The 110,754-nt window shown below is 60.6% G+C and carries 108 protein-coding genes and 4 tRNA genes (2 of these 112 only partly in view); 57 read left to right on the forward strand and 55 right to left on the reverse strand.

Annotated features, from left to right (window positions below):
* From Q8O96_RS08960 to Q8O96_RS09000, 9 genes are all read left to right on the forward strand, one after another.
* Positions 1-108: the end of a cobyric acid synthase gene (locus tag Q8O96_RS08960; RefSeq protein WP_305948689.1), read on the forward strand. The gene continues 1,344 nt to the left of window position 1, outside the view; 108 of the gene's 1,452 nt are visible here — the last part of the coding sequence; its start codon lies off the left edge, out of view; its stop codon occupies positions 106-108.
* A 35-nt stretch (positions 109-143) separates the two neighbouring features.
* Entirely contained in the window at positions 144-665 is a 522-nt protein-coding gene (gene cobU / locus Q8O96_RS08965) for a bifunctional adenosylcobinamide kinase/adenosylcobinamide-phosphate guanylyltransferase (protein ID WP_102880546.1), read from the forward strand.
* On the forward strand, positions 662-1,717 hold the full coding sequence (gene cobT, locus Q8O96_RS08970) for a nicotinate-nucleotide--dimethylbenzimidazole phosphoribosyltransferase (protein WP_250329470.1): 1,056 nt from the start codon (positions 662-664) through the stop codon (positions 1,715-1,717). Before cobU ends, cobT begins: the two co-directional genes overlap by 4 nt.
* Positions 1,714-2,289, forward strand: a complete 576-nt coding sequence (gene cobC, locus Q8O96_RS08975; protein ID WP_250329469.1) for an alpha-ribazole phosphatase family protein — start codon at positions 1,714-1,716, stop codon at positions 2,287-2,289. The genes cobT and cobC overlap by 4 nt, the downstream gene beginning before the upstream one ends.
* A gap of 1 nt (position 2,290) precedes the next feature.
* Positions 2,291-3,022 (forward strand): adenosylcobinamide-GDP ribazoletransferase, encoded by a 732-nt coding sequence (locus Q8O96_RS08980; RefSeq protein WP_102860759.1) that lies wholly within the window; start codon positions 2,291-2,293, stop codon positions 3,020-3,022.
* A gap of 70 nt (positions 3,023-3,092) precedes the next feature.
* The gene (locus Q8O96_RS08985; RefSeq protein ID WP_102860760.1) at positions 3,093-3,497 is read left to right on the forward strand and encodes a MarR family winged helix-turn-helix transcriptional regulator; all 405 of its coding nucleotides are present in this window, start codon (positions 3,093-3,095) and stop codon (positions 3,495-3,497) included.
* Positions 3,498-3,549: 52 nt separating this feature from the next.
* On the forward strand, positions 3,550-4,752 hold the full coding sequence (locus Q8O96_RS08990; RefSeq protein WP_102880541.1) for an MFS transporter: 1,203 nt from the start codon (positions 3,550-3,552) through the stop codon (positions 4,750-4,752).
* Positions 4,749-4,871, forward strand: coding sequence for a hypothetical protein (locus tag Q8O96_RS08995; RefSeq protein WP_258008952.1), 123 nt, complete (start codon positions 4,749-4,751; stop codon positions 4,869-4,871). The genes Q8O96_RS08990 and Q8O96_RS08995 overlap by 4 nt, the downstream gene beginning before the upstream one ends.
* A gap of 55 nt (positions 4,872-4,926) precedes the next feature.
* Positions 4,927-5,478, forward strand: a complete 552-nt coding sequence (locus Q8O96_RS09000) for a glutathione peroxidase (RefSeq protein WP_305948690.1) — start codon at positions 4,927-4,929, stop codon at positions 5,476-5,478.
* Between the two features lie 88 nt (positions 5,479-5,566).
* On the opposite strand, the gene Q8O96_RS09005 is transcribed toward Q8O96_RS09000, so the two are convergent.
* From Q8O96_RS09005 to Q8O96_RS09015, 3 genes are all read right to left on the reverse strand, one after another.
* A complete protein-coding gene (locus Q8O96_RS09005) occupies positions 5,567-6,853 on the reverse strand; it encodes an OmpP1/FadL family transporter (RefSeq protein WP_102860763.1) in 1,287 nt (428 codons plus the stop codon).
* A gap of 144 nt (positions 6,854-6,997) precedes the next feature.
* On the reverse strand, positions 6,998-7,480 hold the full coding sequence (locus Q8O96_RS09010) for a hypothetical protein (protein WP_102860764.1): 483 nt from the start codon (positions 7,478-7,480) through the stop codon (positions 6,998-7,000).
* 274 nt (positions 7,481-7,754) lie between these two features.
* Positions 7,755-7,979 carry a hypothetical protein gene (locus tag Q8O96_RS09015; protein WP_102860765.1) on the reverse strand — a complete coding sequence of 75 codons (225 nt, stop codon included), beginning with the start codon at positions 7,977-7,979 and terminating at the stop codon, positions 7,755-7,757.
* Between the two features lie 880 nt (positions 7,980-8,859).
* Here Q8O96_RS09015 and Q8O96_RS09020 point away from each other — a divergent pair.
* Together Q8O96_RS09020 and rmuC are read left to right on the forward strand one after the other, a co-directional pair.
* Positions 8,860-9,183, forward strand: coding sequence for a sel1 repeat family protein (locus Q8O96_RS09020; RefSeq protein ID WP_102880537.1), 324 nt, complete (start codon positions 8,860-8,862; stop codon positions 9,181-9,183).
* Between the two features lie 176 nt (positions 9,184-9,359).
* Entirely contained in the window at positions 9,360-10,727 is a 1,368-nt protein-coding gene (rmuC, locus tag Q8O96_RS09025) for a DNA recombination protein RmuC (RefSeq protein ID WP_170001972.1), read from the forward strand.
* A 12-nt stretch (positions 10,728-10,739) separates the two neighbouring features.
* Here rmuC and Q8O96_RS09030 read toward each other — a convergent pair whose 3' ends face one another.
* Together Q8O96_RS09030 and Q8O96_RS09035 are read right to left on the reverse strand one after the other, a co-directional pair.
* A complete protein-coding gene (locus tag Q8O96_RS09030) occupies positions 10,740-14,213 on the reverse strand; it encodes a PAS domain-containing hybrid sensor histidine kinase/response regulator (RefSeq protein WP_305948691.1) in 3,474 nt (1,157 codons plus the stop codon).
* A 132-nt stretch (positions 14,214-14,345) separates the two neighbouring features.
* Entirely contained in the window at positions 14,346-14,495 is a 150-nt protein-coding gene (locus Q8O96_RS09035) for a hypothetical protein (RefSeq protein ID WP_250329467.1), read from the reverse strand.
* A gap of 272 nt (positions 14,496-14,767) precedes the next feature.
* On the opposite strand from Q8O96_RS09035, the gene Q8O96_RS09040 reads away from it, so the two are divergent.
* From Q8O96_RS09040 to Q8O96_RS09050, 3 genes are all read left to right on the forward strand, one after another.
* Entirely contained in the window at positions 14,768-15,079 is a 312-nt protein-coding gene (locus Q8O96_RS09040) for a cupin (protein ID WP_102860769.1), read from the forward strand.
* A 106-nt stretch (positions 15,080-15,185) separates the two neighbouring features.
* Positions 15,186-16,337 (forward strand): TDT family transporter, encoded by a 1,152-nt coding sequence (locus tag Q8O96_RS09045; protein ID WP_305948692.1) that lies wholly within the window; start codon positions 15,186-15,188, stop codon positions 16,335-16,337.
* Positions 16,338-16,420: 83 nt separating this feature from the next.
* A complete protein-coding gene (locus tag Q8O96_RS09050; protein ID WP_102860771.1) occupies positions 16,421-18,295 on the forward strand; it encodes an MFS transporter in 1,875 nt (624 codons plus the stop codon).
* 63 nt (positions 18,296-18,358) lie between these two features.
* Here Q8O96_RS09050 and sugE read toward each other — a convergent pair whose 3' ends face one another.
* The 3 genes from sugE to rdgC form a co-directional block, all read right to left on the reverse strand.
* Positions 18,359-18,676: a quaternary ammonium compound efflux SMR transporter SugE gene (gene sugE, locus Q8O96_RS09055; RefSeq protein WP_016967450.1), complete on the reverse strand. Its 318-nt coding sequence runs from the start codon at positions 18,674-18,676 to the stop codon at positions 18,359-18,361.
* Between the two features lie 106 nt (positions 18,677-18,782).
* Positions 18,783-19,760, reverse strand: coding sequence for a bile acid:sodium symporter family protein (locus Q8O96_RS09060; protein ID WP_102860772.1), 978 nt, complete (start codon positions 19,758-19,760; stop codon positions 18,783-18,785).
* A gap of 75 nt (positions 19,761-19,835) precedes the next feature.
* Positions 19,836-20,756, reverse strand: a complete 921-nt coding sequence (rdgC, locus tag Q8O96_RS09065) for a recombination-associated protein RdgC (RefSeq protein WP_016967448.1) — start codon at positions 20,754-20,756, stop codon at positions 19,836-19,838.
* A gap of 160 nt (positions 20,757-20,916) precedes the next feature.
* On the opposite strand from rdgC, the gene Q8O96_RS09070 reads away from it, so the two are divergent.
* The 4 genes from Q8O96_RS09070 (at position 20,917) to Q8O96_RS09085 (ending at position 21,447) form a co-directional block, all read left to right on the forward strand.
* Positions 20,917-20,992: transfer RNA gene (locus Q8O96_RS09070), tRNA-Val, on the forward strand.
* A 19-nt stretch (positions 20,993-21,011) separates the two neighbouring features.
* A tRNA-Asp gene (locus tag Q8O96_RS09075) sits at positions 21,012-21,088 on the forward strand.
* A gap of 187 nt (positions 21,089-21,275) precedes the next feature.
* Positions 21,276-21,351 (forward strand) — tRNA-Val (locus Q8O96_RS09080).
* A gap of 19 nt (positions 21,352-21,370) precedes the next feature.
* Positions 21,371-21,447: transfer RNA gene (locus Q8O96_RS09085), tRNA-Asp, on the forward strand.
* Positions 21,448-21,587: 140 nt separating this feature from the next.
* On the opposite strand, the gene Q8O96_RS09090 is transcribed toward Q8O96_RS09085, so the two are convergent.
* Positions 21,588-22,757, reverse strand: a complete 1,170-nt coding sequence (locus tag Q8O96_RS09090) for a catalase family protein (RefSeq protein WP_102860773.1) — start codon at positions 22,755-22,757, stop codon at positions 21,588-21,590.
* The gene (locus Q8O96_RS09095; RefSeq protein ID WP_102860774.1) at positions 22,754-24,562 is read right to left on the reverse strand and encodes a di-heme-cytochrome C peroxidase; all 1,809 of its coding nucleotides are present in this window, start codon (positions 24,560-24,562) and stop codon (positions 22,754-22,756) included. The genes Q8O96_RS09090 and Q8O96_RS09095 overlap by 4 nt, the downstream gene beginning before the upstream one ends.
* A gap of 267 nt (positions 24,563-24,829) precedes the next feature.
* On the opposite strand from Q8O96_RS09095, the gene Q8O96_RS09100 reads away from it, so the two are divergent.
* The 5 genes from Q8O96_RS09100 (at position 24,830) to Q8O96_RS09120 (ending at position 27,537) form a co-directional block, all read left to right on the forward strand.
* Complete coding sequence (locus Q8O96_RS09100) at positions 24,830-25,543, forward strand: FKBP-type peptidyl-prolyl cis-trans isomerase (protein WP_102860775.1); 714 nt, start codon at positions 24,830-24,832, stop codon at positions 25,541-25,543.
* A 291-nt stretch (positions 25,544-25,834) separates the two neighbouring features.
* Positions 25,835-26,290, forward strand: coding sequence for a YkvA family protein (locus tag Q8O96_RS09105; RefSeq protein ID WP_102880528.1), 456 nt, complete (start codon positions 25,835-25,837; stop codon positions 26,288-26,290).
* A 114-nt stretch (positions 26,291-26,404) separates the two neighbouring features.
* Complete coding sequence (locus Q8O96_RS09110; protein ID WP_102860777.1) at positions 26,405-26,746, forward strand: helix-turn-helix transcriptional regulator; 342 nt, start codon at positions 26,405-26,407, stop codon at positions 26,744-26,746.
* Positions 26,743-27,114 carry a hypothetical protein gene (locus Q8O96_RS09115; RefSeq protein WP_003179080.1) on the forward strand — a complete coding sequence of 124 codons (372 nt, stop codon included), beginning with the start codon at positions 26,743-26,745 and terminating at the stop codon, positions 27,112-27,114. The genes Q8O96_RS09110 and Q8O96_RS09115 overlap by 4 nt, the downstream gene beginning before the upstream one ends.
* Positions 27,115-27,537 (forward strand): sel1 repeat family protein, encoded by a 423-nt coding sequence (locus Q8O96_RS09120; protein ID WP_102860778.1) that lies wholly within the window; start codon positions 27,115-27,117, stop codon positions 27,535-27,537. It begins immediately after the preceding gene.
* On the opposite strand, the gene Q8O96_RS09125 is transcribed toward Q8O96_RS09120, so the two are convergent.
* Both Q8O96_RS09125 and Q8O96_RS09130 read right to left on the reverse strand, forming a co-directional pair.
* Positions 27,482-29,314, reverse strand: coding sequence for a bifunctional diguanylate cyclase/phosphodiesterase (locus tag Q8O96_RS09125; protein WP_207166370.1), 1,833 nt, complete (start codon positions 29,312-29,314; stop codon positions 27,482-27,484). The two genes, Q8O96_RS09120 and Q8O96_RS09125, sit on opposite strands and share 56 nt — an antisense overlap.
* 135 nt (positions 29,315-29,449) lie before the next feature.
* Positions 29,450-31,534 (reverse strand): carboxy terminal-processing peptidase, encoded by a 2,085-nt coding sequence (locus Q8O96_RS09130; protein ID WP_170001897.1) that lies wholly within the window; start codon positions 31,532-31,534, stop codon positions 29,450-29,452.
* Between the two features lie 138 nt (positions 31,535-31,672).
* Here Q8O96_RS09130 and Q8O96_RS09135 point away from each other — a divergent pair, with 138 nt between their 5' ends.
* Complete coding sequence (locus Q8O96_RS09135) at positions 31,673-32,635, forward strand: zinc-binding dehydrogenase (RefSeq protein ID WP_102880524.1); 963 nt, start codon at positions 31,673-31,675, stop codon at positions 32,633-32,635.
* A 122-nt stretch (positions 32,636-32,757) separates the two neighbouring features.
* Here the strand turns inward: Q8O96_RS09135 and Q8O96_RS09140 are convergent, their stop codons facing one another.
* The 6 genes from Q8O96_RS09140 to Q8O96_RS09165 all read right to left on the reverse strand — a co-directional run bounded on the left by Q8O96_RS09140 (position 32,758) and on the right by Q8O96_RS09165 (position 38,077).
* Entirely contained in the window at positions 32,758-33,411 is a 654-nt protein-coding gene (locus tag Q8O96_RS09140; RefSeq protein ID WP_305948693.1) for an HAD family phosphatase, read from the reverse strand.
* Positions 33,412-33,451: 40 nt separating this feature from the next.
* Positions 33,452-34,441, reverse strand: coding sequence for an ABC transporter ATP-binding protein (locus Q8O96_RS09145; protein ID WP_102860783.1), 990 nt, complete (start codon positions 34,439-34,441; stop codon positions 33,452-33,454).
* On the reverse strand, positions 34,438-35,238 hold the full coding sequence (locus Q8O96_RS09150; protein WP_305948694.1) for an ABC transporter permease: 801 nt from the start codon (positions 35,236-35,238) through the stop codon (positions 34,438-34,440). Before Q8O96_RS09150 ends, Q8O96_RS09145 begins: the two co-directional genes overlap by 4 nt.
* Positions 35,225-36,070, reverse strand: coding sequence for an ABC transporter permease subunit (locus tag Q8O96_RS09155; protein WP_110594666.1), 846 nt, complete (start codon positions 36,068-36,070; stop codon positions 35,225-35,227). The genes Q8O96_RS09150 and Q8O96_RS09155 overlap by 14 nt, the downstream gene beginning before the upstream one ends.
* Positions 36,067-36,873 (reverse strand): alkaline phosphatase family protein, encoded by an 807-nt coding sequence (locus tag Q8O96_RS09160; RefSeq protein WP_115580672.1) that lies wholly within the window; start codon positions 36,871-36,873, stop codon positions 36,067-36,069. Before Q8O96_RS09160 ends, Q8O96_RS09155 begins: the two co-directional genes overlap by 4 nt.
* A gap of 136 nt (positions 36,874-37,009) precedes the next feature.
* Entirely contained in the window at positions 37,010-38,077 is a 1,068-nt protein-coding gene (locus tag Q8O96_RS09165; protein ID WP_102860787.1) for an ABC transporter substrate-binding protein, read from the reverse strand.
* Between the two features lie 363 nt (positions 38,078-38,440).
* Between Q8O96_RS09165 and Q8O96_RS09170 the strand changes: the two genes are divergently transcribed.
* Positions 38,441-39,154 (forward strand): UTRA domain-containing protein, encoded by a 714-nt coding sequence (locus tag Q8O96_RS09170; RefSeq protein ID WP_102860788.1) that lies wholly within the window; start codon positions 38,441-38,443, stop codon positions 39,152-39,154.
* 39 nt (positions 39,155-39,193) lie between these two features.
* Here Q8O96_RS09170 and Q8O96_RS09175 read toward each other — a convergent pair whose 3' ends face one another.
* The 7 genes from Q8O96_RS09175 to minC all read right to left on the reverse strand — a co-directional run bounded on the left by Q8O96_RS09175 (position 39,194) and on the right by minC (position 45,882).
* Complete coding sequence (locus tag Q8O96_RS09175; RefSeq protein ID WP_102860789.1) at positions 39,194-41,350, reverse strand: mechanosensitive ion channel family protein; 2,157 nt, start codon at positions 41,348-41,350, stop codon at positions 39,194-39,196.
* 79 nt (positions 41,351-41,429) lie between these two features.
* Positions 41,430-41,636 (reverse strand): hypothetical protein, encoded by a 207-nt coding sequence (locus Q8O96_RS09180; protein ID WP_102860790.1) that lies wholly within the window; start codon positions 41,634-41,636, stop codon positions 41,430-41,432.
* Between the two features lie 83 nt (positions 41,637-41,719).
* Positions 41,720-43,009: a M18 family aminopeptidase gene (locus tag Q8O96_RS09185; protein ID WP_077934615.1), complete on the reverse strand. Its 1,290-nt coding sequence runs from the start codon at positions 43,007-43,009 to the stop codon at positions 41,720-41,722.
* 140 nt (positions 43,010-43,149) lie between these two features.
* Positions 43,150-43,785: an RluA family pseudouridine synthase gene (locus Q8O96_RS09190; RefSeq protein ID WP_102860792.1), complete on the reverse strand. Its 636-nt coding sequence runs from the start codon at positions 43,783-43,785 to the stop codon at positions 43,150-43,152.
* A gap of 92 nt (positions 43,786-43,877) precedes the next feature.
* Positions 43,878-44,132 (reverse strand): cell division topological specificity factor MinE, encoded by a 255-nt coding sequence (gene minE / locus Q8O96_RS09195; protein ID WP_007898843.1) that lies wholly within the window; start codon positions 44,130-44,132, stop codon positions 43,878-43,880.
* Positions 44,132-44,944 carry a septum site-determining protein MinD gene (gene minD, locus Q8O96_RS09200; RefSeq protein ID WP_011062650.1) on the reverse strand — a complete coding sequence of 271 codons (813 nt, stop codon included), beginning with the start codon at positions 44,942-44,944 and terminating at the stop codon, positions 44,132-44,134. The genes minE and minD overlap by 1 nt, the downstream gene beginning before the upstream one ends.
* 200 nt (positions 44,945-45,144) lie before the next feature.
* On the reverse strand, positions 45,145-45,882 hold the full coding sequence (gene minC, locus Q8O96_RS09205) for a septum site-determining protein MinC (protein WP_102860793.1): 738 nt from the start codon (positions 45,880-45,882) through the stop codon (positions 45,145-45,147).
* Positions 45,883-46,004: 122 nt separating this feature from the next.
* Here minC and Q8O96_RS09210 point away from each other — a divergent pair, with 122 nt between their 5' ends.
* Together Q8O96_RS09210 and Q8O96_RS09215 are read left to right on the forward strand one after the other, a co-directional pair.
* Positions 46,005-46,937, forward strand: coding sequence for a lipid A biosynthesis lauroyl acyltransferase (locus Q8O96_RS09210; protein ID WP_102860794.1), 933 nt, complete (start codon positions 46,005-46,007; stop codon positions 46,935-46,937).
* 50 nt (positions 46,938-46,987) lie between these two features.
* The gene (locus Q8O96_RS09215; RefSeq protein ID WP_102860795.1) at positions 46,988-48,145 is read left to right on the forward strand and encodes a patatin-like phospholipase family protein; all 1,158 of its coding nucleotides are present in this window, start codon (positions 46,988-46,990) and stop codon (positions 48,143-48,145) included.
* Between the two features lie 44 nt (positions 48,146-48,189).
* On the opposite strand, the gene denD is transcribed toward Q8O96_RS09215, so the two are convergent.
* Together denD and Q8O96_RS09225 are read right to left on the reverse strand one after the other, a co-directional pair.
* The gene (gene denD, locus Q8O96_RS09220) at positions 48,190-49,164 is read right to left on the reverse strand and encodes a D-erythronate dehydrogenase (RefSeq protein ID WP_102860796.1); all 975 of its coding nucleotides are present in this window, start codon (positions 49,162-49,164) and stop codon (positions 48,190-48,192) included.
* A gap of 16 nt (positions 49,165-49,180) precedes the next feature.
* Positions 49,181-50,491: an MFS transporter gene (locus Q8O96_RS09225; protein WP_305948695.1), complete on the reverse strand. Its 1,311-nt coding sequence runs from the start codon at positions 50,489-50,491 to the stop codon at positions 49,181-49,183.
* Positions 50,492-50,658: 167 nt separating this feature from the next.
* On the opposite strand from Q8O96_RS09225, the gene Q8O96_RS09230 reads away from it, so the two are divergent.
* A complete protein-coding gene (locus Q8O96_RS09230; protein ID WP_222933647.1) occupies positions 50,659-51,438 on the forward strand; it encodes a FadR/GntR family transcriptional regulator in 780 nt (259 codons plus the stop codon).
* A gap of 78 nt (positions 51,439-51,516) precedes the next feature.
* On the opposite strand, the gene Q8O96_RS09235 is transcribed toward Q8O96_RS09230, so the two are convergent.
* From Q8O96_RS09235 to puuE, 7 genes are all read right to left on the reverse strand, one after another.
* A complete protein-coding gene (locus Q8O96_RS09235) occupies positions 51,517-52,302 on the reverse strand; it encodes an outer membrane protein OmpK (RefSeq protein WP_102880513.1) in 786 nt (261 codons plus the stop codon).
* A 635-nt stretch (positions 52,303-52,937) separates the two neighbouring features.
* Complete coding sequence (locus tag Q8O96_RS09240) at positions 52,938-54,296, reverse strand: nucleobase:cation symporter-2 family protein (RefSeq protein WP_102860799.1); 1,359 nt, start codon at positions 54,294-54,296, stop codon at positions 52,938-52,940.
* A gap of 172 nt (positions 54,297-54,468) precedes the next feature.
* Entirely contained in the window at positions 54,469-55,782 is a 1,314-nt protein-coding gene (locus Q8O96_RS09245) for a urate hydroxylase PuuD (protein WP_110594654.1), read from the reverse strand.
* Between the two features lie 51 nt (positions 55,783-55,833).
* Entirely contained in the window at positions 55,834-56,337 is a 504-nt protein-coding gene (locus Q8O96_RS09250) for an ureidoglycolate lyase (protein WP_102860801.1), read from the reverse strand.
* Positions 56,338-56,433: 96 nt separating this feature from the next.
* Positions 56,434-57,429 (reverse strand): allantoicase, encoded by a 996-nt coding sequence (gene alc, locus Q8O96_RS09255; protein WP_102860802.1) that lies wholly within the window; start codon positions 57,427-57,429, stop codon positions 56,434-56,436.
* Between the two features lie 100 nt (positions 57,430-57,529).
* Entirely contained in the window at positions 57,530-58,045 is a 516-nt protein-coding gene (gene uraD, locus Q8O96_RS09260; RefSeq protein WP_102860803.1) for a 2-oxo-4-hydroxy-4-carboxy-5-ureidoimidazoline decarboxylase, read from the reverse strand.
* Positions 58,042-58,968 carry an allantoinase PuuE gene (puuE, locus tag Q8O96_RS09265; RefSeq protein WP_110594650.1) on the reverse strand — a complete coding sequence of 309 codons (927 nt, stop codon included), beginning with the start codon at positions 58,966-58,968 and terminating at the stop codon, positions 58,042-58,044. The genes uraD and puuE overlap by 4 nt, the downstream gene beginning before the upstream one ends.
* 425 nt (positions 58,969-59,393) lie before the next feature.
* Here puuE and uraH point away from each other — a divergent pair, with 425 nt between their 5' ends.
* A complete protein-coding gene (gene uraH, locus Q8O96_RS09270; protein ID WP_102860805.1) occupies positions 59,394-59,747 on the forward strand; it encodes a hydroxyisourate hydrolase in 354 nt (117 codons plus the stop codon).
* Positions 59,748-59,893: 146 nt separating this feature from the next.
* Here the strand turns inward: uraH and Q8O96_RS09275 are convergent, their stop codons facing one another.
* The 3 genes from Q8O96_RS09275 to Q8O96_RS09285 form a co-directional block, all read right to left on the reverse strand.
* A complete protein-coding gene (locus Q8O96_RS09275) occupies positions 59,894-60,520 on the reverse strand; it encodes a LysE family translocator (protein WP_305948696.1) in 627 nt (208 codons plus the stop codon).
* A gap of 63 nt (positions 60,521-60,583) precedes the next feature.
* On the reverse strand, positions 60,584-61,933 hold the full coding sequence (locus Q8O96_RS09280; protein ID WP_102860807.1) for an NCS2 family permease: 1,350 nt from the start codon (positions 61,931-61,933) through the stop codon (positions 60,584-60,586).
* A 292-nt stretch (positions 61,934-62,225) separates the two neighbouring features.
* Entirely contained in the window at positions 62,226-62,669 is a 444-nt protein-coding gene (locus Q8O96_RS09285; protein WP_102860808.1) for a MarR family transcriptional regulator, read from the reverse strand.
* Between the two features lie 82 nt (positions 62,670-62,751).
* On the opposite strand from Q8O96_RS09285, the gene Q8O96_RS09290 reads away from it, so the two are divergent.
* Positions 62,752-63,918, forward strand: coding sequence for a PLP-dependent aminotransferase family protein (locus tag Q8O96_RS09290; protein ID WP_102860809.1), 1,167 nt, complete (start codon positions 62,752-62,754; stop codon positions 63,916-63,918).
* Between the two features lie 10 nt (positions 63,919-63,928).
* Positions 63,929-64,531: a glutathione S-transferase family protein gene (locus Q8O96_RS09295; RefSeq protein WP_305948697.1), complete on the forward strand. Its 603-nt coding sequence runs from the start codon at positions 63,929-63,931 to the stop codon at positions 64,529-64,531.
* Between the two features lie 55 nt (positions 64,532-64,586).
* Here the strand turns inward: Q8O96_RS09295 and Q8O96_RS09300 are convergent, their stop codons facing one another.
* From Q8O96_RS09300 to Q8O96_RS09320, 5 genes are all read right to left on the reverse strand, one after another.
* Positions 64,587-64,958, reverse strand: a complete 372-nt coding sequence (locus Q8O96_RS09300; RefSeq protein ID WP_102860811.1) for a glutathione S-transferase N-terminal domain-containing protein — start codon at positions 64,956-64,958, stop codon at positions 64,587-64,589.
* Positions 64,959-65,059: 101 nt separating this feature from the next.
* On the reverse strand, positions 65,060-65,605 hold the full coding sequence (gene folE, locus Q8O96_RS09305; RefSeq protein WP_011062625.1) for a GTP cyclohydrolase I FolE: 546 nt from the start codon (positions 65,603-65,605) through the stop codon (positions 65,060-65,062).
* A 77-nt stretch (positions 65,606-65,682) separates the two neighbouring features.
* On the reverse strand, positions 65,683-66,240 hold the full coding sequence (locus Q8O96_RS09310; protein WP_060840489.1) for a Smr/MutS family protein: 558 nt from the start codon (positions 66,238-66,240) through the stop codon (positions 65,683-65,685).
* A 74-nt stretch (positions 66,241-66,314) separates the two neighbouring features.
* Entirely contained in the window at positions 66,315-66,635 is a 321-nt protein-coding gene (locus Q8O96_RS09315; protein ID WP_102860812.1) for a hypothetical protein, read from the reverse strand.
* Between the two features lie 129 nt (positions 66,636-66,764).
* Positions 66,765-67,355 (reverse strand): cysteine hydrolase family protein, encoded by a 591-nt coding sequence (locus Q8O96_RS09320; protein ID WP_016962781.1) that lies wholly within the window; start codon positions 67,353-67,355, stop codon positions 66,765-66,767.
* Positions 67,356-67,596: 241 nt separating this feature from the next.
* On the opposite strand from Q8O96_RS09320, the gene prmB reads away from it, so the two are divergent.
* Complete coding sequence (gene prmB, locus Q8O96_RS09325; protein WP_102860813.1) at positions 67,597-68,505, forward strand: 50S ribosomal protein L3 N(5)-glutamine methyltransferase; 909 nt, start codon at positions 67,597-67,599, stop codon at positions 68,503-68,505.
* A gap of 52 nt (positions 68,506-68,557) precedes the next feature.
* Here the strand turns inward: prmB and Q8O96_RS09330 are convergent, their stop codons facing one another.
* A complete protein-coding gene (locus Q8O96_RS09330; RefSeq protein WP_305948698.1) occupies positions 68,558-69,349 on the reverse strand; it encodes a hypothetical protein in 792 nt (263 codons plus the stop codon).
* A 98-nt stretch (positions 69,350-69,447) separates the two neighbouring features.
* Entirely contained in the window at positions 69,448-70,401 is a 954-nt protein-coding gene (locus Q8O96_RS09335) for an alpha/beta hydrolase (protein ID WP_102860815.1), read from the reverse strand.
* Between the two features lie 142 nt (positions 70,402-70,543).
* Here Q8O96_RS09335 and aroC point away from each other — a divergent pair, with 142 nt between their 5' ends.
* Genes aroC through Q8O96_RS09350 form a run of 3 tightly spaced genes read left to right on the forward strand, consistent with a single transcriptional unit; the run spans position 70,544 to position 73,363 of the window.
* Positions 70,544-71,635, forward strand: coding sequence for a chorismate synthase (aroC, locus tag Q8O96_RS09340; protein WP_102860816.1), 1,092 nt, complete (start codon positions 70,544-70,546; stop codon positions 71,633-71,635).
* A 28-nt stretch (positions 71,636-71,663) separates the two neighbouring features.
* Positions 71,664-72,821, forward strand: coding sequence for an MFS transporter (locus tag Q8O96_RS09345; RefSeq protein ID WP_180988518.1), 1,158 nt, complete (start codon positions 71,664-71,666; stop codon positions 72,819-72,821).
* Positions 72,818-73,363: an acireductone dioxygenase gene (locus Q8O96_RS09350; RefSeq protein WP_305948699.1), complete on the forward strand. Its 546-nt coding sequence runs from the start codon at positions 72,818-72,820 to the stop codon at positions 73,361-73,363. The genes Q8O96_RS09345 and Q8O96_RS09350 overlap by 4 nt, the downstream gene beginning before the upstream one ends.
* A gap of 71 nt (positions 73,364-73,434) precedes the next feature.
* Here the strand turns inward: Q8O96_RS09350 and Q8O96_RS09355 are convergent, their stop codons facing one another.
* Positions 73,435-73,713, reverse strand: a complete 279-nt coding sequence (locus tag Q8O96_RS09355; protein WP_019093389.1) for a DUF3509 domain-containing protein — start codon at positions 73,711-73,713, stop codon at positions 73,435-73,437.
* A 475-nt stretch (positions 73,714-74,188) separates the two neighbouring features.
* Between Q8O96_RS09355 and Q8O96_RS09360 the strand changes: the two genes are divergently transcribed.
* From Q8O96_RS09360 to Q8O96_RS09405, 10 genes are all read left to right on the forward strand, one after another.
* Complete coding sequence (locus Q8O96_RS09360) at positions 74,189-74,320, forward strand: hypothetical protein (RefSeq protein ID WP_305948700.1); 132 nt, start codon at positions 74,189-74,191, stop codon at positions 74,318-74,320.
* 71 nt (positions 74,321-74,391) lie between these two features.
* Entirely contained in the window at positions 74,392-76,230 is a 1,839-nt protein-coding gene (locus Q8O96_RS09365) for a long-chain-acyl-CoA synthetase (protein WP_102860818.1), read from the forward strand.
* A 97-nt stretch (positions 76,231-76,327) separates the two neighbouring features.
* Positions 76,328-76,846, forward strand: coding sequence for an ankyrin repeat domain-containing protein (locus tag Q8O96_RS09370; RefSeq protein ID WP_102860819.1), 519 nt, complete (start codon positions 76,328-76,330; stop codon positions 76,844-76,846).
* 114 nt (positions 76,847-76,960) lie between these two features.
* Positions 76,961-77,491 carry a hypothetical protein gene (locus Q8O96_RS09375; protein WP_102860820.1) on the forward strand — a complete coding sequence of 177 codons (531 nt, stop codon included), beginning with the start codon at positions 76,961-76,963 and terminating at the stop codon, positions 77,489-77,491.
* An 84-nt stretch (positions 77,492-77,575) separates the two neighbouring features.
* Positions 77,576-77,767 carry a PLDc N-terminal domain-containing protein gene (locus Q8O96_RS09380; protein ID WP_102860821.1) on the forward strand — a complete coding sequence of 64 codons (192 nt, stop codon included), beginning with the start codon at positions 77,576-77,578 and terminating at the stop codon, positions 77,765-77,767.
* Between the two features lie 339 nt (positions 77,768-78,106).
* Positions 78,107-80,194, forward strand: a complete 2,088-nt coding sequence (locus Q8O96_RS09385) for an LTA synthase family protein (RefSeq protein WP_115580667.1) — start codon at positions 78,107-78,109, stop codon at positions 80,192-80,194.
* Between the two features lie 355 nt (positions 80,195-80,549).
* A complete protein-coding gene (locus Q8O96_RS09390) occupies positions 80,550-81,071 on the forward strand; it encodes a fimbrial protein (RefSeq protein WP_082729923.1) in 522 nt (173 codons plus the stop codon).
* A 55-nt stretch (positions 81,072-81,126) separates the two neighbouring features.
* Positions 81,127-81,867, forward strand: coding sequence for a fimbria/pilus periplasmic chaperone (locus Q8O96_RS09395; protein ID WP_305948701.1), 741 nt, complete (start codon positions 81,127-81,129; stop codon positions 81,865-81,867).
* 231 nt (positions 81,868-82,098) lie between these two features.
* The gene (locus Q8O96_RS09400; protein WP_305948702.1) at positions 82,099-84,591 is read left to right on the forward strand and encodes a fimbria/pilus outer membrane usher protein; all 2,493 of its coding nucleotides are present in this window, start codon (positions 82,099-82,101) and stop codon (positions 84,589-84,591) included.
* 7 nt (positions 84,592-84,598) lie between these two features.
* The gene (locus tag Q8O96_RS09405) at positions 84,599-85,561 is read left to right on the forward strand and encodes a fimbrial protein (protein ID WP_305948703.1); all 963 of its coding nucleotides are present in this window, start codon (positions 84,599-84,601) and stop codon (positions 85,559-85,561) included.
* A 99-nt stretch (positions 85,562-85,660) separates the two neighbouring features.
* On the opposite strand, the gene Q8O96_RS09410 is transcribed toward Q8O96_RS09405, so the two are convergent.
* Positions 85,661-85,813, reverse strand: a complete 153-nt coding sequence (locus Q8O96_RS09410) for a DUF3309 family protein (protein WP_007945780.1) — start codon at positions 85,811-85,813, stop codon at positions 85,661-85,663.
* A 296-nt stretch (positions 85,814-86,109) separates the two neighbouring features.
* Here Q8O96_RS09410 and Q8O96_RS09415 point away from each other — a divergent pair, with 296 nt between their 5' ends.
* Together Q8O96_RS09415 and Q8O96_RS09420 are read left to right on the forward strand one after the other, a co-directional pair.
* Positions 86,110-86,925, forward strand: coding sequence for an SDR family oxidoreductase (locus tag Q8O96_RS09415; protein WP_115580663.1), 816 nt, complete (start codon positions 86,110-86,112; stop codon positions 86,923-86,925).
* A 64-nt stretch (positions 86,926-86,989) separates the two neighbouring features.
* Positions 86,990-87,322 carry a YnfA family protein gene (locus Q8O96_RS09420; protein ID WP_060840471.1) on the forward strand — a complete coding sequence of 111 codons (333 nt, stop codon included), beginning with the start codon at positions 86,990-86,992 and terminating at the stop codon, positions 87,320-87,322.
* A gap of 35 nt (positions 87,323-87,357) precedes the next feature.
* On the opposite strand, the gene Q8O96_RS09425 is transcribed toward Q8O96_RS09420, so the two are convergent.
* The 5 genes from Q8O96_RS09425 to mnmC form a co-directional block, all read right to left on the reverse strand.
* Positions 87,358-87,585: a YheU family protein gene (locus Q8O96_RS09425; protein ID WP_025127101.1), complete on the reverse strand. Its 228-nt coding sequence runs from the start codon at positions 87,583-87,585 to the stop codon at positions 87,358-87,360.
* 86 nt (positions 87,586-87,671) lie between these two features.
* Entirely contained in the window at positions 87,672-88,856 is a 1,185-nt protein-coding gene (locus tag Q8O96_RS09430; protein WP_102880490.1) for an osmoprotectant NAGGN system M42 family peptidase, read from the reverse strand.
* A gap of 127 nt (positions 88,857-88,983) precedes the next feature.
* A complete protein-coding gene (gene ngg, locus Q8O96_RS09435) occupies positions 88,984-90,729 on the reverse strand; it encodes an N-acetylglutaminylglutamine synthetase (RefSeq protein WP_305948704.1) in 1,746 nt (581 codons plus the stop codon).
* A 3-nt stretch (positions 90,730-90,732) separates the two neighbouring features.
* The gene (locus Q8O96_RS09440; RefSeq protein WP_305948705.1) at positions 90,733-92,505 is read right to left on the reverse strand and encodes an N-acetylglutaminylglutamine amidotransferase; all 1,773 of its coding nucleotides are present in this window, start codon (positions 92,503-92,505) and stop codon (positions 90,733-90,735) included.
* 203 nt (positions 92,506-92,708) lie between these two features.
* The gene (gene mnmC / locus Q8O96_RS09445; RefSeq protein WP_305948706.1) at positions 92,709-94,685 is read right to left on the reverse strand and encodes a bifunctional tRNA (5-methylaminomethyl-2-thiouridine)(34)-methyltransferase MnmD/FAD-dependent 5-carboxymethylaminomethyl-2-thiouridine(34) oxidoreductase MnmC; all 1,977 of its coding nucleotides are present in this window, start codon (positions 94,683-94,685) and stop codon (positions 92,709-92,711) included.
* Between the two features lie 148 nt (positions 94,686-94,833).
* On the opposite strand from mnmC, the gene pap reads away from it, so the two are divergent.
* The 3 genes from pap to Q8O96_RS09460 all read left to right on the forward strand — a co-directional run bounded on the left by pap (position 94,834) and on the right by Q8O96_RS09460 (position 98,767).
* On the forward strand, positions 94,834-96,357 hold the full coding sequence (pap, locus tag Q8O96_RS09450) for a polyphosphate:AMP phosphotransferase (RefSeq protein ID WP_115580659.1): 1,524 nt from the start codon (positions 94,834-94,836) through the stop codon (positions 96,355-96,357).
* A 103-nt stretch (positions 96,358-96,460) separates the two neighbouring features.
* A complete protein-coding gene (locus Q8O96_RS09455; protein ID WP_102860833.1) occupies positions 96,461-97,645 on the forward strand; it encodes a thiolase family protein in 1,185 nt (394 codons plus the stop codon).
* A 162-nt stretch (positions 97,646-97,807) separates the two neighbouring features.
* Entirely contained in the window at positions 97,808-98,767 is a 960-nt protein-coding gene (locus Q8O96_RS09460) for a DMT family transporter (RefSeq protein WP_102860834.1), read from the forward strand.
* A gap of 72 nt (positions 98,768-98,839) precedes the next feature.
* On the opposite strand, the gene Q8O96_RS09465 is transcribed toward Q8O96_RS09460, so the two are convergent.
* Positions 98,840-100,234 (reverse strand): class II fumarate hydratase, encoded by a 1,395-nt coding sequence (locus Q8O96_RS09465; RefSeq protein WP_102860835.1) that lies wholly within the window; start codon positions 100,232-100,234, stop codon positions 98,840-98,842.
* Positions 100,235-100,427: 193 nt separating this feature from the next.
* Here Q8O96_RS09465 and Q8O96_RS09470 point away from each other — a divergent pair, with 193 nt between their 5' ends.
* From Q8O96_RS09470 to Q8O96_RS09500, 7 genes are all read left to right on the forward strand, one after another.
* Positions 100,428-100,943, forward strand: a complete 516-nt coding sequence (locus Q8O96_RS09470; protein ID WP_102860836.1) for a DUF2059 domain-containing protein — start codon at positions 100,428-100,430, stop codon at positions 100,941-100,943.
* 12 nt (positions 100,944-100,955) lie between these two features.
* A complete protein-coding gene (locus tag Q8O96_RS09475) occupies positions 100,956-101,255 on the forward strand; it encodes a BolA family transcriptional regulator (protein WP_102860837.1) in 300 nt (99 codons plus the stop codon).
* Between the two features lie 104 nt (positions 101,256-101,359).
* Entirely contained in the window at positions 101,360-102,301 is a 942-nt protein-coding gene (locus Q8O96_RS09480) for a rhodanese-related sulfurtransferase (RefSeq protein ID WP_102880484.1), read from the forward strand.
* A 36-nt stretch (positions 102,302-102,337) separates the two neighbouring features.
* A complete protein-coding gene (locus Q8O96_RS09485) occupies positions 102,338-102,940 on the forward strand; it encodes a DsbA family protein (protein ID WP_170003873.1) in 603 nt (200 codons plus the stop codon).
* Complete coding sequence (locus Q8O96_RS09490; RefSeq protein WP_305948707.1) at positions 102,933-104,753, forward strand: ABC transporter ATP-binding protein; 1,821 nt, start codon at positions 102,933-102,935, stop codon at positions 104,751-104,753. Before Q8O96_RS09485 ends, Q8O96_RS09490 begins: the two co-directional genes overlap by 8 nt.
* 207 nt (positions 104,754-104,960) lie before the next feature.
* The gene (locus tag Q8O96_RS09495; protein WP_102860841.1) at positions 104,961-107,420 is read left to right on the forward strand and encodes an EAL domain-containing protein; all 2,460 of its coding nucleotides are present in this window, start codon (positions 104,961-104,963) and stop codon (positions 107,418-107,420) included.
* Positions 107,421-107,497: 77 nt separating this feature from the next.
* Complete coding sequence (locus tag Q8O96_RS09500; RefSeq protein WP_222933806.1) at positions 107,498-108,250, forward strand: TenA family transcriptional regulator; 753 nt, start codon at positions 107,498-107,500, stop codon at positions 108,248-108,250.
* Positions 108,251-108,350: 100 nt separating this feature from the next.
* Here the strand turns inward: Q8O96_RS09500 and Q8O96_RS09505 are convergent, their stop codons facing one another.
* The 3 genes from Q8O96_RS09505 to mupP all read right to left on the reverse strand — a co-directional run.
* Positions 108,351-109,277 carry a GGDEF domain-containing protein gene (locus Q8O96_RS09505; RefSeq protein WP_102860843.1) on the reverse strand — a complete coding sequence of 309 codons (927 nt, stop codon included), beginning with the start codon at positions 109,275-109,277 and terminating at the stop codon, positions 108,351-108,353.
* Positions 109,278-109,645: 368 nt separating this feature from the next.
* The gene (locus Q8O96_RS09510; protein WP_102880480.1) at positions 109,646-110,386 is read right to left on the reverse strand and encodes a YciK family oxidoreductase; all 741 of its coding nucleotides are present in this window, start codon (positions 110,384-110,386) and stop codon (positions 109,646-109,648) included.
* Between the two features lie 57 nt (positions 110,387-110,443).
* Positions 110,444-110,754, reverse strand: the 3' portion of a protein-coding gene (gene mupP / locus Q8O96_RS09515) for an N-acetylmuramic acid 6-phosphate phosphatase MupP (protein WP_102860845.1). Its footprint extends 361 nt past the window's final position; 311 of the gene's 672 nt are visible here — the last part of the coding sequence; the start codon falls outside the window, past its right edge; it ends in the stop codon at positions 110,444-110,446.

Here is a 110,754-nt window from a genome sequence, read left to right on the forward strand (position 1 = left end):
CAGGAGGTGGATTACCACGCCTTGCGCGAACGCGATATCGAGCGTCTGGCGGATCTGGTGGAGCGTCATCTGGATACCGCCGCGCTGCTCAAGCTCTGTGGCCTGTAAGCCGCGGTGGACTTACTTTTCAAAGGTGCTCAAGCATGCTGCAACTGATTCTCGGCGGTGCCCGCTCCGGCAAGAGTCGCCTGGCGGAAAAACTGGCCACCGACAGCGCCCTTGAGGTGACCTACATCGCCACCAGCCAGCCTCTGGATGGCGAGATGAATCAACGTATTGCCCATCATCGTCAGCGCCGCCCGTCCCATTGGGGGTTGATCGAAGAACCGCTGGAGCTGGCCCGGGTGCTGCAGCAGGCCGCTGGCACCGGGCGTTGTCTGCTGGTGGATTGCCTGACCCTGTGGTTGACCAATCTGTTGATGCTCGAGGACGAGCAGCGCCTGGTGCTCGAGCGCGAGGCCTTGTTGCAGTGTGTGGCGACGCTGCCGGGGGAGATCATCTTTGTCAGCAACGAAACTGGAATGGGTGTCGTGCCCCTGGGCGAATTGACTCGCCGCTACGTGGATGAAGCCGGTTGGCTGCATCAAGCCCTGGCCGAACGTTGTCAGCGTGTGGTGCTGACGGTGGCCGGCCTGCCCCTGACTTTGAAAGGAACTGCGTTATGAGTAACTCCTGGTGGCTGAACCCGTGCAAGGCGGTCGATGCCCGGATGGTCGAGCAAGCCCTGGCGCGTCAACAGCAATTGACCAAGCCGGCCGGGTCCCTTGGCCAACTGGAGCCCTTGGCGGTACGTCTGGCCGGTTTGCAAGGTCAGCTCAAGCCAGGCCTTGAGCGGTTATGGATTTCGATTTTCGCCGGGGATCACGGGGTGGTTGCCGAGGGCGTATCCGCCTACCCACAGGAAGTGACTGGGCAGATGCTGCTGAACTTTGTCAGCGGCGGCGCGGCTATCAGCGTGCTGGCACGGCAACTGGGTGCGCAACTGGAGGTGGTGGACCTGGGCACAGTGGCCCCAGGATTGAGCCTGCCGGGGGTGCGCCACCTTAACCTGGGTGCCGGTACGCAGAACTTTGTCCAGGGGCCGGCCATGACCCCGGCTCAGGGGGAGCTGGCCCTGCAAGCAGGCCGCGACAGTGCGTTGCGCGCCCGAGCCGAGGGTGCCCAACTGTTTATCGGCGGTGAGATGGGCATTGGCAACACCACTGCCGCCAGTGCCATTGCCTGTGCCTTGCTGGACATTCCGGTGGCGCAGTTGGCCGGACCGGGCACCGGCTTGAATGCCGAAGGGGTCAACCACAAGGCCGAGGTCATCGAGCGGGCCTTGGCCCTGCATGCGCGGTCCCGCGACGATGCCTTGCAGACGCTGTTCAATCTCGGTGGTTTTGAAGTGGCTGCGTTGGTGGGGGCCTATCTGGCCTGCGCTCAGGAAGGAGTCGCAGTACTGGTTGATGGGTTTATCTGCAGTGTCGCGGCCCTGGTGGCGGTGCGCCTGAATCCGGCGTGCCGTCCATGGCTGCTGTTTGCGCATCAAGGGGCCGAGCCGGGGCACCGGCATGTGCTGGGCGCTCTGCAAGCCGACCCGTTGCTGGACCTGGGTTTGCGTCTGGGGGAGGGCAGCGGTGCCGCGCTGGCGGTGCCATTGCTGCGCCTGGCCTGTGATCTGCACGGGCAGATGGCGACCTTCGCCGAGGCGTCCGTGGCGGACCGCCCGGCATGACCCTGTATCTGGACCTGTTGCGCCACGGTGAAACCGAACTGGGCGGTGGTTTGCGCGGCAGTCTGGACGACGCCCTGACAGAGCGGGGCTGGCAACAGATGCGTGACGGGGTTCAGGGGCGCGGGAGTTGGGATCTGATCGTCAGTTCACCCTTGCAGCGGTGCTCGCGTTTTGCCGAGCAACTGGCTGCGCAGTTGCAGTTGCCCCTGCTGCTGCAGCCTGATGTGCAGGAGTTGCATTTTGGGGCCTGGGAGGGGCAGAGCGCAGCGGCGCTGATGGAAACCAATGCCGATGACCTGGGCCGATTCTGGGCCGATCCCTATAGCTTTACTCCGCCCCAGGGAGAGCCCGTGGCGGACTTTTCCCAGCGGGTGCTGGGGGCGATCGAGGGCTTGTACCGGGACTGTGCCGGGCAGCGGGTGCTGTTGATCAGTCATGGTGGGGTGATGCGCCTGTTGCTGGCCCGGGCGCGGGGGCTGCCCCGGGAGCAGTTGCTGAATGTGGAAGTCAGCCACGGTGCGTTGTTCAGCTTGAAAGTCGCCTCTACGGGGCAATTGAGCGAGGAGGACTGAGATGCTGCCATTCTGGATTGCCCTGCAGTTTCTCAGCAGCCTGCCCATTCGCCTGCCGGGCATGCCTCAGCCTGAAGAGCTGGGGCGCTCATTGCTGTTCTATCCGCTGGTGGGGCTGTTGTTCGGTGTGCTGTTGTGGTTGCTGGACGCCGTGCTCGCTGGCACCCCCTTGCTGCTACACGCGGCGTTGCTGCTGAGCGCCTGGGTATTGCTCAGCGGGGGATTGCACCTGGATGGATTGGCAGACAGTGCCGATGCCTGGCTGGGGGGCTTCGGTGATCGAGAGCGCACCTTGAGCATCATGAAAGACCCCCGGAGCGGGCCCATCGCTGTGGTGACGTTGGTGCTGGTGCTGTTGCTCAAGTTCGTTGCACTGGTGGCGCTGATCGAACAGCAGCAGGGCGTTGCCTTGTTGCTGGCACCTCTGATTGGGCGCGCCTCATTGCTGGGGTTGTTCCTTTGCACGCCATATGTGCGTGCGGGAGGCCTGGGTCAGGCGCTGGCCGATCATCTGCCTCCACTGGCAGGGCGACAGGTACTGGGCTTGAGTGTCCTGGTCTGTTTGCTGCTGGGGGGCTACAGCGGACTTTGGGTGGTGCTGCTGGCGGTGTTGCTGTTCTTCTGGTTGCGCCAGTTGATGATCCGGCGCCTGGGTGGCACTACCGGCGATACGGCGGGGGCTCTGCTGGAGTTGCTGGAGACGGCGGTATTGCTGGTGATGGTGCTTCTTTGAGCAAGCTCTGCAGTAGCTGCTTTTTCTGAAATTTCTTGCCTTGGATTAATAGCGGGTATATACACGCATCATGCTTCCCTCTCAATGTTTGTGCACCAATCTGCGTCGTGCCGCTCGTGGCGTCAGCAGGTATTACGACGGCGCCCTCGACGGCTTCGGGATTAACGTTGCCCAGTACTCTTTGCTGAACAATCTGCTGCGTCTCGATCAGCCGAGCATTTCCAGCCTGGCGGAGGCCATGGGCCTGGACCGCAGTACGCTGGGGCGTAATGTGCGAGTCCTGGAGGCTGCGGGCCTGGTCCGGTTGATGGAAGGTGACGACCAGCGCAATCGTCTGGTGCAACTGACCGAGGCGGGGCATGAGCGCTTGGTGGCAGCTTTGCCGGCCTGGGAAGCAGCCCAGCAGCGGCTGATCGATCGGCTTGGGGTGGAGAAGCGTGAAACCTTGTTGGCCTTGCTGAACGAACTCGCCTGAAGGCGTTTCGTTCGACTACAAGCGGGTATATACCCGCAACTGGAGAATAAAAATGTCATCGATGTGGCGCACCTGCGGCTGGGTACTTCTCGGCAGCGCATTGATCCTGGCGCTGTCGCTGGGGGTTAGGCATGGTTTCGGCCTGTTTCTGCCACCCATGAGCGCGCAGTTCGGCTGGGGCCGTGAAGTCTTCGCCTTTGCCATTGCCTTGCAGAACCTGATCTGGGGCCTGGCACAGCCGTTTACCGGGGCCCTGGCCGACCGTTTTGGTGCGGCCAAGGTGGTGCTGGTCGGTGGCGTACTGTACGCGGTCGGGCTGGTGTTCATGGGGCTTTCGGATTCGGCGCTGAGCCTGTCCCTGAGTGCCGGGTTGCTGATTGGCATCGGTTTGTCCGGAACTTCCTTCTCGGTGATTCTCGGGGTGGTCGGTCGTGCCTTGCCGCCGGAAAAGCGCAGCATGGGCATGGGGATCGCCAGTGCCGCAGGTTCCTTCGGCCAATTCGCCATGCTCCCGGGAACCTTGGGGCTGATCGGCTGGCTGGGCTGGTCGACGGCATTGCTGGTGCTGGGCCTGCTGGTGGCGCTGATCGTGCCGCTGGTCAGCATGCTCAAGGACAAGCCGCTGCCGGTGCTGGGGCATGAACAGAGCCTGGGCGAGGCCCTGCGTGAAGCCTGTTCTCACTCGGGGTTCTGGTTGCTGGCGTTCGGCTTCTTTGTCTGTGGTTTCCAGGTGGTGTTCATCGGCGTGCATCTGCCGGCCTATCTGGTGGATCAGCATCTACCGGCGACAGTCGGAACCACGGTGCTGGCGCTGATCGGCTTATTCAACATCTTTGGCACTTACACAGCGGGCTGGTTGGGCGGGCGGATGTCCAAGCCACGGCTGTTGACCGGTCTGTACCTGTTGCGTGCGGTGGTGATCGGCCTGTTCCTGTGGCTGCCGGTGACCCAGGCCAGTGCCTACCTGTTCGGCATGGCCATGGGCTTTCTCTGGCTGTCCACCGTGCCCTTGACCAACGGCACGGTCGCGACCTTGTTCGGGGTCAGGAACCTGTCCATGCTTGGCGGCATCGTGTTTCTGTTCCATCAGTTGGGCTCGTTCCTTGGCGGTTGGCTGGGGGGCGTGGTGTATGACCGTACCGGGAGTTATGACTTGATCTGGCAGGTGGCGATTCTTCTCAGTCTGTTGGCCGCGGCTCTCAATTGGCCGGTGCGTGAGCGGCCGGTGGCGCGCTTGCAGGCGAGTGCAGCGTGAAGTCATGGCTGGGTTGGAGTGTCGGCCTGGGCGTCGGCATTGTGCTGTTGTGGCTGGCCTGGTGGGGATGGCATCGCGGCGGGCTGGCGCTGATGCAGTTGGGCATGGGTGCTTGCTAGGTGGCCAGAGGGGCGAGTAACGTCGATATCCGACGACTATTGAAGGACGCTGAACATGGCTAAGCGCTGGTTTGTGGTTCCGGCATTACTCACATTGTTTGCAGGTTCGGTCTGGGCCGCGGATTGTCCGGCGTTACTGCAGGGGTCTGTATCCAAGTTGCACGCCAAGGAATCCATCGATCTGTGCAAGCGCTTTGCCGGCAAGCCGCTGGTGGTGGTCAATACCGCGAGCTTCTGTGGGTTTGCTCCGCAATTCAAAGGCCTTGAGGCGCTGTATCAGCGTTACAAGGAACAGGGGTTGGAAGTGGTGGGTGTTCCGTCCAATGACTTCAAGCAGGAGTCCAAGGATGGCGCTGAGACTGCCAAGGTCTGTTACGTCAACTACGGCGTGACGTTCACCATGACCGAGCCGCAAAAGGTTCGAGGGGCCGATGCGGTGCATCTGTTCAAGGTCCTGGCGCAGCAGAGCAATGCGCCGAAGTGGAATTTCTACAAGTACGTGGTGGATCGCCAGGGCAATGTGATTGCCAGCTTTTCCAGCCTGACCAAGCCGGATAACCCGGAGTTCATTGAGGCGGTAGAGAAGGCGTTGGCGTCCAAATCCTGAGTTTTGCGGATCAGCACATGAAAAAGCCCCGCCTCTTGAGAGGCGGGGCTTTTTCTTTCGGCTCTAGAGGCACAGGCCTCTTAACGATTTAGAAGCGGTAGGTTGCACCTACGCCGAAACCGTTCGCGCTGTTGTCGTACTGGGCGTTGTAAGTCTGGCCAAGGGCATTGCTGCGGTTGACGTTGACTTTCTCTTCCTTGAGGTAGGAGTAGGCAACGTCGATGGTCAGGTCTTCGGTTGGGCTCCAGCCGGCACCCAGGCTGAAGATGGTCCGGTCGCCGGTAGGGATGCGTGGTGAACGGTCAGTGTTGTTGGTTGGCGCCTGGTCAAAGGTCAGGCCGGTACGCAAGACCCACTGTTTGTTCAACTGGTAGGACGTACCGATGGCGTAAGCCCAGGTGTCATGCCAGTTCTGCTCTTCCTTGATGCTGCCCAGTTTCAGCGTCGGGGCCAGTGCGCCACCTGTTGCAGCAGTGACACCCTCGTTGTTGACGGTGATGTCTTTCAGGCGGCTCCAGCGGGTCCAGGTGGTACCGGCATAGAGTTTCCAGGCATCGTTCAGTTCCTGAGTGACCGAGAGGTCGTAGGACTCTGGAGTGTCGATTTTCAGGGAGGCGTCGTAGCGGTTGCTTTTCAGGAAGCCTGGGTTGGTGCCGGCACCGGCGGTGACATCAGTGTGACCTTCCAGTTTGTATTTCACTTTCGAGTGGTAGGTCAGGCCCACGCGGGTGGTGTCGGTAGCCTGGACCAGCACGCCGATGTTGTAGCCATAACCAACGTCGTCACCCTTGATTTTGACTTTGCCGTCATTGGGCGAAAAAGGGGTAGTCAAGGCTGATTCCAATACACCGGAAATACGGTTGATGGTCGGGCCAAAACCGATCGAAACCTTATCGTTGAAGGCGTAGCTTACGGTTGGCTGGAACGTTACGACCTTGACTTCGCTTTTGCTGCCGAAGTTACGTCCCTGGAAGCTGCTTTCATAGTCGGTGACCAAACCAAATGGAGCATAGACCCCCAGGCCGAACGCCCATTGGTCATCGATTGGTTTGACGTAGAAGCCCATAGGCACAGCAGTTAAGGGCACCATATCGCCCTTGTTGGTGCCCTGGCGGCTGCCACTGGTGTTCCTGAGGTCAGTGGACGCATCGATAGCCGCCATACCGCCAGTGACTTGCTGGCGTTTCAGGCGCGACATACCGGCAGGGTTACCAAATACAGTACTTGCATCATCGGCAGCGGAAGAGCGGCCAGCAAAGCCAGTACCCATGCCGCTGATGCTTTGTTCGTTAAGAGCAAAACCGCTGGCGAAGAGTTGGGTAGAGGCAAGTGCAACCGCGAGACTGATGGTGGATTTGAGCATGAATTTTTTCATTATTAGAACTCCTGGTGATCACCGAGGCGAAAACTACCAACATTTCGGCTACGGCGCTATAGGCTGTAACAGTTGATTTAGAGCGGTTTTGTAGGACAATCCGACCAAAATCGGGGTTTTTCTCCGATTTTGTAAAGGTCGGTGTCAGCAGGCGAGCTGGCTCAACGGTGAAACGCAGGTTTGCCAGGCGCAGGCGAAATCTCTCAAACGTCCTTGTGGTTGAAAGGTCTTCCTCCAGATACGGGCCATGCCGAGCAGATCGTCGGCTGCGGGGAGCGGGGTGTGTTGTTGTTCCACCAGCAACCAGGCGATGGCGGTGGCATAACGCAGATTGACGGTCAGTTCCAGGTGCGGTCCGGCGAGGAACGCATGTTGGCTGGCCAGTCCTCTCACCAGGCTGGCCCGTTCCGGGTCCAGCGCCAGGTAGTGATCCCAGAGGTCCTGGTGGCGCACTTCAGTGATGCGGTACAGGCCGTGGCCGCGGCGATCGTGCAGTGCCGAGCCCAGCGCCGACTGACTGGCGGCAATGCCCAGCAACAAGGCTTCAGCGGTTTTGCTATGACTGCCCAGGTACATCAGCGTCGGGCGAATGACATAGCGGCACAACTCGCTGGCGGCGATACCCATAATGCCCTCGAGGGGGGGGGGAGGTGGCCGGCGAAACCCGAAGGTGCTTGGCAGCAATGAAAGGATCAGGTTTGCCGGAAGCGGCGCGGGCCGCCTGACTTGAAGTGTAGTGTCATATCTATGTTGTAAAGGCCTGTTTTTAAAACATTTCCGAGCTCTTGTTATAAGCCTTATACCTATTGGTACTTTGGTTGGAGGAGTGGATTGGTAAATCACAGGCAATAAAAAGCCCCGCGATCAGGCGAGGCTCTTGGGTTTTCAGCACTCTGGCGTATCAGGCCACCAAGGCCTGGCGTGTACGCTCGATCACTGCCTGCAGCGGTTCGGCGCTGGAGTATTGATCGGGATACAGGCGTTCGCTGTGACGGGCGATGCCGTGTTCATTGACCAGGGTGAAGCTGAAGCAGCCTTTGCGAGTGGCCATGATCAGGCAGTTCAACGGCGCAAAAGCGTGGGTTAGGGTGCGAATGGCATCCTGAGTATGGATTTGAGTAGACATAATTATTAGGTGTTCCTACAAATGACACGGTTAAGAACCGTGCAACGTTAAAACGTTCCAGTAACGTCGACCACTATTGGTCAGACGAAGAACCCGACTGGAACAAAGCAGCCAGTTGCAGCGCTTTAATAAGGTTGCGCTAGGGGCTGGCAGGTAGGTACTTAGGAGGGCAGGCAACACAGCAAGGGCAAAGGTTCTGGGCCCAGGGTGGAGATCCTGATCAATTTGCAGGTTGGTTCGGTCAGAGTAAGTAACTTGGGCACTGCCTTTGATTTCGTTTCAAGGGCGGTGTCAGTTTGAGAATTACCTGGAAACCAGCGAGGTGGTCGGTCCTTGATGTTCGACGTTGTTCTCGTTAGGAGAGGTGTCGGCGGGACTTGTTCGACCAGAATTGACTTTCAGCTTGGTACTAACGGGGCGGAGTCTATCGGGTTGAAGGTAGGAATGCAAGTGTGCTAGGAAAAATGTTCCCTGGGCAACGACGTCACGGGGTGACGATTGTGTCACCTCCGACACGGCGGGGTGTACGAAAGTGGTGCATTGCCGACGTCAGTTTCCGCCCAGTTGTGCACACTTGTTGTGCCACATGTCACCGGGTTGTCACCTTCCCCAAGGCTTGCTCCATAGCCTGTCTCGAGAATTTAAGTCAATGATAAACATCGTCTTTTTTTACTGGTGAAAAAATCGTCAGTTTGACTGCAGAGCCCGTCTCATGGGGCTTTGAGAGGGTTGTAGAGGGGTTGTCCACTGACTTATCCACAGCTTCTGTGGATTGTCCCAAGCGCTTGCTCTAGGACGGGCGTGCTGGCTCTTTTTTGACTTTACCCGAGCGAAAAAAGGAGTAGAGTGGCGCGCCTTCCGATCTGCCCCACAGTGCTTTATGAAGTTTCGCTCAGTATCACCTTCTGTTACCGCCCTCCCTGACAGTGTTACCGAACCCAAGCGTTTCTCCTTGCGTGTGGCTCTGTGGTTGCTGGACAGCCCGCGCCTGGGACACAACCCTAACGTCAAGCACTTTGCCGGACGTTTACTCAAGCAGCCGGCCCGGGAAGGGGTGGTCGCGGCGCAAAGTCGCCTGGGTCAGTTGATGTGCCGCGAGTGTGGCAACGCCCGGGACCGCCGTATCGGTCACGACCTGTTGCGCCAGGCAGCCCGCGCCGGTGACCGTCGTGCTCAACTGGAGCTGGGCCGTATCGAAGACTGAGGCTGTCCAACGCCCGGTGGCTTGGTTAACCTTCGTTCCTTATTTCGCTGACAGGAATTGCTATGGCTATGGACTTGACCAGCCTGCTGCTCGGCCTGGCGGGAGCGGCGCTGCCGTTACTGGTGCTGGCCTGGCAACTGCAGCGTCGCGCCAGTTCCAGCCAGTCCGAGCTATCACTGCTGGAAGAGCGTCTGGCTACGGCCCTATTGGCCCAGGAAGGACTCATGGCACAGCTGGATGCCAGTCGTGATGAAGTCAGCGACCTGAGTCAGGCCAATGCTCTGAAGCAGGCGGACCTGGCGGCTGTGCGTCGAGAGGTCGAGTTGCTGCAGATTGAGCGGGACAACGCCCGTGACGCTGCTCACGCCTGGAACCTGGAGCGTGCCGCCAAAGAGAACGAGTTGCGACGTCTGGATGCCCAGGCCGCGTCGTTACAGGCTGAGCTACGAGAGCAGCAGGAAAGCCACCAGCAGCGCCTTACCGATCTGCAAGGGTCCAGGGACGAGCTTCGGGCCCAGTTCGCCGAGCTGGCGGGCAAGATCTTCGATGAGCGCGAACAGCGTTTCGCCGAGACTAGCCAGCAGCGGCTTGGGCAGTTGCTGGACCCGCTCAAGGAGCGCATCCAGTCGTTCGAAAAAAGGGTCGAAGAGAGTTATCAGGCCGAGGCCCGCGAGCGTTTTTCCCTGGCCAAGGAGCTGGAGCGTTTGCAGCAACTGAATCTGCGCTTGAGTGATGAAGCCACTAACCTGACCCGCGCCCTCAAGGGGCAGAAGACCCAGGGCAATTGGGGGGAGCTGATTCTTGAGCGGGTGCTGGAGCATGCAGGCCTGGAGAAGGGACGCGAGTACCAGACCCAGGTCAGCCTCAAAGGGCCGGACGGTGAGCGCTTCCAGCCCGATGTTCTGATCATGCTGCCGGGTGACAAGCAGGTGGTGGTGGACTCCAAGGTCAGCCTCACGGCCTACCAGCAGTACGTCGGCAGCGACGATCCACAGATTGCCCAGGCGGCCCTGAAGCAACATGTGCTGTCCCTGCGCAATCACGTCAAAGGCTTGGCCGGCAAGGATTACAAACGTCTGGAAGGTTTGCACAGCCTCGACTTCGTACTGCTATTCGTGCCCATCGAAGCCGCATTCTCGGCAGCCCTGCAAGCCGAGCCCAACCTGTTTCAGGAAGCGTTCGACCGGCATATCGTCATTGTCAGCCCAACCACCTTGCTCGCTACTTTGCGGGTAATCGACAGCCTGTGGAAGCAGGAGCGCCAGAGTCAGAATGCCCGTGAAATCGCCGAACGGGCGGGCTGGCTCTATGACAAGTTCGTGCTGTTTATCCAGGATCTGGATGAAGTCGGCAACCGCTTGCAGCAACTGGACAAGGCATATGCCGCCGCGCGCAACAAGCTCACCGAAGGTCGGGGCAATCTGGTCAGCCGCAGTGAGCAGCTCAAGTTGCTGGGGGCCCGGGCCAGCAAGAGTTTGCCGGCAGATTTGCTGGAGCGGGCCATGACCGATGCCGACGGGCGAGAGTTGGAGTTGCCGGAGTAGCCCGTCACTGGCTCAGCCCAAAGGCAGATGACGACTCAATAGGGCGCGCAAGGCTGCCGGTTTTACGGGCTTGGCCAGATAGTCCAACCCTGCCGCGTGCACCTGGGCGATCATCTCCGGACGCCCATCAGCACTGATCACCACGCCCGGCACCGGCTCCCCCAACTGAGTGCGTAGCCAGGCCATGACGTCGGTGCCGGTTTCGCCATCGTCCAGGTGGTAGTCCACCAGCGCCAATTGCGGGCGGATGCCTTCCTTGAGCAGCGCCGCGCACTCTTCGCGGTTCCGGGCAGTCCAGACTTGGCAACCCCAGCGTGTAAGCAGGCTGTTCATGCCGATCAGGATGCTGTCTTCATTATCCACACAGAGCACCTGCCCGCCGTTGAGGGACTGCCCGTTGAGCTCCACCGCTTTGCCTGGCGCGACCACGCTACTGCGGGCCAAGGGAACGTTGACACTGAAAACGCTGCCCTTGCCGGGCCAGGAGCGTACCTGCAACGGGTGGCCGAGGACCCGGCACAGGCCGTCGGCAATGGCCAGGCCCAGTCCCAGGCCTTTTTCGGCGCGGGTCTGGTGGCTGTCCAGGCGCTTGAACTCTTCGAAGATCACCTGCTGCTTGTCCCGGGGGATACCCGGTCCCCGATCCCAGACTTCAAGGCTCAATGAGTCGCCCCGACGACGCACTCCCAGCAAGACCGGGCCCTTGGCATAGCGGAAGGCGTTAGTCAGGAAATTCTGCAGCACCCGCCGCAGTAACTTGCTGTCACTGTCGACCCGCAGACGGCTACCGCGCACCCGGAATTGCAGGCCCTGCTCATGGGCCAGGGCCTTGAATTCCGCCCCCAGGGTGTCGAACAGCTCGTTGAGGGCAAAGGGTTTGCGATCGGGGGTGATCTTGCCGTTTTCCAGGCGCGAGATATCCAGCAGGTCGCTGATCAGGTCTTCGGCAGAGCGCAGTGAGCTGTCCAGGTGCTGCACCAACTGCTGGGCTTCGACAGAGAGTCCGTCATTCTGGTGTGAAAGGGCGGCGGAGAACAGCCGTGCAGCGTTCAGGGGTTGCATCAGGTCGTGACTGACGGCCGCCAGGAAGCGCGTCTTGGATTGGTTGGCCGCTTCCGCCGTGCCCTTGGCTTCGGTCAGCGCAGCATTGAGTTGCGACAGTTCATGGGTGCGTTCCGCCACCCGTTGTTCCAGGCCCTCGTTGGCCTCGGTCAGGGCCTGCTCGGCCTCGCGGAACGGGGTGATGTCAGTGAAGCTCATGACGAAGCCGCCGCCGGGCATCGGGTTGCCGATCAGTTCGATGACCCGGCCGTTGGGGAACAGCCGCTCGGAAGTATGGGCTCGTCCCTGGCGCATCCAGTGCAGGCGTCGGGCGACGTGGACCTCCGCTTCGCCGGGGCCGCACAGGCCGCGCTCGGCGTTATGGCGAATGATGTCGGCAATCGGCCGGCCAACGCTGATCAGGCCTTCGGGGTAATTGAACAGCTCCAGATAACGACGGTTCCAGGCCACCAGTTTCAACGACTGGTCCACCACACTGATGCCCTGGGTGATGTTTTCGATTGCGCCTTGCAGCAGTGCGCGGTTGAACTGCAGCACTTCAGAGGCTTCGTCAGCGATGCGCACCACGTCTTCGAGTTGCATCTCCCGGCCTTCGATGGCGGCCTTGACCACGGCACGGGTCGAGGAGGCGCCAAGGACACCGGCGAGCAGGCGTTCGGTATGGGCGATCCATTCGCCGTCGGCGTTCTGATTCGGGTTGAAGCCTTTGCCCTGACGATAGGCGAAGCGGATGAAGCTCTGGCGGGCGCGCTCTTCACCGACAAAGCGCGCGGCCAGTTTCAGCAGGTCGTCGATCTGCACTGCCAGCATCGAGCGTGAGCTGAGGCGACCGCTGATTTCCTGGCCGATGAAGCGTCCGGCCTGCCAGTGTTCGGAAACCCGGGTGCGCGACAGCACCGAGACCCAGGCGAACAGGGTGAAGTTACCGGCCAGTGACAGCACCACGCCCTGGGTCAGTGGTGTGATGGGCAGGTCCAGCGGATTGCTGTGCAGCCAGGCCAGGCCGGGGAAGCTGCTCAGGGACCAGCCCAGGCTGTGGGCAGCGATGGGCAGGACCAGGGTGTAAAACCAGATAAAGGTGCCGGCGGCGAGTCCGGCAAACACCCCTCGACGGTTGGCCTGTTTCCAGTACAACGCGCCAAGCATGGCCGGCGCCAGTTGAGTCACGGCGGCGAACGCAATCTGGCCGATGGTGGCCAGACTGGCGGTGGAGCCCAGCAGGCGATAGCTGACATAGGCCAGCAACAGGATGACCACGATGCTGACTCGGCGCACCGAAAGCATCCAGTGACGGAACACTTCGAAGGGGCGTTCGGCGTTTTTATGTCGCAGCAGCCAGGGCAGCAACATGTCGTTGGAGACCATGGTCGACAGTGCCACGCTGGCCACGATCACCATGCCGGTGGCGGCCGAGGCGCCACCGATGAACGCAAGCAAGGCCAGGGCGGGATGAGCCTGGGCCAAAGGCAGGCTGATAACGAAGGAGTCCGGCAATACGCTGCTGGGCAGGAGCATCTGTCCGGCCAGGGCGATGGGCACCACGAATAGTGCGGCCAGAGCCAGGTAAGCGGGGAACACCCATTTGGCCAGGCGCAGGTCCTGGGGCTCGATGTTCTCGACCACGGTGACGTGGAATTGCCGCGGCAGGCAGATGATCGCCATCATCGCCACTCCGGTCTGCACCACCATCGACGGCCAGTTGATGGTTTCCTTCCAGTACTGCTCCAGGCGGGGCGCGAGCATGGCCTGGTTGAACAGATCGTCGAAACCGTCATAGAGGCCAAACGTGACGAAGGCGCCGACGGCCAGGAAGGCAAACAGCTTGACCAGGGATTCGAAGGCAATCGCCAGCACCATGCCCCGGTGGTGCTCGGTGGCGTCGAGGTTGCGGGTGCCGAAGACAATGGTAAACAGCGCCAGGATCAGCGACACGATCAGTGCCGTGTCCTGGGCGCGGGTACCCATGGCGTCGGCTCCGGCGCCGATCAGCAGGTTCACTCCGAGCACGATGCCCTTGAGTTGCAGGGCGATGTAGGGCAGCACCCCCACCAGGCAGATCAGGGCTACGACCACCGCCAGGGACTGGGACTTGCCGTAGCGGGCGGCAATGAAGTCGGCAATGGAGGTGATGTTCTCCTGCTTGCTGATCATCACCATCTTCTGCAGCACCCAGGGGGCGAACACCAGCAGCAGGATGGGGCCCAGATAGATCGGCAGGAAAGCCCAGAGTTGTTCGGCCGCCTGGCCCACGGCGCCAAAGAAGGTCCAGCTGGTGCAATAGACGGCCAGCGACAGGCTGTACACCCAGGCCCGCACCCGCGGCGGAAGGGGCGCGCTGCGACGGTCGCCATAGAAGGCGATGGCAAACATGATGGCCATATAGGCCAGGGCAACGGCGGCAATCAGCCCGCTGGACAACGACATGGAAACTCCGAAGCAAAGACGCCGGGCACGTCAGCCCGGCCAGACAGTCTGGCACGATGTTGAGTTGGCGTCAGTGTCGACCAAGGTATCAGCGTGGCCTGATGTCGCAGGGCCGGACGGTCGTTCGGGCGGCTAGGGTTGCAGGGCAAGCTCGATCATTTCATGGAGTTCCAGCATCACCACCGGCTCCACTTCGAACCTGATTGGCGGTGCCATGGTGGCAGTGCTGACCCTTAGTGGCGCGTTGATGTTCTTTTCCTTGCGCCAGCGTTTGGCCGACAAGGTCCTGCGCTCGGGAGGCTGAGCAGTTGCTTGATTGCGAGGCGCAGCGGTCGACGCTCATGGAAACCAAGGGCAATTCTGTCGGTTGGCGAGAGGGCCGCTCACGTTCACTATGGGCACCTGTTCCCTGCTGCCATGGAGTGCCTTATGTTTCCTGGGTCTGGTCATCGGTTGCTCGACAAGCAGTCGCGTCAGTCGTGTTTCAGCGACCATTCAGCGCTAACGGGCGGCCAGTCGGGCCGCTCAAAACCTTTTGTGTCAGGGAGGGCGGTATGAAGGTCATTCGCAGTGCTGACTTTACCGGCGAGCGGGCCTGGGCAGCCCTGGATATCGCCAACATGAACGGCATCACCACGCGCCTGCACTGGACTGACCAGCCGTACCGATGGCACGTCAATGACGGTCAGGAGGTGTTCGTGGTGCTGGGTGGCCAGGTGCAGATGCGCTATCGCGTTGAGGGGGTGGAGCAGTCGGTGCTGCTGGAAGTGGGCGACATTTTTTATGCCGATCTGGGAACCGAGCATGTGGCTCATCCCCAGGGTGTTGCCAGGGTGTTGGTGATCGAATCCGAAGGCAGTGTCTAGGTTTGTATCTGCAAAATAGATAACAGATAGAGAAATTACCCGTTATATAGATATTCGATTAGGTTCTACCATGGGCTCCACCTCATCAGAGGACAGGAGACACGTCATGCCATGCACCCACAGCGTCAAAGCCGGCCGCCGGCCCTTGAGTCATCTACAGCACCCCCGTGAAGCCATTCGCCAATTCACTCCCAACTGGTTCGCCGCCACCATGGGCACCGGTGTTCTGGCCCTGGCGCTGGCCCAATGGCCGGCGCCGGTGCCAGGCCTGCATCAGGTGGCTGAAGGCTTCTGGTGGTTGACCATCGTCCTGTTCCTGCTCTTTACCGCGATGTACACCGCGCGCTGGGTGCTGTTCTTCGATGAGGCGCGGCGAATCTTTGCTCACTCAACGGTATCGATGTTTTTCGGCACCATTCCCATGGGGCTGGCGACCATCATCAACGGCTTGCTGCTGTTCGGCATTTCGCGCTGGGGCGAGGCGGTGGTGCATCTGGCGCAAGTGTTGTGGTGGCTGGACGTGGCCATGTCCCTGGCTTGCGGGGTGTTGATCCCCTACATGATGTTCACCCGGCAGGAGCACAGCATCGATCAGATGACCGCCGTCTGGTTGCTGCCGGTGGTGGCGGCTGAAGTGGCGGCGGCCAGCGGCGGCTTGCTGGCGCCGCATCTGGCGGATGCTCACGCCCAACTGGTGATGCTCAGTACCAGCTATGTGTTGTGGGCTTTTTCGCTGCCGGTGGCTTTCAGCATCCTGACGATCCTGCTGCTGCGCATGGCCTTGCACAAATTGCCCCACGAAAGCATGGCGGCCTCGAGCTGGCTGGCCCTGGGCCCGATCGGTACCGGCGCCCTGGGCATGCTGGTGCTGGGGGGCGATGCACCGGCGATCTTTGCCGCCAATGGCCTGTCCGGCGTCGGCGAGATTGCCGCCGGCCTGGGGCTGGTGGCGGGCCTGACCTTATGGGGCTTCGGCCTGTGGTGGATGTTGATGGCGGTACTGATCACCCGCCGTTACTTGCGCGAGGGCATTCCCTTCAACCTCGGTTGGTGGGGCTTTACCTTCCCGCTGGGTGTGTATTCGCTGGCCACCTTGAAGCTGGGTAGCACTTTGCACCTGGGATTCTTCAGCGTATTTGGTGCGGTGTTGGTAGCGGCCCTGGCGTTGATGTGGCTGATCGTGGCCAGGCGTACGGTCCAGGGGGCCTATAAAGGAGAGCTGTTTGTTTCGCCGTGCATTGCGGGCTTACGGAAATAATCGCCAAAGATAGGTAAGGTTGTGGCCTGGATCGATATTCGACATTCCAATAACAGTATCCACGCCACTCAGGGACATGGAAGATGAGTCACCCTTCGCAGTTCACTTTGCTCCGCAAGCGGCGGTTCCTGCCGTTCTTCATCACGCAATCCCTCGGCGCCTTCAACGACAACATCTTCAAGCAGTCGTTGATCCTGGCCATTCTCTACAAGCTGAGCATCGAGGGTGATCGCTCGATCTGGGTCAACCTCTGTGCCTTGCTGTTCATCCTGCCGTTCTTTCTGTTCTCGGCCCTGGCCGGGCAGTTCGGTGAGAAGTTCGCCAAGGATGCGCTGATTCGCCTGATCAAGCTGGGGGAGATCGCGATCATGGCCGTGGGAGCGGTGGGCTTCGTCTTCGACCATCTCTGGCTGATGCTGTTGGCGCTATTTGCCATGGGGACCCATTCGGCGCTGTTCGGCCCGGTGAAATATTCGATCCTGCCCCAGGCCCTGCGTGAAGAGGAACTGGTGGGCGGCAATGGCCTGGTGGAAATGGGGACTTTCCTGGCGATTCTGGCCGGGACCATCGGCGCGGGGATCATGATGTCCTCGGCTCATTACGCCTCTATTGTCTCGGTTGCCATCCTGGGCGTCGCGGTGTCGGGGTACCTGGCAAGTCGGGCCATTCCACGGGCGGCTGCTGCAACCCCGGACATGCGCCTGAACTGGAACATCTTCAGTCAGTCCTGGGCCACCTTGCGTCTGGGCTTGGGGCAGACACCGGCGGTGTCGCGGTCAATTGTCGGCAACTCCTGGTTCTGGTTTGTCGGGGCAATCTACCTGACTCAGATTCCCGCCTATGCCAAGGAGTGGATGCACGGCGACGAGACGGTGGTGACCCTGATCCTCACTGTGTTCTCGGTGGGTATCGCGGTGGGCTCGATGCTGTGCGAGAAGCTTTCGGGGCGCAAGGTTGAGATCGGCCTGGTGCCGTTTGGCTCCTTTGGCCTGACGGTATTCGGCCTGCTGCTGTGGTGGCATTCCGGTGGTATCCCGGAGAGTGTCAATGGTCATGGCTGGCTTGAAGTGCTGGGCTTCGGGCATGCCTGGTGGGTGTTGTTCGACGTGCTGGGACTGGGGGTATTCGGTGGCTTCTATATAGTGCCGCTGTATGCGCTGATCCAATCGCGTACTCCGGAGAATGAACGGGCCCGGGTAATTGCTGCCAACAATATTCTCAATGCGCTGTTCATGGTGGTATCGGCGATTGTTTCCATCGTCATGCTGAGCATGGTCAAGCTGACCATTCCCCACCTGTTCCTGGTGGTGTCGCTGCTCAACATCGCGGTCAACGTCTATATCTTCAAAGTGGTGCCCGAGTTCAGCATGCGGTTCATGATCTGGCTGCTCAGCCATTCCATGTACCGCGTCGAGCATCGCAATCTGGAGCAGATCCCCGATGAAGGAGCGGCGTTGCTGGTGTGCAACCACGTGTCGTTCGTCGATGCCTTGTTGATTGGCGGCGCGGTGCGCCGGCCGATTCGCTTCGTGATGTACTACAAGATCTACAACCTGCCAGTGCTGAACTTTATCTTCCGCACCGCCGGTACCATTCCTATCGCTGCAAGGCATGAAGATCTGGAAATCTACGAAAAGGCCTTTAAGCGTATTGCCCAGTATCTGCGTGACGGTGAGTTGGTGTGCATTTTTCCCGAGGGCAAGCTGACTGCCGATGGTGAGATTAATGAGTTCAAGGGCGGCCTGACACGGATTCTCGAAGAAACCCCGGTGCCGGTGATTCCCCTGGCACTGCAGGGCTTGTGGGGCAGCTTCTTCAGTCGCGACCCGAACAAAGGGTTCTTCCATCGCTTCTGGTCACGAGTGACTTTGGTGGCCGGGCCAGTCGTAAGTGTGGAGGCCACCGAACCCGCGCAGTTGCAGGCGGTGGTGGGGCAGTTGCGCGGCAGTCGTCGCTAGGATTGCAGTGAATACAAAAACGCCCGCAGCATTGCGGGCGTTTTCATTTCTGTGCGGCGGCGGTCAGCTGGCGCTGACTTTCAAGCCCACCAGGCCGGCGATGATCAGCGCCACGCTGGCCAGGCGCACCAGGGCCATGGATTCGCCGAACAGGATGATCCCTGCGATCACCGTGCCAATAGCACCGACCCCGGTCCAGATGGCGTAGGCCGTGCCCAGGGGCAGCTCCTTCATGGCCAGACCGAGCAGGCCCAGGCTGATAGCCATGGCGAGGATGGTCAGGGCGGTGGGCAGCGGACGGCTGAAACCGTCGGTGTACTTCAGGCCGACAGCCCAGCCCACTTCAAACAAACCGGCAAACAACAAAATGATCCAGGACATGCTGACCTCATCGGTTGATGGGGTCGTCCCCACAAATAAGTCACTCGATTGAGCCGCGAGGTCGTCCTCGCGCTGCGCAGTATACTGCTCAATGCGGCTCGGTCGATCAGTTTTCAGCTCGGTTGCCGACTCGTTGTGTTTCCAGTTTTTGCTCGCTTTTGTCCCTCATGCCGCGGAAGTAGGTCGAGAGCAAGGCCCCGGAGATGTTATGCCAGACGCTGAACAGGGCGCTGGGTACTGCCGCCAGTGGAGAGAAGTGGGCGCTGGCCAGGGCGGCCCCCAGGCCGGAGTTCTGCATGCCGACTTCCAGGGCCAGGGATTTGCGTTGTGCCAGTGGCAGTTTGAAGAGCCGGCCGGTGAAATAGCCCAACAGGTAGCCGAAGCTGTTGTGCAGCATCACCACCGCCATGATCAGCAGTCCGGACTCGGCGATTTTTGCCTGGCTGGCCGCCACCACGGCGGTGACGATGATGACGATGCTCACCACCGAAACCAGCGGCAGTACCTCTACCGCATGTTGTACCCGATGGCCCAGCAAGCGCTGGGCCAGCACGCCCAGCACGATCGGTAGCAGCACTACTTGCAGGATCGACCAGAACAGCTCCATGAAAGACACCGGCAGCCAGGCCGAAGCCAGCAGCCAGATCAGCGCAGGGGTCAAGAGTGGCGCGAGCAGGGTGGTGACTGCAGCAATGGCCACCGACAGGGCGAGGTCGCCCCGGGCCAGCCAGGTCATGACGTTGGACGAGGTGCCGCTGGGGCAGCAACCCACGAGAATCACGCCGACGGCAATTTCCGGCGGCAGATGGAAGGCCTGGCAGAGTAGCCAGGCCACCCCGGGCATGATCACGAAGTGCGCGACCACTCCCAGTGCGACGCGCCAAGGATGACGGGCCACTTCGGCGAAGTCTTCGAGTTTCAGGGTCAGGCCCATGCCGAACATCACCAGGCCCAGCAGCGGCACGATGGCGCCCTTGAGGCCGATGAACCAACCGGGTTGGAAGAATGCCAGGACGGCGAAGATCAGTACCCAGTAGGCGAAGGTGTTGCCGACAAAGCGGCTCAGTGCAGCCAGTGCTCGCATGACCTGTTCCTTATTATGTGAAAACGCCACCGAAGGCGGTGGCGTCTATAGCGGGGCGGCTATTGGAGCAAGGCGTCAGATGCCTTGCGGAATCTCCTCGCCACCCAGGGCCTCGAACAGCGCCGGCAGGAAGTCGCCGAAAGTCAGCATCATCAGGGTGAAGCTGGCGTCCTGCTGGCCGAGGGCTTCATCGCCGCCGTCCTGTTCCGCCTGATCCTGCAGCAGGTCTTCGAACTTCAGGCGCTTGACCACCATCTTGTCGTCGAGCATGAAGGACAGTTTGTCCTGCCAGGCCAGGGACAGTTGGGTGACCACCTTGCCGGTGCTCAGGTGCAGCTGGATTTCCTCGCCGGTCAGGTCCTGGCGCTTGCAGCGCACGATGCCGCCGTCTTCGTGGGTGTCGCGCAGTTCGCATTCGTCGAGCACGAAGAAGTCGTCGGCGGCTTTTTGCGTCTTGACCCAGTCGGTCATGATTGCGCTCGGGGCGATCTTCACGGTCAGTGGACGTACTGGCAGGGTGCCGAGGACTTCGCGCAGGGTGGAGAGCAGATCTTCGGCGCGCTTGGGGCTGGCGGAGTTGACCAGAATCAGCCCTTGTTTCGGGGCGATGGCGGCGAAGGTCGAGGAGCGGCGGATAAAGGCCCGGGGCAGGAACGCCTGGATGATTTCATCCTTGATCTGGTCGCGCTCCTTCTTATAGACCTTGCGCATCTGTTCGGCTTCGATCTCTTCGACCTTTTCCTTCACCGCGTCGCGCACCACGCTGCCAGGCAGGATGCGTTCTTCTTTGCGCGCTGCCACCAGCATGAAGTCCTGGCTGACGTGCACCAGCGGGGCGTCTTCACCTTTGCCGAAAGGGGCGACGAAACCGTAAGTGGTCAACTCCTGGCTTGCACAGGGGCGCGCCAGTTTGGTCGCCAGTGCAGTTTCCAGCGCCTCAGCATCAAAAGGCAGATCTTGGGTCAGGCGATAGATCAGCAGGTTTTTGAACCACATGGGGTGAATCTCTCCTTTATACAAAGGAGGGCATTATTCTCTTCGCTGCTGCTCAGGCCAACCCTTCGCTAAGCCTTTGGAAGGCCTGAAAAAATTATTATAAAAAGTGCTTGCCAGAGTGGGGGCTGCTCCGTAGAATGCGCGCCACACCGAACGTGAAGGGTGATTAGCTCAGCTGGGAGAGCGTCTGCCTTACAAGCAGAATGTCGGCGGTTCGATCCCGTCATCACCCACCATTCGCATTCAGTGTTACGCGCAGCGGTAGTTCAGTCGGTTAGAATACCGGCCTGTCACGCCGGGGGTCGCGGGTTCGAGTCCCGTCCGCTGCGCCATATTCGGTAACCTGGAACACTGAACGCCAGGTCACCACAGAAAGCCCGCTAGCGCGGGCTTTTTGCTGTAAAGAGTTTGTGGGTAGTGCGGCATTTCATGGGAATTCAGATTTTTTTGATAAAATTATCAATTAAATCAACACTTTAAGAATTTCTGTGGCATAATGCGCCCCGCAACGAAGGTAAAGGGTGATTAGCTCAGCTGGGAGAGCGTCTGCCTTACAAGCAGAATGTCGGCGGTTCGATCCCGTCATCACCCACCACTTACTTTCAACGCTACGCGCAGCGGTAGTTCAGTCGGTTAGAATACCGGCCTGTCACGCCGGGGGTCGCGGGTTCGAGTCCCGTCCGCTGCGCCATATTCGATAACCTGGAACACTGAACGCCAGGTCATCACGGAAAGCCCGCTAACGCGGGCTTTTTGCTGTCTGGGGTTTGGCTTTAGGCAAATCCGGCACCCCAAAAAGCGGCCCGCAGGCCGCTTTTCTTGTTTCAGGGCCTACTGCTCGGCGTTACGGCTGTGCCGGTAGTCACTGACAGCTTCGTAGACCGCTTTGCGCAAGCGGTTGATACCACCGATAGGGCGATGGGCCTCAATGCCGAACCAGGGATTGAAGGATTGATTGTCGCAGGCGAGGTTTTGCGCAGGAGTGTCGAAGTCCTGGGCGGGGATCGTCAATCGGGCCACGGTTTCAAACGGTGCGTCGCTTTCTTTCCACTCGATGCTGGTGTCTTCGATCGGCATGAACCGGCTCGGATCCTGGCGCTGGATCTGCAGCACGAAGCAGGCTGGCATCCGATCGGTGGAGAGCTGCTGGGTCAGTGCGCTGCGCAAGAAGTTGGGCAGGTCCTGGTTCTGCGCTGGCAAGCTGTAGGCCGGGCAGCTGTCCGGGTCTGGCATGACCCGGAACTTGGCGTTGGCGTTACCGAACTTGTAGGGCGAGACCGAAAAGTAGGTCGTCTGGGTCGGGCTGGCTGGTGCTGGTGACAACGTGGCCAAGGCGATGAACAGATGGCGGATCTGCCAGCTGCGAGGATCCCAGCCAGGGAAGAAGGCGCCGACTTTCTTGCCATCCGCTTGGGCTGCAATGTTTTGTTGATACTCCGCCACATCGCTGACGAAGAAGTTCGGATGATTGAACATCACGAAGTCCTGCTCGCGTCGCGCCGATTCCGCGGGGATCAGCTGTTGCCCAGGAACATCCAGCAGTTTGATCGCCATGCCGCGGGCATCGCGAATGCTGTCGAACTGCGGATAGGCATTGCCGTTGGACAAACGCACGGTCGCTTGCCAGGTCTGGCCGGGGTTGGCGAATACACCCTGGCGCAGTTCCGAATTCAGGTCCTTGAGCACCTGGACCTCGGCTTTCACGCAGCCATGAGCCTTGGCGTGGGCATCGCGCAGGTAGCGCGTGCCTTCGCGGTGTTGATCGACGATGCGTACGGCGGTCTGGATGATGTCCTGGGTGCGTGCGGCTTCATCGGCGGGAATCTGCTCCTGCACTGCCACCGGACCACGGTGCTGCCAGGCGAACCAGGCGCTGCCCAGGGCCCAACCCAGCAGGCCGATGCCAGCCAGCAATAACAGAGTCTTGCCCAGCAATGCACTGAGGCTTAGCCAGAGCCTGGCCAGCAGTGACGGTCGTTTTCTTGCGAGATCGAGTTTCATGGCAGTTGTGACTCCAGCGGTCCGCCTAGCACTTTCAAGTATTCCAGCAGCGCCCAGCGCTCTTCGGGTTGCAGCAGAGGGCCGATGACGCCGTTGCCACGCTGGCCGGCACGGAATTCGTGGCCGCTGTTGTGGTTGCCGCTGATGCGGGTATCGAATTCAAAGCCATTCTTGAAGGCTTCCGGGCGATAGCCCAGGTGCTTGGGATCGTATTCGAAGGTGCCTCGATAGAAGGTGGTGGAGCGTTCGGATTGGGGCGAAAGCAGTTGATACAGGTTGGGCACCGAGCCGTTGTGCAGGTAAGGCGGTGTCGCCCAGACCCCAGCCAGTGGCCGGGCCTTGTAGGCACGCAGCTCCCGTACGCCGATCGGCAGGCCATAGCCATCCAGCCGTGGCCGTTCCTCGGGAGTGACCTTGGCATCTCGGTAGGCACGTTCCTCGACGAAGGCGGTGATATAGGCCAGGCCCTTCGCGGCCGAGAGTTGGCGCAGGTCAAGTGGTTCAGTGGGCGTCGGGTGCAGTTCGACGTTGGACTTGGCCAGTTCGGCGGTGTCCCATTGCAGGGCGCTCAGGTCATAGCGCAAGTCGGCGATGTTGCTGGCGGAGTTCGGGTCGGTACCAATCACCGAAACCGGGAGCATCTTCAGTTGCTGCACTGGGCGGCCGTTGCTCTCGCTCACTGTCGGTAGGTGACAGCCGGCGCAGTGGCTGGCGAACAGGTCGCGGCCCTTGGCAGCCAGAGGTTTATCGACAGTGCCCAGCAGTGCCTCAGGCCATGTGGGAGGCTTCAGGCGCTGCAAGGTTTCTTCTATATGGTTAAGGTCGCGAACCCGCACGCTGGACGGGTAGCGGGCATCGCCGGTGAGGGGCTGGCCGTTGCTGTCGAACAGATTGAGGGTGGCACCGACCCCCAGGGCCTCGCCAATGTTGCGGGCCATGGGTTGCTGTGCGGAACCGTTCCACTGCACCCAATCGAAGGTCCAGATGTCCCACAGTTGTGGGTAATCCACCGGGGCGTTGGCGATCCGATAGTTCTGCGCAGAAATGGCATCGCCGAAACTGGCGTTGGCTATGCGGCCGAAGGCATCGGTACGGCCCGGGCCTTCCTCGGTGGGATAGAGGCCACGATGGGTATCGTTCCAGGCGACTCGGAGGAAGGTGTCCAGCGAGGCCTTGAAATCCTTGCGCAGTTGTTCATGTTGCGCGTCATAGTCTGCGCCCAGCACTTTGCGGGCGAAACGCTCGAATTTCCATGGGTTGTAATAGGTGGTGGCCAGACTGGCTACCAGCGCCTGGCCGAAGCTGCCGCCGCGCAGGGTTGGCACGCTGGAGGGCAGGACGTGTTGCGCCGATCCGCCATCGATTCGCAATGCCTGATGGTTGAAGCGCAGTTCCCCGGTGTGGCAGGCGGCGCAGGTGATGTCCAGGTACTGTTCCGGGCTGCCTGGGTTCTGGTGTCGGGCGAACCCTACTGGCAGGTTGCCGGGATTCTGCGCGGTGGCTTTCTGTCCGGGCTGAACCAGGAACCCGAAGCGTGCCAGGTACTCCGGCGCTGCAAAGGACTGCTTGGAGAAGGGCAGCTCCAGGGCGGTGAACCATTCATAGCGCAGGCCTTTGACTTGAGTGCCTTGGGGGGTGAAATAGTACGTCTGGCGATCGGCAGCGTCCCACTGGTCCAGATAGTGCACCTGCTCGACGGGCACATAGTCGGGAAGCTTGGGGTTGGCGATGTAGTACACAACCACGGCCAGGGCTATGCCGATCAACACGGCAATCAACAGCAATACACGGTAGATGAGGCGCAAGATGTACGTCCTTGTCGAATTTGCTTTCCTTATGCCTGAGCGTCTCTGACGCGGCAAGTAGCCATTACTTGCGCTATGGTTATTCGCGCTCGTTCCAGCGCCTCACCGAGCCGCCTGAGCGGGCGTTCCCCAAAGCATAAAACGTGTTTAAAGACGTGAACTTATCGGACATTTACTACTCTTACGCCGGTAGCCATTGGTCGTGGTCGCCTGATAAGCTCGCGGCTTTATTCGATTGCCCTTTAGGCGCATGAACAAGGAAATAGCATGAAACAGCATCGGTTGGCGGCGGCGGTGGCCCTGGTTAGCCTGGTACTTGCGGGGTGTGACTCGCAGACCAGCGTAGAGCTGAAAACCCCGGCGCAAAAAGCTTCCTACGGTATCGGCCTGAACATGGGCAAGAGTCTCGCCCAAGAAGGCATGGATGACCTGGATTCCAAAGCGGTAGCCCAGGGCATCGAAGATGCCGTCGGCAAGAAAGAACAGAAGCTGAAGGATGAGGAACTGGTTGAAGCCTTTGCCGCGCTGCAAAAGCGTGCCGAAGAGCGCATGGCCAAGATGAGTGAAGAGTCGGCTGCTGCCGGCAAGAAATTCCTCGAGGAAAACGGTAAGAAAACCGGCGTGACTACCACTGCTTCCGGCCTGCAGTACGAAGTGCTGAAGAAGGCTGATGGTCCTCAGCCCAAGTCGACTGACGTGGTCACGGTTCACTACACCGGTACTTTGACCAACGGTACTGTATTCGACAGCTCGGTAGAGCGTGGCAGCCCGATCGATCTGCCTGTCAGTGGCGTCATCCCGGGTTGGGTTGAAGGTCTGCAACTGATGCACGTGGGTGAGAAGTACAAGCTGTACATCCCTAGCGATCTGGCCTACGGCGCACAAAGCCCAAGCCCGTCGATCCCGGCCAACTCGGTTCTGGTGTTCGAACTGGAGCTGCTGGGTATCAAGGATCCAGCCAAGCAGGACGCCGCCAAGTAACCTGTCTCTGCGCCTGAAGCAACGCCCCGTTTTTACGGGGCGTTGTCGTTTCTGCGGGCCACTGCTGGTAAATATTCCGAACCGGCGCCATCGTAGGTGGTCAGAACTGGGTATCGGCGGTGGCTAGTCTGTGAAGGCCGCCAAGTCAATGAAATTATGGGTTTTTTTATGTGAGTAAAAAACGCCCGATCTGAGCTAAGCCCTTATGAAACGGGGCTTTCAGCTGTGAAAAATAGCTCTGTTCACAAGGTTATCCACAATTTGTGTGGATAACATTTCAGTGGAGTGATGATGAAAGCACCCTGGAGTTTTGCTCGATTCCTGCCCCTGGCTGGTCGGTTGCTGAGCCGCGGTCGTTTACCGACGCTGTTGTTTGCCGTGGCCAGCAAGGGGGCCAGCCAGGGTGGCCGTCTGGGCAAGGTCAAGGAGGATCTGCGCCTGCTCCAGGCACTGTGTCTGGCTTACTGGCGAGGTGAGTATCGCGCTGTGAGCCCCAAGGCTTTGCTATCGGTAGTGGCAGGGTTGATGTATTTCCTCAGCCCGGTGGACGCGATCCCCGATTTTCTCCCGGTATTCGGCATGCTCGACGACATCGCCGTGCTGGCGTGGTTGATGAAGACCCTGGATGACGAACTTGGTGCCTTCCGCGCCTGGCGCAACCGCCAGATGCCGGAAAAACTGGCAGTGGTTGAACGCCTGCCGGATACACCGGAACAGCTGCAGCTGGAGGGGCCGCGGAAAAACTGAGGCGATTGACTGGCTCTCTCAACAATCATGCTCCCCGCGACCGCCGCCGCTGTTAGGATTACACTTCAAGGGAAAAGTCCGACTCGGTAAGAGTCGTTGTCCTACGGGGTAGTAATGGATATTCAGATTATTGAACGCGATGGCGAGCCCGAATATGCGGTTCTGCCGTGGGCTCAGTATCAAGCTTTATTGACAGCCGCAGGCCTCACCAAACAACAACCACACGCCGCTGCAACCTCTCAGGCGGCACCACCAGCCCAGAGTCTTCCGGGCCTGGATCAACTACGCAATCTGCGCGAAGGGAAGGGCATCGCCATCGAGGCGCTGGCCCGCAAAGTAGGTATCAGTCCGTCTTACCTGGCCCTGATTGAAAGTGGCGAGCGTCAACCCGACGCTGCGATTCGCCGCAGCCTGGCCTGGGAGTTGACGGTGCCGGGGTGGAGGGAGCAATCGTGAGTGTAAGGATCAGTCGTCAGCACTGGGATGGGCTGTTGGGCGAATTGGATCAAGCCCGTCGCCAACGCCATCTTTTAACCTACCGGGCATTGCTGGAGCGATTGCAGCTGCCTAGCCCAGCCATGCAAACCCTGACGGCCGCGCTGGAGCATCTGGCGGCCCTGGATGCCCGGGCCGAACAGCCATTGCGCAGTTCATTGGTGATCAGCCAAGGCGCTAGCCGTTTACCTCGTACCGGGTTCTTTGAGTGTGTGGAGCGCTTGGGACGTTTTTCCGGGCCATCCGATGGCGTGGCCGCTGCGTCATGGCACGCATCGGAAGTGGTGCGCGTGTTCGAGTATGAATACCCCGAATCAGCGGAGGCTTGAATGTTCTGGCGACTCAAGGCACGACTCAGCTATTGGCTGGCGCGCCGGTTGTTTCATTGGCCGTGGTTTATCCGCGAACCTCGCAGTTGGCGGTGGATGGAGGGGCAATTCGCACGCATGGCCAATCTGGGGGATGTCGACGCGCAAAGTTTCTACGGGCACATCCTGACTTTTCGTGGGCATGGGCTTGGGGCGCGGGAGGAGGGCATTCGCCTGCTGCGCCTGGCGGCTCTGGCCGGTGACGGTAAAGCCGCCTATCAATTGGGGGTGATCAGCCTCGCCGGCTCCGCCAGCAAGGCTCCTGATGCTGCCGAGGCAAGCCGTTGGTGGACGCTCTCGGCCAAGGCCGGGCATCCACTGGCGGAGCTCAAGCTGATGCAGCTGAATCAGGCGGCTGATTCCGATCCCGCATCGGTTCGTTGAGCGCCTCGCTTCCCATGCGGGCTGCAGCGTCCAAACTGTCGATTACGTGGATGCTGTAGCCCTGAACATTCTTGGCATGATGCTTGGCCTGGGATGCCAGCTCTGCCAATTGGCTGGAATCCAGTAGTCCACAAGCCTGTGGATACAAGTGCACGACGCCGATGGACAGTGACAGCAAGGGGAACTCCTGACGCACTCCTTGACGGTTGGGGGCGACAAAGCAACCGGCCTCCAGGTGTTCGCTGCGGTAGAAGCGTCGGCACTGACTGTGAAAGTCGTCCAGCAACTGGTTCAGGCGCCTTTGCCAGTCTTCAGGTCCGAGCACCAGCAAGAAATCATCCCCGCCAATATGCCCGACGAAGTCACGACTCGGGTCGACCCGATCATTCAGGCATTGGGCCAGGCACAGCAGCACTTCATCGCCACGGCCATAGCCGTAGATATCGTTGAAGGGCTTGAAGCTGTCGATGTCCACGTAACAGATCACTGACTCTTGCCCTTGTTGCAGCAGGCGGGTGAGGCATTGCTGGATGGGCACGTTGCCCGGTAACAGGGTCAGGGGATTGGCATAGCGCGCCTGCTGGATTTTCAGTTCGGTGATCAGCTTGAGCACATCTATTACCCGTCCCAGTCCCAGGTAGTGACCGTTGAGGGTGATGATGAAGTCTTCCTCGATGCGTTGCCGGGCGCGACTGGTGATCAGGCGGCTCACCTGCTGCAGGGACTGGCTGAGTTCGACGGCAAGGAAGTCGTCATTCATCAGGCGGCTGATGGGTTTGCGGGCAAAAAGATCGGTAGCAAATGGCTTGAGCAGGGCATCTGAAAGCGAATGCCGGTGGACGATCCCGCAGGGGTGGCCCTGTTCGTCGAGGACTGCCAGAGAGTTGAGGTTGGCTTGCCGGCGAAAGGCTTCCAGCACGTTGGCTGTCGGGGTATTACGGGCCACGGCGGGCTGTTCGTTGAGCAGCGCGCTGAGGTCACTGCCTTCATCGTTGAGTGCCACGCTGGTTTGGTCATGCTTGGGCATCATTGCCCGGGCATCCCGAGGCGGCTGTTCCTGCGGCCGGCACAGCAAGTAGCCCTGGACTAGATCCACTCCCATTTCGCTGAGCACCACCAATTCCTCGAGCATCTCTATCCCTTCGGCTATCACTTGGGCGCGAGACGCCTTGGCGATCTGCAGAATTGAACCGACGAATTCGCGCTTTAGGGCGTCCTGATGGATACCATCGATAAAGTGCCGGTCGATCTTTACATAGTCCGGTCGCAGCTCGGACCACAGGCGCAGGCTGGAGTAACCGGCGCCGAGGTCATCCAGGGCGATGGAAAATCCCATGTCCCGGTAGTGATGCAGGGCGTTGTGCAACAGCTGAAAGTCGTCGATGGGGGTCTGTTCGGTGAGTTCGATCACCACCTGGCTTGGAGGAATGCCAACGTCCTGTAGCAGTTGCAGGGTCCGGCCAGGTTGATGGGTCGCTTCCAGCAGGGATTCCGGCGATACGTTGAGGAACAGTTTGCCGGGTAATTGCTGCTCGCTGAAGCGTTTGCAGGCGCTGTGGCGGCAAGCGAACTCCAGTTCGCTCAGGCGCCCGGCCTGGCGGGCCACCGCGAACAGGGCGACCGGGGAGTGCAGGGGGCTGTTGGAAGGGCCACGGCTCAAGGCTTCGTATCCGAGGATACGTCGCTGCGAGAGAGAAATGATCGGCTGGAACAGGCTGTGCAAACCGCTTTGAGCCAGGATTGAACTCAATGCACTCAGCTGTTCGGTCGTGGTCATGGCGATCTCTGTCGATAAAAAAAGGACCGGGCGCCGCTCCTGATTCAAGAGCGGCGCCCGGTCCTTTATTTCACGACAGAATGATGACTGTTTAATGACGCTCCGAGGAGCGATCGAATTAAATTGCCATCATCTTCAGTGCTTGGCTACCGAGGTGTTGAGCTTCAGATAGTCCAGCAGAATGCGCCCTGTTTCGCTCAGGTAGGCGTCGTCTTCCGGCTTGGTCTTGTCTGGCTCGGCAGCTGCTAGTGCATCTTCGTCTTCTTTCTTCAGCTCTTTGAGCGGCTCTTCACCCTTGGCCTTGCGACGAGCATTTTCCAGAGCCAGTTGCTTGGCTTCGATGTCGGCATGCTGTGCCCGACGATCCGCTTCGTTGAGGCTGACGGTTTTTTCCGCCATCAGTTTCTGTGCCAGGGCCAACTTGTCGCGGATGAACACGAACTCCGCATCTTTCGCTGAACGGCTTTCATGTTCGGCCTTGAGCTGGGCCAGGAATGGCTTGAACGGATCCACAGCCGGTTTGATGGCCGGGCGAATGGTGTCCCAGGGCATGGCTTCAGGCAGAGCGCTTTCACCGATTTCCTTGGTGTCGATGATCGACGGGTAACCGATGTCCGGAAGAACGCCCTGATGCTGGGTGCTCTGGCCGGAAACCCGATAGAACTTGGCCAGGGTCAGTTTCAGCTCGCCATGGTTCAGTGGCTGAATGGTTTGCACCGTACCTTTACCGAAGGTCTGTCCACCAATGATCAGCGCTCGGTGGTAGTCCTGCATGGCGCCAGCGAAAATCTCCGAGGCCGAGGCCGAGAGACGGTTTACCAGCAGTGCCATCGGGCCTTTATAGAAGGCGCCGGGGTTTTCATCCTCCAGCACATCCACACGACCGTCGGCGTTGCGTACCAGTACTGTCGGCCCTTTGTCGATGAACAGGCTGGTCAGTTCGGTGGCTTCCTGGAGGGAGCCACCGCCATTGTTGCGCAGGTCGATGACCACGCCATCGACCTTGTCTTTCTGCAGCTCGGTCAGCAGTTTTTTCACATCGCGGGTGGTGCTCTTGTAGTCCGGATCACCAGCGCGGAACGCCTTGAAGTCAAGGTAGAAGGCCGGGATCTCGATCACTCCGAGCTTGTAATCCTTACCATCCTGCTTGAGGTTGAGGATCGACTTCTTCACTGCCTGGTCTTCGAGCTTCACCGCTTCGCGGGTGATAGGCACGATCTTGCTGGTCTGGTCGTTTGGCGCATTGCTGGCCGGAATCACTTCCAGGCGGACCAGGGTGCCTTTCGGACCACGGATTAGCTTGACCACTTCGTCCAGGCGCCAGCCCACTACGTCGACCATTTCCTTGTTGCCTTGGGCGACACCGATGATCTTGTCTGCGGGAGCTATCTGCTTGGTCTTGTCTGCCGGGCCTGCCGGCACCAGGCGCACGACCTTGACCTGGTCGTTGTCGCTCTGCAACACGGCGCCGATGCCTTCCAGCGACAGGCTCATGTTGATGTCGAAGTTTTCCGCGTTATCCGGCGACAGATAATTGGTGTGCGGGTCGTAAGACATGGCGAAGGTGTTGATGTAGGCCTGGAAGATGTCTTCGGCCCGGGTCTGGTCCAGGCGCGCCAGCTGATTCTTGTAGCGCTTGGTCAGCGTCTCCTGAATCTGCTTGGGCTCCTTGCCGGCGATCTTCATGCGCAGCACTTCGTCCTTGACGCGTTTGCGCCACAGGTCGTCAAGCTCTGCAGTGGTCTTGAGCCAAGGGGCGTCCTTGCGGTCGATCAGCAAGGTCTCCTTGGCGTTGAAGTCGATCTTGTCGACGCCTTTGTTGAGCTCCGCCAAGGCGAAATCCAGACGCGCTTTGACCCGGTCCAGATAACGCTTGTAGATGGTGAAGCCGGCATTCAGGTCGCCGCTCTTGAGGAAGTCGTCAAACTGGGTTTTCCATTTGTCGAATTCCGCGATATCGCTGGCCATGAAGTAGCTGCGCGATGGGTCCAACAGCTTCAGGTAGCTGTCATAGATGATCACCGAGCGCGCATCATCCAGCGGAGGTTTGCTGTAGTGGTGGCGTTTGAGCAGTTCTACAACATTGAGGCTGGCAATTACCTCATCGCGATCGGGCTGAAGTTGATCCCAGCTATTGGCTGCGAACGTATTGGTCGACATCGGCAGAAGGCCGAAACCAATGAAAAGGGCGAGGGCGGTGCTGGGGAACAAATGCTTCATGCTGATTCGACGCGGGGGCAATTGATAACGCATATTAGGCCGTCTTTGAAGTCGCCGGTTCCATAAGGACCGGTCGCATAATGCAAAAAGCCCGGTGCTACCGCTCCGGGCTCAGTCCAGACTCACTATGGAGGCACAGTGAAAGCATTGCAAGGCGTTGAAGGTCATGTGGAGTGGGTTGAAGAGCCAAGCCCTGCCTGTGATGTAGGGCAGGTTCGCATTCGGGTGGCGGCTGCGGGTCTCAATCGGGCCGACCTGTTACAGCGTGCAGGGCTCTATCCGCCCCCTCCGGGAGCCAGCCCGATCCTGGGCCTGGAGTGTTCCGGGATTATCAGCGAAGTGGGGCCGGGTTCTTCCTGGCAGATCGGTGACCGGGTGTGCGCGCTGCTGGCCGGTGGCGGCATGGCCGAGGAAGTGGTGGTTGATGCACGTCATGTGCTGCCGGTGCCCGAGGGGTTGTCCCTGGCCGAAGCTGCGGCGTTGCCCGAGGTCTACAGCACGGCCTGGCTCAATCTGTTCCAACTGGCGGCGCTCAAGCCTGGCGAGAAGGTGCTGTTGCACGCGGGAGCCAGTGGTGTCGGTTCGGCCGCGATCCAGCTGTGCAAGGCGTTTGGCAATCCATGCTGGGTGAGTGTCGGCTCCGCCGATCGCCTGGCCTATTGCGAAAGTCTCGGCGCCCAAGGCGGTGTGGTGCGGACTGAGGGGCTGGAAGCGCTGCGGGACTTCGGTCCATTTGACGTGATCCTCGATCCTGTAGGGGCCAATTACGCGGTCAGCAACCTCAAGCTGCTGGCCGTTGATGGGCGCTGGGTGCTAATTGGTCTGATGGGCGGGCGTGAAGCGCAACTGGACCTGGCTCAGGTGCTGGCCAAGCGTATCCAGCTGTTGGGCTCGACCCTGCGTAGCCGCGACGAACAGTTCAAGGCTGACCTTTTCCGTGACCTCGGGCAGAACGTCTGGCCGCTGTTCGCTGAAGGACGCCTGAGCCCACAGTTGGCCAAAACCTTTGCGATCAGGGACGCCGAAGCGGCATTTGCCGAGCTGGCGACCAATCAGGTCTCGGGCAAGCTGGTGCTGGTGATCGACTCCAGCCTGACGTGATTGCTGGCTTAGGATCCGGCTGGCCGGCGAAAGGGTGTTGCAATCCGCTTGGCTGGCAAGTTGGCTCCTACACCAGCCAGCTTCTATAGAAGCTGGCTGTCCGGGCATTTCAGGGCCAAGGGTTACTTCCAGTGGTGGATCGGCCAACCGGACTTCTCTGCATGTTCGCGCAGTATCGGGTCCGGGTTCACCACCTGGGGATGGTCTACCCGCAGTAGCAGCGGCAGGTCATTGCGCGAGTCGGAGTAGAACGTCGCGCCTTCCAGGTTTTCTTCCTCGGTGTCCAGCCATTCCAGCAGGCGGGTGATCTTGCCTTCGCGGTAGGTCAGAGTGCCAAGGGTATTGCCGCTATATACGCCGTGCAGTACTTCCAGCTCAATGCCCAGCACTTCGTCGATGCCCAGGCGGGCGGCAATCGGCTTCACCAGATGGGTGCCCGAGGCGGAAATCACCAGGATCCGGTCGCCGGCCTGGCGGTGAGCGGCGATAGTCTTGCAGGCGTCGCTGAAAATGATCGGCTCGATCACCTCTTCCACCCAAGGCTCCACCAGGTGCGCCACCTCTTCCGGGGTACGCCCTGCCATGGGTTCCAGGCTGAAGCTCATGAACTCTTCCATGGCCAGCTTGCCGTGACTGTAAGCGTCCATCAGTTCGTTGTTGCGACGCATGAACGACTCGCTGTCGACCCAGCCAAGGCGGCCCATCTGTGCGCTCCAGAGGGTGGCGCAGTCGCCGTGGATCAGGGTCTCGTCCAGATCAAAAATTGCCAAGGCCATCAGTACAGCTCTCTCTTCAGGATCAATTGCGTGAAAGCCATCAGGCTACCTCACACAGGGCGGCAGGATCGATGGTCAGCGCCAGACGTTGGCCGTCAGCGTGCAGGTCATCGGCCGAACGGTTGAGAACATCCACCACCAGCTCCACGCCGCGAGCCTCGACCCGGTAGCGAATCACATTGCCCAGCAGGCTGTGGCTGCGGACCAGCGCATCAAGCTGGCCCTCTCTGCCGAGTTCGATGGCTTCCGGGCGAATGGCGATACGCCCGCTGACCGGGCGCTGCAGCAGCTTGCTGGCGCTTTCGGCGTCCAGCAGGTTGTAGTTGCCGATAAAACCCGCCGCGAATACATCCACCGGTGCGGTGTAGAGCGTTTCAGCATCGCCGCTCTGGACGATCCTGCCCTGGTTCATCAGGAAGATCCGGTCGGACATGGTCAGCGCTTCTTCCTGGTCGTGGGTGACGAAGATGGTAGTCAGGCCCAGTTCCCGCTGGATGTTGCGGATCTGTTCACGCAGGTGCTTGCGGATACGTGCATCCAGGGCCGACAACGGCTCGTCCAGCAACAGCAAGCGCGGCCGGGTCACCAGGGAGCGGGCCAGAGCCACCCGCTGGCACTGGCCGCCGGACAGTTGGTGTGGATAACGACTGGCAAAGTCATTGAGCTCCACCAGTTGCAAGGCTTCAAGGACCCGCTTGCGGCTGTCGTCGGCGTTGACCTTCTGCATACGCAGGCCGAAGGCGACGTTCTGTTCCACGGTCATGTTGGGAAACAACGCATAGCTCTGGAACACCATGCCGATCCCGCGTTTCTGTGGGCTCAAGGGCACGATGTCCTGGCCATCGAGAAGGATCTTGCCACCGTCCACGGGAGTCAGTCCGGCGATGCAGCGCAGCAGGGTGGACTTGCCGCAGCCGGACGGGCCCAGCAGGGTGACGAACTCGCCTTTCTGGATTTCGCAATTGATATCGCTGAACACCGTGGTGCCTGCGTAGTTCTTTTGCAGGTGTTGGACGCTGACGAAGCTCATTGGCTTTTGTCCTTGTTCAAGATGTTGGCGGCCCAGGTCAGAACCAGCACAAAGAAGAAGTAGGAGATCACCAGGGCGCTGGTGAAGTGGCCGCTGCTGTTGCGCATGTTGTTCAGGTAGACCTGCAGGGTTTCATAGCGGGTGCCCACCAGGATGTTGGCGAACACGAACTCGCCGAACAGGAACGAGAAGGACAGCAGCAACGCCACCATCAGGCCTTTGCGCAGGTTGGGCAGGACCACCAGGAAGGCTGCCTGCCAGGTGCTGGCGCCGAGCAGTTGGGCGGCGTCCATCAGGTCGCGCAGGTTGATCGCTTGCAGGTTGTTGGTGATGGCCCGGTACATGAACGGCAGCGCCACGGTGAAGTAGCAGCCGATGAGGATCCAGGGCGTGCCAACCATGGCGAAGGGCCCTGAGCCATAGAGCTGCAGCAGGCCCACCGAGGACACCACTGGCGGCACCGCGAAGGGCAGCAGGATCAGGATGTTCATCAAGGCGTCGAGCTTGGGAAAGTGGTAGTGCACCACAAACAGCAGCGGCAGGATCAGCACCGCCGACAGCACCAGGGCGCCGACGCAGACCAGCAGCGACTGGCCGAAAGCATTGAGGAAGCGCGGGTCGCTCCACAGCTGCAGGTACCACTTGAAGGTGAAACCGCTGGGCAGGATGGTGGCCGACCAACTGCTGGCGATGGAGTAGACAAGGGTCCCCAGCAGCGGCAGCAACAGGATGGCGAACAGCAGGTAGACCACCACCCGGTGGTACAGGGCGGCGGAGCCGGGTTCAGCGCGAGACATGGTAGCTCCTCTTCAACAGCAACTGATGGACGATGGTGACCAGGGTCATCAGGGCCACCAGCACCACCGCCAGGGCGCTGGCCATGTTCGGGTCCAGGGAGATATCCCCGGAAACCATGGCGGCAATGCGGATCGGCAGCACGTTGAAGTTGCCGGTGGTCAGGGCGTAGACCGTGGCATAGGCGCCCAGGGCATTGGCCAGCAGGATGACGAAGGTGCCCAGCAATGCCGGGGTCAGCACGGGCAGCCCGATGTGGCGCCAGAACTGCCAGCCGTTGGCGCCCAGCAGCGCGGCGGATTCACGCCAGTCTTCGCGCAGGGCGTCGAAGGCCGGGTACAGCAACAGCACCCCCAGGGGAATCTGGAAGTAGGTGTAGAGAATGATCAGCCCGGTCTTGGAGTACAGGTTGAAGTCCTGAATGATCCCCGACTGCTTGAGCATGATGGTGATGGTGCCGTTGAAGCCCAGGAGGATGATGAAGGCAAAGGCCAGGGGCACGCCGGAGAAATTGCTGGTCATGTTGGCGAAGGCGTTGACGAAGTTGCGCAGTTTGGAGTCCACCCTGCGCAAGGAGTAACTGCCCAGCACCGCAATGATGATGCCGAACACGCTGGACCAGAAACTGATCTCCAGGCTGTGCTGGATGGCCTGCAAGTAGAACTTCGAGCTGAAGATCTTGCTGAAGTTGGCCAGGCCCCAGCCGAACTCTTCCGACTGCAGGCTGTTGATCAGCACCCACACCAGCGGGGCAATTTGGAACACGATGAAGAACAGGGCAAAAGGCACCAGACAGAGTGCCGCCAGCCATTTGCCGCGGGTGACTGAATTCACTGCAACAGCTCCCGGCAGAAGGGTTTGTCATGGGCCACGCCCAGTAGTTGGCAGATGGTGCCGCACAGTTCGGTCTGCTTTGGCGTGGCACCTGGGTCGAGACTGAAGGCATTGCCGAGAACGAACAACGGAACTTCCCGCTCCTCGGCCAAGAGACCGTTGTGGGAGCGGTCGTTGTTCATGCCGTGGTCGGCGGTCACCAACACCTGGTAGCCAGCATCGAGCCAGCCTTGCAGATAGTCGGCGAGGATGATGTCTGCCGAACGCGCGCTGTTGCGGTACTGGGTGCTGTCGAGGCCGTGCTTGTGCCCGGCGTCATCGATGTTCATCGGGTGCACCAGGAGAAAATCCGGTTGGTGCCGCAGGCGCAGGCTCTCCGCATCGGCGAAGAGATGGGAGTCGGGATAGTGATCGTTCCAATAGAAATGGCCGTACTGGATCGGCAGCTCGGGATTGGCGGTGTGCCGGTCCCGTGGTGCATTGAAGGGACTGCGGTTGTACAGCTCGCTGACCCAATGATAGGCCGCGGCGGCAGTGGAGCGGCCGGCCTCGCGGGCGTAGTGGAAAATGCTGCGCTGGGTGGACAGGCGCGAGACCTGGTTGTGGACGATACCGCTGTCGATCGGCGCGACACCGGTGAGGATGCACTCGTACAGCGGCCGGGACAGGGCCGGCAATTCGCATTGCAGCTTGTACAGGGCGCTGCGGCCTGCGCCGACGTAGGCTTGCAGGTGGCCCATGGCGTGTCGGGCAACTTCGTGGTTGAGGCCGTCGAGCACCACAAGGATGACGTTGTGCTTCATGAACGGGGGAACTCCGGGATCAGGCAACGCATGGAACCTGTAGGAGCGGCCGGACGGCATTGCCCTTGCCGGCGAAGGTGCCTGCACGCTCGTACAGGTCTTCGCCGGCAAGCCGACTCCTACGACTGATGCAGTATTACGGCATGTTGATGATCACTTCTTCCTGCCACTTCTGCGGCAGGGACTTGGAGGTTTTCTCCCAGGCATCGGCGTCCTTGATCGGGGTTACGTGCTTGTATTGCTCGTTAGGCAGCAGGTTGGCCTGGACGTCCGCTGGCAGAGTCAGATGCTCGGCCCGGATCGGGCGCGCATTGCCGCGAGCCAGGTTGGTCTGGCCGGCATCGCTGAAGATGTACTCGCGGGTCAGCTTGGCGGCGTTGGGATGCTTGGCGTATTTGTTGATGATGGTGGTGTAGCCGGAGATGACCGAGCCGTCGGATGGGATCAGCACTTCGTAGTCATCCTTGTTGACCATCTTGTTGCGGTAGCTCAGGCCGTTGAAATCCCAGACCACGCCCACTTCCACTTCACCTTTCTCCATGGTGGCGATGGTCGGGTTGGCCAGGGACAGGCGCCCCTGCTTGGCGATCTCGGCGAACATCAGCAGCGCCGGCTGGATGTTCTTTTCGTCGCCGCCCTTGGCGATGGCCGCGGCCAGCACGCCGTTGGCGGCTTGGGCTGCGGTGCTCACGTCACCGATGGAGACTTTGTACTTGCCTTTCTCCAGATCTGCCCAGCTCTTCGGCGCCTCAGACCCGTGCAGCAGCTTTTTATTGATGATGAAGGCGATGGTGCCGGTATAGGCCAGCGCCCAGTTGCCGTCTTTGTCCTTGGCCCAGTCCGGGACCTGGGCCCAGGTGCTGGGTTTGTAGGGTTGGGCCACACCCTGCTTGACTGCGATGGGGCCGAAGGCGGCGCCGACATCGCCGATGTCGGCGCTGGCGTTGTCTTTTTCCGCGGCGAACTTGGCGATCTCCTGGGCCGAACTCATGTCGGTGTCGATGTGCTTGAGGCCGTAGATTTTCGCCAGGTCCTCCCAGGTGCCTTTCCAGTTGGCCCAGTCGTCGGGCATGCCGACGCTGTTCACCGCGCCTTCTGCTTTCGCAGCGGCTTCCAGGGTTTTCAAATCGTTGTCAGCAGCCATGGCGGCGGTGCACAGGGCAATGGTCGAACCTAACAGTGATGCCAGGAAAAGCTGTTTCATCCGAAGCTCCTTTGGGCGTGTTCAACGCTGCGTTGTTATCGACGGTCTTGCGGTGGGTTGGTCTAGGTCAGCAATACCTGAGCCAATTTAGGCGTGTTGGATGACACTTTGATGTCGGTGCCAACGGTCGGCGCATGGATTCGGGCGCAGGTTCGGCGCTGCGAAATAAGCGTAGACCATGCCCAAACACCCGTTCTGCAAGGTTCTGGCGGGCAATTTGCAGGTTCACCAGAGGCTCGCTCAGCGGCGTTGTCATCTATCAGTCATATGCATTGCCTAGGCTTTGGACACGGCTGCAGAGCGCTGTCCCGACCACTGCGCTGCCCTGAATCAGTGCTGGTCTAGTCCAGATAGGTAACGTTGATGCGTATTGATGCAACCAAAGCGGTGACAGCCATCGGCCAGGTTCTGCAGGAGCAGATCGCCCATGGTCTGTTGGCACCCGGCAGCAAGCTGCCGGCCGAGCGCAAGCTCAGCGAGTTGTTCGCCACCACCCGCATCACCGTGCGTGAGGCCCTGCTGCAATTGGAGGCCCAGGGGCAGATCTACCGCGAGGAGCGCCGGGGCTGGTTCGTTTCGCCGCCGCGGCTGGCCTACAACCTGATGCAGCGCAGTCACTTCCACGCCATGGTCAGCGCCCAGGGGCGAGTGCCTTCCACTGAGGTGATCTCGGCGCGCCTGCAACCGGCGTCGGCGGCGGTCTGCGCCTGGCTGCAATTACCGGCACTGTCCAGCGTGATCCAGATCTGTCGAGCGCGGCGCATCGATGACCGGCTGGTGCTGTATGTGGAGCACTACCTGAACCCCAAGTACTTTCCACACATTCTCGACCTGGATTTGAACCAGTCGATCACCGAGCTCTATGCCCGGCATTACGACCTGCATTACGGGCGGGTGCGCTTCGAGATCGTGCCCACCTCATTGCAGCCGGAAGCGGCGGCGGCCCTGAAGGTGTCGGTGGGCAGCCCCGGGCTGCGCATCGCCCGGGTCAACTATGACCAGCACGAGCGGCTGATCGACTGTGATCTGGAATTCTGGCGGCATGACGCAATTCACGTGGGCGTTGACGTTCTTTAGACGCCAGTGCCGTTGGCCGGCAAGACGGCGCCTACGGGGTCATTGCTTTTCCGGGGCGCTGCCGGGGGTGATCACCTGGATGCTCATGCGCGGGGTGGCCAGGTCCAGTCCGGCTTCGTCCAGGTGACGCTTGAGGGACAGGTTGAACGCCCGGGACACTTCCCATTGCTTGATCGGCGCGGTCTTGAAACGGGCCCGTAGGATGGCGCTGCCGGACTCGAAACTCTCCACTCCCTGGATCTCCAGAGGCGACCAGATGTTGCGTCGTTGCAAGGGATCGGTACGCATCTTCTGGCCCACATCGCGCATCAGCTTGATTGCGTCGTCGATCTCCATGTTGTAGGGAATCGCCACGCGAAAGATCGCGTAGCCGAACTCCCGGGAGTAGTTCTTGATGCTCTTGATTTCGCTGAACGGGATGGTGTGCACGATGCCGTCGATGTCCCGCAGGCGCACGGTACGGATGGTCAGGCCCTCGACGGTGCCCAGGTGACCGCCGACATCCACGTAATCGTCGATGGCCAGGGAGTCCTCGATGATGATGAACAGACCGGTAATCAAGTCTGCCACCAGCGACTGGGCGCCGAAACCGATGGCCAGACCGATGACACCGGCACCGGCCAGCAGCGGTGTGACGTTCATGCCCATGTTGGCCAGGGCGACGATGGTGGCGATGATGAAAATCGCCACGAACAGCACGTTGCGGATCAGCGGCATCATGGTCTGTGCGCGGGCGTTGGCCAGGCCCTTGCGCGAGCGGGTCAGGGCGTGATGCACCGCGGTGTCGCTCAAGATCCAGATCAGCCAGGCGAAGATCAGGGTGCCTGCGAGGCTGAACAGCTTGACGCTGACTTCATGGCCGTCGCCTTCGGTGAAGCGGATCAGCGACATGCCCCACACCCGCAGGCCCAGTTCGATGAACGCCAGCCACACCGCCAGATGGGCCAGGGTATAGAAGAAGCTTTTCAACCGTTCGGAATACAGCGCATGGCGCTTGTGCCCACGCTGGGGCTTGAGGGCGTGGCGCCGCACCAGGCCGTTGATCACCATGCACAGCACCAGCAGCACCGTGCACAACAGTGACTGGCGCAGGGCCGTGCTGGTGTCGCCGGCGGAAACGAAGGTGGCGAACAGCGAAATGCCCACCAGCACCAGGGCGGGGAGATACCAGAAGGTGCCAATGATTTCGATGGTGTCGCTCAAGGCGCGGCGGGTCAGGCGCCGGGACAACGGTTGGTTGCGGATCAGGTGCGCGATCGGCCGGCGAAAGCGCAGGATGAATACCCCGGTGGACAGCGCCGCCATGACATTGGCGAAAGTCGCTGCGGTATGGGCCAGGTGTTGGCCGAGGCTGGCCACCATCCGAGGGTCGCTCAGGGCCTCGCCGAACGCGGCGAAGCTGCCGATCCACCACAGTGGTCGGAACGCCTGGCGGCGCAGGATATACAGGGCACGATGACGATGCGGACCATCGAGGACGGAAAACGCCACCACACAGATCGCCGAAAAACAGGTGCCCACCACCAGGGCGTAGGCCAGGACCATGGCCAGGTCCTTGCCCAATGACGAGGGCAGGGAGTAGGTCATGTAGACGGTGATCAGCAGAGCGATCAGCCAGGGGCCGAGCTTGCGCAGGGCGAAGCGCAGCAAGTCCCAGGTCTTGGGGTGCTGGGGCAGTTCTTCGGTGAGGCCGAAACGCAGGCGCACCCGGTGGCTGAGCCAGATCAGCGCCGCCGCCAGCAGACTCCAGACCATGAGAATCAGGGCAAAGGCAAAAATGATCGGTAGCCATTGGCTGGCTGGCAGCATCAACGCCGACAGTTCTTCCTGGGCTTGATCGAACTCGTCGGTCCAGCGGTTCAAGGGGCTATCAGCGCCGGAGAACTGTTTCTCCAGGCTCGACAGAGTGCCGCCGATCAGGCCGAGCACGCCTTCTTCAGTGGCGGGCTGGGCTTTTTTCGTGGCGTCCCGGAGCTTTTTCAGATCAGCCAGCAGCTTGGCGCGTTGCTGGTCGTTTTCCAGGGACTTGATCACCTCGTCCAAAGACTGCCCCAGGGGCTCTTCGGCCTGTGGTTGCGGTTTGCTCTGGTTGCCCAGCAGGCCCGGCAGGCCAACCGCCTGCGCACTGCTCAGGGGCAGGAGGGTCAGCAGGCAGACAAGCGCAAAGCAGGGCAGGGCGAAAAGACGAGCGAACACTGGGCGGTCAACCTCGGAGAAAATCGGATCAACCGAGTGTACGAGGCCGCCAAATTCAATGCGAGGGCGAGCGCGGCATTTATTCCGCCAGTTTGGCGAGGATTTTGTAAACCACAGTGCCGAGAATCAGCAGCATGCCGATCCACATGCTGAACACACCGAGGTTCTTGTCCCGGAAGTTGAAGCCGATGGCCAGGAGAATCATGCCCGTGAGAATCGGGATGAGCATGGAGTGGAACGCAGACATCGAGATCATGGCGACGGCCTTGTCAGGAAGAGTACTCATAAGTCTAGGTCGCTTTACCGCGCCCCGGGTTGATGTGTATCAGAAACCGGCGGGGCCCCCTGAGGGGCGCCCGCGGTGACAACTCAGGGCAGTTCGTGGCTGGCGTAGAAGGCGCTCAGCACCTTTACCAGGTGGGCCAGGTCATGGCTGCCACAGAGTTCACGGATCGAGTGCATGGCGAAGGTCGGCAAGCCGATGTCGACAGTGCGCACGCCCAGGTGGCTGGCGGTGATCGGGCCGATGGTCGAGCCGCAACCCATGTCGCTACGCACCACGAAGCTCTGCACCGGGACTTCCTCGGCCATGCACAGATGGCGGAAGAAACCGGCGGTTTCGCTGTTGGTGGCGTAACGCTGGTTGCTGTTGACCTTGATCACCGGGCCGGCATTGAGTTTCGGGCCGTGATTGGCGTCGTGCTTGTCAGCGTAGTTGGGGTGCACGCCGTGAGCGTTGTCTGCGGAAATCAGCAGCGATTTCTGGATGGTACGGACGAACTCGTCGCCTTCGGGCAGCAGGCGGCGCAGGGTCTGTTCGAGCATCGGGCCATCGGCGCCGCAAGCCGAGCAGGAGCCGACTTCTTCATGGTCGTTGCACACCAGTACGCAGGTTTCCTCGCTGTCGGCTGTCAACAGGGCCTGCAGCCCGGCGTAGCAGGACAGCAGGTTGTCCAGGCGTGCGCCGGCAATGAAGTCACCGTGCAGGCCGATCACCGCCGCGCTCTGGGTGTCGTAGAAACTCAGCTCGTAGTCCAGCACCACATCGGCGTTCAGACCGTGTTCGCGGGCCAGTTGGTCGGTCAGGACCGCGCGGAAATCCACACGTTCGTCACCGGCAAACTGGGCAAGGATCGGCGGCAATTCGTTCTGCGCGTTGATCGCCCAGCCCTGATTGGCTTCACGATTGAGGTGGATGGCCAGGTTGGGAATGATCGCGATGGGGGCCTTGAAGTCGATCAGTTGGCTTTCCACCTTGCCATCGCGGCGGAAGGTTACGCGGCCGGCCAGTGACAGGTCACGGTCGAACCAGGGAGCCAGCAGTGCGCCGCCATAGACTTCCACACCCAGTTGCCAGAAACCCTGGCGCTGCAGTTCAGGCTGAGGCTTGACCCGCAGGCAGGGGCTGTCGGTGTGGGCGCCCACCAGGCGGATGCCGCCTTGCAGGGGCGAATGCCGGCCCAGCTTGAAGGCGACGATGGAGGAGTCGTTGCGGGTGACGTAGTAGCGGCCGTTGGCTTCGGTGGTCCACGGCTCGCGCTCGTCGAGGCGCTGGTAACCTGCCGCTTCCAGACGTTGAACAAGGCTGGCAGTGGCATGGAAAGGGGTAGGGGAGGCCTTGAGGAAGTCGATCAGGCCTTGGTTCAACTCTTCGCGCATAAGTAGCTCCAGACAGCAGTGGCGCGAGTTTAACGTATAGCAGGGCACTGTAGGAGCCGGCTTGCCGGCGAAGCGGTTGTCGACCTGGGGGATGGTCGTCAGGGGGCCTTCGCCGGAAAACCCGCTCCTGCAGAACGCTGTCAGAAGGGCGCGGGGCAATCGAAGCGCAGGCGCTCGCCGGTCTGGGGATGAGTGAAGCTGAGCATGCTGGCATGCAGGCACAGCCTTGGCCAGGCGGCCAAGGCCTGTGGGTGGGCGTAGAGGCCATCGCCCAGTAGTGGGTGCCCGATGGACAGCATGTGTACCCGCAACTGATGAGAGCGGCCGGTGATGGGGGTCAGCTCGACCCGGCACCAGTCGCCGCAGCGCTCCAGCACTCGCCAGAAGGTCAGGGCGTGCTTGCCGAATTCGTGGTCCACCACATGCCGGGGTTTGGTTGGCGGGTCATAGCGCAAGGGCAGATCGATGCTGCCGCTGTCCAGTTCCGGCTGGCCCCAGCACAGGGCGGTGTAGGCTTTTTCGGTTTCGCGGTCATGAAACTGTCGCGACAGTTCGCGATGGGTGTCTGCGTCCCGGGCCAGGAGAATAATCCCTGAGGTTTCCCAATCCAGTCGGTGGACGATACGGGCTTCGGGGTAGCCGTTTTCCTGCAGGCGAGTGATCAGGCAGTCCTTGTTGTCGTCGGCGCGACCGGGGACTGAAAGCAGCAGGGTGGGTTTGTTCACCACCAGGACGGCGGGGTCCTGATGCAGGATGTGGATATTCGACAACGGCATTAAAACAGCCTCGTAACAAACGCCAACGGCGGCTCGCCGACTTCAATGCTGTGCATGAAGTCAGCGAGCCGCCGTGGCTCCCGTCGGATCAATCAGCGATCAGGCAGGGTGATATTGAGTTCCAGGATCGAGCAACTGCCCTGGTTTTCCAGAGCGACGTGCACGTCGTCGGACCCGATATTGACGTACTTGCGGATCACTTCCACCAGTTCCTTCTGCAAGGCGGGCAAGTAATCAGGGGTGCTGCGCTGGCCGCGTTCATGCGCCACGATGATCTGTAGACGCTCTTTCGCTACCGACGCGGTGCTGACCTTTTTGCTGGCACGAAAGAAGTCAAAAAGATTCATTATCTACCTCCAAACAGGCGCTCGAAGAATCCCTTCTTCTCGACATCAAGGAACCGGTGTTCCACGGTTTTGCCCAGCAAACGATCGACCGCGTCGCTGTAGGCCTGGCCCGCATCGCTCTGGTCGTCGAGAATCACCGGCACGCCCTGGTTGGAAGCCTTGAGCACGGCCTGGGATTCCGGAATCACGCCCAGCAGGGTCACTGCGAGAATTTCTTTGACGTCTTCAACGCCAAGCATTTCGCCATTGCTGACGCGCTCCGGGTTGTAACGGGTCAACAGCAGGTGCTCCTTGATCGCGTCTTCGCCTTTTTCGGCGCGGCGGGACTTGCTGGCCAGCAGGCCGAGCATACGGTCGGAGTCGCGGACCGAGGAGACTTCAGGGTTGGTCACGACAATCGCTTCGTCGGCGAAGTACATGGCCAAGTGGGCGCCTTTCTCGATACCGGCTGGGGAGTCGCAGACCACGAACTCGAAAGTTTCCTTGAGTTCCATCAGGACTTTTTCCACGCCTTCCAGGGTCAGCGCGTCTTTGTCGCGGGTCTGGCTGGCGGCCAGTACGTAGAGGTTTTCCAGGCGCTTGTCTTTGATCAGGGCTTGCTGCAGGTTGGCTTCGCCATTGACCACGTTGACGAAGTCATACACCACGCGACGCTCGCAACCCATGATCAGGTCGAGGTTACGCAGGCCGACGTCGAAGTCGACGATGACTGTTTTGTGACCACGCAGAGCGAGGCCGGTACCGATAGCGGCGCTGGTGGTGGTTTTACCCACACCACCCTTGCCGGATGTAACCACGAGAATCTTGGCCAAGGTGTTTCACCCCTAAGGAAAAAGGACTTTTAGCCCCTGAAAAACATCTCTTGAAAACTACTGCAGTCGGACAGCCTTGGCTGGAGCTCGGTCAGCGGCAGGGTTTATCGTCGATAAACTCTGCTGATTGCCAATTTCCTACTTCGTTTGAGCCGTAATCGCTACGTTTTAGAGATGCTTGGAAAATGCGGCAGTATCCGTTAAAGACGTGTGATGTTCAACACGTCACCCGACAGGCTGACCTGGACTCCAGAGCCCCACAAAGGGTCGCGCCGCAGGTCTTCGGAAACCTTGTACTGACCGGCGATGGAGATCAGTTCAGCGCTCAATTGCTGACAGAAAATCCGTGCCTTGGTGTCACCTTTGACGCCAGCCAGCGCCCGACCACGCATTGGGCCGTATACATGGATATTGCCATCGGCGAGAAGTTCCGCGCCGGGGCTGACCGAGGACACCACCACCAGATCGCCACCTTGGGCATAGATCTGCTGTCCGCCGCGTACTGGCGAAGTGATGATGCGGGTCGGTTTGACGGTTGGCTCAGGCGGCTTTTCCGGTACTTTCTTGACCTCGCTTTCCGGCGGATCGAGTGGGCGCTCCCGAGCACCGGAAGGTGGCAGTACTGGCAGATCGACGGCGATGGCTGCTGCAATGTCTTCAATCCGGCTGGCGCGGATTGCCAGGGTACGCAGACCGTGCTGGCGGCAGACACGCATGAGCCCGGGCAGATCCACCGAGCCCTCGGCAGCAGGCAGCTTGTCCAGCGCCAGTACCAGTGGCGCGTTGCTGAAGAAGTTTGGCGCCTGGGCGACCTTCGCGGCCAGTTGGCGATCGAGGCCTTCAAGGTCGTTGCGGGCCAGTTCCAGCACCGTGATGGCGAGCATGCTGCCCTTTAACTGGAACACAGGATCTTGGTCTAGCGATTCGGTTTGGCTCATGGTCTGCAGAAGGCGGCTTGTCACTAAAAGTGCCGAGACTTATAACGAGATCGCCCGCGCCCCGCAAGCCAGGTCGAACCGATGTAGAATGCGCGACCTTGTTGTCTGTCCCGGAATCTGTAATGGATCGCCCGCGTTTTCGAGCTGCATTCTTGTCTCCACGTTTCTGGCCGCTGTGGCTGGGACTTGGCGTGTTATGGCTGATCGTCCAGCTGCCTTATCCCGTGCTCCTGCAAATCGGTCGCGCCCTGGGGGCGTTGATGTACCGAGTAGCTGGCGATCGACGGTCTATCGCCCGACGCAATCTGGAACTGTGTTTCCCGGAAAAAACCGCCGCAGAGCGCAAGCGCCTGCTCAAGGAAAACTTCGCCTCCACCGGGATCGCCTTCTTCGAAATGGCCATGAGCTGGTGGTGGTCCAGGCAGCGTCTGGCGCGCCTGGCCCATGTTGAAGGCCTGGAACACCTCAAGCAGGCCCAGCGCGAAGGTCACGGGGTGATTCTCATGGCCCTGCACTTCACCACCCTGGAAATTGGCGCGGCGCTGCTGGGGCAGCAGCACACCATCGATGGCATGTACCGCGAGCACAAGAACCCGCTGTTCGATTTCATTCAGCGTCGTGGCCGCGAGCGACACAACTTGGATTCCCTGGCCGTGGAACGAGAGGACGTGCGCGGCATGCTCAAGCTGCTGCGTTCCGGTCGGGCCATCTGGTATGCACCGGACCAGGACTATGGCGCCAAGCAGAGCCTGTTCGTGCCGTTGTTCGGCATCCAGGCGGCTACCGTGACCGCCACCAGCAAGTTCGCCCGCCTGGGCAAGGCGCTGGTCGTGCCTTTCACCCAGGAGCGCCTGGCCGATGGCAGTGGGTATCGCCTGGTGATTCATGCACCCCTGACGGATTTTCCCGGTGCCACTGAAGAAGAGGATTGCCTGCGGATCAATCAGTGGGTGGAAAGTGCGTTGCGCGCCTGTCCCGAGCAGTACCTCTGGGCCCATCGACGCTTCAAGAGCCGGCCACCGGGCGAGCCCAAGCTTTACAAGAAGCGCGGTTGACCACCTGGCATTGATTGCCGGACCTTGTGCGCCACGGATGGAGTGAGTTGATGAGTGTTGCGCAACCGATCACAGGTTTGATTCTTTCCGGCGGTGGTGCCCGGGCCGCCTATCAGGTGGGCGTGCTGGCGGCGATTGCCGAGCTGTTGGGGCCTGGGGCGCGCAATCCGTTTCCGGTGATCGTTGGTACCTCTGCCGGGGCTATCAATGCGGTCAGCCTGGCCAGTGGGGCCACGGATTTTCCCGCGGCAATCGAACGCCTCACGGCATTCTGGCGCAGCTTTCGCAGCGATCAGGTGATGCGCAGCGATTGGCCGGGAGTGATTCGCCAAGCCAGTCGTTTTGTCGGCCACAGCCTGTTGGGGCTCGGTGCACAGGTGCCGGTGGCGCTGATCAACAACTCGCCGCTGCGTGACCTGCTCAATCAGCACATGCATCTTTCGGGCATCAACCAGGCCATTTCCCAAGGCCAACTGCATGCGGTAGCGGTGACGGCCTTCGGCTACGAATCCGGACAGGCGGTGACCTTTTATCAAGGTGGTGGGGTCATCGATCCCTGGTTGCGTCATCGGCGCATCGGCGTTCCCACGCAGCTGACGGTGGACCACCTGCTGGCCAGCGCGGCGATCCCCTTGCTGTTCGCGCCAGTGAAGCTTGACCAGGAGTATTTCGGCGACGGTGCCGTGCGCCAGTCGGCGCCCATCAGCCCGGCGTTGCACCTGGGGGCCAGCCGCGTGCTGGTGGTGGGGGTCAGTGGCAACCCGCGGGGCAATGATCCAGACGCTACCCGGCAGCGTTCTTACACCGGGCAGCAGCCGACTCTGGCGCAGATTGGTGGCCATATGCTCAACAGCACCTTCATTGACAGCCTGGAAAGCGATATCGAACTGCTGGAGCGGCTCAATCATTTCAGTCGACTGTTACCTGGCAGTGCGGCGGATCGCGGCTTGGGTATTGCGCCGGTGGAAGTGCTGGTGATTGCCCCGAGTCAGCCGATCGACGAAATAGCGGCGCGGCACCGGCAGGAGTTGCCAGCGGCACTGCGCTTGTTCCTGCGCGGACCGGGGGCAACCCGGACCAGTGGTGCCGGGGTCCTGAGCTATTTGCTGTTCGAGGCGTCGTATTGCAGCGAGTTGATCGAACTGGGGCGCAGTGACGCCCTGGCCAAGGGCGAGGAGTTGGCGCGGTTTCTGGGCCTTAAGGGTTGAAGCCCGGGCTCAGCCGATGAGCCCGGGATTTTCCCAGCCTGAGGTCAGTGAGGCAGGTAGTCCTGGATGAACTGGCGGATTACACCGATAAAATCCTCGTCCGCGGTAAAACCCAGCTCGCTGGCATATCTGGCACTGAAGGCTCCCGGCCAGGAGCCGACGATGCGTTCGATCCTGGCGTCCGGGCGTAGCTGAATACGCTGGGCAACTTCGTCTCCGGCCACTTCCCGCAGCGCGTCGATCATCTGCGCCACGGTCAGCGACAGACCGGGCATGTTGATCACTCGGCCCTGACTCAAGCGCTCTGCGGCCAGCTCATGACCATGGATCAGGTTGGCAATGGCCCGGGCTGGAGACATCAACCAGAGTCGGGTATCCGGGGCCACCGGGCAGACACTGGCCTGGCCATTGAGGGGTTCGCGGATGATACCGCTGGCGAAGCTGGACGCCGCCAGGTTCGGTTTGCCTGGTCGCACCACGATGGTGGGCATGCGCAGGCTGCGACCATCGACGAAGCCGCGTCGGCTGTAATCGGCGAGCAGCAGGTCATTCATGGCTTTCTGGGTCCCGTAGGAGCTTTGCGGAGCCCAGACCTGATCATCGTCGACGTTCTCCGGCAGTTGCCCACCGAAGACGGCCACAGAACTGGTCATCACCCACTTTGGGCAGGAGCCCAGCTGACGCACCCGTTCCAGCAGACCTTGGGTCGCACTGAAGTTGACCCGCATGCCCAGTTCGAAATCGCCTTCCGCCTGGCTGGAGACCACGGCGGCCAGGTGAAAGATGCTATCGGTGTCGGCGTCGATCAGTTTGGCCAGCACCTGTTCATCGCTAATGTCTCCTTCCTTGACTTGCACCCGTGGGTCATCGAGGCCCTGCACGGGCTCGCGGTCAAATGCGGTAATGCGCTTGATGGGCTGCAATTGGCCGTGACGGTCGGTGAGTGTGCCCCGTTGCAGCAAGGCTTCGATCAACCGCCGTCCGAGAAAGCCGGCCGCGCCGGTGACAAGAATATTCATGAGTGGCTCCAAGTGTTCAGCGATTGACGAGTTTTCCGGGAATCTTGAAGACCAGCAGGGCGCCGATGAACAACGCGCTGGCCATGACGTACATGCCGATGGTGGTGCTTTGGGTCAGGTCTTTGAGAAAGCCCATCAGGTAGGGCGAGACAAAGCCGGCGAGGTTGCCCCAGGAGTTGATCAGGGCAATGCCGGCGGCGGCCGCGGTGCCGCCGAGAAAGGCCGTGGGCAGGCTCCAGAACAGCGGCAGGGTGCTGAAGGCGCCCATGGCCCCCAGGGTCAGGCCGATCATCGATACCGTGAAGTTGTCACTCCAGGTGGCGGAAATCATCAGGCCGATACCGCCAAGCACGGCGGTCAGCGCCAGATGCCAACGGCGTTCGCGCAAGCGGTCGGCGCTGCGGGAGATCAGCACCATGGTCAGCGCTGCCGCGGCATAGGGAATCGCCGTGAGCATGCCGACCTCGAACACGTCGCTGACGCCGGCCTGGCGAATCAGCGAGGGCAGCCAGAAGCCAACGGTGTAGAAGCCGGCGATCATGCAGAAATAGATGGCGGTCAGCAGCCAGATCCGGGGTTGCCCGAACACTTGCCTGACGCTGTGAACCTGATGGCTGTCGGCCTCGGCCTCGATTCGGGCCTGCAGCAGGTTTTTTTCTTGTCGGGTCAACCAGCCCGCGTCGGCGATACGGTCGCTGAGGCAGTAGATCACCAGGCCGCCCACCAGGATCGACGGCAAGCCTTCGAGGAAGAACATCCATTGCCAGCCTGCAAAGCCCTGGTGGCCATTGAGGGCACTCATGATCCAACCGGACAGCGGCGCGCCAATCAACCCCGAAAGCGGTACTGCGGTAGCGAACAGGGCGTACATCTTGCCGCGGCGGTTGGAAGGGAACCAGTACGACAGATAGAGGATGACCCCCGGATAGAACCCGGCCTCGGCAATGCCCAACAGAAAACGCATCACATAGAAAGAGGTAGGGGTGCTGACGAAAGCCATGCACGAGGAAATGATGCCCCAACTGATCATGATGCGAGCGATCCACAGGCGCGCACCGACCCGATGCAGGATCAGGTTGCTGGGAATTTCCACCAGAAAGTAGGCGATGAAGAAAATCCCCGCGCCCAGCCCGTAGACCGCTTCGGAAAATTGCAGGTCTTCGGACATCTGCAACTTGGCGAAGCCGACGTTGACTCGATCCAGGTAGGCCACCAGGTAGCACAGCAGCAGCAACGGCAGGATGCGCCAGGCGACTTTGCGATAAGCCAGGTCCTCAAACGAGGCGGTGGGGGAGCGGGCGGCAGTTTGCGACAGTGATTCAGTCATGTCTTTACCCATCCTTTTTTCTTGTATTTGGGTGATTTTGTTTTTATCGGACTTGCTGAGGCGTCTTAGATATCATAATACATCATACGAATTCAACGGCCGGATACCGAGCGGGACGGCGTGCATGAAATGCAGTACCGTTAGCCACTTTGAATACAGAGATACCCATGTCCAAGCCTGACAACTCTTCCCTCGCCGTCGACTCCCTGGCGACGCTCAAGGATGCGGCCAAGGGCACCCTGGCGGATCAAGTGACTGCGGCACTCAAGGCGCATATCGCCAGTGGCGAGGCCCTGCCGGGTTCGCGGCTGCCCACCGAGCCGGTTATGTGCGAGCGTTTCGGGGTCAGCCGTACGGTCATCCGCGAGGCGATTTCGCGCTTGAAGTCGGCCGGGCTGGTGGAGGTGCGCCAAGGTAGCGGCACCGTGGTCAGCGAGGGCGCGCATATCAAGGCCTTCACTATCGATCTGGATGTACGCGGGTCGATCGAGGCGGTTCTGCGGGTGACTGAACTGCGACGTGGTATCGAGGGCGAGGCGGCGGCGCTGGCGGCGCAGCGGCACACCCCCGAGCAACTGCAGGCGATCCATCAGGCATTGCTGGCCATCGATGTGGCCGAGCAGGCCGGCCAGGACGGCGTGGAGCAGGACCTGGCGTTTCACTTGTCGATTTCCCAGGCCACCGGCAATCCGCTGTATCCCTCATTGCATGAGTTCATTGCCCAGTTCATCAAAGAGGCGATCCGCATTACCCGTTCCAATGAGGAGCGGCGCCGGGACCTGGCGCACTCGGTGCGCGATGAGCATTTCGCGGTCTATGGGGCCATCGCCGCGCGTGATGTTGAAGGGGCGCGGCAAGCAGCGCTGAGCCACATCCACAATGCGGTGGAGCGGCTCAAGAGTGCCGATCCGGGATTCTGGCGGGACTCCGGATCACGTCTTGCCTGATAGGCTGCGTCGCGCTGGCCCATCAGTCTGAGTGGCCGGCACTCATCGGAACATGAGGGCCGGCCGTCTCAGGGGGTATCAGAAGTGGTATTTGACCAACAGGCTGGCGGTGTCCTGGTTGGTCTCGAAGTTACGCGAATCCTTGATGCCGTATTTGTTCTTCCAGTAGTCGTACTCGAAACCGACGTACAGCTGCTTGGCGCCCCAGTTCAGTGCCTTGCCCAAGTCATATTTGATCTGTGGGTTGAAGTGCAGGTTGGCGTGGTAGGTGCCTTTGGCGTTCTGGTCGTTGTCCACCACCCAGTCCATGAAACCGTCGATCAGGATGTCCGAGCGGCCCACGGGAATGGTGTAGGACCACACCGGAGTGATCTGCCAGACGTTGTCACCCGCGCGGCTGCCTTCGGTGTGGCGCTGGTAGAAGTTCAGCTGGAAGTAGTCGAAGCCCGGTACTGCCAGGTCGAAGCCCGGGCCGATCAGGTAGGACTCATTGTCGCCTTCGCCGAATTCGTAAGTGAACGCCAGGAGCACGTCCTTGATCGGGCCGAATTCCAGTTTCTGGTCGAAGATCTTGCCGAACGACAAGCGTGGCGAGAACTCGCCGTAGTAGGTGTCCGGGCCGACATTGCCGTCTTCCTTGCCGTTGTAGAAGATGCGGTCGAGGAAAAAGAAGTTGTCCCCGTACTTCCAGGCGTCGGCGTGTTCGAAGGTGACCGTTTGTTGAATCTGCGGGTTGACTTCGAAGTTCTTGCCATACAAGTAAGTCAGGCTGTTGTTCTGCCATTGCAACAGGTCGCCAGCCACGGCCTGCCCCCCGGCCAGCAGACTGGTGGCCAACATCAGGCTCTTGCACATCGATTTCATTCGGTTGCTCCCAAGTAGGTAGTTCCACGTTTTTTTTGGCTTGACGCTCTGGTGTGGCGCCTTTTTTCTTTGCTGTAAAAAACCATCCGATCGGTCAGCTTTGTTGCTTTTAGCAAGAGCTGAGCCAAGGCCGAAAAAAAACAAAAAACTCCCGTCCAGCTGTAGCGATACAGCCGGGCGAGAGTGTTTTCGCGATATTTTCGGGCGCCTTGTTACCTGTCCAGGCCGGGATAAGTTGGCTCTTGGGTCAGGTTTTTCATCCGGGCTTTTTTTTAGACCAGATTTGCGCGGCCGCGGAGAATACTGGCTCTCACGGCAGGGCTCAAGTGCGCCGCAACGGCGCACTTGCAACCACTTTGGGGCAGGCCGGCCGGCCATATCAGGCAGGTATCCGCAATGAAGGGTAATAGCCGGGCAAGAATCGCTGGCCATCGGGGCGATGGGCCGGCGCCAATGGCCATGGAGCGGCCACCGCCAGAGGGGCCTGGGCAGGCTGCATAGGAGTGCTCCCTGTTTGTTTTTATTGTCAAGGCGCGGCGTCTGTGGGCGGCGCTCGGTCCTGGGGGCCGAGCGCTGCATTCAAGCGTGAACGGTGCAGCTGCCCCCGGGCGCCGAACCGGCGCCCGGGGGGCGACTCAATGCTGATGAGCGTGGTGGGCGCTGTTGGCCGCGCGCTCGCTGCCGCCGAGGATGTTGAACAGCAGGTTCAGCACCAGGGCACTCAAGGTCGCCATGGCAATGCCGCTGTGGGTGATGGGGCTCATCCACAGCGGCAGGTGGGCAAAGAACTCCGGGCGGACCACGGGAATTAGGCCCATTCCGATGCTCACAGCCACCAGCAACTGATTGCGGCGGTCAGCGATGTCGGCTTCCTGGAGGATCTTGATCCCGGTGGCGGCCACCATGCCGAACATGGCGATGGCTGCGCCGCCCAGTACCGCTGGAGGAATCGAGGCCACCAGGAACGCTGCTTTGGGCAGCAGGCTGAGGATGATCAGCAGGCCACCGGCGACGATGGTCACGGAACGGCAGCGCACCCCGGTCATCTGCACCAGGCCGATGTTCTGGGCGAAGGAAGAGTGGGTGAAGGTGTTGAGGAAACCGGCGAAGAACGACGCCCCGGCATCACACAGCAGGCCGCGGCGCAGCATGCGCGGGGTGACCTCCTGACCGGTGATCTTGCCCAGGGCCAGGAACATCCCGGTGGACTCGACGAAGATGATCACCACCACCAGGCACATGGACAGGATGGGGGCAAGATGGAACTGCGGCATGCCGAAGTGCAGCGGCGTGACCACCTGCAGCCAGGGCGCCTGGGCCATGCCACTGAGGTCAACCATGCCGATCAGGCCGCAGAGGATGTAGCCCAGGCCCATGCCGATCAGCACGGAAATATTGACCCAGAAGCCACGCATGAAGCGATGGATCAACAGGATAGTGCCCAGCACCAGCGCGGCGATAGCCAGGTAGATGGGTGACCCGAATTGCGCGGCAGCGCTGCCGCCGCCGGCCCAGTTCACCGCCACTGGAAACAGTGACAAACCGATCGAGGTGATGACCGTCCCAGTGACCAGGGGCGGGAAGAAACGCACCACCTTGGACATGAACGGCGCAATCAGCATGCCGAAGAACCCTGCGGCGATGGTCGCACCGAAAATCCCCTGCATGCCGATCCCGGGCATGCCGGCCATGGCCACCATGCTGCCGACGGCGGCGAAGCTGGCCCCCATCATCACCGGCATGCGAATGCCCATGGGGCCGATGCCCAGTGACTGGACGATGGTGGCGATCCCCGCTACCAGCAGGTCGGCATTGATCAGGAAGGCGATTTCTTCACGACTCAGGCCCGCGGCCTGTCCGATGATCAGCGGCACCGCAATTGCACCGCCGTACATCAGCAGAACGTGTTGCAGACCGACCAGGATCAGTTGCAAGAAGGGCAGACGCTGAATGGCGGGCGCATCGGGGACGCACTGTTCGGATGAATCGGACATGCAACACCTCGGATCTTTTTATTCTTGTGATTTAACCGCTGCGTCTTTACGCGCAGCGTGTCTGCAACGGGCGAAGCTTGAGCGGCTGATGGCAATCAAGCCCGCCCCTACAGATGAATCCGGTTCTGTAGGGGCGAGCTTGCTCGCGAATCGGCCCAGCGACAGGCGCTGATCAGTTGGTCTGGGCGCCCTGGGCAATCCAGGCACCGATCAGTTCACGTTCCTGTTGGGTCATCTGCGTGATGTTGCCCAATGGCATGATCTGACTGGCGACGGACTGGGCCTGGATACGTGCGGCTTGCAGGCGGATCTGTTCCGGGGTATCGAACATCACCCCGGCCGGTGCGGTGCTGAACAGGGGGCTGGTGGGCTTGGCCGAATGGCAAACCGTGCAGCGCTCCTGGATCACGTTATGCACCTTGTCAAAGGATGGCCCGGCACTGGATGCCTGTGCCGGACTTGCCGCTGGAGCCGCCGGGGCTTCTGCGCTGGCTGGCGCCGCGGGTTTGGCGCCACCGCCCAGTGCAGTTTCCGGCAGGGGCTGGTACTCGATCTGGCCGGCGGCCTTGGCTACTTCGGGGGCGCTGGGAGCTGGCGTCGGACCAGTCACGTAAGCCAGGCAGATCATGCCCAGTGCAGCAACGGGCAGGGTCCAGGCGAACTTGTGGCTGTCATGCCGGGTGTTGAAGTAGTGACGTACCAGCACCGCCAGGACCGCGATCCCGGCCAGGATCAACCAGTTGTACTGGCTACCGTAGGTGCTCGGAAAGTGGTTGCTGATCATGATGAACAGCACAGGCAGGGTGAAGTAGTTGTTGTGACGCGAACGCAGCAGGCCCTTGGCCGGCAGGGTCGGGTCCGGTGTGCGGTTTTCCGCGATCGCCGCCACCAGTGCGCGCTGGGCCGGCATGATGATGCGGAACACGTTGCCCACCATGATGGTGCCGATGATGGCGCCCACATGCAGGTATGCGCCACGGCCGCTGAACACTTTGCTGAAGCCGTAAGCGGCGGCAATCAGCAGAACGAACAGGATGAAGCCGAGCAGGGCAGGTTTCTTGCCCAATGGCGAATCGCAGAGGAAGTCGTAGACGAACCAGCCGGCAATCAACGCGCCGATACCGATGGCCACGCCTTCAGGGCCGGTCAGGCCGCTGCCGGGGGCAACCAGGTAGAGCATCGGGTTGTAGTAGAACACCAGGCACAGCAGGGCAATTCCCGACAGCCAGGTGAAGTAGGCTTCCCACTTGAACCAGTGCAGGTTCTCCGGCATCGAGGGCGGGGCCAGTTTGTATTTTTCCAGGTGATAGATACCGCCACCGTGAATCGCCCAGAGGTCGCCGGACAGGCCGTCCTTGGGGTTGACGCGATTGAGGTTGTTCTCCAGCCAGACGAAATAGAACGATGCGCCGATCCAGGCCACACCAGTGATCATATGTACCCAACGCACGCTCAGGTTGAGCCATTCCAACAGATGTGCTTCCACAGTCTTTACCTCTTGCCTGTCACCCTTGTTGTCGGGTGATCAGACCTTCTCTTATTGGTGGGGGGCGAGGATCAAACACTCATCCTCTTTGAAGAAATGCTCATCGCAGTTATTGCCTTTGCCACTGCGATCAACCACCAGGAAGTCATCCCGCTTTTCGATCGTCAGCACCGGGTGGTGCCAGACGCCGCGATGGTAATTGATGCCCTGCCTGCCATTACTGACGAAGGCGCGGACCAAGCCTGATACAGGTTCATCGCCAAGTGGCGCGACCACGATCAGAAAGGGGTTGCCGAGCAGCGGAATGAAGGCCTGGCTGCCCAGCGGATGGCGTTCCAGCATGCGGACGGTCAACGGCATTTCCAGCGCGTCGGCGCGGAAGATGCTGATGATCGCCTGGTCCTCCGGCTGGGCGGTTTCAACCGTTGCCAGGCGGTGGAAGCGCATGGTCGAACCATTGTTGATCATGAAGTGATCACTGCCGTCGGTTTCGATCACGTCACCGAAAGGGGCGAAGGCTTCTTTGCTCAGGGGTTCAATCATCAATGTGCGCATGCTGTTCTTCTTATCTTGAGTGTGTTTTGTCTGTTTTGCGGTCATCGCGAGCCAGTTTGCTCCAACAGGTGCGGGCTGGCCTGCGATGGGGGACGTCTATTTCGCGACCTTGCCCAGGAGACGCAAGCGGCTGACGCCACCGTCCGGAAACACGTTCAGGCGGATATGGGTGATCGGCCCCAGGGCTTTGATCTGCTCGACAAAGCTGTGCTCGGCATGCATTTCCAGCTTTTGGCTGGGTAGCAGTTCACGCCAGAACAGGCTCTGGGTTTCGATCTGGCTGTCGGTGCCACCCTTGACGAATGCGCCCTGGATCGAGCAGCTGTCCGGGTAGTTGCCCTTGAAGTGCAGGGTGTCGACGATGATCTTCTCGATTTCGCCGGCATGGCCCAGGGCGACGATCACCCAGTCATTGCCGGGAGTGCGACGGCGGGCCGTTTCCCAGCCGTCGCCCATGTTGATGCCGCGGCCCGGGTTGAGGAGGTTGCCCATGCGTCCGAAGTGTTCGTCGGAACAGGCCAGGGCACGACCGCCGTTTAGGGCCGCAGCCAGGTCGACTTGTTCGTTGTCAGCGATGGCCGACCAGTCGCGGTACGGCGTACCGTAGACCCGCAGGCGCGCTACACCGCCATCCGGATAGATATTAAAGCGCAGGTGACTGAAGGGCTGATCGTTGTTGATCTCGTGGTAGTGATGGCTGTTGCCTTGCAGCTCGACAGCAGACAGCACTTCGACCCACTGGGTGTCTTCGCCAGGTTCGCCTTCGCTGAGGAAGCAGGCTTCCAGGGACGCCGATGGCGGGAAGTTGCCGGTGAAGAATGAGGTGTCGATGTCCACGCCCTTGATCGAGCCTGGCACGCCCAGGCGGATCACTGCGCTGTCGTAGCCTTCGAAGCGCTTGCGACGGGATTCCCAGCCATCCATCCACTTGCCGTTGTCATCGAACACGCCTTCCTTCCAGACAGCCGGGGTTGGCTGGAACAGCCGGTTCGCGTCAGCGAACCAGTCATCGGTGACCGAGATGATCTTGGTGCCCAGGCGCGCGTCGGCCAGGTTGACGAACTTCTCGAAAGGGGCGGCGTAAGCTTTCATTCTTCTTGTCTGCCTTGAAATAGGTGGCTTGGGATGCACGTAGAACCGGGAGTGGCGTGGGGGCATCCAGGTTCTCGGGGCTATCCTCAGGAGCGGGTCGCTACAGGGTCAGCAATCTGAACAATGCAATCTTGTTGATCTCTGCCAGTGCGCACTTGAACTCAGTGTCCACTGAGTTGTGGATGCGGGTTTCGAACGCGGCGAGAATCTGGTGCCGGTTGCTGCCTTTCACCGCCATGATGAAGGGAAACTTGAACTTGGCCTTGTAGGCATCGTTCAGCTCGGTGAACCGTTGGAACTCTTCGGCTGTGCATTGGTGAATACCGGCGCCAGCCTGTTCGTTGGTGCTGGCTTCGGTCAACTGGCCCTGGACGGCGGCTTTGCCGGCCAGATCCGGGTGAGCGTTGATCAGTGCCAACTGGCTGGCGTGATCGGCGCTCAGCAGGATATCGCTCATGCGCTGGTGCAGGCCTTCAATCTGGTCGACGGAGGCGTCAACACCCAGGTCGTAGGCTCTTTCAGCCACCCATGGCGAATGTTCATAGATATCGGCGAAAGCCTCGACGAAGGCTTCACGGCTCAGGGTCGATGGCTTGAGGCTCTGGAAAGCAGTCATTTCGCCGCTCCCTGGTAAGGATGGGTCTGTTGCCAGTGGCGGGCGATATCGACACGACGGGTGAACCACACCTGTTCATGGCCTTTGACGTATTCGATGAAGCGCTTGAGGGATGCCAGGCGGGCCGGGCGACCGATCAGTCGACAGTGCAGGCCGATGGACAGCATCTTCGGGGCTTCGGCACCTTCGGCGTAGAGCACATCGAAGGCATCTTTGAGGTAATGGAAGAAGTCGTCGCCCTTGTTGAAGCCCTGGACCTGAGTGAAACGCATGTCGTTGGTATCCAGGGTGTAGGGGATGACCAGATGCGCCTTGCCGGTGGGGTTGTTGGGTTCCCAGTAGGGCAGGTCGTCGTCGTAGGTATCGCAGTCATAGAGGAAGCCGCCTTCCTCCATTACCAGGCGTCGGGTGTTCGGGCCGGTACGGCCGGTATACCAGCCCAGTGGGCGTTCACCGGTGATCTCGGTAAGGATGCGGATCGCCTCGAGCATGTGCTCGCGTTCCTGGGCTTCGTCCATGTACTGGTAGTCGATCCAGCGGTAGCCGTGGCTGCAGATCTCATGGCCGGCCTCGACCATGGCGCGGATCACGTCCGGATGGCGCTGAGCAGCCATGGCTACGGCAAAGATGGTCAGCGGAATGTCGAATTCCTTGAACAGCTTGAGGATCCGCCAGACGCCGGCGCGGCTGCCATATTCGTACAGCGACTCCATGCTCATGTTGCGCTCGCCCTGCAGCGGCTGCGCCGAAACCATTTCCGAGAGGAAAGCTTCCGATTCCTTATCGCCATGAAGGATGTTGCGTTCGCCGCCTTCTTCGTAATTGAGCACGAAGGACAGGGCGACACGAGCATTGCCTGGCCAGTGAGGATGAGGGGGGGTAGAGCCATAACCGATCAGGTCGCGAGGGTAGTCAGCGCTCACTGCAGTCTTCCTTCTTATTCGTGATAACGGTGGCGTGGCGGAACCTGAAGCCGGAAAGCCAGGTGAGCGTCACTGCGATGGACTGATTGTATACAAGTTTATATTCACTTTGTAAGCCTGATTTTTTGCATTTTTCTGCTTTTGTCGCTATGGCCTGCACCTGCAAGAAACTTGCCTATATGGTCAGCTAATGGATCGCAAGTCGTCTGCTGCTGTGGTGTTGAGGTCAATCCACAGGCTTGTGGGTACAGCGCTGCCGGAGTGAATATTTGTGATTATTATTGTGTACAATTTTTTTGAAAAGTGTCTTAATCGTGACCTCGCCGCAGCTTTTCACCCGCCGAAATGCTGTGGCCCCCTTTCAATCACTGACTCCGGGAGGCGCGAGGCCTGGGCGCACCAGTTGTGACAGGCACGCAGAATCAATGGGACGTTTGACTACACACGTTTTGGACGCCGCACATGGCTGCCCTGGCAGCGCTATCAAGGTTGAGCTGTATCGGGTTGACGGGGCGCAGATGGAATTGGTCGCCAGCACCCTGACCAACAGCGATGGCCGTTGCGATGCGCCGCTGCTGCAGGGCGATGACTACCGTTCCGGGGTTTACCAACTGCATTTCCACGCTGGCGATTACTACCGCGCCCGGGGTGTACAGCTGCCACAGCCGGCGTTCCTTGATGTAGTCGTGCTGCGGTTCGGTATCAGTGCCGAGCAGGAGCATTACCACGTGCCGCTGCTGATCTCGCCGTACAGCTATTCGACCTACAGAGGAAGCTAGGACTTTCCCCCCAAGAATCCTGCGCAAATAGCTTCTTTGGTCCTTGCCCGCTCACACTGCGGGCTTTTTTTCGCCGGTTATAAAGTCGTCGCTGGCAAGTCGGTTCCTGGCTGAGTGCTGCAGGAGCCGGCTTGTCGGCGAAGCGCTTAACGGCTCAACAGGGATGCGGCTCCAGCCCCTGTGAACAGCCCGGCACTGATGCGATTGAACCAGCTTTGGCCCTTGCCGCTGCGCAAGTAACGCGCGGCGCCATGGGCGCTGAAGCCGTAGGCCAACTTGCAGCTCAGGTCCAGCAGGGTCCAGGTAGCGATCATGGTCAGCAGTTGGGGCAGGAAAGGCTGCTGGGCATTGAGAAACTGCGGCAGGAACGCGGCGAAGAACAGAATGTCCTTCGGGTTGCTGGCCCCCAGGACAAAAGCGCGTCCGAACAGTGCACGAAAGCGCGGTTTCAGTGCGACTTCCGGTACCACCGCGCCGTGGGAAAGCTGCCGCGATTGCTGCCAGCTCTGCCAGGCGAGGTAGAACAGATAGAGGGCGCCGACGATCTTCAGGGCGCTGAACAGTTGCTCCGAAGCCAGTAGCAGTGCGCCCAGGCCCAGCGCGGATGCGCTCAACAGGCAGGTCGAGGCCAGGACCCCGCCGAGAAAAGCCGGGTATGAGCGGCGCAGGCCATAGTTCAGGCTGTTGCTGATCATCAGCAACGACAAGGGACCCGGAATCAGGATCACTACCAAGGTAGCGCCACTGAACAGCAGCCAGGTTTCCAGACTCATTGCATTCTCCCAATACACAAAAACCCCATCCGAAGGGATGGGGCGGGTGAGAGCAGGTGTGGCTTACAAGAAAATGAACTTGGCGATGAAGATCGCGCACAGCACATACAGGCTGATGGAAATTTCCTTGTGCTTGCCCGTTCCTGCCTTCAGTACCACATAGGTGATGAAACCCAGGGCAATGCCATCGGCGACGGAAAAGGTCAGGGGCATCATGATTGCCGTGACAATCGCCGGAATGCTGTCGGTGGCTTCGTCCCAGTTGATATGGGCCATGCCGCCCATCATCAGCATCGCAACATAGATCAAGGCACCTGCTGTCGCGTAAGCAGGGATCATGCCTGCCAGCGGCGCAAAGAACATGGCGGCAACAAATAGCACACCTACGGTGACGGCGGTAAGGCCAGTCCGCCCGCCCGCGGCCACACCGGCGGCACTTTCCACGTAGCTGGTCACTGGCGGCACCCCGACTACTGCGCCGAAGACGCTTGAAGCACTGTCGGCCTTGAGGGCGCGCGAGAGATTCTCGATCTTGCCGTCGGCCTTCACAAGGCCGGCACGCTGGGCCACGCCCATCAGGGTGCCGGCAGTGTCGAACATGTGCACGAAGAGGAAGGCCAGTACCACGCTGATCATGCTGATGTTGAACACCCCGGCAACATCCATGGCCATCCAGGTGGGCGCCAGGCTCGGCGGGGTGGACAGGATGCCGTTGTAGTGCACCAGCCCCAGGCCCCAGCCGGCCAGGGTCACGGCGATGATGCTGATGAGGATTGCGCCGAACACTCGGTGGTAGCTGAGCACCGCGATCATCAGAAAGCAGATGGCCGCCAGCAGCGGACCCGGTTCACGCAGGGAGCCGAGCTTGAGCAGGGTGGCCGGGCTGTCGACGATGATACCCGCCGTTTTCAACCCGATCAGTCCGAGAAACAGCCCGACACCCGCTCCCATGGCGAAGCGCAAGCTCACCGGAATGCTGTTGAGCAGCCATTCACGAATCCGCGACAAGGTCAGGATCATGAACAGCACACCGGAGATGAATACCGCGCCGAGTGCTGTTTCCCAGTTGTAGCCCATGGTGCCGACCACGGTGTAGGTGAAGAAGGCGTTGAGACCCATGCCCGGGGCCAGGCCCACTGGCCAGTTGGCGTACAGGCCCATTAGCAGGCAGCCCAGGGCAGCAGCGATGCAGGTGGCAACGAAGGCGGCGCCGTGGTCGATGCCGGCGTCGGCCATGATGTTGGGATTGACGAAGATGATGTAAGCCATGGTGATGAAGGTTGTCACACCGGCAATCAGCTCGGTCTTCACCGTGGTGCCATGCAACCTGAGTTTGAAGATGCGCTCCAGCCAGCCGCTGTTCAGCGAGGGCGAGAGGTCCAGCGGAGAGGCTTCGGATTTGCGGCTTTCCACAGCGAGTACTCCTCAAGAGTTTTATTGTTTTTTCCAGAACCGGGCACGGGAGGGTGGGCAGCGGCTCTTTGAGGCAGGCAGGGCTTGTGGGGTTTGTTGACCTTTGGGTCAAGAACTCACACGTGGCGAATTATGCTTTTGTATACAAAGAAAGCAAATAATGTTTTTGGTTTTGTGTGCGAAAAATCTGAGGACTTGGCTATATCACCATCGCCCTTTATGCCGGGCAGTGCGGAGGGTTGGTCAGAGTCTGTTCGGCGGTCTGGGAGGGCGCGCCGAGAGGAAGGGGCTATCAGTCGTCTGCAGGTTTTCCCGCCAGGGCCTGGTTTACGGCCAGCCAGCCATTGACCGCACTTTCTCCGGCTTCGGCGAAGGCCCGTTGCAGCAGTTTTACCTGTTCGCGACGCAGGGAGTGTTCAAAGCGCGCGCCATCGTCGGTCAGTTGCAACAGGCGTTTTCGTTTGTCGCTGGCTGGGGCGATGCTGTCTACCAGGTGCATTTCCATGAGTTGGCGCAAAGGCGTATTCAGTGCCTGCTTGCTCACCCCCAGCAGCGTGAGCAGTTCTTTCACACTCAGGCCGGGGTAACGGGCAATGAAAAACACGATGCGCTGGTGCACGCGACTCAAGCCTCGGCGTTCGAGCATTTCGTCGGCCTTGGCGGTAAAGGCCTGATAGCCAAAGAAGAAGGCTTCCATGGCGGCTTGTTGCGAGGTCTGGTTTTTAAGGTCAAGCATATTGACGTATCTGCGAGAGTCGGCGTAATTTCGGTCAAGCAGTTTGACGTATTTCCTCCGACCTTTGCTAGCGGTGACCTCCATGGCCTTCTCCGAACGTGTATCGCGCCTCAAAAGCTCCTTGATCCGTGAAATCCTTGCCGCGGCCCAGCGCCCGGAAGTGATGTCGTTCGCAGGCGGGCTGCCGGCCGAGGTGATGCTGCCCAAGGTGCAGTGGCAAGACATGCCCTTGTCCATGGGACAATACGGCATGAGTGAAGGCGAGCCGTCGTTGCGTGAAGCCCTGGCTGCCGAGGCGCGCAAGCTCGGCGTGCCTTGCGAGGCGAGCCAGGTCCTGGTGGTCAGCGGCTCCCAGCAGACCCTTGACCTGGCGGCCAAACTGTACATCGACAAGGGCACCCAGATCCTGTTGGAGGCTCCGACCTATCTGGCTGCCCTGCAGATCTTCCAGTTGTTCGGTGCCGACTGCCTGACTGTGCCATTGGAGGCGGACGGTCCGGATCTGGCGCAGATGCGCGCTCGCCTGGAACAGCATCGTCCAGCCTTCGTCTACCTGATTCCGACCTTCCAGAATCCTTCGGCGGTGCGCTACAGCGAAGCCAAGCGCGAGGCGGTGGCGGCCCTTCTGGACGAGTTCGGCGTGACCCTGATCGAGGACGAGCCCTATCGCGAGCTGACCTTCGACGGTGGCAGCGCGACCCCCATTGTCAGCCGCCTGAAAAAGGCCAGTTGGATCTACACCGGCACCGTGTCGAAAACCCTGCTCCCGGGATTGCGGGTTGGCTACTTGATCGCCAGTCCGGACCTGTTCCCTCATCTGCTGCGCCTGAAACAGTCCGCGGACTTGCACACCAACCGCGTCGGCCAGTGGCAGGCCATGCAATGGATCGGCAGCGATCAGTTCCAGCAGCACCTGGGTGAACTGCGCAGTTTCTACCGTCTGCGCCGTGATGCCTTTCAGATCGCGCTGCAGACTCATTTCGCCGATCTGGCGGACTGGCAGGTGCCCCAGGGAGGTCTGTTTTTCTGGTTGAGCTTGAAACAACCCCTGGATACCCGCACTTTGCTCAAGTCCGCGTTGGAACAAGACGTGACTTTCATGCCCGGCGAACCGTTCTTCTCTGAACCGGAGCGCAATCATGGGCATCTGCGGTTGAATTTCAGCCATATCGATCCGGCACGGCTGGACGAAGGCCTCAAGCGGCTGGCCACCGTGATACGTCAAGCACAGGCTGCACAGGCAGCCTAAGGGGAGGGCCATGTACAAGGTTTATGGCGATTACCGTTCGGGCAACTGCTACAAGATCAAGCTGATGCTCAGTCTTCTGGGGCTGCCTTATGAGTGGCAGGCGGTGGACATTCTCGGAGGCGATACCCAGACCGAAGCCTTCCTGGCAAAGAATCCCAACGGCAAGATACCGGTACTGGAACTGGAAGACGGCACCTGCCTGTGGGAGTCCAACGCGATTCTCAACTTTCTGGCCGACGGCAGCGAATTCCTGCCCAGCGAACCGCGCCTGCGCACCCAGGTCCTGCAATGGCAGTTCTTCGAACAGTACAGTCACGAGCCTTACATCGCGGTGGCGCGCTTCATTGAACAGTACGAGGGCTTGCCCGAAGAGCGCTGGGACGAATACCTGAAGCTGCACAAGCGTGGCTACAAGGCGCTGGATGTGATGGAAAAACAATTGAGCCGCACGCCGTATCTGGTGGGCGAGCACTATTCCATTGCCGATATCGCGCTGTATGCCTACACCCATGTGGCCCATGAAGGCGGTTTCGATCTGACCCGCTATCCGGGTATCCAGGCCTGGGTCCAGCGCGTACAGAGCCATCCGCGGCATGTCGGGATGTTCGATTGAGCGGATTTTCCGAGGGGGCAACTGACCCGGGACAGCATCGTCCCGGGGAGAGGCTTCAGGCCGCCGAGAAGCGCTGGTTCAGGTAATCGATGATCACCTTGGATTCATACATCCAGGTGGTCTGGCCGTTCTCTTCGATACGCAGGCATGGCACCTTGATCTTGCCGCCCTGCTCCAGCAGGGTCTGGCGATCCTGCTCGTTGTTCTTGGCGTCGCGCAGGGCCACCGGTACGTTCAGGCGGTGCAGGGTACGGCGCGTCTTCACGCAGAACGGGCAGGCGTGGAACTGATACAGGGTCAGGCCCTTGGCGGCCTGCTCGACCTGCGCTTGAGCGGCGGCAGCGCGCTTCTGCTTGCGCGGGCGGGTGATGAAGTCGATGAAAATGATGAGTTGGCCCAGGCCGACTCGCAGCGCTTTGACGATCACGGTATTGCCTCTTGCCCATGAATGAAGGGGCGGCAGCTTACCTGATTTTTGCCGGACGAAAAAAACCGGCGATCAACGCCGGTTTTTTCACTCAGGGCCTGTTACTTGATCAGGCTGAGGAACTCGCTGCGAGTCGCGGCATTTTCGCGGAACTCGCCCAGCATCACTGAAGTGATCATCGACGAATTCTGCTTTTCCACACCGCGCATCATCATGCACATGTGCTTGGCCTCGATCACCACTGCAACCCCCAGAGCGCCGGTCACTTGCTGAACGGCGTCGGCGATTTGCCGGCTGAGGTTTTCCTGGATCTGCAGGCGACGGGCATACATGTCGACGATGCGCGCGACTTTCGACAGCCCCAGGACCTTGCCGCTGGGAATGTAGGCAACGTGAGCCTTGCCGATGAATGGCAGCAGATGGTGTTCGCACAGCGAGTAGAGCTCGATGTCCTTGACCAGCACCATTTCGCTGTTGTCAGAGCTGAACAAGGCACCGTTGGTGACTTCTTCCAGGGTTTGGGCATAACCGCGGCAAAGGTACTGCATGGCTTTGGCGGCACGCTTGGGCGTATCGAGCAGGCCCTCGCGGGAGACGTCCTCGCCCAGTTGGCCGAGGATCGCGGTGTAATTCTGTTCCAGGGACATGAAACTACCTGTGGGATTTTACGCAAAGGGCAAGGGTACGGTGGCAGACACGGCGCTGCAAGCTTAGTGCAGCGGCTTTATTCGTCGCGGCCTTCCATCATGGTGCGTTTGAGCATTACGTACAGCGCGCCAGTGCCGCCATGTTTAGCCTGGCAGGAGGTGAAGCCCAGCACTTGTGGATGCTGGCGCAGCCAGGTGTTGACGTGGCTTTTGATCATGGGGCGCTTGCCGTCCAGGCGCACGGCCTTGCCGTGGGTGACGCGTACACAGCGGATCTCGAATCGGGTGGCTTCGGCGAGAAACGCCCAGAGGGTTTCGCGGGCCTTTTCCACGGTCATGCCATGCAGGTCGAGGCTGCCTTCAAAGGGAATCTGGCCGATTTTCAGCTTGCGCATCTGGCTTTCCTGAACCCCGTCGCGGGCCCACATCAGCTCATCTTCAGGTCCCACATCGATGACGAACTGATCGGACAGCCCGTCCACCGTCGTGGTCTCGCTACGCACTGTGGCAGCCTGGCGCAGCTTGGCGATCTGTGCGCGGTCGGCCTTGGGTTTGCCTGTGTCGGCCCGATCGTGCTTGATCGGCTTGACGCCGCGGATCTCGTTTTTGAACAGGGAAAAATCGTCGTCTTGCATGTCAGCCTCCGCGAAGGGCGGCTAGTTTACCCAACTCGGAACACCTTAAGGCGCGCAAATCGCGCCCAGGGTCGTCAGTCGTGTTTTTTCATCAGGTGTGGCGCCATGTTCAGTGCCAGGGGCTGGCGCATTCGGCGCCGGCAACGCCGCCACAGGCGCACACCGATGTACAGCAGTAGCAGGCCGATCAGCAGGATCAGCGCCGAGCCCAGTGGGCTAGCGTTGAGTTCTCCTAGCGCCGGAGCGCGTCCCAGCAGGCTTGCGGTCCCAGCCAGGGCCAGCAGCACGCCGAAGGTCGCCAGCAATGCAGAGAATCCAGCCCCCAGGCGCAGGCGCCAGTTTCGCGGGCTTTTGGGCCGCAATCGGCGTGCGTCAAAACCATCGGATATCTTCATTCCGACCTTCCTCAATGGGTATCGGCCCTTCGACCGGGAGTTGACCGGGTGGTTCCTGAGGCTAAGGCAATTGCTGCAAATGCGAGGCGTTTATGGATGAGCGGCCCGCCAGCCGCTCACCAAGGCTGGTCAGATCAGGCTTGCGGTCTGGGCGAGAGTGGCAAAGTTGTCGGCCATGATCGCCATTTCAGTCTGCTGAACATGCTCGGCGCTGAGAATGCCGCCCTTGTAGGGCAGGTCACGGGTGGCGCAGGCGTCCTCTACCAGGGTGCAACGGAATCCCAGGTTCTTCGCTGCTCGCACGGTGGTGCTGACGCTGGAGTGGCTCATGAAACCGGCGACGATCAGGTCCAGGGAGCCCAGATCCTGCAGGCGCTTTTCCAGTTCGGTGCCGTGGAAGGCACTGGGCAGCAGCTTGCCGATGATGGTCTCGTCGCCTTGGGGCTCAAGGCCGGGGATGAATTCGCCGCGCTCGCCCTGAGGGTCGAACAGGCCGCCGACGGTGCCAAGATGGCGCACATGCACGATGGGCCGGCCGGCAGCCCGGGCTGCGGCCAGCAGTTGGCCGATGTTGGCCACTGCCTTGTCCATGCCGGACAGGGCCAGGGGGCCGCTGAGGTACTCTTTCTGGGCGTCGATGATCACAAGGGTCGCGTGGCTCAAATTGGCCGCTGCATAACCACGACCGCTGAGTTGAAACATCGTCTTTGGAACGGACATTCTGGGGCTCCTGTGAGTGGGGCTTTTGCGACATTGTCCTCTGGCGGAGCGCTTCTGTGAATCGCTACTAACGTAAGGTGCGCCGTTGTTGGCCTGCAGCCTTGTCAAGAGGGGCAAGGTATTTGGCTTGCCGGGCAAAAAGCGGTCGGTCAGGCGATTGTACGGCGGTGGTTTTTCATTCGTCGTCGGCAGGCGCTTTGGCTGTTAGAATTGCCGGTCGTTTTTTCAGGAGTTCTGTCCCGTGATCACTTCCCGCCTTCGCACCTTGCGTGACCATATCCGCTGGGCTGTCAGCCGCTTTCATGGGGAGGATCTGTTCTTCGGCCATGGTACCGACAACGCCTGGGACGAGGCCCGCCAATTGGTGCTCGGAGCCTTGCATCTGCCCTGGGAAATCGCCGACAGCTACCTGGACTGCGCGTTGGAAGACGACGAGTTGGTCCACCTTCAGCACTTGCTCAAGCGCCGAATCGAAGAACGCGTGCCCACAGCCTATCTGTTGGGCGAGGCCTGGTTCTGCGGCATGTCGTTCATCGTTGACGAGCGTGTGCTGATTCCCCGCTCGCCCATCGGCGAGTTGATCGAGAAACGCTTCGAACCCTGGCTGGGCACTGAGCCTGCGCGGATTCTCGATCTGTGCACCGGCTCCGGTTGCATCGGCATTGCCTGTGCCTATGAGTTCCGCGAGGCCGAAGTGGTGCTGGCCGACCTGTCCTTCGAAGCCTTGGAAGTGGCCAACCAGAACATTGAGCGCCACGGTGTCGATGAGCGAGTGTTCACCGTGCAGGGCGATGGTTTCGATGGCTTGCCGGGGCAGCGTTTCGACCTGATCGTTTCCAACCCGCCTTATGTCGATGCCGAAGATTTTGCCGACATGCCGGACGAGTACCAGCATGAGCCCGAGCTGGGCCTGGCCTGTGGCGATGATGGCCTGAATCTGGTGCGGCGCATGCTGGCCCAGGCCGCTGATCACCTGACCGAGAAAGGCTTGCTGATTGTCGAAGTGGGCAATAGCCAGGTGCACGTCGAAGCGCTGTACCCCGAAGTCGATTTCGCCTGGCTGGACTTCGAGCGCGGCGGTCACGGTGTGTTCATGCTCACTGCGGAGCAGTGCCGCGAGCATCAGGCGCTGTTCGCCGCCCGCGCCTGAGCCATGTGCCGGCCCGCGCAAGGCGGGCCTTGATCCCTGAAGAGGTTGCGACTCAGCGGTGAGTCGCAATCCAGATCAGCAGACCCGCCTGGAAGACCGCAAAGGCTACCAGGCAGGTGATGGTGAAGCGCAGACCGGTGTCTTCACGTTTGTACTTGGTGACTTTCTCTTCCTGCTTGCGCAGTTTGACTTCCAGCTCCTCCAGGTTCTGCTCGGCCTGCTGGAGCATCTGTGCGGCTTCCAGTATCTCCACGAACTGCAGTTTCTCGGTGTTCCACTGGCTCAACAGCTCGCCCACTTGAACATCCTTGACGCTGCCCTTGAGATGCTGGGCATCGGCATACACCACGTCGAAGCCCAGGGTACGCAGCACATGATCGCGGCGCAGGCGAGTGTCCTCATTGAGGGCGTCCTTGTTAGCGAGCTCGAAGCCGTCGACCCGGTAGTGCGGCCACTTCTTCTGCGCCCATTGCGCGGCCTGGGCCAGCAGGAAGCGTCCGATGCCACGGTTCAGTGGTTCGATCTGCAGCCCGCCTTCGGGCTCGAAGTGCACCCGGTGGGTGTCGTGCTCGACCCAGACATCCAGGTGATTCTGTTCCTTGCGCACCCGCTGGCCGGGCAGGCTGATGGTCATGCGCAGCAGGCTGTGCTCTTTGTTGTTGCGTTCGGTATAACCGAACTCGACAAAACGCAAAGGGCGCCCGCCGGTGGCGCGATCGGTCTGCAGGGGCGCCAGGCGCAGCATCTTGTGATGTTCAGCCTGGACGTCCGCCCACGGCAACGGCGCCGCTTCCGGTACGGCGGCTTCCTGCTCGGTGGCGGGTGAATTCGAGGTATCAGTCATAACGGCAAGTCCTGTCCAATCGCTGCGCGCCGACAGCAATCGAACGGCCGGCAAAGGCTTATCGGCCGTTTTTTTCAGGACTGGAGGGTAAAAACAGCCTAACGGGTGTGAAGTCCGTCAATAAAACTGATGATGGATCGGCCCAGTTCCGCCGCCAGGGGCAATTGCGGGTCCTTGTAGGACGCCAATTGGCGCTTGAGATCGTTGGGTACGATACGCAGAACATGGTTCATGCCGTCGATCAAGGTCAGTTGAGCATCCGGTTTTGCCGCCTTGAGCACCCGGGCGTCGTCGACGCTGACCTGGATATCATTGCTGCCCTGAATGATCAGCGCCGGCATTTTCAGGCGGGCGAAAGCGGCGGCCGGGTCCTCGCGGAACAGGGTGATCAGATAGGGTTGTACGCTGGGGCGGAAGATCACTTGCAGGGCTGGTGGCACATCGTTGTCGACCTGACCGGCCTTGAGGCTGTCCAGCAGTTCATTGCTGCGCACCATCAGCGCCGGCGGCAGGCGATAACTCAGTTGCTGGCGCAGCACCTGATCCACGGGGCGGGCGGTGCCGGAGATGGAAATCACGCCGGCGGCGTCCAGTTGGGCGGCGGCGAGGCTGGCGATCAGCGCGCCTTCGCTATGGCCCAGCACGATCAGTTGGCCCAGACGCGGATCGGCCTTGAGCTGCTTGCCCCAGGCCACGGCGTCGGCCACATAGGCGTCGAGGGTCAGGTTGCGTTCATCCGGGGTCGCCGCGAGGCTGGCCGCCACACCGCGCTTGTCGTAGCGCACGCTGGCGATGTTGTGCTTGGCCAGCACCCAGGCCAGGCGCTTGAGGCTATCGTTGCGCCCGCCGTCGGGGTTGTTGCCGTCGCGGTCGGTGGGGCCGGAGCCTGAGATGATTAGCACCACCGGCACCGGCTGCGCGGATTTGGGCAGCAGCATCGAGCCATACAGCTCGCCGTGGCCGGTGTCCAGGCTTACGGGGCGTTGCAGGACGGCCGCGTTGACCAGGCCGGTGAACAGGGAAAGGCTCAAGAGAAGGACTCGCAGCATCATCACGCCATCATGGATAAGGTGCCGGTTGGACTCGGGCAGGGGCAGAAGGTTCGAGGATGAACTAGTTGGGTAGCCTGCGTATACTTGCGCGCTTCAGTAATCCTGATTGAGTTATTTCGGCTGATTTCACGGAGCTCCCCGCATGTCCGGCAATACCTACGGCAAGCTGTTCACTGTCACCACCGCGGGCGAAAGCCATGGTCCGGCGTTGGTCGCCATTGTCGACGGCTGCCCGCCGGGCCTCGAGCTGTCCCTGGAAGACCTGCAGCGTGACCTGGACCGGCGCAAGCCCGGCACCAGCCGTCACACCACCCAGCGCCAGGAACCCGATGAAGTCGAGATCCTTTCCGGGGTGTTCGAGGGCAAGACCACGGGCTGTTCCATTGGCCTGTTGATCCGCAATACCGACCAGAAGTCCAAGGACTACTCGGCGATCAAGGATCTGTTCCGTCCGGCTCACGCCGATTACACCTACCACCACAAGTACGGCATTCGTGATTACCGTGGCGGCGGTCGCAGCTCGGCGCGGGAAACCGCCATGCGCGTGGCGGCCGGGGCCATCGCCAAGAAATACCTGGCCAGCCAGGGCATCGTGGTGCGCGGTTACATGAGTCAGTTGGGCCCGATCGAGATTCCTTTCAAGACCTGGGATTCGGTGGAGGACAACGCATTCTTCAGCCCCGATCCGGATAAGGTTCCGGAGCTTGAAGCCTACATGGACCAATTGCGCCGGGATCAGGACTCCGTGGGAGCGAAGATCACCGTGGTCGCCGAAGGCGTGATGCCGGGCCTGGGCGAGCCGATCTTCGACCGGCTGGATGCCGAACTGGCTCATGCGTTGATGAGCATCAATGCGGTCAAGGGCGTGGAAATCGGCGCCGGTTTCGCCTGCGTCGCCCAGCGCGGCACCGAACACCGTGACGAACTGACCCCGCAAGGTTTCCTCAGCAATAACGCCGGCGGCATTCTTGGCGGGATCTCCTCGGGGCAGCCGATCGTTGCTCACCTGGCGCTCAAGCCGACGTCCAGCATCACCACGCCAGGTCGCTCCATCGACGTTGATGGCAATCCGCTGGACGTGATCACCAAGGGCCGTCACGACCCTTGCGTGGGCATTCGTGCCACTCCCATTGCCGAAGCCATGATGGCCATCGTGCTGCTGGATCACCTGCTGCGTCACCGCGGCCAGAATGCCGACGTGCGCGTCAGCACGCCGGTACTGGGCCAGCTGTAATGGCGGTTCTGCCAGTCGCTACGGTCTGATGACCGTGGCGGCGCTGCCGTACTGGCGGCTTTCCAGTTTCTACCTGTTCTATTTCGCTCTGCTGGGGTCGACGGCGCCGTTTCTGGCGCTGTATTTCGATCACCTGGGGTTTTCCAGCGCGCGGATCGGTGAGCTGGTGGCCATTCCCATGCTCATGCGCTGCGTGGCGCCCAACCTTTGGGGCTGGCTGGGGGACTACACTGGCCGGCGCCTGGCGATCGTGCGTTGTGGCGCCATCTGCACCCTGATCTGTTTCTCGCTGATCTTCGTCAGCAAGAGCTACGCCTGGCTGGCGATGGTCATGGCCCTGCATGCATTTTTCTGGCACGCAGTCCTGCCGCAGTTTGAGGTGATCACCCTGGCGCACTTGCAGGGGCAGACCTCACGCTACAGTCAGATCCGTCTTTGGGGTTCCATCGGTTTTATTCTTACCGTGGTGGCTTTGGGGCGCCTGTTCGAGTGGTTGAGCCTGGATATCTACCCGGCGGCACTGGTGGCGATCATGGGCGGCATTGTGCTCAGCAGCCTGTGGGTGCCCAACGCCCAGCCTGTGGTGCAGGGGCCGCGGTTGGCCGGGGAGGGCTTTATCAAGCAGCTGCGCGGCCCCGGGGTGCTGGCCTTCTACCTGTGTGTGGCCCTGATGCAGATGAGCCACGGTCCTTACTACACCTTCCTGACCCTGCACCTGGAGCACCTGGGCTATACCCGTGGCCTGATTGGCATGCTCTGGGCTCTGGGTGTGGTGGCCGAGGTGCTGATGTTCCTGGCCATGAGCCGGATTCTGGCGCGATTTTCCGTGCGCCGGGTGTTGCTGGCGAGTTTTCTCTTGGCGGCTTTGCGCTGGCTGCTGCTGGGCAGCCTGGCGGAGCATCTCGGGGCACTGTTGTTGGCGCAGGTGCTGCATGCGGCAACCTTCGGCAGCTTTCACGCCGCGGCCATTCATTTTGTCCAACGCAGTTTCGGTGCTCGCCAGCAGGGCCAGGGCCAGGCGCTGTACGCCGCCCTGGCGGGAACCGGAGGTGCCTTGGGCGCCCTGTATTCCGGCTACAGCTGGAACGCCCTGGGCGCCACATTGACCTTTAGTATTGCTAGCGTCGCCGCCCTGGCCGCAGCCGTTATCATTGCCACCCGCATGCAAGAGGAGTTGCCGTCATGAGCAGCCTGTCCGTCTACCACGTATCCAGCCCGGACCTGCCGAACAAGGTTCTGACCCACTTTGACGATATCGCTGCGACCTTGGCCGAACAGGGTATTGGCTTTGATCGTTGGCCAGCCTCGACGCGGATCGAGCCGGGGGCCAGCCAGGAAGAGGTGGTTGCGGCCTATCAGGAGCAGATCGATCGGCTGACGACCGAGCAGGGTGATGTCAGCGTGGATGTGATCAGCCTCAACCGTGACCATCCACAAAGAGCCGAGTTGCGTGCCAGCTTTCTCGACGAGCATCGCCATGACGAGGATGAAGTGCGGTTATTCGTCGCCGGGCGTGGACTGCTAAATCTGCACATCGACGACTACGTCTATGCCGTTCTTTGCGAAAGAAACGACCTGATTTCGCTGCCGGCGGGCACTGCCCATTGGTTCGATATGGGGGAGGAGCCGCACCTGGTCGCCATCCGCCTGTTCAGTAATCCTCAAGGCTGGTCGGCCAGCCTGACCGGCGACGCTATCGCCAGCCAGTTCCCACGCCTGGACGATTGAGCGGGAAGCGCTACGTCAACGGGCCGGTCACACGCAAGGTGGGCCGGCCCGAGCAGGAAACCGAAGGTGGCTTACGCGGAGTGGTAAGTCGGCAAGGCAAAGCGGTTCTGGCTTTGCAGCATGGAAATCTGCGGCAGCTCACTGGCCTGTTCGGCCAAGTCACGACGAATTGCACTGATGACCCAGGACAGCTGGTCGGCGGCATGCAGCTGCGCGTAGGAAATCGAACGCTTGAACTGTTTGCCTTCGCTGTTACGCAGGGTGAGCAGGATGCCACCGTCAGGACGGGGTTGAGTGGTCACTTCGAAGTTGGAGAACAGGGAAGAAAACTTTTCTTGGATCAGGCTCATGTCTATCAGCTCCGTTAGCTCTTGAAGGGCAAGCGTGGAGTGATAGGTGCAGCGATTGTGCCAGTATTGTTTTTTTATAAAATCCTTATAAATCAATAGCTTATAATTTCTATGGAATTCCGATCTCGTGCAAATTGCATGAATGGCCATCGTGCATCCTGCATTTTGCAGGTTGGCGGCGATTGACCGTGGGCGTGGCTACAGCGTTATGACCGCTGGCCCCGAGAGAAAATTCAATCGTTTATGGACGGGGCTGGAGGGCCCTGGAGATAACCGGCGGGGAGATACAAAAGTTTGCAAAAACTCCGTGTACAGGCCCGCGACGGCTGACGTATTTTCCAGCCTGTCACGCCGTTTCAATGCTGCCTCGGCGACCCGGCCGAACAGGTTTGAAAGGTGTTTCTGCGACATGGAATGTGTTGCGGCGCGATCCAGCGATCCTGCCCGACGAATAATAAGAAACAGGACGCCCTCCATGAACGGTCCCACTGCATTGGTGCCGGTGCTGTCAGCAGCGCTGCACTTGCCCTGCCTTTATCCCTTTGCGGGTGATCCCCGCAGTCTTCGCTTGCCGGTTGCCGAACCCTGGGTCGCCAACCCCGGTTGAGCCTTGCGCTGGCTGTTGCCAACGCCCGGCCTGGCCCGGGCACAGACCTTTGCTGTCGAACCGGAGCCACCATGAACAAGTACAAGAGCGACATGATCACCTGGGGCATGATGCTGCGAAAGGTGCCGTCCATTGCCAAGGCGCTACCTCGGGTGGTGCGAGGCATGAGGGCAGGGAACATCGACAACCCTGACCAACCCTGTGGACTGGGCTGGAGTTTCGAGCAGGCCACCCTGCGCAATCCCCAGGGGCCGGCCCTGTTGTATGGCGATCGGGTACTCAGTTACTCCCAGGTCAATCAATGGGCCAACCGCATCGCTGCTTACCTGCGGGAGCAGGGCATCGGCAAGGGCGATGTGCTGGCGATTTTCATCGAGAATCGCCCTGAGCTGCTGGTCACGGTGCTGGCGGTGGCCAAGCTTGGCGGGATCTGCGCGATGCTCAACACCGCGCAGACCCAAAGCGTGCTGGCGCACAGCCTGGAACTGGTGAAGCCGGTGGGCATCATGGTCGGTGGTGAGTTGCTGGCGGCTTTTTCCGCAGTACGCGATCAAGTGGATATCGATCCGGCTCGCACCTGGTTCGTGGCCGATCAGGACACCTTCGTCGACCCTGGACCGACTCCGCAGGACCTGGTCAACCTGATGGCCGAGAGCGCCGGTTATCCAGCGGACAATCTGCTGCAGACCCAGCGCATCTTCTTCAACGACCCTTGTTTCTACATCTATACGTCCGGCACCACGGGCCTGCCCAAGGCGGGGATTTTCAAGCATGGGCGCTGGATGCGCACCTCTGCCGGTTTCGGCACCATCGCCCTGGATATGCAGCCCGGCGACGTGGTGTATTGCACCTTGCCGCTGTACCACGCCACCGGACTGTGCGTCTGCTGGGGCTCGGCCATCACCGGCGCCTCGGGGTTCGCCATTCGCCGCAAGTTCAGCGCCAGTCAGTTCTGGGACGATGCGCGTCGGTTCAAGGCGACGACTGTGGGCTATGTCGGTGAATTGTGTCGCTACCTGATCGATCAGCCCAGCACTGCCCGGGATACCGAGCATGGCGTGTTGAAGATGATCGGCAATGGCCTGCGTCCGGGAGTCTGGAGCGAGTTCAAGCAGCGTTTCGGCGTCGGTCATGTCTGTGAGCTGTACGCGGCCAGCGACGGCAATATCGGCTTCAGCAATATCCTCAACTTCGACAACACCGTGGGTTTTTCCCTGATCCCCTGGGCATTGGTGGAGTACGCCCACGACACCGGGGCGCCATTGCGCAACAGCCAGGGCTTCATGCAGAAGGTCGCCAAGGGCGGTCAGGGCCTGCTGTTGGCGAAGATCGACGACAAGGCGCCGCTGGATGGCTACACCGATCCGGAAAAGAACCTCAAGGTGATCCTCAAGGATGTGTTCGAGAAGGGCGATTGCTACTTCAACACCGGTGACTTGCTGCGCGACATCGGTTTTGGCCATGTGCAGTTCGTCGATCGGCTGGGGGACACCTATCGTTGGAAGGGCGAGAACGTCTCCACCACCGAGGTGGAAAACATTCTACTGGGGCACCCGCAAGTGGCCGAGGTGGTGGCCTATGGCGTCGAAATCCATAACACCAACGGCCGTGCCGGAATGGTGGCTATTACCCCGGCGGAGTCGCTGGCAACCCTGGATTTCAGTGAGTTGCTGCAATATGCCAGACAGCAGCTTCCGGCTTACGCGGTGCCGCTGTTCCTGCGGATCAAGGTGAAAATGGACACCACTGGCACCTTCAAATATCAGAAGAGCCGACTCAAGGAGCAGGCGTTCGACCTCGAACGGGTCGGCGACGATCCGGTCTATGCCTGGCTTCCCGGGTCGGATACCTATGTGCAACTGACCCCGCAGATTTTTGCCGATATCCAGGGCGGGCGTCTGCGTTATTGATTCTGCCTATGGCGGCTCTTGGGAAAAAAGGGATGACAGGCTGCGGCCGGCTTGGGGAAACTAGCGCCTTTCCGATTTGCCGAACCTGGAGTTTCCGATGACCGACAAAAGCCGCCAGATGACTGAAGAAGAGGCCGCCCAGTTTGTCGAACAGGTATTCAACGTGGCCCGTCAGGGCGACGCACAGATGCTCGACAAGCTGGCGGCCAGTGGCCTGCCGGTCAACCTGCGCAACCACAAGGGTGACACCTTGCTGATGCTGGCCGCCTATCACGGGCATGTGGACGCCGTGCAGGTGCTGCTCAAGCACCAGGCCGATCCCGAGATTCGCAACGACAATGGCCAGAGCCCGATCGCCGGCGCCGCCTTCAAGGGCGACCTGGCGGTGGTCAAGGCCCTGGTGGAAGGCGGAGCTCAAGTGGAAGGTTCGTCCTTTGACGGGCGTACCGCGCTGATGATGGCAGCGATGTTCAACCGCACGGAAATCGTCACTTACCTGATCAGCCAGGGCGCCGATCCCAAGGCTTGCGACAGCAATGGTGTCAGTGCCCTGGAAGCCGCCAAGACCATGGGTGCGCAGGACACTGCCGCACAGCTGGAAAAACTCCTGGCCTGAGCCGTCAAGGTTCGAGGGGTGAGGGCGCCAGGCCCGCGTCACAGGCGTAGGTCTGGGGGCGCACTTTAGGCTATCCTTCGCGCCCTCGAATTTCCTTGTCTTCAGGATGTCCCCATGAAAACCGCCCTTATCGAACTCATCAGCAAAATCAGCTCCGGGTGCATGGGCGATGCCGAGATCCAGCAGATCGCCGACGAAGCGGCCCAGGCCTACGCCGATCCCCAGGCGTTCCTGGCGGCCAATCCGGACATCAACTACGACGACAGCTTCCCCATTCCCCTGGGCGAGTGGGTGGTGGTCGGCAGCCTGCCGGAGACTGTGCTGTTTCAGGCCGACACTTATGTTGATCTGTTCGCACAGATCGTCGCGTCTTTCGGCAAGGACGTGCCTTTCAACATCAAGCCCAAGCAGTTGGCGAAGATCGAAGCCTTGACGGCCTTGAACCGCATCCAGATCCAGATGGGCAGCATGAACCCGGAAAACGGCGGCTATGTGCTGATGAATTTCAGCCAGTTGCTGGATGACGAACTGCAGATGGTGCTGGTCTACGGCAATGACCTGCCGCGAGTGCTGGAGTTGTGTGCCGAAGTCGGTATCGCCGCAGCGCCGGCCCTGGAAGCGTTGAAGATTGCCGTGCACGTCTGAATCCGCCATAGCGGTGGAATAAAACGGAACCCTGATTCAGCGCGACTATCCTAAAGAGGCACACCTTCATTTGGGAGCGACACCATGGGTTCCACCTTCAATGGCCTGGTTGGCCTGATCATTCTGGCCCTGGATATCTGGGCCATCATCAACGTGCTGAAAAGCAGCGCTGAAACCGGGATGAAGATTGTCTGGGTGTTGTTGATCATCTTCCTTCCCGTACTTGGGTTGATCATCTGGGCCATTGCCGGTCCCCGAGGTAATGTCAGGCTCTGAACCAGGACACGTGACGAACAGCCCCGGCATCATGGCCGGCGATGGAAAAAAAGGGCCGCCAGGCCCTTTTTTGTGTGACTAAACATGCGTTGAACGAAATTTTCACAAGGCCTCAAAGACAATTCGCCGGCGTTTTTCCCCTGGTGCGAATCCCGGCAATCTGTTGTTCCAGAGCCGTAGGAGCTGGGCTTGTGGGGAGCGCCCACTAATCAATGGCAATGCCTTCAGTGATCGTGCAACATCTGCGCACCGCGTAATCCCCGTCGCCCTGGCGACAAAAAGAGGGCAGAACGCCACTTTTTCTCTGCAACTTAAACTTCCAATGGGTCCTAAAACCACATGGCAAACTCGGATGCCCTGAGTCAGCAGCGATCCTCGAATCGCCTGCTGCAACCGACCGTCAAATCCCATCTGGCCTACACGCTGCTGTGCGCGCTGGTCATGATGGTGATGTTTTCTTTGTTGCGCGTCGCGCTGTTGGTCTACAACCGCGAGATGATTCTCGACACCCCGGCTTCGACCTTCCTCGAAGCGTTTGCCAATGGGCTGCGTTTTGACCTGCGGCTGGTGGTCTACCTCAGCGTACCGCTGGTGCTGGCCATGCTCAGTGCCCGGGCCATGGCGGCTCGCGGGCTGCTGCGCTTGTGGCTGACGGTGACCTCCAGCATTGCCTTGTTCCTTGGCCTGATGGAGATGGATTTCTACCGTGAGTTCCACCAGCGTCTCAACGGTCTGGTCTTCCAGTATGTGAAGGAGGACCCGAAAACCGTGATGAGCATGCTCTGGTACGGTTTCCCTGTGGTTCGCTACCTGCTGGCCTGGGTCGTGGGAGCCTGGATCCTCAGCCTGGCGTTCAAGTGGGCCGACCGTGCCACTCGGCCTCGCGGTCCGTTCAGCGGTGGCAATGTCGGCGCACGCCAGGTTGCGCCCTGGTATGCACGTATTGCGGTATTCGTGGTCTGCCTGCTGATCTGTGTGGTGGCGGCTCGTGGCACCCTGCGCCAGGGTCCGCCGATGCGTTGGGGGGATGTCTACACCACCGAATCGAACTTCGCCAACCAGCTGGGCCTCAACGGCACCCTGCAGTTGATGGCGGCAGCCAAGGATCGCTTCTCCGAAGACCGCACCAATATCTGGAAGGCGAGCTTGCCTCAGCCGTTGGCTCAACAGACCGTACGCGACATGCTGCTGGTGCCGAACGACAAACTGGTGGATGCGGACATCGCCGCCGTGCGCCGTAATTACACGCCGGATGCGGACAAGACCCTGCCGATCAAGAACGTCGTGGTGATCCTGATGGAAAGCTTCGCCGGGCATTCGGTGGGCGCGCTGGGACGTCCTGGGGAGATCACTCCCTACTTCGACAAACTGTCGACACAAGGCCTGCTGTTCGACCGCTTCTTCTCCAATGGCACCCATACCCACCAGGGCATGTTCGCCACCATGGCCTGCTTCCCCAACCTGCCGGGCTTTGAATACCTGATGCAGACCCCGGAAGGCAGCCACAAACTGTCTGGCCTGCCGCAGCTGCTGAGCGCCCGCCAGTATGACGATGTGTATGTCTACAACGGTGATTTTGCCTGGGACAACCAGTCGGGGTTCTTCAGCAACCAGGGCATGACCAACTTCATTGGTCGCAATGACTTCGTCAATCCGGTGTTCTCCGACCCGACCTGGGGTGTGTCCGACCAAGACATGTTCAACCGTGGCCTGGAAGAGTTGAAGGCCCGTGAAGGCAAGGGGCCGTTCTACGCCCTGCTGCAGACCCTGTCCAACCACACCCCGTACGCATTGCCGACGCCATTGCCCGTGGAGAAGGTCACCGACCGCGGTAGCCTCAATGAGCACTTGACCGCCATGCGCTATTCCGACTGGGCGTTGGGCCAGTTCTTCGAGAAGGCGAGCAAGGAGCCGTACTTCAAGGAGACGCTGTTCGTCGTGGTCGGTGATCACGGTTTCGGCAATGAGCAACAGATCACCGAAATGGACCTGGGTCGTTTCAACGTGCCGATGCTGATGATTGCACCCGGTATCCAGGAGAAGTTCGGCCAGCGCGACCACACCGTGGGCACGCAGATCGATATCGTGCCGACCATCATGGGCCGCCTCGGTGGTGATGTGTTGCACCAGTGCTGGGGGCGTGACCTGCTCAACCTGCCCGAAGGCGACAAGGGCTTTGGCGTGGTCAAACCGTCGGGCAGCGATCAGACCGTGGCGCTGCTGACGGCGGATCGGGTGCTGGTCCTGCCCAAGGAAATGCCGCCCAGGCTGTACAAGTACGAGCTGGGTGCAACCCCTGGCGGCGAGCTGATTTCCGGAGCCGCCGATGAGGCGCAGCTCAAGCAGAAGCTGGAATCCTTCCTGCAGACGGCGACCAAGAGCCTGATCGACAACACCGCCGGCGTGGTCAACGGCAAGCCGGATTGACCCTTGGACTTGTCGGCGCTTGTAGAGCGTTGGCAAGACCTTGCTGATAAAGAAAACACCCCTGATGGGGTGTTTTTTTTTTGCCTGTCGACAGATGAGGCCATTGATTTGTCTTGAGGTATTTCCCGTTCTTCTTGGGAAAAGTTTCTCGGTGATTAGTCGATTTCTCGCGTTTAAATGGGAAATTTCTTGGATTTTAGGATTCATCTGATGTTAGCCGATACAACAGACTGTAATGATCGCATCCGCTTCGGCCCGGACGGATACGCACAAAGCTCCAGATCTGGCACGCAGCATTGATTGTTGAATGGTGTGGTCGGCAGTACGCCACGATGATGGGTAAATGGAGAATTAAATGAAAAAGTTTCGTTTGGCGGCGGGTGTTGTATCGGCTCTATTCTTCGCGGCAAACAGTGCTTTTGCATATGATGTGCTGCTTACATTTGAGGGTAAGGTTGTACCCACGACATGTAAGGTAGACGGGCTTTCTGAAATTAAACTTAATCCTGTGAGTACAAGTGCTCTTAAAAGCTCGGGTGATTTTGCAGGTGCGAGTCCTTTTACTATTCATGTGTCGGGGTGTGATGCTACTAAGTTAAAAGGAAAGTTTAGTTTTGAATTTCCTAAAGTGGACGCTAAAACAGGCGCTCTTATAAACAGTGCTCCCGGTGGTTCCACGGCTCAGATCCAACTGCTTGATCATGGAAGTAATCCTATTCATCTACTGGCCTCGTTTGCTCAAGAGCCGTTTGCGCCCGTGGTTGCAAATGAAAGTGAGGCGCGATTTGCATTCGCTGCTCGGTACTTGGCAGGTGAAGACCCAGTGACTGCAGGGGACGTTAAAGCCGAACTGACCTTTGATCTTGTTTACGAGTGAAATCAAAGCCTTGAAGCCTGAGCTTCGAGGCTTAATCCTGTGAGCGATAGAGTCCATGTTTTGTTGTTTCATTTCACGTCTGATCACTTGTATCGCTATTTTGCTGTGTTCTCTATCCGTCCAGGCCAGCGTGGTGGTTGATGCCACGCGAATTGTCTATCCAGCCAAGGAGCGCGAAGTTTCTCTCAGGCTGAGCAATCAGGGGCAACAAGCGGCGCTGGTACAGACCTGGATCGACTATGGTCGCGTCGATGCCAAGCCGGATGAGGTGGATACACCTTTCATGGTGATGCCGCCCATGGTGCGGATCGATCCCGACAAGGGGCAGTCGCTGCGGATTGCCTTTGTACCGTCAACTCATTTGCCGAAGGATCGCGAGTCGGTGTTCTGGCTCAATGTGCTGGATGTACCCCCACTGGCGAGTGCGCAGGTCGGCAATCACATGCAATTGGCGTTTCGTACGCGTCTGAAGTTGTTTTTCCGCCCTGCGGATCTTCCGGGAAGTTCCACTGAAAGTGCGGAAAAACTGCGCTGGAATTTATCCAGGTCTGGCAAGGACACTGTCTTGCAGGTGCACAATGATGGAGCCTTTCATGTGTCTTTCAAGTCGGTTGAGTTAAAGCTCAAAGATGGTCGGGCTTTAACAGTGGAAAGTCATATGGTCGCTCCAAAATCATCTGCTGATTTTGTTTTTGAACAAACACCCAAAGCCTCGGAGGTCGGGGGGGGTGTGATGTACGAATGGATAAACGATTTTGGAGTCAATATGCGCGTTGAGGCCAAGCTGCAACAGTAAAATACTCCAGAAAAAGCTCTTGGTTTTATCCCCTGCTTAATGTTCGTGCCGAGGCATTTGCCTCGGTATTTTCGTCATTGACCCATCGTACTGACTGTTCGGGCAGGTTAGATGAGTGCTTTGTCAAAAAAGTTGCTGTTACTTGTGAGTTGCGTACTTGCTTGCTCTAGAAAGTGTTTGGTTGTGCGTGATGGTTTTATTCTGGGCAGCATGACGCTGATCGGAACGTGGATGGTTATTGATGTCAGCGCGGCTGACGAGCCGATTCGTTTCAATCCGGCGTTCTTTGGCAACAGTCGTGGAGAAACGCTGGACCTGTCCAGGTATGAGCAAGGTAATCCGCTGACGCCCGGGACTTATCGCCTTGATGTGTATCTCAATCAAAACCGGGTTGGGACTCAAGAGATCCTGCTCAGGACTGTGGCCGATGGTTCAAGGGTCGAGCCCTGCCTGCCACCCGCTTTGCTGGAGCAACTGGGCGTTGATTTCACCCGGCTGCCCGAGGACCAGGCCAACCGGGCCCGCGCCGCCGAGTGCCTGGGGCCCGACGAAATGGTGCCTCAGGGGCGCCTGGAAGTGGACATGGCCGACTTGCGCGCTGATCTGTCCATTCCTCAGTTGTACCTGAGCCGGACCCAGCGCGGTTATGTGTCTCCCAAAGAGTGGGATGCGGGGGTCAATGCAGGCTTTCTCGGCTACAGCAACAACCTGTCCGAGAACCGTAGCAACGGACAGCGCAGTCGCCAGTTTTATAGCGGCCTCAATACGGGGCTCAACCTGGGCCAATGGCGCCTGCGACACAATGGCTCCTACAGTTATGACGATCAGTCAGGTTCCGGCGGTCGCAGCCAGTACAACGCCTTGAGCAGCTATGTGCAGCGCGATATCACCGCGGCCCAGGCCCAGCTGACCCTGGGGGAGTTCTATACCCCCAGCAGTCTGTTCGACAGTTTTTCCTTTACCGGCGTACAACTGCGCAGCGATGAGCGCATGTTGCCTGATTCGATGCGTGGGTTTGCGCCCGTGGTGCGTGGCGTCGCCGATACCACCGCCAAGGTCAGCGTGCGCCAGGGCCAGAACCTGTTGCATGAAACTACGGTGCCCCCGGGGCCGTTTGCCATCGATGACCTGAACAGCGCCGGTTACGCCGGTGACCTCAATGTCACCATCACCGAAGCCGATGGGCGGACCAAAAGTTTTGTGGTGCCCTATGCCTCGATGGCCCAGTTACTGCGACCCGGCAGTTCGCGCTTCAGCCTGAGCGCCGGCCGCTACCGCGATGACAGCCTGGATACGCTGCCCGGTTTTGTTCAGGGAACCTATCAGTACGGTTTGTCCAATCTGTGGACCGGTTATGGCGGCAGTATCCTGGCTCAGGATTATCGAGCGTGGCAGGGCGGCGTGGCCTTGAGCACTTCCCTGGGAGCGGTGGCGCTGGATCTGACCCATTCCCAGGCCTCGGGCTTGAACGATTCAGAGGCTGACGGCCCCACGCAACTCAGTGGTCGCAGCCTGCGCTTGTCGTACAACAAGCTGATTGAAACCACTGCCACCAACTTCAGCGTGGCGGCCTATCGGTTCTCCAGTGAGGGTTATCTGAACTTCGACGAGTACGCTCGCCTGCGGGACAGCCCGTCGCAAGACCGGTCGTTCAAGCAACGCAGTCGGCTGCAGTTGAGCCTGAGCCAGCCGATAGGCGAGCGCATGGGGCAGCTGAACTTTTCCGGTCTGGCGCAGGATTACTGGCGTCGCGATCAGGGGCGGGATCTGAGCTATCAGGTGGGGTACTCCAACAGTTACAGCTGGGGGAGTTTCAGTTTCAGCGCCGCCCGCACCCGCAGCGGAGGGGGCAGCATGGACAATCAATACCTGCTCAGTATCAGTTTGCCTCTGGGACGCAGCCGCTATTCACCCTACCTGAGCTCGTCCATCAACTACGACGGCAGCGGCAATCACGGCGTCAATAGCTCCTTGAGTGGCAGTCTCGGCGAAAACGCCCAGGTCGGTTACAGCCTCTACGGCTCACGTGATCGTTATGCGGGGCAAAGCAACAGCAACTATGGCGGCAACCTGCGTTATGACGCGGCCCATGCCAACTACAACCTGAGCGCCAGCCGTGGCCAGAACTATCAGCAAGCCAGCTTCGCCATGCAAGGCACCCTGGTCGCCCACCCGGGCGGCATCAACGCCACCTCGGGGCAGGGCGAAACCATGGCGGTACTCGAAGCCGCCGGGGCCAAAGGGGCTCAGGTCCTGAGTAACGCCAACACGCGGATCGCTGATAACGGTTATGCAGTCGTGACCGGACTTACGCCTTATCGACGCAACGATATGGCCCTGGACCCTAAGGGCACTTCCCGGGATGTCGAGCTGGAGATGACCTCGCAACAGACAGCTCCGCGTGCGGGGGCGGTGGTCATGCTGCGTTATCCGACCGTGGTGGGGACGGCCGTGCTGCTCAAACTGGTACGCGATGATGGCCAGATGATTCCCTTGGGCGCGCAAGTTCTCGGTGCCAATGGGGAGGTGTTGACGCAGGTCGGACAGGGCGGCCGAGCCTTTGTTCGGGGATTGGAAGGTCAGGGCCAGTTGTTGATTCAGTGGGGGGCAGGGCAGAGTTGCCTGGCCTCTTATCGCATGCCCAGCGGCCCCTCCTCGAATGACGAGTATTACCAGCAATTGGAGTTGCCCTGCCATAAGGGCGGCGCAAACTTAAACAGGTAGGTAAGGGGTGAGTATCAAAGTCCTGCTCAACAATCGATGGTCCTTAATCGCGTGGTTACTGCTTGCCACCATTTATGGCAATCACGCTCTGGCCACATGCACCGGAAAACCATTGTCGACACCCTTCACCAGTGCCGACTTCGCCATGCTCAAGCCTCCGCGCGATATTCCGGTGGGCAGCACTATCCTGGTCAAGGAGATAGACCAGGGCAACACCACCATGACCTGTAGTGGCAACGGGCTCTGGTTTGACTACGGCTTTGTCGGGGGCGCCACCAAGACCGCCTTTGAGCATGTCTATGAGACGGGAGTGCCGGGGATTGGCATGCGGATCTACTGGTACAACGAGGGCGGTGTTTACATGGAATGGCCAAGGTTCGAGCGTCGGTTGAACCCCACCACCTATTCACCGCCGCATAAGTTCAGGTTCGAACTGGTAAAGACCGGCACCATCAGCTCGGGAAAGTTCATCGATCACAAGATCGAGATTTATTATCACAACCAATTGAGCAATAAGATTTCGTTCAATAACGTGTCCTACACCGCTCAGAGCAGGGGTTGTACTGTCGCCCGTCCGGTGCAAACGGTCACCATGCCCACTGTTCCACTGGGCAAGTTCAAGCCGAATCCCACTCCGATCGGCCCCAAGTCGTTTGCGATCGATCTTAAGTGTGACAAAGGCGTCAAGGTTGCCTATTACATCACCGGGCTCAATACCGACCTGCATATTTTAAAAAACAGCGTGGGGAAACGCATGGCCAAGGGCGTGGGCCTGATCCTGGTTCAAGGTGATGCCAGCAGCCAGACCCAGCAAATGTTTAGCACCCGCACTGAGTTCAAGACTTCGCAAACTACTGTCGATGACGAAAGACTCAGTATCCCGCTCACTGCCTTTTACATTCAGTACGGTCCGGAAGTAACGGCAGGCGATGTCCTGACCAACGCCACGGTGACGTTCATGTATGAATGAACGGGGGGTCTTCACTCGTCTGTGAACCTCGCCCAGCGTCCTGTCGTCAGGACGCTGGCTGTTTCAGTAGTCAGTTCACGCTAAAGCGGTCTGGCTGATTCAAATCCTGCCCAGCAGCAATAACACCAAGAGCACCACCAGCACGACGCCGATGATTCCCGAAGGGCCATAACCCCAACTTCTGGAGTGAGGGAATACAGGCAGGCCGCCAATCAGCAGCAAAATCAGAATGACGATCAGAATGGTGCCCATGGTGGTTTCCTTGAATTGAATAGAGTTGAACAACGCAGTTGTTCAAGGACAACTTGGCTTTATGAATAAAGCCAAGCGCTTAATAAATCCGACTCTGCGCCTATCGAGATAATTCCAAATTTTTTAATGCATTGCGCTGCCCGGGTTATTTCCTTTGCGTCTGTCATCGATCGCGCGGCAGCGTGCACCCGGCCAGCGGTTTGCCCGGGGCATTCAGCAGCCTGATGGTGCGTGGGTGGCGCAGGGGCCTTCGCTACACTGCGGCCCATCTTCCCCGGAACAACAAGGCAACTCTTATGCACAATCGCATGATGATCACTGGCGCCGGCTCTGGCCTGGGTCGCGAAATCGCTTTGCGCTGGGCCCGCGATGGCTGGCGGCTGGCCTTGTCCGATGTCAGCGAAGCGGGCCTGCAGGAAACCCTGAAGCAGGTACGCGCCGCCGGTGGCGACGGTTTCGTGCAGCGTTGCGATGTGCGTGATTACAGCCAGTTGACCGCCTTTGCCCAGGCTTGCGAAGTGAAGTTCGGCGGCATCGACATCATCGTCAACAATGCTGGCGTGGCTTCGGGCGGGTTCTTCGGCGAGCTGTCCCTGGAGGATTGGGACTGGCAGATCGCGATCAACCTGATGGGCGTGGTCAAGGGCTGCAAGGCTTTTCTGCCGCTGCTGGAACAGAGCAAGGGCAAGATCATCAATATCGCCTCCATGGCCGCCTTGATGCAGGGCCCGGCCATGAGCAACTACAACGTGGCCAAGGCCGGAGTGGTGGCGCTGTCCGAGAGCCTGCTGGTCGAGCTGGCGCAGCAGGAAATCGGCGTGCACGTGGTCTGCCCGTCGTTCTTCCAGACTAACCTGCTGGATTCCTTCCGTGGTCCGACCCCGGCCATGAAGGCCCAGGTGGGCAAATTGCTGGAAAGCTCGCCGATTACCGCCGCCCAGATTGCTGATTACATTCACACCCAGGTCAATGCCGGTCAGTTCATGATCCTCCCCCACGAGCAGGGGCGCATGGCCTGGGCCCTGAAGCAGAAAAACCCTCAGGCGCTGTACGACGAAATGACCCAGATGGCGGACAAGATGCGAGCCAAGGCCAAACAAGGGGCCCACTGAGCTTGCTCCACCCCCTTGGCCTCGTTAGGGTTGCCGGCACCTGGCAATCCTGACGAGACCTTGCATGCTCAATTACCTGTGGTTCTTCCTCGCCGCGCTGTTTGAAATCGCCGGCTGCTATGCCTTCTGGATGTGGCTGCGCCAGGGCAAGAGCGCCTTGTGGGTGATTCCCGCCCTGATCAGCCTGACCCTGTTCGCCCTGTTGCTGACCAAAGTCGAAGCCAGTTACGCCGGACGCGCCTATGCCGCCTACGGTGGCATCTACATCGTTGCGTCCATTGGCTGGCTGGCGGTGGTGGAGCGGGTGCGGCCCCTGGGCTCGGACTGGCTGGGGCTGGCACTGTGTGTGATCGGGGCCAGTGTGATTCTGTTCGGCCCGCGCTTTTCCAACGGTTGAGCATCCCGGCCCAAAGGTTTGGGCCGGTCCAGGCATCAGTCGAACAGCTCCTTGGGCACGTCGTGCTTGAGCATCAATTGGCACTGTTCGCTGTCTGGATCGAAAACGATCACCGCCTGGCCCTTGCTCAGGGCCTGACGAACCCGCAGCACGCGGGTTTCCAGAGGCGTCTCATCGCCGTTATCGGTGCCCTCGCGGGTGACGAAGTCTTCGATTAGACGGGTCAGGGTGTCGACTTCAAGTTGGTCGTGGGGAATCAGCATGGGGGGCCTCCGAAAAACAATCCCGGATGCTACTGCGCCCGGGGGTGTGCCGCCAGTTGTAGCGCGCACAAACCCCGGGTCGCGGTTCAGGACTTGTTGCCCACCAGGCTGTCCACCGAGGGCACCCGAGTGTCGCTTTCCATCTGTGTGTCGTGTTCCAGCTGATGACTGAAACGGTCCAGGGAGCCCTGGGCCGGCTGTGCATCGCTGGCGAACACCGGTGGGCTGAGGATATAGGCGCTGAGCAAGCGGCTGAGCGCCGCCAGGCTGTCGATGTGGGTGCGTTCGTAGCCGTGGGTGGCGTCGCAACCGAAGGCCAGCAGCGCCGTGCGAATGTCATGGCCGGCGGTCACGGCCGAATGGGCGTCGCTGAAGTAGTAGCGGAACAGGTCGCGGCGCACCGGCAGTTCGTGCTCGGCGGCCAGACGCAGCAGGTGCCGGGACAGGTGATAGTCGTAAGGGCCGCCGGAGTCCTGCATGGCCACGCTCACCGCGTGCTCACTGGAGTGCTGGCCCGGTGCGACCGGGGCGATGTCGATGCCGACGAATTCGCTGACGTCCCAGGGCAGGGCCGCCGCCGCACCGCTGCCGGTTTCCTCGGTGATGGTGAACAGCGGGTGGCAGTCGATCATCAAGCTTTCACCGCTGTCGACGATGGCCTTGAGCGCTGCCAGCAGGGCGGCGACGCCGGCCTTGTCATCCAGGTGCCGGGCGCTGATGTGGCCGCTTTCGGTGAACTCCGGCAGCGGGTCGAAGGCGACAAAGTCGCCCACGCCTATACCTAAGGATTCGCAATCGGCGCGGGTGGTGCAGTAGGCGTCCAGGCGTAGTTCGATGTGGTCCCAACTGATGGGCAACTCGTCCACCGCGGTGTTGAAGGCGTGGCCGGAGGCCATCAACGGCAGCACGCTGCCGCGCAGTACGCCGTTGTCGGTGAACAGGCTGACCCGGCTGCCCTCGGCAAAGCGGCTGGACCAGCAGCCTACGGGGGCCAGGGTCAGGCGGCCGTTGTCCTTCACCGCACGGACGCTGGCGCCGATGGTGTCCAGGTGCGCCGAGACGGCCCGGTCGGGGCTGTTCTTCTGGCCCTTGAGGGTGGCGCGGATGGTGCCGCGCCGGGTCAGTTCGAAGGGGATGCCCAGTTCTTCCAGGCGTTCGGCAACGTAGCGCACGATGGTGTCGGTAAAGCCGGTGGGGCTGGGAATGGCGAGCATTTCCAGGAGGACTTTCTGCAGGTAGGCGAGGTCCGGTTGGGGAATCGGGCGGGTCATGGAAACTCCTGATGAAAAAAGGCCATCGATGGTTTCGATGAGGGCATGGATGGAGGGCCTGGGGGGGCGCCTTCGCTGGCGAGCCAGCTCCTACCAATGGGGCAGGGGCCGGCTGGCCGGCGAAGGATCAAGGCGCCGGTTGGCTGTGGGGAAACAGCAGATCGATAAAGCGCTCGGCGGTGGGCTGCGGTTCGTGGTTGGCCAGCCCGGCGCGTTCGTTGGCTTCGATGAACACGTAGTCCGGCTGGTCTGCTGCCGGCACCAGCAGGTCCAGGCCGACCACCGGAATGTCCAGGGCCCGGGCCGCGCGGATGGCGGCGTCGGCCAGGGTCGGATGGAGAATGCCGGTGACGTCATCCAGGGTGCCGCCGGTGTGTAGGTTGGCGGTGCGCCGGACGAACAGCCGCTCGCCGGCCGGCAGCACGCTGTTGTAGTCGTAACCGGCGGCATGCAGGGTGCGCTGGGTTTCCGCGTCCAGGGGGATCTTGCTTTCGCCGCCGGTGGCCGCCTGGCGTCGGCGGCTGCGGGCCTCGATCAAGGCGCCAATGGAATGCCGACCGTCGCCGATGATCTCGGCGGGACGGCGGATGGCCGCAGCCACCACTTCAAAGCCGATCACCAGGATGCGCAGGTCCAGCCCTTCGTGGAAGCTTTCCAGTAACACTCGGCTGTCAAAGCGTCGGGCCTGGTCGATGGCGCGCTGCACCTCTTCAATTGTGCTCAGATCCACGGCCACGCCTTGTCCCTGTTCTCCGTCCAACGGCTTGACCACCACCCGCTGGTGCTCGTCGAGAAACTCCAGGTTGTCGTCGGCGTTGCCCGCCAATTGCTGGGCGGGCAGCTTCAGGCCGGCCTCTTTGAGCACCTTGTGGGTCAGGCTCTTGTCCTGGCACAGGCTCATGCTGATGGCACTGGTCAGGTCGCTCAGGGATTCCCGGCAGCGCACCCGGCGCCCGCCGTGGCTGAGGGTGAACAGCCCGGCGTCGGCGTCATCCACCTGGACATCGATGCCACGGCGATGGGCCTCCTCGACGATGATCCGTGCATAGGGGTTGAAGTCCGCCTGGGGCCCGGGGCCGAGGAACAGCGGCTGGTTGATGCCGTTCTTGCGCTTGATGGCAAAGGTCGACAGGGTGCGAAAGCCCAGCTTGGCGTAGAGGTTCTTGGCCTGGCGGTTGTCGTGCAGCACCGACAGGTCCAGATAGCTCAGGCCGCGGCTCATGAAGTGTTCGATCAGATGCCGCACCAGCACTTCGCCCACGCCCGGGCGGCTGCAATCGGGGTCCACCGCCAGGCACCAAAGGCTGCTGCCGTGCTCCGGGTCCTGGTAGGCCTTGTGGTGGTTCAGGCCCATGACGCTACCGATCACCGCGCCGCTGTCTTCGTCCTCGGCCAGCCAGTACACCGGACCGCCCTGATGGCGCGGAGTCAGCAGCTTCGGATTGATGGGCAGCATGGCCCGGGCCTGATACAGCTGATTGATGGCCTGCCAGTCCGATTCGCTCTGGGCCCGACGGATACGGAAGCCTCGAAACACCCGGGTGGCCTGGCGATAGTCGCTGAACCACAGACGCAGGGTATCGGAAGGGTCAAGGAACAGTTGCGCCGGTTCCAGCCCGAGCACCTGTTGCGGCGCCGCCACATACAGAGCGATGTCGCGCTCGCCGGGACGCTCGTTGAGCAACTCCTCGGCGAGGCGGGTGGGGTTGGGAAAGGTATGGCCGATCAGCAGTCGGCCCCAGCCGCAATGCACGGCGATGGGTTCATTGCCGGGTTCGCTGCCGTCTTCGGCAAAGCGCGCTTGCAGACGTTCATAGGACGGCGCCTGGCCGCGCAGCAGGCGTTGGCTGTAAGCCGTGGCGTGAGCTTTCATCGGTCAGATTCCTTGTTCGCTGAGCCACAGGTTCAAGGCCGCCAGTTGCCACAGCTTGGAGCCGCGCAGGGGCGTCAGTTGGCCCTGGGGATCGGTCAGCAGGCGATCGAGCATGGCCGGGTTGAATAGGCCGCGATCCTGGCTCGGGTCCAGCAGCAGTTCACGCACCCAGTTCAGGGTGTCGCCTTGCAAATGCTTGAGGCCCGGCACCGGGAAGTAGCCTTTCTTGCGGTCGATGACCGCGCTGGGGATCACCCGCCGCGCCGCTTCCTTGAGCACCTGCTTGCCACCGTCCGGCAGCTTGAAGCGCGCCGGCACCCGGGCCGACAGCTCCACCAGGCGGTAGTCGAGGAACGGTGTGCGCGCCTCCAGGCCCCAGGCCATGGTCATGTTATCCACACGTTTGACCGGGTCATCCACCAGCATCACCGTGCTGTCCAGGCGAAGGGCCTTGTCCACAGGCGCGTCGGCGCCGGGTTGGGCGAAATGCTCGCGGACGAAGTCGCCGGCGGCGTCGCGTGCCGTCAGCCATTGCGGCTGTACGGTGGCCGCGTAGTCGTCGTAGCTGCGATCGAAGAAGGCCGCACGGTAGGCGGCATACGGGTCGCTGGCGCCGTCTACCTGCGGGTACCAGTGGTAGCCGGCGAACAGTTCGTCGGCGCCCTGGCCGCTTTGCACCACCTTGCAGTGCTTGGCCACTTCTCGGGACAACAAATAGAAGGCGATGCAATCGTGGCTGACCATCGGTTCGCTCATGGCGCGGAACGCCGCCGGCAACTGGTCGATGATCTCGCCCTCGTCGATGCGCAACTGGTGATGCCGGGTGCCGTAGTGGCGGGCAATCAGGTCCGAGTACTGGAACTCGTCGCCGCGTTCGCCGCCGGCATCCTCGAAGCCGATGGAGAAGGTCGACAGGTCGTCTACCCCGACTTCCCGCAGCAGGCCTACCAGCAGGCTGGAATCGACACCGCCTGACAGCAGCACGCCGACATCCACCGCCGCCCGTTGCCGGATGGCCACCGCCTCGCGGGTGCTTTCGAGCACTCGGTCAGTCCAGTCTTCCAGCGTCAGCCGGGCTTCGTCGGCACGGGGGCCGTAGGGCAGGGACCACCAGGTCTGCTGTTCGCTGCGGCCGTCGGCTTCGATGCGCATCCAGGTGGCCGGTGGCAGTTTCTCGATGCCCGCCAGCAAGGTGCGTGGCGCCGGCACCACGGCGTGGAAGTTCAGGTAGTGATTGAGCGCCACCGGGTCGAGGATCGGGTTGATGTCGCCGCCCTTGAGCAAGGCCGGCAGGGCTGAGGCGAAGCGCAGCCGCTGGCCGGTGCGCGACAGGTACAAAGGCTTGACCCCGAGGCGGTCGCGGGCGATGAACAGGCGCTGGGCATCGCGCTCCCAGATGGCGAAGGCGAACATGCCGTTGAGCTTGGGCAGCAGGTCGGCGCCCCAGGCGTGGTAGCCCTTGAGCAGCACTTCGGTGTCACCGCCGGAATGGAAGGCATAGCCCCGGGCTTCCAGTTCGGCGCGCAGTTCGGGGAAGTTGTAGATCGCGCCGTTGAAGGCCAGGGACAGCCCCAGCTGGTTGTCGATCATGGGCTGCGCCGAGCCATCCGACAGGTCCATGATTTTCAGCCGCCGATGGCCGAGGGCGATTGGGCCCTGGCTGTGAAAGCCCCAGGCGTCGGGGCCACGGGGGGCCAGGTGATGAGTGATTCGTTCAACCGCTGCCAGGTCGGCAGGTTGATGATCAAAGCGTAATTCGCCAGCTAATCCGCACATAAGTCCTTACCGGTTTTTCCGTTGGGGAGAGTCAATCTGCAGTCGCCAAAAGGGCGGCTACCTGGAAACTGACCTGTGCATAACTCGGGAGTTTTAGACCGATCGGTTATAAGTAGTTGAGCGAGGGCGGGCTGTTGGATGGAGTCGGTCGTGCTGGCTAGCGGTCATGGGCGGCGCTGAAAAATCAGCGCCGCCGCTCTGCTTCAGGCCTGGCCGCGAATCAGGCGACGCAGGGCGAAGCGATTGGGATGGCAGGCTTCGGCCACGCTCCTGGGCAGTGGCAGCGGCTCGTTTTCCAGCCAGGCGGCCAGCAGTTCGCCTGACAGCGGCGCGGTGATCAGCCCGCGAGAACCATGACCGCTGTTGATGTACAGGCCGTCGAGCCAGGGGCAGGGCAGGTCCGGCACCTGGCGCGCGTCCTTGCCCAGGGCGGCGTAGGTGTCGGCGAACGCTTCCGGGTCCGCCAGAGGACCGACGATGGGCAGGTAGTCCGGGCTGGTACAGCGGAAGGCCGCGCGGCCTTGCAGGCGGTCCAGGGGCAACTGCTCGGCGTTCAGGCGTTGCAGCAGGTCGCTGGAAATTTCCCGCAGCATCGCAAGGTTACCGGCATGTTCGGCAGTGGTCGGCGTCAGGTCCTGGCTCTTGAAGTCGAAGCTGGCGCCCAGGGTGTGCTCGCCCAGTCGCGGCGGAGCGACGTAACCCTCGGCGCAGACCACGGTGGCCAGGCTCTGACTGTGCTCGGTTTGTGGCAGGCGGGTGATCTGCCCGCGAATACGTTTGAGGGGCAATTCGGCGCTGGCCGGGAAGCGTTTGATTTCGGCGGCACCGGCAAGGATCACCACCGCTGCGCTGGCCAGCATCCGTTCGCCGTCCCAGGCTTGCCATTGCTGGTCGACCCGGCGTAACTCCAGCACGTCCTGATGAGTCAGGAGCCGGATCTGCGGATGCTTGGCCTGCCACTGGCACAGGGCGGGCGGATGCACCCAGCCACCTTCGGGATAGAACAGGCCGCCGTGGTCCAGGCCGATGCCGGCCAGGGCCTGGGCCTCTGGCTGATCCAGCCGCCGCAGCAGGTCGGTGGGGAAGGCCGCGGCCAACTGCGCCTGGCGTTCGGCCTCCTTGGGATTGAACGCCAGTTGCAGCACCCCGCAAGCGTCCCAGTCCTGGCCGCGTTGCAGGTGTTCCAGTTGGCGTCGGGTGTAGCCGAAGCCACTGAGGATCATCTGCGACAGTGCTGTGCCGTGGGCTGAAAGCTTGAGGTAAAGCACCCCTTGCGGATTGCCCGAGGCTTCCTGGGCCAGTTGCTCATGGCGTTCCAGTAATTGCACCTGCCAACCGCGGGCAGCGAGGCTGGCGGCGCTGGCGCAACCGGCCAGCCCGCCGCCGATCACCAGCGCGGTTTTGGCCTGGACCGGCGGGCGGGCGAACCAAGGCTTGGCTCGGGCTGGCGGCGGCGCGTCTTCCGGCCAGCCGAGGAAGTCGCCGCGCAGCACTTCCCATTTGCGACCGATGCCCGGGGTGCGCTTCATCTTGAAGCCCGCCGCGTTCAACAGGCGGCGTACCCAGCCGGTGCTGGTGAAGGTGCTGAGGGTGGAGCCCGGCGCCGCCAGGCGCGCCAGTTCTGCGAACAGTTCCGGGGTCCACATGTCGGGGTTCTTTGCCGGGGCGAAGCCGTCGAGAAACCAGGCGTCGATCTGGGCGTCCAGTTGCGGCAGTTGCTCCAGGGCATCGCCGATCAGCAGGGTCAGGGTGACCCGGCCATCGTCCAGCACGATGCGCTGGAAGCCAGCGTGCACGGCGACGTAGTGCTTGAGCAGCGGTTGGCTCAGGTCCGCCAGTTCCGGCCACAGGGCCAGGGCCCGTTGCAGGTCGGCCGGACTCAGGGGGTACTTTTCCACGCTGACGAAATGCAGCCGGGCAGTGGCCGGCGCCTGCTCCTGGAACAACTGCCAGGCGCAGAGAAAATTCAGCCCGGTGCCGAAGCCGGTTTCACCGATGACAAATTTTTCGCCTGCCTCGAGCGCGGCAAAGCGCTCCCGCAGGCGGTTCTGTTCGATGAACACATGGCGGGTTTCATCCAGGCCCGAGTCGCTGGAGAAGTACACATCATCGAAGACCCGCGAGCGCGGGCGTCCTTGGTCGTCCCAGTCGAGCTGGGCGTGGGGCAGTTCAGGTGTCATGTTCGGCTCGTTTGGCGCAAGGCGGCCATTCTAGCCGATCACCGGCCCCGTGCCTGATCCACGGCAAGCCGCGGCGGGTTCAGGGATTTGTTTTCCTTGGCGCAGGTCCATCCGCTAGTCTTGGACAATTCTTGGAAGGGAGCCACCCATGTTCGAATCCGCTGAAATCGGTCACGCCATCGACAAAGAAACCTACGATGCCGAGGTGCCGGCCCTGCGCGAGGCCTTGCTCGAAGCCCAGTTCGAGCTACGGCAGAAGGCCAAGTTTCCAGTGATCGTGCTGATCAATGGTGTCGAGGGCGCGGGCAAGGGCGAGACGGTCAAGCTGCTCAACGAATGGATGGACCCGCGGCTGATCGAGGTGCGCACCTTCGACCAGCAGACCGACGAGGAACTGTCCCGGCCACCGGCCTGGCGTTACTGGCGGATGCTTCCGGCCAAGGGGCGCATGGGGGTGTTTTTCGGCAACTGGTACAGCCAGATGCTCCAGGGCCGGGTGCATGGCCAGATCAAGGACCCGCGCCTGGACCAGGCAATCAATGGCGCCGAACGCCTGGAAAAGATGCTCTGCGATGAAGGCGCGTTGATCTTCAAGTTCTGGTTTCACCTGTCCAAGAAACAGATGAAGGACCGCCTCAAGTCCTTGCAGGATGACCCGCTGCACAGCTGGCGCATCAGCCCGCTGGACTGGCAGCAGTCGCAAACCTACGACAAGTTCGTCAAGTACGGCGAGCGGGTGTTGCGCCGCACCAGTCGTGACTACGCGCCCTGGCATGTGATCGAGGGCGTCGATCCGCATTACCGCAGCCTCACTGTGGGCCGGATTCTGTTGGAAGGATTGCAGAATGCCTTGAGCCGTCAGCCATTGAAGTCGACCCAGGTCAACGCCGCGCCGTTGCCGACAGCGGTGGATCAACTGAGTCTGCTGGACAGCCTGGACATGACCCAGCACCTGGACAAGGACGACTACGAGGAACAGTTGATTACCGAGCAGGCGCGTCTGGCCGGTTTGCTGCGGGACAAGCGCATGCGCAAGCATGCCCTGGTGGCAGTGTTCGAAGGCAACGACGCGGCCGGCAAGGGCGGCGCCATTCGCCGCGTCGCAGCGGCGCTCGACCCGCGCCAGTACAGCATCGTGCCGATTGCCGCACCCACTGAAGATGAACGGGCGCAGCCTTACCTCTGGCGTTTCTGGCGGCATATTCCGGCGCGCGGCAAGTTCACCATCTTCGACCGTTCCTGGTACGGGCGGGTGCTGGTGGAGCGGGTCGAGGGTTTCTGTCAGCCCACTGACTGGCTGCGGGCCTACAGCGAGATCAACGACTTCGAAGAGCAGTTGGCCGATGCCCGGGTGATCGTGGTGAAGTTCTGGCTGGCCATCGACAAGGACACCCAACTGGAGCGCTTCCAGGCACGGGAGGCGATTCCCTTCAAGCGCTTCAAGATCACCGAGGACGATTGGCGCAACCGCGACAAGTGGGGTGACTATCGTGCCGCTGTCGGCGACATGGTGGACCGGACCAGCACCGAAGTGGCGCCCTGGACGCTGGTGGAGGCCAACGACAAGCGCTGGGCACGGGTCAAGGTCCTGCGCACCATCAATCGGGCCCTGGAGACCGCGTTCGAGCGTTCCGACAAGCACGACAAGAAACAGAAGAAGGACAAGAAGTAGACCGATGGTCGCGCATACGCCCAGTGAATGATTGTCGCGGTGGGCGAGGAGGGGGATCTATGCTCGATGCTCTTTCCTGCCGCCAACAACAGTGAGGTGCGTCATGCGTGAAGTGGTGATCGTCGACAGCGTGCGGACTGGCCTGGCCAAGTCCTTTCGCGGCAAGTTCAACCAGACCCGTCCGGATGACATGGCCGCTCACTGCGTCAATGCGCTGCTCGCCCGCAACGGCATCGACCCGGCCAGTGTCGAGGACTGCATCGTCGGCGCCGGCTCCAATGAAGGCGCCCAGGGTTTCAATATCGGTCGCAACGTTGCCGTGCTCTCGGCTCTGGGCACTGGCACCGCGGGCATGACCCTCAACCGATTCTGTTCTTCAGGCCTGCAGGCGATCGCCATCGCCGCCAACCAGATCGCCTCCGGCTGCAGCGACATCATCGTCGCCGGTGGCGTCGAGTCCATCAGCCTGACCATGAAGAGCGTCAATACCGACAACCTGATCAACCCGCTGCTCAAGGAGCAGGTGCCGGGCATCTACTTCCCCATGGGCCAGACCGCCGAAGTGGTCGCCCGGCGCTATAACGTCAGCCGCGAGGCCCAGGACCTCTACTCCCTGCAAAGCCAGCAACGTACCGCCCAGGCCCAGGCTGATGGCCTGTTCAGCGACGAGATTGTGCCGATGACGGTCAAGTACAAGGTCGAGGACAAGAACACCGGACAGGTGCAGATGGTTGACGGCGTGGTGGATCGTGACGACTGCAACCGCCCCGACACCACTCTGGAGAATCTCGCAGCGCTCAAGCCGGTGTTTGCCGAGGATGGTTCGGTCACTGCGGGCAACTCTTCGCAGCTGTCCGATGGTGCCTCGATGACCCTGGTGATGAGCCTGGAGCGGGCCCTGGCCCTGGGACTCAAGCCCAAGGCGTTCTTCCGCGGCTTTACCGTGGCCGGCTGCGAGCCTGATGAAATGGGTATCGGTCCGGTGTTCTCGGTGCCCAAGCTGCTCAAGGCCAAGGGGCTGACGGTGGATGACATCGACCTGTGGGAACTCAATGAGGCCTTTGCGTCCCAGTGCCTGTATGCCCGCGACCGGCTGGAGATTGATAACGCCAAGTACAACGTCAATGGCGGTTCGATTGCCATTGGCCACCCGTTTGGCATGACCGGTTCCCGTCAGGTGGGGCATCTGGTGCGTGAGTTGCAGCGGCGCAACCTGCGGTATGGCATCGTCACCATGTGCGTGGGGGGCGGCATGGGCGCCACCGGGTTGTTTGAGGCAGTCCGTTAGGTTTCTAGTGCATCACCGACCAAGCCGGCCCCTATGGGGGACGGCTTGTGCTGTTTACGACCGGCACAATCGTGTTTGCGCTTTGCTGCCAACTGTCTCTGTGTCGGCCCCTGGCCCGGGCCTAGAATGTGGACCTTGCTCGTCAGGCTTTGTGGGGTTCGCATGCATGTCTCGTCCGGTCGTTGGGTTTATGGCTTGTTCCTCGCCTTATTGACCGCGTTGTTGTGGGGCATCCTGCCCATCAAGCTCAAGCAAGTGCTGCTGGTGATGGACCCGGTGACCGTGACCTGGTTTCGCCTGCTGGTGTCCGGCGGCTGTCTGTTTTTCTATCTGGCGGCGGTGGGGCGTTTGCCGCGCTGGCGCGCGCTCGGTCCCAAGGGTGTGTGGCTGGTGCCGATTTCGGTCTTGGGGCTGGTGGGCAACTATGTGTTGTACCTGATGGGCCTGAACCTGCTGAGCCCGGGCACGGCGCAACTGGTGGTGCAGATGGGCCCGATCCTGTTGCTGATCGCCAGTGTCTTTGTGTTCAAGGAGCGCTTCAGTCTGGGGCAGGGCCTGGGACTGCTGGTGCTGTTGCTCGGTTTCGGGCTGTTCTTCAATCAGCGCCTGACCGAGCTGCTGACCTCCCTGAGTGACTACACCGCCGGAGTTCTGACCATTCTCGCGGCTTCGGCGGTCTGGACGTTTTATGCCCTGGGCCAGAAGCAATTGTTGAGCGTGTGGAATTCCTTGCAGGTGATGATGGTGATCTACCTGTTCTGTGCCTTGCTTCTGACGCCTTGGGCGCATCCGCTGGAAGCCTTGGAACTGAGCCCGTTGCAGGGCTGGCTGTTGTTGGCCTGTTGCCTGAATACCCTGATCGCCTATGGCGCCTTTGCCGAAGCCCTGGCCCATTGGGAGGCGTCGCGGGTCAGTGCGACCCTGGCAATCACGCCCCTGGTGACCTTTGCCGCGGTGGCCTGGGCGGCCTGGCTCTGGCCAGAGTATGTACACGCCGAACAGATCAATGGCCTGGGTTATGGCGGGGCGCTGCTGGTGGTACTGGGGTCGGCCTTGACGGCGTTGGGGCCGTCGCTGATGGCGGGATTGCGCGCCCGACGGCAGCGGATCGCTGCGGGGTGAGTTTCGCTGGCAAGCCAGCTCCTACAGAAGTGTGGCAGTAGGAGCTGGCTTGCCAGCGAAAAAGACGCTGCGCTAACCCTGTTTTCCAGCCTCCAGCATGTTTTCCGGTCGCACCCAGGCATCGAACTGCTCATCCGTCAGGTACCCCAGGGCCAACGCCGCTTCCCTGAGGGTCAGGTTCTCGGCATAGGCCTTCTTGGCGATTTCGGCGGACTTGTCGTAGCCGATGTGGGGATTGAGCGCGGTCACCAGCATCAGGCCTCGTTCCAGGTGCTCGGCCATCTGTTGGGGATCGGGCTCCAGCCCGGCGATGCAGTGCTGCTGGAAGTTGCTGCAGCCATCGGCCAGCAGGCGGATCGATTGCAGCAGGTTGTGAATGATCACCGGCTTGAACACGTTCAGTTGCAGATGGCCCTGGCTGGCGGCAAAGCCGATTGCCACGTCGTTGCCCATCACCTGGCAAGCCAGCATCGATAGGGCTTCGCATTGGGTTGGGTTGACCTTGCCGGGCATGATCGAGCTGCCCGGCTCGTTGGCCGGCAGCTTGACCTCCGCCAGTCCCGCTCGCGGGCCAGAGCCCAGCAGGCGCAGGTCGTTGGCGATTTTCATCAGGCACACGGCAAGGGTTTTCAGCGCGCCGGACAGCGTGGTCAGCGGCTCGTGGCCGGCCAGGGCGGCGAATTTGTTGGGGGCGGTGACGAAGGGCAGGCCGGAAAGGGCGGCCAGTTCGGCGGCGATGGCTTCACCAAAACCGTGGGGCGAGTTCAGTCCGGTGCCCACGGCAGTACCGCCCTGGGCCAGCTCGCACACCGCAGGCAAGGCGCTGCGGATGGCTCGTTCGGCGTATCCCAGTTGGGCGATAAAGGCAGAGATTTCCTGGCCAAAGGTGATCGGAGTGGCATCCATCATGTGGGTGCGGCCGGTTTTCACCAGCTTCATGTGCCGGGCCGACAGCTCGGCCAGGCCACCGGACAGTTCGCTGATCGCTGGCAGCAACTGGAACTGCACGGCCTGGGCTGCTGCGATGTGCATGGCGGTCGGGAAGCAGTCGTTGGAACTTTGCGAGCGGTTGACGTGATCGTTGGGGTGTACCGGGGACTTGCCGCCGCGTGGGTTGCCCGCCAGTTCGTTGGCCCGGCCGGCCAGCACCTCATTGACGTTCATGTTGCTCTGGGTGCCGCTGCCGGTCTGCCACACCACCAGGGGAAACTGGTCGTCATGCTCGCCGGCCAGTACTTCGTCGGCGGCCTGTTCGATCAGCCGGGCAATGTCGGCGGGCAGGTCGCCATTACGATTGTTGACTCGGGCGGCGGCTTTCTTGATCAGGGCCAGGGCATGCAGCACGGATAGAGGCATGCGCTCGTTGCCGATGGCGAAATTGACCAGCGAACGTTGGGTCTGTGCGCCCCAATAGGCTTGTTCCGGGACTTCAACCTGGCCCAGGCTGTCGGTTTCGATTCGATTCATCGTGGCATTCCTCCAAGTCTGACTGGCCAGTTTAGGCCCTGATCTGCGGCTCGGGTTCCGTGGAAGGGGTTTTCCGCCCGCCGCCCGGGCAAAACCAGGGGGCGCCAGGGGGTGGGGTTGAGGGACGCGGATTAATAGGCGCAGAATGGGCGCCCTTGGGGTTCTACCTCGCCTGCTAGATAAAGGAAACTCGATGACCCGTTTTCGTGCCATCTGTACCGCGGTTGTTCTGGTGTGTGCCAGCGGCCAGGTTCTTGCCGATACCGCCAGCCACAACGCCAGTGCCGAGGCCTTCCTGACCCTGGCCCATGCGGACAAGCTCGGTACGCCGGTGTACATGCAAGTCCAGCAAATGTTTGCCCAGCGTTTTGAGCAGACCAAAGCCCCGGAATCCAAACGCGCCCTGCTGGAAACCTACCAGGCCAAGGCCAACGCGGCCCTGGACCAGGCCATTGGCTGGAACAAGCTGAAGCCGGACATGGTCAAGCTCTACACCAGCAACTTCAGCGAGTCAGAGCTCAAGGAACTGGTAGCGTTCTACCGGTCGCCACTGGGCAAGAAAGTCCTGGAAAAAATGCCTCAGCTGACTCAGCAATCGGCGCAGATGACCCAGGCCAAGCTGGAAAGCGCGGTACCGGTGGTGAACAAGCTGCTGGCCGACATGACCGCCGAGCTCGAGCCTAAGGCTGCTCCGGCGAAGAAGAAGTAAGCGGAGCCTGCAATGACCATGCAACAACGTATCGAAACGGCGCTCGGGGCCTTGCAGCCCGAGCACCTGCAAGTGCTGGATGAAAGCCACATGCACAGCCGTGGCCTGGAAACTCACTTCAAGGCGGTACTGGTCAGCGAGCAGTTCGCCGGCCTCAACAGCGTCAAGCGTCATCAGAAGGTCTACGCCACCCTGGGTGAGCTGATGGGCCAGTTCCATGCGTTGGCGCTGCACACTTACACACCCGAGGAATGGTCGAAGATCGGTGTGGCTCCGGCTTCGCCGACCTGCGCCGGAGGCAGTAAGCATTAATCGCGGTTTTTTTGATAGAATCCGCAACGCGCCGCTTATGCCGGCGCGTTTTTTTTTGCATCCGGTTCACCCTTTACGAGGGTAGCCACCTGGAGAGATTTCCCATGACACAACCCATTGTCGTGGCGGCACTGTACAAGTTCGTCACCCTCGAAGATTACGTCAGCCTGCGCGAGCCCCTGCTGCAGGCCATGCTCGACAACGGCATCAAGGGCACCCTGCTGATCGCCGAAGAAGGCATCAATGGCACGGTATCTGGCAGTCGTGAAGGCATCGACGGGCTGCTGGCCTGGCTGAAGAACGATCCACGCATGGTGGATATCGATCACAAAGAGTCGTATTGCGACGAGCAGCCGTTCTATCGCACCAAGGTCAAGCTCAAGAAAGAGATCGTCACCCTGGGTGTGCCCGGCGTGGACCCCAACAAGAAGGTCGGTACTTACGTCGAGCCTCAGGACTGGAACGCCCTGATCAGCGATCCCGAAGTGCTGCTGATCGACACCCGTAACGACTACGAAGTGTCCATCGGCACCTTCGAAGGCGCCATCGACCCCAAGACCACCAGCTTCCGCGAGTTTCCGGACTACATCAAAGCCCACTTCGACCCGAGCAAGCACAAGAAAGTGGCGATGTTCTGCACCGGTGGCATCCGTTGCGAGAAGGCGTCGAGCTACATGCTCAGTGAAGGCTTCGACGAGGTGTTCCACCTCAAGGGCGGGATCCTCAAGTACCTCGAAGAGGTACCGCAGCAAGAGAGCAAATGGCAGGGCGACTGCTTTGTATTCGATAACCGGGTCACTGTGCGCCACGACCTGAGCGAAGGCGACTACGATCAATGTCATGCCTGCCGTACTCCGGTGAGCGTCGAGGATCGGGCTTCCGAGCACTATGTGCCGGGCATCAGTTGCCCTCATTGCTGGGACAAGCTGAGCGAGAAGACTCGCCGCAGCGCCATCGATCGGCAGAAACAGATTGAGTTGGCCAAGGCCCGCAACTTGCCGCACCCGATTGGTTACAACTACAAGCAATCACCTTCCGAGGCTTGAGCCATGTCTGCCCGCCTGCTCTATGTGATGGACCCGATGTGTTCATGGTGCTGGGGCTTTGCGCCCGTGGCCCAGGCCCTGGCGGAGCAGGCCCAGGCCGCCGGAGTCGAGTTGCATCTGGTGGTGGGCGGCTTGCGCACCGGCAGCGGGGCGGCACTGGAGCCCAATACCCGGCGCTACATCCTTGAACACTGGCAGGCGGTGCATCAGGCCACCGGCCAGCCGTTCACCTTCGAGGGTGCCTTGCCCGATGGCTTTGTCTATGACACCGAGCCGGCTTGTCGCGCCATCGTCACTGCTCGCAGCCTGGCTCCGGACTGTGCCTGGAAACTGTTGGGGTTGATCCAGCGGGCGTTCTATGTCGAAGGCCGCGATGTCACCCTGGCCAGTGTGCTGGTGGAGTTGGCGGAGCAGGCCGGGGTTCCTCGGATCGAGTTCGCCGAAGCCTTCGATCGCGCCGAGCAGCATGCCGCCACGGCGGCGGATTTTACTTGGGTCCAGGACCTGGGGATCGCCGGATTTCCCACCTTGCTGGCGGAACGCAACGGCCAGTTGGCCTTGCTGACCAACGGCTATCAGCCGCTGAGCGAGTTGTCGCCGTTGCTGGGACGCTGGTTGGAGCGCGCCGCCTGTGCCTGATTCAGTCGATTCAAGCCCCACCGGTAAAACCGTAGATCGTTTGAGCTGGGGGGAAATCCGTCGCCTGGCCCTGCAACATAGAAAGTCGCTGTGGATTGCCAATGGGGTGGCCGTGCTGGCGACCCTGTGCAGTGTGCCGATTCCGCTGTTGCTGCCGTTGCTGGTGGACGAGGTGCTGCTGGGCCATGGCGATGGCGCATTGCAAGTGATGAACCGCCTATTGCCCGATGGCTGGCAAACTGCGGCGGGCTATATCGGGTTGATGCTGTTGATCACCCTGATCCTGCGTTGCTCCGCCCTGGTGTTCAACGTGGTCCAGGCGCGGCTGTTTGCCGGTTTGGCCAAGGACATCGTCTATCGGATCCGCGTGCGCCTGATCGAACGGCTCAAGCGCATTTCCCTGGGGGAGTACGAAAGCCTGGGGGGAGGCACGGTCACTACGCATCTGGTCACCGACCTGGACACGGTGGACAAGTTTGTCGGTGAAACCCTGAGCCGATTCCTGGTGGCCATGCTGACCCTGGTGGGTACGGCCGGCATTCTGATGTGGATGCACTGGAAGCTGGCGCTGCTGATTCTGCTGTTCAACCCGTTGGTGATTTTTGCCACGGTGCAACTGGGCAAGCGGGTCAAGCACCTGAAGAAGCTGGAAAATGACAGCACTTCGCGTTTCACCCAGGCCCTGACCGAGACCCTGGAGGCGATCCAGGAGGTCCGCGCCAGCAACCGCCAGGGCTACTTTCTTGGACGCTTGGGCCAGCGTGCCGAGGAGGTTCGGGACTACGCCGTGGCCTCGCAGTGGAAAAGCGACGCCTCGGGCCGGGCCAGTGGTTTGCTGTTCCAGTTCGGTATCGACATTTTTCGTGCGGCGGCGATGCTCACAGTGCTGTTCTCCGACCTGTCCATCGGCCAGATGCTGGCGGTGTTCAGCTACCTGTGGTTCATGATCGGCCCGGTGGAGCAGTTGCTGAACCTGCAATACGCCTATTACGCCGCGGGCGGGGCCCTGACCCGGATCAACGAGTTGCTGGCGCGGGCCGATGAGCCGCAGTACAGCGGTGGCGTGGATCCGTTCCAGGGGCGCGAAACCGTCGGCATCGAGGTCCGCGGCCTGAGCTTCGGCTACGGCGATGAGCGGGTGCTGGACAACATGAATCTGTCGATTGCGCCTGGTGAAAAGGTGGCTATTGTCGGTGCCAGTGGTGGGGGCAAGAGTACCCTGGTGCAGCTGTTGCTGGGGCTGTATACGCTGCAGACCGGGGTGATCCGCTTTGGCGGTGCCACTCAGCAGGAAATCGGCCTGGAAACGGTACGGGATCACGTCGCCGTGGTGCTGCAGCATCCTGCCTTGTTCAACGATACGATTCGCGCCAACCTGACCATGGGCCGTGAGCGCAGTGATAGCGCTTGCTGGCAGGCCCTGGAAATTGCACAGCTCGAACCCACCGTCAGGGCGCTGCCCCAGGGCCTGGACAGTGTGGTCGGGCGCTCAGGTGTGCGTCTTTCCGGTGGGCAACGCCAGCGCCTGGCTATTGCGCGGATGGTACTGGCCGAACCCAAGGTGGTGATTCTTGATGAAGCCACGTCCGCTCTGGACGCAGCCACCGAGTACAACCTGCATCAAGCCTTGACGCGTTTTCTGCGTGGGCGGACTACGCTGATCATTGCTCATCGCCTGTCGGCGGTTAAACAGGCTGACCGGGTTTTGGTGTTCGATGGCGGGCAGATCGCCGAAGATGGCGACCATCAGCAGCTGATTGCTGATGGCGGCCTTTATGCCAAGCTATACGGGCATTTGCAGCAGGTTCGATAGTCTTGAGTTTTGTCCGGGTTTCTGTGTTTAGTGCTTGAATTTCCTGGTGGAATAACCGCTTCGGCTTGAGAGAGCGGCCGTTTCCCCGTGAAGGTTCGCCCCGGACGCTGCCCAGCCTGCGTCGGAGCTATGGAAATTCGCCTAATCTGTGCTGTCTGAGTCGGGACTACTGGGTGTTCATTTGGCAGTGCGCAAGCAAGGACCCTCATGAAGCAAAAGCGGACTTTCGCAACGCCGCGGTTGTTGGGCATCGTCTGGCCCTTTATCGCCGTGGTGTTATTTCAAGCGCTGTTGGGCGGCCTCAGCCTGTATGTCCTGTCGGCAGTGCGTGGCTATGTTGCCGGTGAGAGCTTGTGGTCCAAAGGCCAGAAAGACGCCATCTACTACCTCAATCTGTACGCCGACAGCCGTGACGAAGGCACCTTCCTCAAGTACCAGAACGCCATAGCCGTACCCCAGGGCGGGCATGAGTTGCGGGTGGCCCTGGATAGCCAGCCGCCGGATCTTGAGGCGGCGCGCCTGGGGATTCTCAAGGGCGGCAATCACCCGGATGACGTTCCTAGCCTGATCTGGCTGTACCTCAACTTCCGACATTTCAGCTATCTGGAAAAGGCCATCGATTTGTGGACCGTGGGCGACGGCTACCTGCTGCAGCTCGATACGGTAGCCCGAGAGATGCACAAGGGGATCGGCAGCAACAGTGCCAGCGAAGCCGACGTGCAACGTTGGAAGAGTCAGATCTTTGCTATCAACGATGGAGTCACGCCGGCGGCCAAGGCCTTCAGCGATGCCTTGGGGGAAGGCTCGCGGGTGATCCTGCGCCTCTTGCTGGTGACCAACCTGGCCACAGCGCTGATCCTGATTGCCCTGGCCTTGCTGCGTACCCACAAGCTGCTGGCCCAGCGGCATGCCTTTGCCGACGCGTTGCAACTGGAGAAGGAGCGCGCCCAGATCACCTTGCAGTCCATTGGTGACGGGGTGATCACCACGGATGTCGAGGGCGCTATTGCCTATATGAACCCCGCGGCGGAAGAACTGACTCGCTGGAAGGCCGAGCAAGCGGTGGGGTTGCCCCTGGCGGCGTTGTTCAATCTCTTGGACGAAAACGCCCAGGCCGACGGCTTCACTCTGATCGAACACATCCTCAGTGGCCAGCTCAGTGGCGGCAGCGAGCATTCCAAGCTGATCCAGCGCCTGGATGGCAGTACGGTGTCGGTGACCCTGGTGGGTGCGCCGATCCGCAATGCCGGGAAGGTCAGTGGCACGGTACTGGTGTTGCACGATATGACCCAGGAGCGGCAGTACATCGCCAATCTGTCCTGGCAGGCGACCCACGATGCCTTGACCGGCCTGGCCAATCGCCGGGAGTTCGAATTCCGCCTGGAGCAGGCGTTGCACGGCTTGATCCGCCAGCCCGCCAGGCATGCGCTGATGTTTCTGGACCTGGACCAGTTCAAGCTGGTCAACGACACCTGTGGCCATGCGGCTGGGGATGAGTTGCTGCGGCACATCTGCGCGTTGCTGCAGTCGGGGCTGCGCGAAGGTGACACCCTGGCGCGATTGGGCGGGGACGAGTTCGGGATTCTTCTGGAGAACTGCTCGCCGGAGGCGGCGGAGAAGATTGCCGAAGGGCTGCGTCAGACTGTGCAGAACCTGCATTTTGTCTGGAAGGGCCGGCCATTCGTGACCACCGTGAGCATTGGGCTGGTGCATATCGCCCAGACTCCCACCACGCTTGAGGCGTCGTTGCGGGCAGCGGATATGGCCTGTTACATGGCAAAGGAGAAAGGTCGCAATCGGGTGCAGGTCTATCATGCCGACGATTCAGAACTGTCCCTGCGATTTGGCGAGATGGCCTGGGTTCAGCGGCTGCACATGGCCCTCGAGGAAAACCGCTTCTGCCTCTATTCCCAGGAAATCACCGCCCTAGGTCGTACCGAGCATGATGGTGGGCACATCGAGATTCTTCTGCGCCTGCACGACGAGGCCGGCCGGATGATCCTGCCGGACAGCTTCATTCCGGCGGCGGAGCGTTACGGCCTGATGACCTCTCTGGACCGCTGGGTGGTACAGAACGTATTCAAGATCATCGCCCAGTGCATTGCCGAGGGCCGGGAAGGACCAATGGCGATGTGTGCGATCAATCTGTCGGGTACCACCATTGGCGACGACGAGTTTCTCGACTTCCTGCGAGAGCAGTTCGTGGTCTATGGCGTACCGCCGAAGATGATCTGTTTTGAAATTACTGAAACCAGTGCAATTGCCAATTTGGGCAGTGCGATCCGTTTTATAAATGAACTCAAGGGTTTGGGCTGCCATTTTTCCCTGGATGACTTTTGTGCGGGAATGTCGTCGTTCGCTTATCTCAAACATTTGCCTGTAGACTTCCTCAAGATCGATGGAAGTTTCGTAAAGGATATGCTGGACGACCCGATTAACCGCGCCATGGTCGAGGTGATCAACCACATCGGGCATGTCATGGGTAAGCGCACGATTGCCGAGTTTGTTGAAACACCGCAGATCGAGCAGGCCCTGCTTGAGATCGGCGTGGATTATGCTCAAGGCTACATTGTTGAACGTCCGCAATTATTCACCTGTGACAGCTTACAGTGTCGACCCGTGCGGCCACAGCCGCTGTTGTTCAAGGCGCCCGGCACGTTCCGTTGAAACCTCTTTTGGATCCGCATATCACAATCAAAAGGAGCCCGACAGTGATCGACACATTCAACCGAACCGGCCCGCTCATGGAAGCTGCCAGCTACCCCGCCTGGACTCAGCAATTGATCCGGGACTGCAGCGAGAGCAAGCGCCGTGTGGTGGAGCATGAGCTGTATCAGCGCATGCGTGACAACAAACTCAGTGCCAAAGTCATGCGTCAGTACCTGATCGGCGGCTGGCCTGTGGTTGAACAGTTCGCCCTGTATATGGCGCAGAACCTGACCAAGACCCGTTTTGCCCGTCACCCTGGCGAAGACATGGCACGTCGCTGGCTGATGCGCAACATTCGGGTCGAACTCAATCATGCCGATTACTGGGTGCATTGGAGTCGGGCCCATGGTGTGACCCTGGAGGATTTGCAAGCTCAGCAAGTGCCACCGGAGCTGCATGCCTTGAGTCACTGGTGCTGGCACACCAGTTCGGCGGATTCGCTGATCGTGGCGATCGCTGCAACCAACTACGCCATTGAAGGGGCGACGGGCGAATGGTCGGCCCTGGTCTGTTCCAGCGGCGTCTATGCCGCTGCGTTCCCGGAAGAAGACCGCAAGCGCGCGATGAAGTGGCTGAAGATGCATGCCCAGTACGATGATGCTCATCCCTGGGAAGCCCTGGAAATTATCGTCACGCTGGCGGGTTTGAATCCGAGCAAGGCCCTGCAAGTTGAGCTGCGCCAGGCCATCTGCAAGAGCTATGACTATATGTACCTGTTCCTGGAGCGCTGCATGCAGCAGGAAAAAACCACAGTGACTCGCGAGCGCCTAGCGCTGGCTGAAGGGTAAGTCGGGCGGGGGCTTTACGGGCAGGTCGATTGTCATGGGCAAGGGTTGCCTGAGGCAGTGGAGTTGCCCGTGATTGATATACAAGTGCGAGGCCTGCTACCTAGCCCGCCATTGCCAGCCGATTGCGTCCTTCCCGCTTGGCCACGTACAGCGCGCTATCGGCGCGGCGCAACAGGCTCTCTGCGGACTCACCCGGCAACAGGGTCGAACAGCCCAGGCTGACGGTGAGTTCGATCAGTTTGCCGTCAGCCTGGTATTCCTGGGCTTGGGCGGCATTTCTCAGCCGTTCGCCCACCATCGCCGCTGCGTCGCGCCCGGTGTTGGAGAGCAGGATCAGGAATTCTTCCCCGCCAAAGCGAAAGACCATGTCCACATTACGCAGTTGCCCCTTGATCGAGGCGGCAACGGCCTTGAGCACTTCGTCGCCAGTGCTGTGGCCGTAGCTGTCGTTGATGCGCTTGAAGTGGTCGATGTCCAGCATCAGCAGTGACAGTGGGAGTGAGTGGCGGCGAGCCATCTCGATTTCCCGTTGCAGGGTTTGGTCCATGGCGATCCGGTTGCCGGTATCGGTCAACGGATCGCGCAGGGCGCTGCGGGTTGCAGCGCGATACAGCAAAGCGTTGCGCATCGGGTACAGCAGGGTTGAGAGCAACGACTCCAGGTAACCCTGTTCGGTCTCGCTGAAGCGTTGGCTGCGGCGGAACACCAGCTCGCCCATGGACTCGCCTTCGTGGCTCAGGTTGTAGCTGATGGAGTGGTGACCGCGCTGGCCGAACTCCAGGCGCAGGTCGCTGAGTGGGTGCTGGTAATGGAGGGCGTCGAGGGGGACCAGGCGTTGCACTTCGCGAAAGAACAGGCCGAGGATGCGTTGCGGCTCAAGGCTGGTTTGCAGTTGCAGTCCCAGTTGTTGGCGCAATTGTCCGAGGCTGACGGGCTGTTTGATCAGCGGTGTCTGTTGGCCAAAGCCCAGGCGTTGCAATTTGGCGCTATCGAAGTCAATTGCGTTGGTCTGGGTCGGTGTTTTCATTTGAGCTTGAGCCCCCTGAGCACTAATTACGGTGTTTCTGCCTGGGTGAGAGCGGCTCTGAGCTGCGCGTCATACTGTTCCTTCAGTCCCGTAGGACAATCGCGCACATTTTAGGCCGCTTCGCCTTTGGCTATAAAGCCCTCGGCACAAGCCGTTTCCCGCAGCGTCAATGCACCGTGGGTTGAGTGTTGTTAGAGCGAAACTCGTGCCATTCGGTTCATACGAATAAAACTTGTTTGAATTCAAATGGTTGGTGAGTGTGCGGGAGCACGACTTACCTTGGCTGACATTTGTTTGGCTTGAAACCCGTGGGGGATTGGGCTTGCCAAGGCGTCGCGACAGTATTCTGTCGCGACGAACGGAGAGGGTTACTGTGCGTTGAAAGCCTGGCCGTTGATTCCGGTGCTGTCCGGGCCCATCAGATACAGGTAGACCGGCATGATCTCTTCCGGTGTCGGGTTGTTGCTGGGGTTCTCGCCCGGATAAGCCTGGGCACGCATGCTGGTACGGGTGGCGCCCGGGTTGATGCTGTTGGCACGGACCGGCGCCACAGTGTCCAGCTCATCGGCCAGGGTCTGCATCAGACCCTCAGTGGCGAACTTGGACACGCCGTAGGCGCCCCAATAGGCCCGGCCCTTGCGGCCGACGCTGCTGGAGGTGAACACCACCGAAGCATCCTGGGACAGTTTGAGCAGGGGCAGCAGGGTGCTGGTCAGCATGAACATGGCGTTGACGTTGACTTGCATCACTCGCATGAAGTTTTCCCCCGACAACTGCTCCAGCGGCGTGCGAGGGCCAATGATCGAGGCATTGTGCAGCAGGCCGTCGAGGTGGCCGAACTCGGTCTCGATCATCGCTGCCAGTTCGTCGTACTGGTGCGGCAGGGCGGTTTCCAGGTTGAACGGAATCACTACTGGCTGGGGGTGGCCAGCCGCTTCGATGGCGTCGTAGACCTCGGTCAGGTTGGCTTCGGTCTTGCCCAGCAAGAGTACAGTGGCGCCGTGGGCGGCAAAGGTCTTGGCGGCGGCGGCGCCGATGCCACGCCCGGCGCCGGTGACCAGAATGACCCGGTCCTTGAGCAGTTCAGGGCGAGCGGAATAATCAAACATAAAAGGCCTCAACAGAAATTCGATCGTCTCCGGCGCTTAGCCGGGAATTGCTGCCGCTTAGCAGCTGCACAATGCGTTATCCAGAACCTGGCGCAGCTCCAGCGGATGGTTGACCACCACGTCGGCACCCCAGTGCCGGGGATTATCGTCCGGATGGATGTAGCCATAGGTCACGGCGGCGGTCTTGGTGCCGGCGTCGCGGCCGGATTCGATATCCCGCAGATCGTCGCCGACGAACAGGACGCTGGAAGGGTCCAGGTCGAGCATCTTGCACGCCAGGATCAGCGGCTCCGGATCGGGCTTGCTGTTCTTGACGTGGTCGGGGCAGATCAGTAGCGCCGAGCGCTCGGCCAGCCCCAGTTGCTGCA

This window comes from Pseudomonas sp. LPH60 (genome assembly GCF_030718165.1).
Lineage (GTDB): Bacteria > Pseudomonadota > Gammaproteobacteria > Pseudomonadales > Pseudomonadaceae > Aquipseudomonas > Aquipseudomonas danubii.

What these genes read in the sequence shown, in the direction of transcription:
- Q8O96_RS09125 (WP_207166370.1), bottom strand. Translation starts at nt 29,314, where the DNA reads ATGACCACGACCGAACAGCTGAGTGCATTGAGTTCAATCCTGGCTCAA.
- Q8O96_RS09235 (WP_102880513.1), bottom strand. Translation starts at nt 52,302, where the DNA reads ATGAAATCGATGTGCAAGAGCCTGATGTTGGCCACCAGTCTGCTGGCC.
- Q8O96_RS09225 (WP_305948695.1), bottom strand. Translation starts at nt 50,491, where the DNA reads ATGACTGAATCACTGTCGCAAACTGCCGCCCGCTCCCCCACCGCCTCG.
- Q8O96_RS09500 (WP_222933806.1), top strand. Translation starts at nt 107,498, where the DNA reads ATGGAAGCTGCCAGCTACCCCGCCTGGACTCAGCAATTGATCCGGGAC.
- Q8O96_RS09440 (WP_305948705.1), bottom strand. Translation starts at nt 92,505, where the DNA reads ATGTGCGGATTAGCTGGCGAATTACGCTTTGATCATCAACCTGCCGAC.
- Q8O96_RS09295 (WP_305948697.1), top strand. Translation starts at nt 63,929, where the DNA reads ATGTACAAGGTTTATGGCGATTACCGTTCGGGCAACTGCTACAAGATC.
- folE (WP_011062625.1), bottom strand. Translation starts at nt 65,605, where the DNA reads ATGTCCCTGGAACAGAATTACACCGCGATCCTCGGCCAACTGGGCGAG.
- Q8O96_RS09375 (WP_102860820.1), top strand. Translation starts at nt 76,961, where the DNA reads ATGAAAACCGCCCTTATCGAACTCATCAGCAAAATCAGCTCCGGGTGC.
- Q8O96_RS09310 (WP_060840489.1), bottom strand. Translation starts at nt 66,240, where the DNA reads ATGCAAGACGACGATTTTTCCCTGTTCAAAAACGAGATCCGCGGCGTC.
- Q8O96_RS09415 (WP_115580663.1), top strand. Translation starts at nt 86,110, where the DNA reads ATGCACAATCGCATGATGATCACTGGCGCCGGCTCTGGCCTGGGTCGC.
- cobT (WP_250329470.1), top strand. Translation starts at nt 662, where the DNA reads ATGAGTAACTCCTGGTGGCTGAACCCGTGCAAGGCGGTCGATGCCCGG.
- Q8O96_RS09385 (WP_115580667.1), top strand. Translation starts at nt 78,107, where the DNA reads ATGGCAAACTCGGATGCCCTGAGTCAGCAGCGATCCTCGAATCGCCTG.
- Q8O96_RS09130 (WP_170001897.1), bottom strand. Translation starts at nt 31,534, where the DNA reads ATGAAGCATTTGTTCCCCAGCACCGCCCTCGCCCTTTTCATTGGTTTC.
- denD (WP_102860796.1), bottom strand. Translation starts at nt 49,164, where the DNA reads ATGAATATTCTTGTCACCGGCGCGGCCGGCTTTCTCGGACGGCGGTTG.
- minC (WP_102860793.1), bottom strand. Translation starts at nt 45,882, where the DNA reads ATGAGCCAAACCGAATCGCTAGACCAAGATCCTGTGTTCCAGTTAAAG.
- Q8O96_RS09330 (WP_305948698.1), bottom strand. Translation starts at nt 69,349, where the DNA reads ATGACTGATACCTCGAATTCACCCGCCACCGAGCAGGAAGCCGCCGTA.
- Q8O96_RS09230 (WP_222933647.1), top strand. Translation starts at nt 50,659, where the DNA reads ATGTCCAAGCCTGACAACTCTTCCCTCGCCGTCGACTCCCTGGCGACG.
- Q8O96_RS09010 (WP_102860764.1), bottom strand. Translation starts at nt 7,480, where the DNA reads ATGGGTATCGCCGCCAGCGAGTTGTGCCGCTATGTCATTCGCCCGACG.
- Q8O96_RS09470 (WP_102860836.1), top strand. Translation starts at nt 100,428, where the DNA reads ATGACCCGTTTTCGTGCCATCTGTACCGCGGTTGTTCTGGTGTGTGCC.
- Q8O96_RS09000 (WP_305948690.1), top strand. Translation starts at nt 4,927, where the DNA reads ATGGCTAAGCGCTGGTTTGTGGTTCCGGCATTACTCACATTGTTTGCA.
- sugE (WP_016967450.1), bottom strand. Translation starts at nt 18,676, where the DNA reads ATGTCCTGGATCATTTTGTTGTTTGCCGGTTTGTTTGAAGTGGGCTGG.
- Q8O96_RS09030 (WP_305948691.1), bottom strand. Translation starts at nt 14,213, where the DNA reads ATGTCGTTGTCCAGCGGGCTGATTGCCGCCGTTGCCCTGGCCTATATG.
- Q8O96_RS09505 (WP_102860843.1), bottom strand. Translation starts at nt 109,277, where the DNA reads ATGAAAACACCGACCCAGACCAACGCAATTGACTTCGATAGCGCCAAA.
- Q8O96_RS09015 (WP_102860765.1), bottom strand. Translation starts at nt 7,979, where the DNA reads ATGTCTACTCAAATCCATACTCAGGATGCCATTCGCACCCTAACCCAC.
- Q8O96_RS09285 (WP_102860808.1), bottom strand. Translation starts at nt 62,669, where the DNA reads ATGCTTGACCTTAAAAACCAGACCTCGCAACAAGCCGCCATGGAAGCC.
- Q8O96_RS09190 (WP_102860792.1), bottom strand. Translation starts at nt 43,785, where the DNA reads ATGCCGTTGTCGAATATCCACATCCTGCATCAGGACCCCGCCGTCCTG.
- Q8O96_RS09465 (WP_102860835.1), bottom strand. Translation starts at nt 100,234, where the DNA reads ATGAATCGAATCGAAACCGACAGCCTGGGCCAGGTTGAAGTCCCGGAA.
- Q8O96_RS09425 (WP_025127101.1), bottom strand. Translation starts at nt 87,585, where the DNA reads ATGCTGATTCCCCACGACCAACTTGAAGTCGACACCCTGACCCGTCTA.
- Q8O96_RS09050 (WP_102860771.1), top strand. Translation starts at nt 16,421, where the DNA reads ATGAGTCACCCTTCGCAGTTCACTTTGCTCCGCAAGCGGCGGTTCCTG.
- Q8O96_RS09045 (WP_305948692.1), top strand. Translation starts at nt 15,186, where the DNA reads ATGCCATGCACCCACAGCGTCAAAGCCGGCCGCCGGCCCTTGAGTCAT.
- Q8O96_RS09005 (WP_102860763.1), bottom strand. Translation starts at nt 6,853, where the DNA reads ATGAAAAAATTCATGCTCAAATCCACCATCAGTCTCGCGGTTGCACTT.
- Q8O96_RS09510 (WP_102880480.1), bottom strand. Translation starts at nt 110,386, where the DNA reads ATGTTTGATTATTCCGCTCGCCCTGAACTGCTCAAGGACCGGGTCATT.
- uraH (WP_102860805.1), top strand. Translation starts at nt 59,394, where the DNA reads ATGGGACGTTTGACTACACACGTTTTGGACGCCGCACATGGCTGCCCT.
- cobU (WP_102880546.1), top strand. Translation starts at nt 144, where the DNA reads ATGCTGCAACTGATTCTCGGCGGTGCCCGCTCCGGCAAGAGTCGCCTG.
- minE (WP_007898843.1), bottom strand. Translation starts at nt 44,132, where the DNA reads ATGAATCTTTTTGACTTCTTTCGTGCCAGCAAAAAGGTCAGCACCGCG.
- Q8O96_RS09165 (WP_102860787.1), bottom strand. Translation starts at nt 38,077, where the DNA reads ATGAAACAGCTTTTCCTGGCATCACTGTTAGGTTCGACCATTGCCCTG.
- Q8O96_RS09215 (WP_102860795.1), top strand. Translation starts at nt 46,988, where the DNA reads ATGAGTGTTGCGCAACCGATCACAGGTTTGATTCTTTCCGGCGGTGGT.
- Q8O96_RS09060 (WP_102860772.1), bottom strand. Translation starts at nt 19,760, where the DNA reads ATGCGAGCACTGGCTGCACTGAGCCGCTTTGTCGGCAACACCTTCGCC.
- Q8O96_RS09365 (WP_102860818.1), top strand. Translation starts at nt 74,392, where the DNA reads ATGAACAAGTACAAGAGCGACATGATCACCTGGGGCATGATGCTGCGA.
- Q8O96_RS09145 (WP_102860783.1), bottom strand. Translation starts at nt 34,441, where the DNA reads ATGAGCTTCGTCAGCGTCCAACACCTGCAAAAGAACTACGCAGGCACC.
- Q8O96_RS09170 (WP_102860788.1), top strand. Translation starts at nt 38,441, where the DNA reads ATGCGTATTGATGCAACCAAAGCGGTGACAGCCATCGGCCAGGTTCTG.
- rdgC (WP_016967448.1), bottom strand. Translation starts at nt 20,756, where the DNA reads ATGTGGTTCAAAAACCTGCTGATCTATCGCCTGACCCAAGATCTGCCT.
- Q8O96_RS09350 (WP_305948699.1), top strand. Translation starts at nt 72,818, where the DNA reads ATGAGCAGCCTGTCCGTCTACCACGTATCCAGCCCGGACCTGCCGAAC.
- Q8O96_RS09410 (WP_007945780.1), bottom strand. Translation starts at nt 85,813, where the DNA reads ATGGGCACCATTCTGATCGTCATTCTGATTTTGCTGCTGATTGGCGGC.
- Q8O96_RS09100 (WP_102860775.1), top strand. Translation starts at nt 24,830, where the DNA reads ATGAAACAGCATCGGTTGGCGGCGGCGGTGGCCCTGGTTAGCCTGGTA.
- Q8O96_RS09090 (WP_102860773.1), bottom strand. Translation starts at nt 22,757, where the DNA reads ATGAAACTCGATCTCGCAAGAAAACGACCGTCACTGCTGGCCAGGCTC.
- aroC (WP_102860816.1), top strand. Translation starts at nt 70,544, where the DNA reads ATGTCCGGCAATACCTACGGCAAGCTGTTCACTGTCACCACCGCGGGC.
- Q8O96_RS09475 (WP_102860837.1), top strand. Translation starts at nt 100,956, where the DNA reads ATGACCATGCAACAACGTATCGAAACGGCGCTCGGGGCCTTGCAGCCC.
- alc (WP_102860802.1), bottom strand. Translation starts at nt 57,429, where the DNA reads ATGAAAGCTTACGCCGCCCCTTTCGAGAAGTTCGTCAACCTGGCCGAC.
- Q8O96_RS09400 (WP_305948702.1), top strand. Translation starts at nt 82,099, where the DNA reads ATGGTTATTGATGTCAGCGCGGCTGACGAGCCGATTCGTTTCAATCCG.
- Q8O96_RS09335 (WP_102860815.1), bottom strand. Translation starts at nt 70,401, where the DNA reads ATGATGCTGCGAGTCCTTCTCTTGAGCCTTTCCCTGTTCACCGGCCTG.
- Q8O96_RS09315 (WP_102860812.1), bottom strand. Translation starts at nt 66,635, where the DNA reads ATGAAGATATCCGATGGTTTTGACGCACGCCGATTGCGGCCCAAAAGC.
- Q8O96_RS08990 (WP_102880541.1), top strand. Translation starts at nt 3,550, where the DNA reads ATGTCATCGATGTGGCGCACCTGCGGCTGGGTACTTCTCGGCAGCGCA.
- Q8O96_RS09275 (WP_305948696.1), bottom strand. Translation starts at nt 60,520, where the DNA reads ATGAGTCTGGAAACCTGGCTGCTGTTCAGTGGCGCTACCTTGGTAGTG.
- Q8O96_RS09480 (WP_102880484.1), top strand. Translation starts at nt 101,360, where the DNA reads ATGACACAACCCATTGTCGTGGCGGCACTGTACAAGTTCGTCACCCTC.
- Q8O96_RS09460 (WP_102860834.1), top strand. Translation starts at nt 97,808, where the DNA reads ATGCATGTCTCGTCCGGTCGTTGGGTTTATGGCTTGTTCCTCGCCTTA.
- uraD (WP_102860803.1), bottom strand. Translation starts at nt 58,045, where the DNA reads ATGACTGCTTTCCAGAGCCTCAAGCCATCGACCCTGAGCCGTGAAGCC.
- Q8O96_RS09370 (WP_102860819.1), top strand. Translation starts at nt 76,328, where the DNA reads ATGACCGACAAAAGCCGCCAGATGACTGAAGAAGAGGCCGCCCAGTTT.
- Q8O96_RS09210 (WP_102860794.1), top strand. Translation starts at nt 46,005, where the DNA reads ATGGATCGCCCGCGTTTTCGAGCTGCATTCTTGTCTCCACGTTTCTGG.
- Q8O96_RS09250 (WP_102860801.1), bottom strand. Translation starts at nt 56,337, where the DNA reads ATGCGCACATTGATGATTGAACCCCTGAGCAAAGAAGCCTTCGCCCCT.
- Q8O96_RS09345 (WP_180988518.1), top strand. Translation starts at nt 71,664, where the DNA reads ATGACCGTGGCGGCGCTGCCGTACTGGCGGCTTTCCAGTTTCTACCTG.
- Q8O96_RS09290 (WP_102860809.1), top strand. Translation starts at nt 62,752, where the DNA reads ATGGCCTTCTCCGAACGTGTATCGCGCCTCAAAAGCTCCTTGATCCGT.
- Q8O96_RS09120 (WP_102860778.1), top strand. Translation starts at nt 27,115, where the DNA reads ATGTTCTGGCGACTCAAGGCACGACTCAGCTATTGGCTGGCGCGCCGG.
- Q8O96_RS09160 (WP_115580672.1), bottom strand. Translation starts at nt 36,873, where the DNA reads ATGAAGCACAACGTCATCCTTGTGGTGCTCGACGGCCTCAACCACGAA.
- Q8O96_RS09150 (WP_305948694.1), bottom strand. Translation starts at nt 35,238, where the DNA reads ATGTCTCGCGCTGAACCCGGCTCCGCCGCCCTGTACCACCGGGTGGTG.
- Q8O96_RS08985 (WP_102860760.1), top strand. Translation starts at nt 3,093, where the DNA reads ATGCTTCCCTCTCAATGTTTGTGCACCAATCTGCGTCGTGCCGCTCGT.
- Q8O96_RS09355 (WP_019093389.1), bottom strand. Translation starts at nt 73,713, where the DNA reads ATGAGCCTGATCCAAGAAAAGTTTTCTTCCCTGTTCTCCAACTTCGAA.
- Q8O96_RS09455 (WP_102860833.1), top strand. Translation starts at nt 96,461, where the DNA reads ATGCGTGAAGTGGTGATCGTCGACAGCGTGCGGACTGGCCTGGCCAAG.
- Q8O96_RS09420 (WP_060840471.1), top strand. Translation starts at nt 86,990, where the DNA reads ATGCTCAATTACCTGTGGTTCTTCCTCGCCGCGCTGTTTGAAATCGCC.
- Q8O96_RS09040 (WP_102860769.1), top strand. Translation starts at nt 14,768, where the DNA reads ATGAAGGTCATTCGCAGTGCTGACTTTACCGGCGAGCGGGCCTGGGCA.
- Q8O96_RS09140 (WP_305948693.1), bottom strand. Translation starts at nt 33,411, where the DNA reads ATGGCCTTGGCAATTTTTGATCTGGACGAGACCCTGATCCACGGCGAC.
- Q8O96_RS09110 (WP_102860777.1), top strand. Translation starts at nt 26,405, where the DNA reads ATGGATATTCAGATTATTGAACGCGATGGCGAGCCCGAATATGCGGTT.
- Q8O96_RS09185 (WP_077934615.1), bottom strand. Translation starts at nt 43,009, where the DNA reads ATGCGCGAAGAGTTGAACCAAGGCCTGATCGACTTCCTCAAGGCCTCC.
- Q8O96_RS09180 (WP_102860790.1), bottom strand. Translation starts at nt 41,636, where the DNA reads ATGAGTACTCTTCCTGACAAGGCCGTCGCCATGATCTCGATGTCTGCG.
- Q8O96_RS08980 (WP_102860759.1), top strand. Translation starts at nt 2,291, where the DNA reads ATGCTGCCATTCTGGATTGCCCTGCAGTTTCTCAGCAGCCTGCCCATT.
- Q8O96_RS09320 (WP_016962781.1), bottom strand. Translation starts at nt 67,355, where the DNA reads ATGTCCGTTCCAAAGACGATGTTTCAACTCAGCGGTCGTGGTTATGCA.
- Q8O96_RS09395 (WP_305948701.1), top strand. Translation starts at nt 81,127, where the DNA reads ATGTTTTGTTGTTTCATTTCACGTCTGATCACTTGTATCGCTATTTTG.
- Q8O96_RS09430 (WP_102880490.1), bottom strand. Translation starts at nt 88,856, where the DNA reads ATGACCCGCCCGATTCCCCAACCGGACCTCGCCTACCTGCAGAAAGTC.
- Q8O96_RS09495 (WP_102860841.1), top strand. Translation starts at nt 104,961, where the DNA reads ATGAAGCAAAAGCGGACTTTCGCAACGCCGCGGTTGTTGGGCATCGTC.
- mnmC (WP_305948706.1), bottom strand. Translation starts at nt 94,685, where the DNA reads ATGACACCTGAACTGCCCCACGCCCAGCTCGACTGGGACGACCAAGGA.
- Q8O96_RS09485 (WP_170003873.1), top strand. Translation starts at nt 102,338, where the DNA reads ATGTGTTCATGGTGCTGGGGCTTTGCGCCCGTGGCCCAGGCCCTGGCG.
- Q8O96_RS09380 (WP_102860821.1), top strand. Translation starts at nt 77,576, where the DNA reads ATGGGTTCCACCTTCAATGGCCTGGTTGGCCTGATCATTCTGGCCCTG.
- cobC (WP_250329469.1), top strand. Translation starts at nt 1,714, where the DNA reads ATGACCCTGTATCTGGACCTGTTGCGCCACGGTGAAACCGAACTGGGC.
- Q8O96_RS09390 (WP_082729923.1), top strand. Translation starts at nt 80,550, where the DNA reads ATGAAAAAGTTTCGTTTGGCGGCGGGTGTTGTATCGGCTCTATTCTTC.
- Q8O96_RS09240 (WP_102860799.1), bottom strand. Translation starts at nt 54,296, where the DNA reads ATGTCCGATTCATCCGAACAGTGCGTCCCCGATGCGCCCGCCATTCAG.
- Q8O96_RS09105 (WP_102880528.1), top strand. Translation starts at nt 25,835, where the DNA reads ATGAAAGCACCCTGGAGTTTTGCTCGATTCCTGCCCCTGGCTGGTCGG.
- pap (WP_115580659.1), top strand. Translation starts at nt 94,834, where the DNA reads ATGTTCGAATCCGCTGAAATCGGTCACGCCATCGACAAAGAAACCTAC.
- Q8O96_RS09020 (WP_102880537.1), top strand. Translation starts at nt 8,860, where the DNA reads ATGAAGTTTCGCTCAGTATCACCTTCTGTTACCGCCCTCCCTGACAGT.
- Q8O96_RS09360 (WP_305948700.1), top strand. Translation starts at nt 74,189, where the DNA reads ATGAACGGTCCCACTGCATTGGTGCCGGTGCTGTCAGCAGCGCTGCAC.
- ngg (WP_305948704.1), bottom strand. Translation starts at nt 90,729, where the DNA reads ATGAAAGCTCACGCCACGGCTTACAGCCAACGCCTGCTGCGCGGCCAG.